This is a genomic window from Wolbachia endosymbiont (group B) of Scrobipalpa ocellatella, from assembly GCF_964188425.1.
Lineage (GTDB): Bacteria > Pseudomonadota > Alphaproteobacteria > Rickettsiales > Anaplasmataceae > Wolbachia.
Genome location: NZ_OZ077190.1, coordinates 692,055 through 807,397, shown reverse-complemented (window position 1 = coordinate 807,397; position 115,343 = coordinate 692,055). Strand labels below are relative to the sequence as shown.

Genomic DNA, 115,343 nt, shown 5'->3' with positions numbered 1-115,343 from the left:
TTTAAGCCGCACCTTTAAATTTTATTATGGAAATAAAAAAAAGTGCTACAACGAGCATTATTAGAAGAGAAAGTAAAAGATAGTTTTTATGTTCTTTCATGGTTAAAACAAATCAATAGAGCAGTAAATAACGCTGGCAAACAGAGAAAATAGATAAGAAATCGAATAAGAAAACATTTTTTTCTGCGAGCTATGACTCTTAAGCCTTATAACGGATGCAGCAAACCAAATAAAAACACACCCTTCAATAATTGCCATACTGAGGTAAAATAGAGCCTTTTTCAAAAATAGTGCTGGGAGTAAGCTAGTTAATACGAGTAACACGCTATAGATTAATATATATTTCCTCGTTTTTTCTGGACCATAAACGATATTGAACATTGGAATCGATGCTTTTGTATAATCTTCAGATCTATTTAAGGATAGAGCCCAAAAATGTGGTGGAGTCCACATAAAAATTATTAAAAATAGAATACAACTTTCCCAGCTTACAGAGTCAGTTACAACCGCCCAGCCAATCATTGGAGGAAAAGCACCTGCTGCACCACCAATAACAATATTCTGCGGAGTACGCCTTTTGAGCCAAATTGTATACACAAAAACATAAAATAATATGCTAATTGCAAGCAAAGCAGCAGAAACATAGTTCACTGCTATTGCCATGATAAATACTGACAATATTCCAAGAGTTATGCCAAATTCAAGCGCGCTTTCTGCAGAAACTCTACCTGAAGGTATAGGGCGGTTTTTTGTTCTCTCCATAAGCAAGTCTATATCTCTGTCATACCACATATTTATTGCACCTGCAGATCCTGAACCAAGAGCAATGCACATAAGAGATATTAGTGCAAGGAAAGGATGAATGCTACCTGGTGCAGCAACTATTCCAGCAATTGCAGTAAACACTACAAGGTACATTATCCTTGGCTTTAGCAAATGCCAAAAATCCAGTATTGTTGATTCAACATTTAGCAAAACACTTGTGTACATTCTATTTTATCACTGGTGGTTTTTCAAAAGTATGAAAAGGCGGTGGTGAAGATACCGTCCATTCTAAAGTGTCACCTTCCCAAGGATTATCTCCAGTTTTTTTGCCCCACTTAAAGAGATGTATAACTATAAATACAAAAAACATAACTGAAAGAAAGGACATATATGAGCCAATTGAGGATATATAATTCCAAGGGATAAACGCGTCGGGATAATCAGGTATACGCCTTGGCATGCCGGCTAATCCCAGGAAATGCTGAGGTAAGAAAGTGACATTGGTGCTAATAAAAGTGAGCCAAAAGTGTATCTTTCCTAAACACTCGTTATATTGCTTACCTGACATTTTGCCTATCCAATAATAAAAACCGGCGAAAGCTCCAAATAATGCAGCAAGCGACATGACATAGTGAAAGTGAGCAACGACATAATAGGTATCGTGCAAAAGCTTATCTATTCCACCGTGAGAAAGAATTATTCCGGTTATACCACCTCCAACAAACATGAAAATAAAACCTAATGCAAACAGCATTGGTGTCTTCAATTCAATCGCTCCACCCCACATAGTTGCAATCCAACTAAAGACTTTTACACCAGTTATAACACCAATGAAAATTGTGCTAGTGCTAAAAAATATAGCAGCATCCTCGCTAAGCCCAACAGTAAACATATGGTGAGCCCAAACCATGAAGCCAAACGTTGCTATTCCTATCATGGCATAAACCATTCCCATATAACCAAATACTGGCCTATGAGAAAAAGTTGACACAATCTGACTGATGATACCAAATGCAGGAAAAATAATTATGTAAACTTCTGGATGACCAAAAAACCAAAACAGATGTTGAAATAACACAGGATCACCACCACCAGCAGGATCAAAAAAGGAGGTACCTATATTACGATCAGTGAGCAGCATAGTTATAGCACCAGCAAGTACCGGTAAGGCAACAATTAACATAAATGACGTGAGTAAAATAGACCAAACAAATAGTGGTATCTTAGTTAGTGACATACCTTTTGCACGCATATTGAATATGGTAACTATAAAGTTGATCGCCCCAACAATTGATGACATACCAGCAACATGAAGTGCAAGTATAGCAAGATCAACTCCTGCACTTGGGTGAGACATGATTTGCGATAGAGGTGGGTATAAAGTCCATCCTGTTCCAGGACCTTCGCCAGCAAATACCGAGAGGATAAGCAAAATAAAAGATGAAACTAACAACCAAAAACTTAAATTATTCATACGAGGAAATGCCATATCTGGTGCACCAATCATGAGAGGTACGAACCAATTACCAAATCCTCCCATTAAGGCTGGCATTATCATAAAAAACACCATTATTACCGCATGCCCTGTAATCATTACGTTATATAGCTGGTAATTATTGTTAAGTATATTAATGTGCATTAGCTGAGTACGAATAATTACCGATAATAATCCACCAATAATTCCAGCTAATATGGAAAAAATAATGTATAGTGTCCCTATATCTTTGTGATTAGTAGAAAACAGCCAACGTCTTATACCTTTTGGTACATCACTCATATCTATACTCCAAACTTAACTTACTAATTTTTTATCTTCAATCCACTTATTAAAATCTTCTTTACTCACTGCTTCAACAACAATTGGCATAAATCCATGACCTTGACCACATAGTTCATAACATTGCCCATAATAAATACCGGGCTTTGTAACGTTAAACCATGCTTCATTCAGCCTACCTGGTATTGCATCAATTTTTATACCAAAAGCAGGTATTCCCCAGCTATGTATTACATCTCCTGCTGTCACTTGTAAACGAATATTAGTATTGATAGGTAAAATAACGTTATTATCAACAGAGAATAGTTTTAAATCTCTTTCGGTAAGGTCTTCTTTTCCTTTTATATAGCTGTCAAATGAAATACCTTGATATTCTGGGTACTTGTAACTCCAATACCATTGATGACCAATAACTTTTAGTGTTATGTCAGCTTTTGGCACTTTCTCCTGTAGTTTAATTAATTCAGCATTTTTAAAAGCCAATACCCCAACAATAATCGTTGGTATAACAAACCAGATAATTTCTACAAAGATATTATGAGTTATTTTACTGACATTTTTCACTTTGCCCTTACGAAAGCGAAATACTACATAAGCAAGCAGGGCCCATACAAAAAGCATAATTGCAATCATTACACTCATCACAAACGAATGTGACTTAACTACAACCTCCATTATCTCAGTTGCAGGCGCAGGAAATCCAAATTGCCAAGAAGTAGGAGCAGAAGCAATTGATATATTTGAGTAAAACATTATCAATAATGCAAGTAACTTCACCATATTTTTTGCTGTAAAACTAACTGTATAATAATATATATACAATTACTATGCAAACAGAGATTATAGAATTTACACAAGTGTTTTGCTAAATATTGAATCAAAAGTAAATGATGATTAATGTTTTTTTAGCATTTAATAAATATAATAATACGATACTAACTTGAGGAAAAAGCATTTACATGAATCTATTTTAAGTTAAAATATTATAATATTTTAAGTTAAGTATTTACTTTAAGGAAGTTCTATAATAAGTTTAATAGTGTCTGTTATTGCTAATAACCCTCTAGCCTCACACCTAAAAGCAGTAACAGACACTATTAAACTTTAAGTAAGTTTGCCTATTTATAATTCATTGAGGTAAAAATCTTACTAATTCCTTTAATTCTATTATACAGCTGAGTTTACTAATTAACCTTTAATGTTTACGTTAGCATTTGCATCTTAAATCAAAGATTTACATATTATAGAAAATAATTATAAAATAATACACTACTTGTGTGTAAATTTTTTTGCATATCAAACTCTGTAAACAAATTTTCTAGAAAAGCCAAATAAATTATCTCTCTATGAAAGATCTATCGAATGTTGCAATTATAGGTGTAAACAAGAACGATAAAAGAGTGCGAGATTGAGTAACTATATATACTTCTACTGGCATACCAGGATATAGGTATACGTTTTTAAATTGAGCAAGTTCTGATTTTGGTATCACCACTCGCACTGAATAATAACGCCCCATCCTTGGATCATCAAGAGCATCAGGGGAAATATGGTTTACTATACCGTTAATTAAACTTAAGCGACGTGCACTATAAGCGCTCAGCCTTACTTTAACTTTCAGCCCTTCTAGTCCGTCGATAGAGACTATATTGCTATCTTTCTTTTTTGCTGACAGTATCTCTTCTATGTTTCTGGTTAGAACTTTAGCATCTATTATTAGATCATCATCTGATGGTACTATACTCAGGATTGGGACTCCAGATTGTATAACACCACCTTCAGTGTGGTATCTTATATCTGTAACTATACCATCTTGAGGTGATTTAATTATTGTACGTGCTAACGAATCTTCAGCAACCATCAGCCTCTCTTTTAAGTCTGCAATAGATGTATTAACTTCCTTAAGCTCAGCATTTGCTCTTTCTTGAGCATCATTCTTCACATTTATAATCTCTAACTCATTTTCTCCAATCTTTTGCTGTACTTGAGATATTGCAGAACGGTAATGTCCAACTCTACCCTCAATTTCAGCAAACTGTTTTTCTAAAGCTAAAATGTGTGGTTTGCTTATATGGCCACTATCAAGTAATTGTCTTTTTGTTTCTAACTCCTCAGTTATCAAGTCATATTGCTTATGGGCTGCATTTAGTTGAAAATTTAGCCCTGCTAATTCATCATTTAACTGCTTTATACGTTGTTGCAGTATGTCAGTTTTTCCTAATATACTCTTTCTCTGAGAGTTGAACAACTTTACCTGATTCTTTATCGCTTTATTTACAAGTTCATCGTTAGATAATCTTTTAACCTCATCAGAAAATTCTAGCGTATCTAAGTCTCCCCTGATTGCAATAAGTCTTGCTTCAGTTGCCAAAAGTGATAAGAGTTTTTCTTTAATTATACTCAAATTTGCCTTTTCGTTAACATCACTTAATAAAACTAAAGGCTCATCTTTTTTAACTGCTTGACCTTCTTTTACTAAAATTTTGCTTATTATTCCCCCACCCAAGTGTTGCACTATTTTTCTATTTGAAGAGACAATAACTTCTCCACTTGCATGCACTGCTCCGTCAATTGGAGCTATAGCTGACCAAATACCACCTATTCCAAAAAAGATGAATATCACCACTAAACCAAAAAATAGTGGTCCCCATGTGACTTTTAGGACTTCATTTACGTTATTACTCTCACGTTTAAAAATAAAATTTATCATCGCATCAATCCATGCGAACGTCTTATCCAAAAATTGATATTTCTTCTTTCTATTTCCTGCCCTTTGCATATCTATATCATCACTACCAATTAGGCCTGTCAAAGAAAGTCCAGCACTAAGCTTTTTTAACTTACTCATTATAATACTACTGCGAATTCTTGTTAACCAGGATAACACACAAAAACAAAGAATCTATACCTTAAGTACTTTACTTAGACTACGGAACATCAGAATAAACTATTTAGTAACAATTCTTATACTCCATTCAATGGTTCATCATTAGGCTAGAAAATCAAAAAGGTTTTACAATAACCATAATAACTATAATTATTATTAACACTGTTACTGCTTCGTTTAAAACACGAAAATAAACGTGAGTTTTCTTATTCAAGCCCACTGCAAAATTTTTCCTATGCTTTGCAAGTAGGACATGAATAGCAAACATTAAGAATAATGCTAGCGCTTTTACATGAAACCACCCTTCGCGATATGCTTCCCTAATAATCATTAGCATAATTCCAAAACTAAGGGAGAAAAGCATTGCAGGGTTTATGATATATCTAAGGAGTCTCTTCTCCATTATTTGAAGTAAGCTGTCATTTTCTGACCCTGGTTTTACAGATGCATGGTAAACATAAAGCCTTGGCAAATAGAGCATACCTGCCACCCACATAATTACAGAGATAACGTGAAAAGCTTCAAGCCAGTGATAGTAGTCCATATAGATAGTATTATAAAATGTTAAAGATTTCTGGTATGATCTCAGTTTAATAAAAGAAAGTCAATATGAAAGCAGGAAATTTCACTAAAGAGCAAGTGATTGGGTTCTACAGAAAAATGCTTCTAATACGCAGATTTGAGGAAAAAGCAGGACAATTATACGGAATGGGATTAATAGGCGGATTCTGTCACTTATCAATAGGGCAAGAAGCAGTTGCAGTTGGGACTCAAGCTGCATCAAAACCTGGTGATGCTTTTATCACAAGCTATAGAGACCATGGCTTAATGCTTGCATGTAATTCTGATCCAAATGTTGTGATGGCAGAACTAAACGGCAAAGAAACAGGGTGTTCAAAAGGTAAAGGTGGCTCCATGCACATATTTGATGTTGAAAAAAATTTCTTTGGTGGACATGGAATAGTAGGTGCACAAGTCCCAATTGGTACAGGAATAGCATTTGCTAATAAATACAAGAAAAAAGATAACGTTGTATTCACATATTTTGGTGACGGTGCTGCAAATCAAGGACAAGTATATGAATCATTTAATATGGCATCTTTGTGGAAGTTACCTGTGGTTTATATCATAGAAAATAACGAATACGCAATGGGAACTTCTGTGCAAAGATCAACTTTAGTAACTGAACTATATAAAAGAGGAGAGAGTTTTGGTATTCCTGGAAAACAAGTTGATGGAATGGATTTTTTCTCTGTCTATGAGGTAACAAGTGAAATAGCTGAGCACGTACGTGGGGGAAAAGGACCTCTCTTGCTTGAAATGAAGACATATAGATATCGTGGCCATTCGATGTCAGATCCTGCTACTTATCGCTCAAAAGAAGAAGTTGAAGATATGAAGCAAAATCATGATCCTATAAGCACCCTAAAGCAGTATATAACAGACAATAAAATCGCTTCTGATGAAGAATGCAAAGCTATTGATAAGGAAATACGAGATTTAGTAAAAAAGTCAGAAGATTTTGCTAAAAATAGTAAAGAGCCAGGCATTGATGAACTATATACTGATGTTTATAAATTTGTTAGCTAATCAGTTGCCATCAAAATTATGTTTTGGCCTACTATAGATATTTTTTGGCAGCACTTAACTTTATTATATAACAGCCTAGTCAATAGAAACTGTAGTAACTCTTATATTATTGATATACACCGCTCTTGGATCATAGGTTAAATGAGTTTTATTTGACTTTTTGTGCTAGTTTGCAGAATATAAAGTTATTAATTGAATAAAATACATGACAAAAGAAAACTGGGAGACAGTAATTGGACTTGAGGTACACGCTCAGGTTTCTTCTAAGACAAAGCTATTTTCTAGTTCACTAACGGAATTTGGCACTGAGCACAATACTCAAGTTTCTCTAGTTGATGCAGCAATGCCAGGTACACTACCAGTATTAAATTATAGCTGCATAGAGCAAGCAATATGCACCGGACTTGCAATTTCTGCAGAAATTAATAAATGCTCTTACTTTGACCGGAAAAATTATTTTTATCCCGATTTACCACAAGGTTATCAAATAACCCAGTTCTTTGAGCCAATAGTTAAAAATGGCAAAGTTTTTATCAAAAATAATGAAAAAGAAATAAGAATCGCAAGAATTCACTTAGAGCAAGATGCAGGAAAGAGTATTCATGAAGAAAGCAAAACTTACATAGATTTAAATCGTGCAGGTGTTGCTTTAATGGAAATTGTTTCAGAGCCAGATCTTCGTTCATCTGCAGAAGCTGCAGAATTCATGAAAAAATTGAGGCAGATTTTGCGTTACATCGGTTCATGTGATGGTGATATGGAAAAGGGGTCACTTCGCTGTGATGCAAATGTTTCTGTTCGCCCAAAGGGCAGTAGCACATTTGGCACTCGTTGTGAAATAAAAAACTTAAATTCAATACGTTATATTGTACAAGCTATAGATTATGAAGCACAAAGGCAGATCAAAATTTTGGAAAGCGGAGGAGAAATAAGTCAAGATACCTTATTGTTTGATGTCACTTTAGGAAAAACAAAAGTGATGAGAAGCAAAGAAGATTCAAGTGACTATAGATATTTCCCTGAACCTGATTTGCTACCTGTTGAAATAAGCCAAGACAAAATTGATTCTATTAAATCATCTTTACCCGAGTTGCCAGATCAAAAAAAACTTCGATACATAGAGGAATTAGGTATCAATGAATATGATGCAGACGTTATCACTTCTGATAAAGAAATTGCCGATTATTTTGAAAAATTAGCAAAAAAGCATGATTCAAAGATTGCAGTTACCTGGTTAACCGTCGAGCTTTTCGGTCGTTTAAACAAAGCAAATATTGATATTGTTAGCTCCCCAATTAAAGCAAATGCTTTGTCAGAACTCTTAGATTTTATCGTCGATGGAACGATCTCTGCTAAACTTGGCAAACAAGTTTTTGATATTATGTTTGAAACTGGCAAACCTGCGTCTTTGATTATAGAAGAACAGGACCTCAAGCAAATAACCGATAGAGATCAAATATCGGAAATTATCGACACAATCGTCAATAACAACCAAGATAAAGTTCAAGAATATAAAAGCGGTAAAACAAGATTATACGGATTCTTTGTTGGCGAAGTTATGAAATCCACTAAGGGAAAAGCCAGCCCTGATGTGGTGAATTCAATTTTGAGTGAGAGATTAAGTAATTAGTCACATTTTTTTATTTACATAACAGCACATCTCGTAGATATTCCAAGGTCTTTGTTACGATATCTGTATATCATGACATATAACTTTTTTACCATTTGTTGGTACTGTTTTTAAAATTATGTGAGGTTGAGGATGCCTGAAACTTATCCTGCTTGGGGAAGAAAGCGGTCTCTTCATGGTGATATCTACCAACTAAAGTGGGTAATGCTGCTTCTCAAACGTGCAGTAGATGTTGGATATTCTTTCCGTTTAGCTACAGAAATGGAATCAGCTACGGGTTTTGATGATATTGTTTTTCAGGATAGGAAAAATGAAAAAATAGTACATAGGTTTATACAAAACAAACACAAGCAAAATGAATGCGAAAAAATCGGTGTAGGTAAATTGCTTTCAAAAAATAAAAGTGGTGAATTTAGCGTTCCAAAATATTTTGTTTCCTATCTAAAGATTAAAATTAATCCAGATTTTGCAGATGGTGACCTAAAGGACTTTACTATCTGTACTAATATCGGTTTCGATCTAGCTCAAAGTACAACACAAAATACAATAAAAAAGTTGAAAGCAAAAACTTCGGGACCAAACAAAGGAATAGAAATTGCAGTTGAAGTAATAAGCACTAGTGATATTTTTTTTAAATACGGCGGTACGAGATACAAGTTCTCTTGTACTCACGATAACATGATTTCAATAGTGCAACCGGCATTTAAGAGTGCTGTAAAAGAAGCAATAGAAGAATTGGAAAAGGAGATAAAAGAACTTCAAGGTAAATCAGATCAAAACTCAAAAAGAAAATTGGAAAGAAATCAGGTATGGCAACGTGAGTTTGAGCGAATGACAAATGAAGGCAAGTTAGAAGAGAATATAAGGGAATTTTTTGATAAATTAGTATTTGCAGTAAATCAACCTAACGAGATAAAACTAGCGGAAATCATTGAGAATGAGTTAGGCAAAGAATTTAATAATATCGATAAAAAGAACGTTTATGGTCGCTTTCTGGTAGAAGTTCTGGATTGGATGAAAGCAAGAGAGGGAAAGTTTCTATCACATGAAGAAATAAATGAGTTTTTTGAAAAAATAAGAGAGGAAATTTTAGGAGCGGTATGGTTTGATGTAAGAGGTCCAGTCAGACTATTTACAGGAAGAGATGAGGAATTGGGAATGCTACATGATTCGCTACAACGCAATCCCAAAGGTGCTGTAATTTCATACATAACGTCTATTAGTGGTCCTGGGGGGATGGGAAAAAGCCAGTTAGCTAGAAAATATGCTTGTAAATATAGAAGATATTATGACGACAATGTTATATGGATAGACGCTGAAAACTTTGAAGCTATGAAAGATTCTTTCTTAAGGTTAGCTAGAAATAGATTAGGTATTTCCCCTAAAGATAAGTATGGAAACGACAAAACGATAGAAACTATTGTTAGAGAAGTATATGCTTTCTTCGCAAGAAGGAGGAGCCTGTTCATTTTCGATAACGTTCAAGAGTACAAAAAGATAAGTAAATTTTTGCCATTTTCTTTATCTCCTGATCTTAACAAGCCTCATATTTTGATTACCTCGCATGATCAGGAACTGGAAAAGGGAATAGACGTTATAAAGCTAGGAGAATTGGAACAAAGAGACGCTATAGAGTTTGTTAAAAAAGGATTTAATATACTAAAAAAAGATAAATCGCAAGATCGGGAGATAGAAAATTTGGTAAGAAGGTTGCAATGCTTTCCTTTAGCTATACAACAAGCAATATCATATATCGAAGATCAGAGAATAATAGAGAAGTTTAAAATTAGTGATTACCTAAAAGAGTATGAAAAGAAAGCTAAGAAGTTGCTTAAGTCTAAAATATTTCAAGGAATTGATAATAACTATACTAAAACAACTTTTACAGCTTGGGAAGTTACGATGGATAAAGTAAGAAGTGATGAACAATATGGACCATTAGCTTCAGAGATTTTAGATGTTTTGGCTTATTTTGCACCTGATAAAATCGCTAGAGAAATATTCTTAAATTCGGTAAGTGATTATAAGAAAAAGCAGTTAAAGCTAGCCATCCGTTTACTTGTGAGATATTCCATGGTGGGCGGTGAACAAAACCAAAGTGTATTAAATATCCACAGTCTAGTACAAAAAGTAACAAGATTAAAATTACAAGAGAACCGACAAGAAGAGGAAGTTCTAAGGAAAGCTTTGGAATTGATAAACAGTGGTGGTTTAGCACAAGGTAGTATGAGCCATATTGCATTTGTATGGGGATACGCAAGTACATACGGTAAGTTGATTGATAACTTTTACTTTAACTCATTTTATGTATATGGAGGAACACTGTTTATAAGGAAAAGCACCCCTTTGCACTTGCTTGCTGAAAGTGGTGATTGTAAAGCAATTAGTGCAATAATAACACATATAGAAAAATATTACCCAGGTGAATTGGTAAAAATTGTTAATGTTAAGGACAATCACGGTCAAACTTTGTTGCATATTGCTGCTAAGAGTGGAAATTTGAATGTAATGAAATGTCTAGTCAATAAAGGTGCTAGCACTAATACTAAAGATAAATATGATAATACTCCATTGCATTCAGCTGCTTATTACGCTGGGGAATTGGATATAGTAAAATACCTGATTATTAAAAATAATAACATTAATGCTAAAGGCGAATATGGCAGGACTCCATTACACATTGCTGCTATAAATGGAGATCTAGATATGGTGGAATATCTAATCAAAAGGTATGCTAATATTGACGCTAAAGACAATTGTGGTATGACTCCATTACATTTAGCTGCTGACGTTGGGGAATTGGGTATAGTGGAACACCTAATTAATGAGGATGCTTATGTTGATGCTAGGGACGAACACTACAGAAGCCCATTATTTTTTGCTGCTGAGAATGGAAAATTAAATGTAGTGAAGTGCCTAATTGAAAAAGGTGCTAATGTTAATGCCAAGAATGAATATGGCGAAACAGCGTTACACCGCGTTGTCTATAAAGCCACTTTCAGTGGAGACTTAAGAATAGTGGAGTTTCTAATCAATAAAGGTGCTAATGTTAATGCTAGAGATAGAAATAGTAGAACTCTATTACACTACTCTGCTTTATCTGGAAGCTGCAATATTGCAGAATGCCTTATTCGAGAAGGTGCTAATATTAATGCTAAGGATAAAGATGGCAACACTGCACTACACTTGGCTGTTATTAGGCAAAAGGTTGATATAACGAGGACGCTACTAAAACACAATGCAAACGTTAACGCTAGAAATAATTTAGGGAATACAGTACTGGACTGTGCAGTTGATAACTGCCAAGAACTTGTGGAGTTGCTTTTAACCCATGATGAAAGTGTTGAAGTAGCTTAAGAGAAAATTATTTATCTGTTTATTTTAACGTCCCAAAAATGTTTAACAAAAGTGTGTCAAACTGAATTTTTAGTTTAACTCAATTTTCAATAGATTTCTTGCATAAACAGGTGTCATCCCAGCTGGAACCCAATATCTGGATTCCAGTGTCACGCGCTGGAATGACATCAACTTTTGAATTCGAGTTATGCAAGAAATCCAACATATTAGGAACGACAATATCAGGTTGAGATGTAGTTCATATGTAAAGGTAACCTCTACTTTTCCTCAGCTTTCTTTCTAGGCTCTGTAAACAAAATTTTAAAGAAGCCATATAGTGTAGCTAGAGACATTTTTAGTCAACTGAGTAATTTTGTTCCTCTAGCCTGAGGTCAAAATAAATTTGAATGGGTTTCCCAGTACGTCAACAAGTGCATGAACTTTAGTCGCAAATCCCCGTCCTCAATTAATTTGACCTGCTAACATTTTGTACACAGAGCCTAGCTCTTTTGCTATTTGCTTGACTTGTTTCTTTACATAGCTTCTAATTTAAATTCTGCTGTCTATTCTCTTTCATTCATAACCTTTTGCAAAACGTTTTTGCTTTCTTCTCTGCTGGTCACTATTGCTTATATAAAGCAAGTACAGTACTGAATGATGTTGCAAGCACTCAGTTCGGCAATATTATCGATTTAAGACGAAGTTAAGATTTCGATTTTTTATTCAAACTCTTCTGAAAGTTTTTATACATATTGAAGACATCTTGATAATTTAGGTGAGTGTAAACTTGAGTAGTTTCAAGGCTTGAGTGGCCAAGCAGCTGTTGTATTGATCTTATGTCAATATCTTCCTGAAGCAAATGAGTAGCAAAACTATGGCGAAATGCATGTGGAGATAAAATTTCTGGTAAGTTTAAAAATCTTCTTATTTTTTGCAAACGATTAGCAACATAAGTTCTTCCCAATTTTTTTCCTCTTACCCCGACAAAAAGATGTCCCGCTTCGTCAAAGTGGGGACAAGCTTTTATATATTTTTGTATACACTTTTTTACTACTGGAAGAATAAATACCTGCCTTTGTTTATCTCCCTTACCTGTTACTATTAAACTTTCATTGCTAATATCACTAACCTTAAGATTCAGTGCTTCAGTGATTCTTAAGCCCGTACCATATAGCAGAACGACAATTGCAATTTCTCTTTTTACCACCCAAGGCTCGCCTAGATCAGGCAATTTCATTTCTTTCAATAGAGTTTCTATGTTAGATATTGAAAGTGCTTTAGGTAGAGTTCTTCTCTGAATTGGCCTTGATAAAGAAAATACCGCTTCATTATTTATTTCATAATTGTTTTTTATATATTTGAAAAAATTTCTGATTACTGACAATGCGCGAGTGTTAGATCTCGCATTTACACCTCTTGCATAACGAGAGGTAAACCAACTTCTCAGTTCAGGTATGCTTAATTTTTCTAAAGAGCCAACATTTACTTCTTCACCAATGTGAGTATTTAGGAAACTTATAAGATCCTTGAGGTCCCTCATGTATGACTCCAAAGTGTTTGGTGAGTAAGACCTGTTGTACTTTAGCCAATCATACCATTTTTCAATGATTGAACCGAGGTCCACAGTTACTTTTTAAAGAAAGCATCGATGCACGCATCCCTAAAGGCTTCATTTATATCAGGATGAGAGTGACAAATTCTGTATATATCCTCTGCTGCTGCACCATATGCCATTGCAACCGCTGCTTCATTGATTAGCGTATCAGCGTATGCTCCTATGATATGTACACCGAGTATTGTATCTGCTTTGCTACAAGTCAGAACTTTCACGAATCCCTCAGCATCGTCAGTGACTTTTGCTCTACCGTTTGCAGCAAATTGACATTTACCAACTTTATACTTTCGACCAGCACTTTTTAGTTCTTCTTCAGTTTTACCGATTGAAGAAACTGCAGGGTGGGTGTAAATGACTGACGGTATGATTTCATAATCAACGTGAGGCAATTGCCTTGCTAGTATCTCTGCAACTGCCACCCCTTCTTCCTCAGCTTTGTGAGCAAGCATTGCTCCACCAATCACATCACCAATAGCAAATATTCCTTTTACGTTGGTTTCATAACTATTGTTGACTTTAATAAAGCCACGACTGTCTTTTTCTATTTTTTCAAGACCCTCAGAGCATGGTTTGCGCCCTGCTGCCACCAATACCTTATCCGCCTCTATAGTGTTTGTTTGATTATCTTTTACAGAGCAAACTTTCACACTCAAAGAGTTACTACTTTGTTTTATTCCCTCAACTTTAGTTCTAAGTAAAAATTTTATTCCTTGTTTTTGTAGACTAGAAAGTAGAGACTTACTTAATTCTCCATCCATTGCTGCAGCGATTCTGTCAAAAAATTCTACTACAGTGACTTCAGACCCTAGCCTCCTCCATACAGAAGACATTTCAAGCCCTATTGCCCCAGCTCCAATTACAACAAGTTTTTTTGGTACTTCAGTTAAAGACAATGCACCAGTTGATGAAATGATATTTTTCTCATCAATATCAATTCCTGGTAGAGAACTAACATCAGAACCAGTTGCAATTACTATATTTTTTGCCTTCAGTACCTTACCTTCAACTGAAACTTCAAGATTGCCTTGATCAAAAGAAGTAATTTTTCCAAGTCCATTGATCTTAGTAATTTTGTAAAGGTTAAACAGATATTCTATGCCTTTTCCAAGCTCCTGAACTCTAGCGTCTTTATAGCCTATCATTTCTCTCAAATCGAGACTTACATCCTTAACTTTTATGCCAAGTTTTGATAGATTATTTTTCGCGCTAGCATACTGATAAGAGGAATGGAGTAATGCTTTTGATGGTATACACCCAACTCGCAAACACGTGCCACCAAAAATGCTATTTTTGTCTATACAAGCAACTTTGAGTCCAAGTTTTGCAGCAGCAATAGCGCATTTGTAACCACCTGGACCACCACCTATAATAATCAAATCATAATCAGTCATAAAAAACAAACCTATTTTCTAAAGAATAAACACCATTTCCTTCAGTCGTTATATACATCTTACCATGGGTAAATACTGGAGCATGAAACACATTACCAGGTATTTTAATTACCCTTCCTGTACTTTCAGATCCAGGAAAAACAAATATTGAACCTTTATTACTTGTTACCCAAAGCGTATGGGCATACATAATTGGAACAAACAATTGCACATTCTCTATAAAATCAGATGTCCAAACTGTTTTTCCACTTTGTATGTCGATGCCAATTACCTTATTATCTTTAGTCACCATGAAAATTCTTCCGCCTTCTTTTTGTTTCTCTGCAGGAATAAGAGGGCTATAATATGACTCAATGTTTGATATACTTTTTACTTGTAGTGGCCTTGACCATAAAATATTTCCTGAGTTTACGTCAATGCTATAAATATAAGAGTTGCTCGTAGCTATTAAGATATTATCGTGTACTCTAGGTGTAGTAGTTACATCTGTAAGCTGTGTGTCTAAAAGATTTGTAGCTAATTTTTGGCTCCATAGTTTTTTACCTTCTTCATTAAAAGCTATTAACTCTCCATTTGAAAATGGTGCCATTATTTTATCATTAGAGACTGCTGGTGAGATGGAATACAAACCTCGAACCTCATTTATACCATTTTGATAATTCCAAATGGAACTGCCATCTTTTATACTAAATGCATGCAGATAGTTATCAATAGTCAACACTACCAACTTATTGTTTATTACTACTGTTTTCCCTCTTACCGGAGCTCTTAATTCTTTTTCCCATTGAATCTCTCCTGTTTTCGCATCTATTGTGTGTAGAATGTTATCCACTATGAAGAAAACGTTTTCTTTGTAGCTCGATAAACTCATATTACCAATTTTTTTCCTACTTGAGAGGTATAATTTCCAATTTATAACTCTTGGGTTATCGATATCAAAGGAATATAAGGTACCGTGCTTGTCTGGTAAAATAACGCTATTTTCTGTAAGTATTGGAGCTACATATCCTTGAGATAATTTTTTATCTACTAAACTTATTCGTTCGCTTGCCATTGTATAGTTACTATACAATAACATTATCATGACAATTATTATTTTCATTATTTAGTGAAAACAAGATTCATTAATATACATACTAGAAACGTAAATCACAACGAAAATGTTCTTAATTGTGGATCAAAAGCATTAACGTAATGTCATACCATTATGTAAAGATTCTCTTACTGTAATAACTTTTATCAAGTATGGACTAAAAGAAATATCTATAGCTCAAACTAATGCTGTCAGTAATACTACTCCAATATGAAACAGGCAGCATTTTCAGGATGAAAGATATTGTTGTGATGTCATTCATTTGAACTACTCATATCAATTTGAAAAATGTATACTATCTTATGCTATAGTACCTAAAAATAAATGCTCAACATACAAAATAACGCTTCACTTTGCAGGCAATGGATATTCTTGGCAGTACTTGCTCTTGCTTGTTCTGGACTGCTGTCAATAATTGTTATTTTTCTACGATTGCCTTTTATTTCTTCTCTCATTCCTTCTGCACAATATATCTTTGATAATGCACTGGTGATACACGTAAATTTGTCAATTTTGGTATGGATGTGCTCTATAATATCTCTGCTCTTCATCATAAACTTAAAAAACACCAATCATTGGTTTAACTTCTCATGGATTCTCTCAATCCTTTCCATGCTGCTAATGTTTATATCTGCATTTGTTCCAAATACTGAAGTTATCAAAAGTAACTATATACCTGTATTACAAAACAAATTATTTTTACTTGGACTCAGTCTTTTCATTACCAGCATATTGATAAATACAGCTCTAGCCTACATATCAAATAAACAAGACTCATATCTTTCAATCGGACAAATTGGCCTGGTCATTATACTTGTGTCATCATTTCTTTGTGTTGTTTTAGCACATAAAAATATGCCTCCAGGTCTATATCACTCAGACAAGAATTTATTTTATGAATATCTCTTTTGGGGAGGCGGACATTTACTGCAGTTTGCCTTTGCTCAAGCAATGTTTTTAGTTTATTTGATCATACTGAATGCTCGCTATATTAGTCTAAATAAAATTACCATTTTACCACTATTTATAAACACAGTTTTGACCGTAGGTGCGCCGTTTATATACTTTATTTATTCGGCGGATAGTGCTGAATTGATACAGTTTTTTACCTGGCATATGAGAATTGCTGGAGCAGTTCTGCCGTGCTTTTTAACAATATTAGTGTATTGCAACATAAAAACTCTGCTCAATGATAAGGGCAATTATCTTCTTCACTCGTTTGTATTGTTCATTTATGGAGGTGTGCTTGGAGTGCTAACTATTGAAGGAAATGTCACTATTCCTGCGCATTATCATGGTTCTGTAGTTGGTATTACTATAGCTTTTATGAATTTTGTCTACTGGCTGTTACCAAAATTGGGCTGTAAAGAAATAAAAAGCTCCATAGTAAGATTACAGATTTATGCATATAGCTTGGGACATTTTCTCCACATTACTGGACTTGTTTGGCTTGGTGGATATGGTGCCTTAAGAAAAGTTGCAGATCTGCCAAGTATTTCATCAATGTTGGCACGTGCTTGTTTTATTACGGGTGGAGCTATATCAGTTATTGGTGGAATGTTATTCGTAATAATTGTGATTTTACATCTTCTTAAAGGCAAGGCTCGTACCAACTAACCCACAGAAACAAAACTAAAAATTTTAGTGTAAAATTACTATATTTACTTTGTACTATGGCTCAAACAACCTGCTTCAAATTTGGAAAGGCAGTGAAATGAAAAAAACTATATCAAGCTACACTGAATTCTTATTTGCTACTCCTTGTGGTTCTTGTGTTCCATTTACTTGAGAGCTAGGTTTCATTATTAAATCACCAGCTAAGAATGCAGATACTGTTGCTATAACAACGATTAACCACATGTCCAATTTATTTGTATGTTCAAGTGTAATATACACTACTAACCCAACAGCAAGACCAGTACTAGCAGTAGCGATATATGTTGCTTTTTCTTTTAGTTGTTTATTTGCTTCATTTTTGGTTTCTAATATTTTCTTTTCTTGCTGTAACTGCTGGATTTGAGTATTTATTTTTTGTTTCAGTTCATTCGACATTTCACTTTTGAGTTCATTTCTTATTTTATCTTTCAATGTAGTTATTGCCTCTTCTGGGCTTTTTTTATCTTTTAATTCCAGCACGTCTTCAAGCAATTCTACTAAGTCTACTTTTGCTGGGTGAGGCACATAGTATGGATTACTTAGAATATCTATAAGCTCTTTTAAGTTATGAAAGTTAAGCATAATAAACCTCAATACTAAAAATTTATTATGTAATACATTAAAAATTATAAGATCAAGAAAAATTTGTATCATAACAAGGCTAAATTAAATGGCAGACATTAAAATTGCTGTATTTGCTCAATTGTGATAACTTAAAGCTTAAAACTGAGAAATATTTATGTTAGAAGAAAAGTATAGCTTTAGGGAAATTGAAGACAAATACAACATATTATGGGAAGGGAGTAAAGTTTATAAATGGAATGGTGAAAAGGATAATACTTTCACTATAGATACGCCTCCACCAACGATATCTGGAAAGTTGCATATTGGTCATATATTTAGCTATTGCCATACGGACTTTATTGCAAGGTTTCAACGTATGCTGGGGAAAGATGTATTTTATCCAATTGGGTTTGATGATAATGGGCTTCCCACTGAAAGGTTAGTTGAGCAGACCTATAAAACCCGTGCAAAAGAAGTTGGCAGAGAAGAATTTATAGAGATGTGCCATGAAGTTATTGAGAAGTCAAAGCAGGAATTCAAGGAATTGTTTAAATCAGTCGGTATTAGTTATGACTGGAATTTAGAGTATCACACAATTAGTAAAGAAGCTGTGGCACTTTCTCAAATGTCATTCATTGATCTATATAATAAAGAGTATGCATACAAAAAAATGCAACCTATTCTTTGGGACCCAGTCGATAAAACTGCAATTGCACAAGCAGAAATAGAGGATAAAGTCTTTGAGTCATTTTTGAACACGATAGTTTTTTCCACTGAAGAAAATGAGCAGATTAAGATTGCAACTACACGGCCTGAGTTGCTTCCAGCATGTGTTGCAGTTTTTTGCCATCCAGAAGATGCACGCTACACTCAGCTGATTGGAAAAATAGCCGTAGTGCCAATAACAGGAGCAAAAGTTCCAATAATAGCTGATGATAAAGTTAAAATAGATAAAGGTACTGGGCTTGTTATGTGCTGTACGTTTGGTGATGAGCTCGACATATATTGGCAGCAAAAGCATGGTCTGCCGATGAAAATTATTATCGATCAGGATGGTAGGATAAGTCTAGATTCAGTGTATGGTAATAATAGATCCCAGTGTCAAGGCACTGGGATGACAAAGGGGAGTGACATTCCAGTGCTTGACACTGGAATCCAGACATTAGAGGAGACACACGCTCCAGCGCGTGACGCTGGAATCTACGATGAAGTAAATGGCCTAAGAGTTAAAGAAGCAAGAAAGAGAATTATTGAAATCCTAACTGAAAAGGGCCTTTTAATAGAAAGCACTAGCATTTCTCATTCTGTTAAATGTGCTGAAAGATCTGGTGCGCCGCTTGAAATATTACCTACTTATCAATGGTTTGTCAAGACTTTAGAGCAAAAAACTCAAGTATTAGATAAAGTGAGTAAATGTAATTGGCATCCAGAATCTATGCGTAAACGTATAGAGGTGTGGATAGAAGGGCTAAGTTGGGATTGGTGCATCTCAAGACAGCGTTATTTTGGTGTACCATTTCCAGTTTGGTATTCAAAACGTAAGGGAGAAGAAGGCAAAATCATTCTAGCTGAAGTAAAGGATTTACCTGTAGATCCACTCAAAGATTTGCCGAAAGGGTATATTAAAGAAGAAGTTACTTCAGATCAAGATGTGATGGATACTTGGGCAACAAGTGCGATCACTCCTCAATTAAGTGCACTGGCAGTAAACAGTGAGCTCGGTTTACCAAGCCATCGGTATGATAAGATATTTCCTGCAGATCTGCGCAGCCAAAGCCATGAGATAATAAGAACTTGGGCTTTTTATACGATTTTGAAGGCACATTATCATGCAGATTCACTGCCGTGGAAAAATATCATGATTAGTGGTTGGTGTTTGGCTGATGATAAAAAAAAGATGAGTAAATCAAAAGGTAATATCATCACTCCTCATGTAATGCTTGAAACCTATGGAGCTGACGTAGTACGCTATTGGGCAGCAAACTCAAGACTTGGAGTTGACACAGTCTACTCTGAAAATATCTTCAAAATTGGCAAACGACTTGTTACGAAACTTTGGAATGCTAGCAAATTTGTTTCCATGTTTATGGAAAAACATCAAGCATTGAGCATAAATTCCATCAGTGAGACGATGGATAAGTGGATATTGTCCAAATTATATAAAGTGATAGAAAAAACGACGAACAACCTATTACAGTTTGAATACTGCGAAGCTTTGAGCGCAATAGAAGAATTTTTTTGGAAAGATTTTTGTGATAATTACTTAGAGTTAGTTAAAAAACGTGCATATGGAGATGCATTGGACAGCGAGGCAAACATGAGTGCGAAACAGAGTTTGGCATATGTACTCAATATTATTTTGCGGTTATTTGCACCATTTTTGCCATACATTACAGAGGAAATATATCATCAGTTGTATAGTTATAACTCCGTTCACAATAAAAGTAATTGGCCTAACAAGGAAGAACTTATCTATGATAAGTATTCTGAAGAAATGGGAGATAATTTCGTGCAGATATTAAACCTTGTGAGAAAAATAAAAGCAGATAATAACGTATCAGTTAAGCATCTTATACAAAAGTTGATGATAAAAGCGAGTGTAAAAGAGGATGAGTTAAATTATTCTGCTCAGCATGATTTGCAGTCAGTTTGCAATGCTGAAGTGATAGAATGGGTTGAGGGTACAGAAGCAGAGCTTATAACTGAGAATGGAAAATTTACTGTAAGTTTATTGATTGATGTAACTTAGCATTCGTATTACTATACTAATTATTTAGTTGTGAGGTAATAATGATTGGTAATTCATATAATAATAAAATTGAAGAGCAAAAAGATGATTATCATGACTTCATTCAAAGGTTTTTGTTTTTGCTCGGTAAGATAAAAGAAAAGAATAAATCAATTCACACTGCTGTAGCTAGTCTTCACATATTATCTTTTTTAATAAAATACAATGCCAATTTTAATGAAGATGAATTGTATAAAGCCGTTATCCAAGATTTCAATAATGTAAAGGAGGCGAGACTAGAGCTTCAAGATAAGGCTAAAAAAGTATTGAATGGGTATATTGAAAGTGGTGTTGAAACAGTGTCAATATATGGTAGTTGTGCAGAAGTTAAATTGGGAGCTAATAAAAACAAATTCAAAGTCAGTGAGTTTTTGAATAGTAATTTCTGTCAAGATAATGGAATTTCAGGGTTTTCAACTCTGCATAGCAATGGAAAAAATGGAATGCACGGTTTTGTTTCTGAAGAAGGAATAAGGCACTATGTTGTAACTGATAGTGCATACGAAATGACTCTGAATTGGTGTGATGAGGACGGAAAAAAGTGCACTATTATAATTAATATTGATGCTAATGGTATAGAACTTATCGAGCGTAATCGTGTTACTGATGATCAATTGAAAGCAAATAAAGATGTAAAAATAGGTAACTTATTCTTGTATCAAATAAAATTTAGAAATAAGGAGAAAGGCAATCATAAATCATCTGAGATTGTGATAGAAAATAGTAATAGAAATATTAACATTCAAACAACTCAAGAAATTGAGCGTGGCATCAAAAAAGCTCAAATAGGTAGTACTAAAATGCAAGACAAAATTGCACAAGTTGTAGATGAAAGCTTAAACGAAAGAATTAATAAATTGGAAAAAGAAAATACAAGATTAACTGGAAATAATCAAACTATATTAGAACAATTACAGCAAAAAATGAGAGAGGTAGAGGAATTAAATGGAAAGGTAAGGGAAAAAGATGAAGTTTTGGCTGAAGTAACACAAAAACTCAAGCAGCTAAGTGATTCGGTAGAGAGTGAATTTGAGGAGAAAAGAATAGAGAAGGAAAAGTTAAATAAGAAGTTAAGGGAAATGCAAGAAAAGATACAACAGTTAAGTAAAGAAAAGCAAAATTTGGAAGAATATGCTGAAGGTCGAGATGTCAGAGTAAAAAGACTAAAGGATCAAATAAGGAAATCAGAGTACGGACTGGCTGAATCAATGAATGAAAATAAAAGGTTAGAACAAGAACTGAATGATGCTCAAAAAAAGTTAAGTAATAAGGACAATGAAATCCAGAGATTAAAAAATCAATCACATGAATTAGAATCTAAAAAAGTAACAGAATTGATGACATGTTTAGAAAAGAAAGAGAAAAAAATAGCAGAGTTAGAAGCGCAGTTGCAAAAAGAAAGTTCTGAAACTTATGATTTAATACTTAAATCATCGGATTTAGAAGAAGAAAAAAGACGATTACAAGAAAAGTTAAATGAAAAAACTCAAGAAGTGATTAAACTAACTGTAGATTTAGAAGAACTAAGTAAGCAATCGGAAGAGAAAGAAACTAAATATTTCAGTAGGATTAAAGAGTTAGAAAAAATTCTTAATAAAGAAAGAAAAAACAGTGAAGAGTTGGAAAATTATAGCATCAATCTGGAGGAAGAAAGTCAAATTCAACATGAAAAGTACAAAGAGTTACTATTTGAGAAGCATTCTATAAAAGAAGAAATTTCAGATTTGAATGATCAATCTTCATTAGTTCATCAGAATCGTGTGAGCTTAGCACAAGATTTGGCAAAAAACATGATATATTTGTTCAAAGAGAATGTAAGAGAAGGAGATAAAGTGATTATATCGCAGGAAACTGTATTAGAGATTTTGAATAGATTGGAGGAATTAATCAAGAATGTTGGAGTCAGTGATCAAGAAATAAAAGGAGTAATTGAAGAAATATCTGTACAAACTAATGATAGCCTTCCTCCTTCAGATATAAGTAATGGAGATTTATCAGCACTACCAAATAAAGAGCTGGATGAAGCTTCATATTCAGAAGATTTTGGATATTCTAGTAGATGTTCTACTCCTAGATGTTCTACTCCTGTCTGATGCCACCTTGCATTTTGAGTTTAGTTAGAATATCAACTAAAGTTTATCACTGGTAAAATTGTGATAAGTGTTCTCCTCTACAGGTAAGACAATTTTAATCAATATATACAAGACTGCTGCAGTTTTGTGTATAGGTGATGAGCAATTTACTTAATAAATATAATACATTTTATTTTATAGCTAGTTCTCTGGCTACTCTCACGTTACTTACATCTTTAGCGCTTATTAATGTACCTAGTTCTTTAATTCTCGCTTTAGCTGTATTATCTGTTTTGGCTTTTATGATTTTGTATAAAATAATTATTGACACTAGTAAAGTGGAGAAGAAATTTGCTCACAAAGAGCGTGAGTTGACTCAAGAAAAGCACAATTTATACGAGGAAGAAAGAAAATTTGGTCAAAAAATAGAAACTGAGAGGAAATCTTTTCTTAAAGAAAAAAAATCTTTGGAGGAGAAATTAGAAGCAAAAATGATCCATATAATTGGAATAACAGACGAATTAGAAAAAGTAACGAAGGAGAAAGATGAGCTTGCTGCACAAGAAAAAGAACTACTCCATAAAATCTCATATTTGTGTAAACAGTTACAGGAAAAAGAAGCTAATCTAACTGAGAGGAAAAAACTTATAATCGAATTGAAAAGAAAAATAGACAATGATAAATATGAGGAATTATATAAGGAAGTAGAGAAATTATCTAAAGAAAAAGAGGAGTTATCTAAGGAAATAGACAAATTACGTAAAGAGAAACATATACTGTATATGAAAAAAGAAGAATTACATAAAAGAAAAGAAGAACTTTGTGTGAAATTAGATGAATTACAATGTAAATTTAAAGAAATTGATCAGAAAAATAAAAACTTATCTCAAGAGTTAAAAAGGAAATTTGAAGAGCTAGATAAAGCAGACGGTTTAATTAAAAATCAATCTTTTGAGTTAGACAGAATAAGACAAGATTGTAATAACGAAGTGAAAAATTTAAGAAATTCACTTTTAGAGCGAGACAGTCAAATAAAACAACTTCAATATGTGATAGATAAGATAGAAGAATCAATAAGAGAAAATGAAACAATTAAAGATTATAGCAAAAAAATAATATTAGGGGAGACTCAGAAAATAAAATTTATATTAGGGCAGCTTGTGCAATTCAAGCCAATGAAAGGTTCCAAAACATCGGAGGAAACGTCTGATTCTTTACAGGAAGATCTTGGATATGCCAGTCGTTCACCCACTCCGACCAGATTATCGTGTTCAGTGTCTGTACAAAGCATTGCAAGTGGACCAATCCCTGAATATGGATGGTAAAATGCAACAATTACTCTTATTATAAAAAAAATTATACAAGATAATGAACCCAATAATATGCGCACTGGATACACAAGATTTGAATGAAGCCATATCTTGGGCTAATGGTCTGCGTGATAAGGTTGGCATGGTAAAACTTGGGTTAGAATTTTTTGCTGCACATGGTCCTTCTGGAGTGAGAGAAGTTGCAAAATGCAATGTACCAATTTTTTTAGATCTAAAATTGTATGATATTCCAAACACTGTAGCTAGAACAGTTGAAGCAATAAAAGCTCTAGATGTTGAAATGCTAACATTGCATATCAGTGGTGGAACAAAAATGCTTAAAGAAGCACTAAGTATAGTGCAAGGAAAGAAAATAAAGCTAATTGGAGTAACAGTACTAACTAGTATGGGCAATGAAGATCTGAGTGAACTCGGAGTAGCAAGGGAGGCAAAATCACAGGTAATTTTGCTAGCAAAGCTTGCAAAAAAGATTGGACTACATGGAGTAGTTTGCTCTGCACTAGAAGCTCAAGAAGTGCGCCAAGAATGTGGTAAAGACTTTAAAATTATTACTCCAGGAATCCGTATGAATCGAGGTCATGATGATCAAAAAAGGACAGCAACACCAAAAGAAGCAATAAATTCAGGAGCTGATTATATCGTAATTGGCAGACCCATTACAGAGAGTAGCAATCCCGCAAGTAGTGCAGAGTTAATATTGAAATCCCTTACTGATTGAAGCAGGGCAGATAAGGTAGCATAGAGTAAAAGCAACAAACGGTATGTATCCGTTCAGCAGGGTGGCAAAACAAGGTAGACGAGAAAAGATAACTAAATGGGTCAGTGCTTGACCATTTTTCTTTTTTTTCTGGATTCCAGCGTCACGCACTGGAATGACAGGGCTGTGAGTGTCATCGAAGTAGCCGATACAGGCCTTTTTCTTCTGTCATCCCAGTGCCCTGAAACTGGGATCCAGTTAAATTTACAGGTATAAAAGTAATCAACGTTTCTGGTGATGATAGAAAAATGGATCCCAGCTTTATACGGCTACGTACTTTATTTGCACATTCTCCTACTCAGTGAAAAAAAGTGCTTGACACAAAAAAATGGATGCTGTATAGTACTGACAATTAAGTATAATACTTAGCGTGGTGTAATACTACACTGCTTTTTTTACTTCAACAAGTAATCATTATCATTTTTCTCCCGTTACCAAGCAGCTTACGTTCATTTGTATCTACCATGAAGCCAATGCTAGAATCCAGAAAAAAGACCGGTGAATGGCAGGTACGAGCATTATACGTCACAGTTGTATGAACGTTGTTTACCATGAGGGCGCCTCCCAGCACTGGTTGTAAACAAGCGTTTGAGTTATACTAAGCTGCCATTCACCGGTCTTTTTTCTGAATGCAGGTTGCATGACAACGCTGAGATTACTGATAAAGATTACCTTCAAATTACAATAACTATTCTAATTTTATTTTTAAAGGAGGCTATTATGTCACTTACTGATATCGCTCACCGTGTTAATGAACTTGCTTCATCATGGGAGCAATTTAAACTAATAAATGATCGTAAACTAAAAGAAATCGAAAGCAAAGGGCCTGAGCAGCTATGCAAGATAAATAGTAATATTGATAATTGCAAAGAGCGCTTAGATTTTATTGAAACCTCAGCTCAACGCCCAGAGATTAGCACAGATTTTAATACAGGTGATAAATATTTTTCTGATTATATTCGCAAAGGAATGGAAAACAGGTTATCACACAAAACCCTAAGTGGAGATGACAATGATATTGGAGGGTATTTAGTTACTCCTCATATTGTAAAACGCATAAACAAGCGTATAGCTGATTCATCTCCAATGCGGCAAATATGTTCTAGTCAAAGAATCTCTACTGAAACGCTGGATTATATTATAGAAGATTGTGACCGTGCTGGTGCAGGTTGGAGTGGTGAAACAGTAGAAGATGAAGATGGTGGCTATAAATCCAAATATGATTTTGCAAAAGACACAAGTACACCTAAAATTCAAAAGATTTCCATCACAACTTACGAGCTCTATGCTCAGCCGCAAATATCACAAAAATTGCTCGATGATGCATTTGTCAATGTTGAAAGTTGGCTTGTAGAAAAGGTTGCCGAAACTTTCAGTAAGAAAGAGAATGAAGCCTTCATTAAAGGTGATGGCACTTTTCAACCTAAAGGAATTTTAGCTTACGAAAATGGAAATGGTCATAATAAGATAGAGCAAATTAAAGCTGATAAGCTAGACAGCGATGCCATAATGATATTGTACTACTCTCTAAATGAACATTACTCTAAAAATGCATCATTTTTGATGAACAGAAGTACGTTAAAGGACGTGAGGCTACTAAAATCTGAAACAGGTCAGTATCTTTGGCAGCCGAGTTTATCGCTTGAAACTCCAGATACTTTGATGGGAATACCGGTATATCAATCTGCTGATATGCCACCTACAATGATTGCAGTAGCAGATTTCAAACAAGCTTATAAGATCGTGGATAACAGAGGAATGAGAATATTGAGAGACCCTTATACAAACAAACCTTATGTTAGATTTTTTGTTACTAAGCGTGTCGGTGGGGAGGTTGTCAACACCAGTGCTATTAAATTATTGAAAATTGCAAGCAAGTACTAAAATTTTTATGAAATAGTTGACATATTATACTTTTTATGTAATAATTAAATTATTGTTAATTTAAGGAGTAAAATATGTTAGAAAAAATAAAAGAGTTTTTTAAGTCGATTGCAAAAAAAATTGCATCAGGCTGGAAGTGGTTGTTTGGTGGTAAACCAAGTAATGCTAAACAAAATCTATCATCAGAGCAAGGAAAGTTTTCAAGCAAGACATTAACAAAAACTTTGGATAATACAGTTAATCATGAGAAGCCAGTAGCTGCAGATTATTCAATCCATAGTAATGGTGATGACAGTCGAGCTGAGATTACGCAATCTAAGGAACGTGATAAACTACCTATTATTGCCGGTATTTGTGAAAACACACCTGGAACGCTGGAACTATTTGTAAAGATAAAACATGCAAGTAAAGTTTTTTGTGGTGATATAGATCTTAGTGGTAATACTGATCTTAATTGGACTGATATTATTGATCGTTTAAAAGTATATACTCAACACGTCCAGTCCGAAAAAGGAGAAGTATTCCATATTACTTGTGATGAACCTAAAGGTGAGAAAAATGGTGTATTCTTGAATATAAAGTCAGTAGTATCTGGGGATAATAAAACTTCGTCTGACGAATTGGCCGCAATGAAGAAGATCTTAGGTCTGAATGAAAAGCAAGCAACCGTTGCCATAACTCAGATATCTAAAGATCCGATTATAGTTCCTAAATCAGAAATTTCTAGTTCTACAACAACACCAGCTGCTAGTAATGGTCTATGTGTTAGTGCATAATAATTGCTATAAACCCTTCAAAAGGAGCATCTTCTTTGGTGCTCTTTTTTTCTTTATACGTTCTCTATAGGAAAAGTTGACAGATTATGCTTTGTATATAATAATATAAATTATTAATTTAAGGAGTAAAATATGTTTAAAAAAATAAAAAACTTTTTTAAGTGGATTGCTGATCACATAGGAATTTCATGGATTGCAAGAAAAATTTCATCAGGCTGTAAGCGGCTGTTTGGTGGTAAAAAAAGTGAAACAAGTGTTGCGAAACAAAGCATATCACAGCAAGGACAATCTTCAGGTAAAACTACTATTGAAGAAAAAAACAAGAGTTAATAAATGCTTTTACTGCATCTCTTTCTAAGTTTAGAGAAGATTTATCTGATCTTACTCTGAGGAAATGACTACTGAATCAGAGGAGTTTTATGATGCAGAAGTTACATAACCAAGTTCAACAACTCGAGCACTAGCAACAGAAAGACATTGTGTCTCTAATCCGAGCAAAGTAGGAAGCGGTATTATTAATTAGTAAACAAATCCTTCACAAAAGAGCACCTCCTTTGGTGCTCTTTTTCTTTATAAGTTTTCTCCATAGGGAAAATTGACAAATTAAATTTTATATATAATAATTAAATTATTAATTTAAGGAGTGGACATGTTAAAAAAAATAAAAAACTTTTTTAAGTGGATTGCTGATCGTACAGGAATTTCATGGATTGCAAAAAAAGTTTTATCAGGTTGGAATTGGTTATTTAGCAGTAAAGCAAATGCTGCTCAAAAAAATATATCACCAAAGAGACCTTTAGATGAGAATGTAAATAAAAATAATACGTTGCCAAAAACTCTAGATGGTAATCAACTAATACTGCCAAAGCAGATAGATAGACCCAAAGTTTGTCTTGAAGTTATCGATGGTGAACTACTATTAACTATGATAAATAAAAATTATACAATCCTTGAAGAGAAACATAAGAATCCATGTCAATATAATGAATTTCATGCATTTGTAAGATGTGAAAGTGGAGATTTTCATATTACCGGCCCTTATCTCTCACAGAAAAGTATAGGTGGTGAGAGGAAGTCTGTGTCAATAACTTCAGTAAAGAAACAAATTGATGAAGGTTCTGTATTAAGTAATCCATTAGAAATGATACGTGTATTAGGCTTAGGTAAAAACAAAGAGTTCGTTAAAGTGGATAAGATAAATTACAAGCCATTAAAAACAAAAAAAACATCAGTAGTAGGTGGGCTTGAATTTGAAGGGAATAACTTTTGGTTAAATTTGGAAGAGTGTATAAACATTAAGGATTATAAAAGTAGTTTAACCAAGAACGCATATCATCCTAAGTTTCTTGTATATCTAAAGTGTAATAAAGGAGAATATTGCATTACTGGTAGGAGTGTTAATTCTCCTGAGTATGTTAAACATTTAATTGTAGAATCAATAATAAAGAAGAACAAAGATGGGAAGTATATCGATAGCGATAAAATATTAGTTCAAGACAGTATTGAGAATGTGAAAAAAATGTTAGGATTGGAGAATGATGTAACAGAGATTAAAGTGGGTAGTATATCTAATCAGCCATTTGAATCTATAACACCTACTATTACGGCACAACAAGCGGGTGACAATACAACTATTGATCCATTGGCAGTAACAAGAGAATCTTCTACTATCAACATTTTTAACGGAAACTTAGAACTACGTCTTGCAGATGATATTCAACAAAATCTAGAGGATTATAAGCATCCAAGAAACAAAGGTAAATATCGTATGAAAATACACTGCAATAAAAATGATTTTAATATTAATTTTAGTAAAAGAGATAACGATGATGGTTCCGTATCTCTAATTATTAATATACTACAAAAAGATAAACTCCAACTTTTTCATGTATGGCAAATGAAAAAGTCCTTAGGCTTCAAGAAAGGTTCAACATTTGTTGTAATAGATTCTATTGAAAGTTTTAAAGCGCCAACAAATAATGGCGTGCCAAGTTCAGAAACTACTAGTCTGGAAGCAAAGAACGCTAACTGTAATAAATCTCTATTAGTTAATGCACATAAAGAAAAAGATGAGCATAATACTGATGCTAGTCACAAGATAATACAACAAGAGGTTAATAATGAGGATAATGAACAAGAGAAGTTTTATGATGCAGAAGAGGAATTAGATGATGATTTTCATGATGCACGAGAGGAGGACCTTTGTAATGTGTTAAAGGCACAACCTCGCTCAATAACTGGAGAACCAGAAGCACAAATACATTATATCTCTAATCCGAGTATAGTAAGAAACGGTTATTATTAAAACAAACCCTTCAAAAGGAGCACCTCCTTTGGTGCTCTTTTTTTCTTTATAAGTTCTCTCCATAGGAGAAAATTGACTAATTACAATTTTTCGTATCAATTTTCAATAGATTCATCGATGTATAGCTATAGTTTTATCAGTGTAAGGCTAAATATGCTAAGCTTATAAAGATGACAAAGCTTCAAAAAAAGCCTAACATAGTGGAAAAAGCTTTATGAAAATCAAAGTTGGAGTAATAGGCTGCTTAGGCAGAATGGGTAAGAAAATACTCAATGAATTAATTACGAATACCAAAGTGGAAATAGCAGGTGCTGTTGCTCGCTTGGGCAGTGAGTATATAGGCTTAGATATTGGGCCTATTGTAGGCAATAATTGCAATTTAGGAATCAAAATTACAAGTTCTATTAGTGAGGTATTTGAATCGTCCGATGTTGTAATAGATTTTACAACTAAAGAATGTATGCTAGAATGCCTTAAGGCGGCCGTGAAATTTAAAAAACCGCTAGTTAGTGGCACAACTGGAATAGAAGGTCTAAATTTAAAAGAATATGCTGCTAAAGTTCCAATATTATGGTCAGCAAATATGAGTATAGGAGTTAATGTGTTGCTGAAATTGGTAAAAGAAGCTGCCAAGCTTTTAGGTAATGAGTATGACGTTGAAATTTGGGAAATGCATCACAATTTAAAAAAGGATTCACCATCTGGAACAGCTATAGAGTTTGGTAAAGCAGTTGCTAACGCTGCAAAAGTGGATTTTGAGCTCAATCAATATTCACATAATAATTCAAATATAAGAGGGAAAGGAGGAATAGGCTTTGCAGTATCTCGTGGAGGTGGAGTAATAGGAGATCACAGTGTCATGTTTGTCAATTCCGATGAACGAGTAGAATTAAATCACAAGGCAATTGATCGTACAACGTTTGCTAGAGGGGCGGTTCAAGCAGCAATATGGTTGTGCGAGAATAAAACTCCAGGACTTTATTCAATGCAGGATTTAGTATGAGCGATAAATACGCTTTCGTTAAAAATTTAAATCTTTGGTATGGCTCTAAACAAGTTTTATTCGATATAAATTTGAATATTTGCAAAAAGAAAGTCACAACTTTTATCGGACCTTCTGGGTGCGGTAAATCGACATTTTTGCGTTGTTTCAATCGTATGAATGATTACGTACCTGGATGTAGAGCGACTGGTGAACTGGTAATCGATGGGCTGGGTAATATATATTCACGTGATATGGATGTTGTATTGCTCAGAGCAAAAGTTGGTATGGTATTTCAAAAACCCAATCCTTTTCCAAAGTCAATATATGATAATGTTGCTTATGGGCCTAAATTGCATGGCATGGTGAAAAATAAGCAAAAATTAGATGAAATAGTAGAAAGTAGTTTAACTAAGGTTGGTTTATGGGAAGAGTTGAAAGATAGATTGCAAGATAGTGCACTAAATTTATCTGGTGGCCAGCAACAAAGATTATGCATTGCTCGTGCAATTGCAGTAAAGCCAACTATTTTATTAATGGATGAACCATGCTCTGCTCTTGATCCAATGGCAACCAATGCAATCGAAAATCTTATACAAGAATTGAAATTGAGGTTCACCATAATTATGGTAACTCATTCGATGAAGCAAGCTAAAAAATTATCTGACAGCATAGTTTTCTTTTGCAATGGCAAGATTGTTGAATTCGGAAGTACTCAAGAAATCTTTGAAAATGCTCAGTCTCCTTTAACGAAGGAGTATATTCTGGATCATTAGCTTAATAATTGATATTTTAATTTTTTCTATGTATAATTTTATCAAGTTTATTGTGATAGGGGGTTAAAATGTTTAGTACAAGTGAAGCAACAAAAAAGTTGTTTAAAGCTATTGAATTTCAAAATGCTAGTGGTGAAAGAATAACACCTGAGGAAGCTTGGAATCATTTTCAACAAGCATTGAAAGAAGGAGCGAATGTTAACGCTTTTGAGGATGGGATGACACCTTTGATGTGCATTATTTCAGCTTTTGTTACTAGTAATAACGAGGAACATCAATATTTAGAGCTTATGGCTAAGTTGCTTGTACAGCATAAAAAAATTGATGTAAATATTAAAAGCAAGCAAGCTGTTATGGAGAGAAGACCAAAGGAACATGATGGTTATCCAGTTTACGAATTTGAGGAGAGAGAAGTAGTAGATAGGAGTCCATATCTTCGCTGCATATACCTTGACAATTCACAACCTGTTAATGAAGGATTTATACCTCAAAATTATGCTCGTGTAGAGGAGGAAATTAAGACCGGCAAGAAGGAAAAAAATACAGCTCTACACATTGCTTGCAAGTTGGGAAATGTAAACATGATAGAAATATTACTTACACATCCAAATATCAAACCTAATATTAAAAACTATGAAAACAAAAGTCCAAGAAATTGTATTGCAGGACATGTCAAGAAAGCAATAGAACCAGAATTCCTAAAGATAGAAGCAGTCGCTCAAAAAAGGAAACAAACTAATTATGCTTGTGCTTTTTTGTTATCTGGAGTATTTGCTGTTGGTCTATGTTTCGTAGTTGACAACCCAGTTCCACTTGCTGCAACTTCGTTGCTTTTTTTTGCAATAGGATGTGGTTTTCTGTATAGAGCAAATACAGTTATTAATGATGTAAGCTTCTCTCAAGTTATTGTGAACGAACGTGCTAGTGATTTATCTGTTCAGGTAAGGTGTCATTCCAGCACTTGATGCTGGTTTTCATTTAATCTCATTGAATTTAGCATAAGCTCAGTTTACTTGTAAATTTTTCTGGATCCCAGTGTCAGCTACTAGGATGACAGGAGTATGAAATGGGTCTACTTGACCATTTAGTTGTCTTTTCTCGTCTACCTTATTTTATCACTCTGCTGAACGGATACCTTTATTTTCAATAATTTTGTTAGCAATAATACGGCTTTCAAAATCGATACTTGTTATGTCAGATAGTGATTTAATATCAGAGTACTTGTCAAAATTTTCTATTGTTGATTTTACTACCTCTAATATTTCTAAGAAACCGATTCGTGACTTCAAAAATTCGTTAACAGCTATCTCATTTGCAGCGTTCAAAACAATACTATTTGTATGTGGAGAAGAAGAATTTAACACTTCCATGCTTAGCTTTAGTGAAGAAAAACATTTGTGGTCTGGTTCTTGAAAGGTCAATTTTTTTTGTTTTGTTAAGTCTAACTTGTAGTTCAAAGTTGATCTTTCTGGCCAAGACAAAGCATATGCAATGGAAATTTCCATATCAGTTTCTGCAAGCACAGCAAAGCTAAACCCATCCTGGTAAACTACAACTCCATGTACTATCGATTCAGGATGCACTACTGCTTCAATTCTATTTGGGCTAATTTTAAACAAATGATGTGCTTCTATTATTTCTAGTGCTTTATTCATCATTGTTGCACTATCAACTGATATTTTCTTTCCCATTTTCCAAGTAGGGTGACTTAGTGCCTGATTTACTGTGATATTTCTTAATTGTTCAAGGCTATAATTTAAAAATGGTCCACCAGAGGCAGTGAGTATAATCTTTTCTACACATTTATCATCATTTTGCAAAACTTGAAAAATTGCGTTGTGTTCAGAGTCGATGGGAATTATTTGTACGCTCCTTTCTTTAGCTTTTTTAAGTAGTAACTTACCACCGCAAACAATACTCTCTTTGTTTGCTAGAGCAATAACTTTAGTACCGCTTTCTATAACCTTTATAACTGGCTCAAGGCCTGCGATGCCAACTATTGCAATAACTGAGAGATCAACGGGTAGAGAAGCAACATTTGCTAGACCTGGAGCACCAACTTCTACTTTGACGTTTGTACCAAGTAGATCTTCTTTTAAATCTTTGTAGAACCTTTCATCAGAAATGGCAGCATATTTTGCATTAAGTAGATTTGCCTGTTGTGCTAGCAGAGCAAAGTTAGAATTGGCACTTAGTGCTTCCACCTGATATTCTTCCTTTCTCTTTAAGAGCAAATCTACAGTCTTTTTTCCAATGCTTCCTGTTGATCCTAAAACTGAAACTTTTTTCACTAATTACAATAAAATCTTCTTAGTTATTTAGTAACCAAGCTCATGATCATCACCAACAGATGGTGAAGGACCAGGTGAAAAAGATTGGCCATGATGATCACCTGCATCATGCATATCATGCAAACCATCAGCACTATGAGCTATTTCATTGTTAGAGTGGGGATAATCATCCGGATGATGCCCCTCATCACCGTAGTCCATACCCATTCCTTCTGATGGCATATCTTCTCCACCTCCACCTGAAAAATATTCAGCAAGACTTTCAAGAAATTTTATGCCAAACATATTACCTGATTTCCCAAATAACGTTACTAGACTGCTACCACTTACCAAACCTTCAAACACATTATTATAAGCAGCAATTGCTCCTTCATGAAAGTTGAACATCCACTTCATTCCATCCACAATTGTTGCAACAGAGTCACTATGACCAAGACCGAAACCACTTTTCTCACTAGCGGCTTCCTGGTGTTGCTGCTGTGCCTGCCATTCTGCAATATTTGGACCTTGTGCTTCACTCATAAACTTTTATTCTAAGCCTTAAGCTATTATTTTACCAAAAACACTGTAAAATATCAATTGTTTAAGAGAGGTTATCATAAAAATAGCTAACACTAAGCTATTTTTATGATTCTGAATACCAAAACATCGATAATGTGCTGTAGTAACAAAGTGATGACTTGAGGTTTAAAACAGCTTCTATTTCTTCTTAGAAGACTGCTCCTCTCTCTTTTCTTTTTATTATATATTATCTTAGTATTAACTTACTCATAAATTATTGACAAGTACTAATAATTTAATTATTATTAATATAATATTAATAATAAGGAAGAAAAATGCTTACTAATGATTTATCTAATAGTAACACACCATCATCAGCTCCGCCACCGCCACCTCCTCCTTTACCATCCGGAGGTTTAAAGAATTGGAAACTTCCACAGGATAATAAAAAACCTTCTAATTTGGCTACATCAGGAATTAGCAGTCACACTGAACCAAAAAAAGGTCAATCTAAGAGTCCTGTTCAACAATCATCTCTTAATTTTGAAAACAATCCACTATTTAAGAAAAAACAAGAAGAACATAATGTAAATAGCGAAACTGCAGATGAAGGAAGCAAGAATAGTATTCATGTTAAGAATCCAGAAACCAAAAATAGCGCTCAGTCAAAAGAAGAAGATAATGCGAGTGACAAAACTAAAAATGATAGAAGCAATACTAAACAGGTTATGCCGAAAAAACCTATGACTGAACAACATAATGGTGTACACTCTGATAGTGAAAATCAAAAGTCATCTGTAGCAGAACAAAAAAAGGCAACTGGCTTAAAATATTCAATTGCTATTTTATTATTATGTACATCCAGTACTGTAGCTGGAGTATACACGTGTTTCATCATTTTAGAGGTATTAAGTAGTGCTGCAGTGCCAGTGTCTTCTGCAGTTATTGCTTTTGTTTCTGCATTGGTTATGTTGAGCTTAGCTGCATATCTTATCAATTCACACCTTTCTGCAATAAACAGCGAGAAAGGAGTTGATCCTGGTAGAAAACAATCACAAGATTTACAGAAAGCAAAAGGACTTGAACACAGCAATACTCCTACACCATCATTTCCAGTAATACCTGAAACACCCATTGTACCGCCACCTCCTCCTCCATCTTTAGGGAATAATTTCCCTTCTGGGCCTGCAATTGATGATTTGTTTGCAGAAATAAAACAAAGAAAAAACCTCATGAGCAAGGAAAAGCGTGACGAGATTGAGAAGAAGAGGTTAAAAGAACAGGAAGCAAAGAAGTCAAGCAATAAAGGAGGTGGGCAACAAGAAAAAAAAGAAGATCTTACGGCTGATTTTAATAAAGTACTTCTGAAACGAAGGGCAAACCTTCATGGAAAGCAAGGGAGCAACGTACAACAGCCAAGTAACCTGAACAGGGCATTCAATAAAATGTCAGCTATGATCCCACCACCACGGAGTCGTAGTAGTAGTGTATCGAGTAGCAGTAGTGAAGAGTATGAACAAGATTGGAGCGATAATGAAAGTACATATTCAACACCTCTAAACCCTCAACTAGACAATAAAAAAAGAAGGGATAGTTCTGACAGTGGTCATGAATCTGATGATAATGTAAAACCTAAATCCACAACTCCACCACGTTCTACACTAAAGGCAGAGAAGCCACCGATATCGCCTAAGCCTGTTAATTCAAAAACGAAATCTGAAGCTTCTTCTCCAACAAAAACAAATACTGTGGAGCTAGCAAGTAGTGAGATGCAAGAATCGTCTACTGTTTCTGTTCAGGAAATCCGAAAGAGATTTGAATAATAAGGAAATGTCAAGAAAAGCACCATACACTTTCCTTCCTTTTTAAAATAAGTTTACCTAAAGGCCTGATTGTACTAAGATTGCTTAGTACAATCAGATTTATCAAATGCGTTTATCTCAATATTACCTGCCAACTTTAAAAGAAACCCCGGCTGGTGCTGAAATTATTTCTCATCAATATTTGTTACGTGCGGGCTTAATCAAGCAGACAGCATCTGGAATTTATTCTTGGCTGCCGCTTGGTCTTTTGGTACTTAAAAATATTGAAAATATTATCAGAGATGAAATTGGTGCAATTGAAGTGTTGATGCCTTGTGTGCAGCCAGCAAGTCTTTGGCGAGAGTCAGGACGTTACGATGATTACGGCAAAGAAATGCTACGTATTAAAGATAGGCATGAAAGCGATATGCTTTTTGGTCCAACACATGAGGAGGTGGTAACTGATTTGATTAGAAATACGGTAAAAAGTTACAAAGATTTACCACTTTGTTTATATCAAATTCAGTGGAAGTTTCGTGACGAAGTAAGACCTCGTTATGGCGTTATGAGAGGCAGGGAATTTCTGATGAAGGATGCATACAGTTTTGATGTAGATTACGAAGGTGCACTGAATTCATATAATTTGATGTATAAAACTTACATAAAAATCTTCAAACGAATGGGGCTTACTCCAATTGGAGTGAGGGCAGATACAGGACCAATTGGAGGAAATTTAAGTCATGAATTTCATATATTGGCAAACACCGGTGAGAGCACTCTATATTATGACAATAAACTTTTTGAATTACTAGAAAGCGAAGATATTGAAAGCCTGAAGAGCATATATGCAGTTGCAGACGATATGCATGATCCTGAAAGTTGTCCTATAACGCAAGAACAGTTAAATGTTAGCAAGGGTATTGAAATAGGGCATATTTTTTATTTTGGTGATAAATATTCGAAACCTATGAAGGCAAGTGTTACTTCTCAAGATGGAAAAAATGTTAACATGCATATGGGTTCGTATGGTATTGGAGTTTCAAGGCTTGTTGGCGCAATAATAGAAGCTTTCCATGATGATAAAGGAATTATCTGGCCAGAGGCAGTAGCTCCTTTTAAAGTTGGTTTGATCAATTTACAAACAAAAGTAACGGAGGCTGCAGATAAAATATACAAAGCTTTGAAAAGCGATGAAGTGCTTTATGATGATACGGACGAAAGTGTAGGAGTGAAATTTGCCAGAATGGATCTGATAGGCTTGCCGTGGCAAATAATTATTGGAAAGAAAGCAGTAACTTCAAATATAGTTGAAGTAAAAAATAGGGCAACTGGAGAGGTACAGGAAATACAAGTTGAAGAAGCAATAAATCGTTTTAGCGCAAAATGATATACGGTATTGGCACTGACATAGTATATATACCCAGAATATTGAGAATATCACAAAAATACGGGGAAAAATTTCTCAATAAAGTCTATACTAAGAAGGAAATAGAGATAAGCAAAAAATATAATAGCCAAGAAGTAAGAGCAAAATATTTTGCTAAACGCTTTGCTGCAAAGGAAGCTTTTGTTAAAGCGCTAGGCACTGGATTCAGCCAAGGAATTATAATGAAAGATATAGAAATATACAGTACTATCAGGGGAAAACCACATCTTGCTATCACAAAGGATTTCATCTCGAAAGACTACAAGATACACCTTTCTCTAAGTGATGATCAAGATTATGCTACTGCGTTTGTTGTAATTTGCGTTGAGTAGATATTGTTTAGTACATATGATTTCAAAAATTTTTTTGAAATTATACTTTGACCTACACAGATCGACCTTTCTGTGAATCCTGGTTTCTGCTTTCTTCAACTTGTTTTGCAAAAGACGTCTCTTGTGTATTCATATGTTGAAGTGGTTTAGCAATTTCGCGCACAACAGCAGCAACTGCAGTTAAAAACGCCTTGAACAATCCACCTAAAACTCCACCAACTGCTTCTCTACCGTACATACGAGCTTGCTTTTCATTGTCATCAGCAGTTTCCCCTGCCCTCCTTCGTGGATCCATTCTATGAGCAATAACTGAAAACAACACCCCCCTAATTGAAGACTTCACTCGTGCTTTTGCCTTCTGAACATCCCCATCACTTGCTACTTCATGTTTTTCCCTACTATTCATTAGCTCCTTTTGTTGTTGAAAACTTAAGATCTCTTCCATCAGTTGTTTCTTTCTCTTTTCCAGAACTCTTTTCTTGGATTCTGATTTATCGCGAGTGTGCTTTGTGGTTTCAAGTTCTACATCAATATCCTCAGATGCTGCTTGGCTATATAAGGTTTCTATGAGCCTATCTATACTTCGCTTTACTTGCATAGTCCTTTCGTAACTATCTAAATTATCAACTCCTTCATCAATTTGACTTAAAATATCCTCGAAAGGTTTTAAATACTCTTTAAATTGCTCTTCGAGCTGATTTTCATTCTTCAAATTCCTTTCTCTTCTGTCATCGCTATTCTCTTCAACATTATCATCGCCTTCTTCGAAAAGATCCTCATCATTCATAATTTTTTTTAATTTATTCCCACTTATTATTATTGTATATGAAAAAATTAAATTAACACTAATGAAAAGTGTTCACAACTTCAGCACTGGCTAAAACTACAGTGAAGCTGTCAAAAGTGGCAGGATCATAATATCTCTCATACAATTCAACCGAACACCTGAGTTTTATCTTCTCCTTAGCATTAAAACTAATCTCATAATCATTATTAGAGTTTAACATTGCAGAATTACGCAATAATTCATCAGCCAATACTGAATTTAAAATGCCATTAATTTTTATTGTAATCTTTCTACTTCCAGCACAATCAAGCACTTTTCTCCAGCCAAAAGAGGAAATATCTTTCATCTCCTCTTTGTTATTACGCAAAGTAAACCTTAAGTTTCGTATATTATTCAGCACAACAAAATTATTGTCATGACCTTTAATTTTCAGCTGTAATTTGCTCATCGCTACCTCCTTGTATTAAAATATCAAAATTAATTGTTGAATGTAAAACTTCATCATGCTGATTTATAACACAATTACTTTCCAAAATGGTCTCACTACTAATGCTCTTTACCACCAAGCCAACATGCTTTATAGCAGCAAGCATGCTGCTTATATGATAAGTATATATGTCGCATGAAAATCTTACTTTTGTAGCAAAATTAGATAGCATATGCAGGTTAACATAATTTACTATGCGCAATCTCAGATAAGGAATAGTAACCTGCTTAGGCAGGTAATCATAGATGTTAGTAACATATTTCTTTAAATCAGAGTTTGCTTTTAATGCTGCATAAATACTATCATACAACTCATTTATAATTTGAATTTTTTCCATCTCACAGATACGTTTACGAAGATTGCAATTTGCAGGTACAACAGATGGTATCATCCTAGTGCTTACTGCACGAACATTATCTGTCAAGAAGATGTCATCCCATCCCCAGACACTGGTTCACTTTATAATGATGTCGTTCCAGTAGCTCTTTCTTGTAATCCCAGTACTGGGATCCAGGAATTTTATTAAGTTGGTAAGCATAAAAGTAGCCGTTTTATTTTAAAATACAACGTTTTGATGATCATGAAAAAACTGGATCCCAGTACTGGGATGACATCGAAGGGGCTACTCGGATGACACCATCTGTTGTATCTGCTATTGAATGACAAACAGGAACTACAAAACAACCTTTGGTTCGCGAAATGGAGAATACACCTTCTTTACCTCAGATAAATGGCTACTTACTTCTGATTCACGATTTTTATAGAGAGCAGAAACATGCTGTATAATACCTAGCTTTATTTGCTCAGGAACACTATCATAACCAGCTTCATATACAACATCAGCCCTTATTATGTTCAAATAATTGAAAAATTCAATATAGCTTCCTATATCACTAAAATAATAACTAAGTTTTCTATTCTTATCAGTAGCCAATATTATTTTATTCACAGGACCATAGCTTAAATATATTCTACGAGGTATATAACCTTCATATGAAACTTGCCACGTTTGCTTTACTAGAGACTTTTCCATATGCCACTGAGCATAATCAGTTGCCATAAAAATAAAACTTGAAATCAACTTATCATCTTGATCATTTTCAATTCGTAAAAAAGATTTAACCTCTCCTAAAGTTACTGGAAAAGATTTAGGCTTAGACTTACGTTGTATATTTATGATTGGATACTTTAGTCTTGTTGACATAACAACCCTCCTTTTCTATATATAGCTAAAATAAGTAAGACTTATCTATAAAAAATCTTACTTATTTTAGTTATCACTTAATATTAAATTGCAGCAGCAACTCTATCGTACAAGTATATTGAGAAGAGAACGTATTAACGCTGTTTCTCCTTTTTTTAGGCCGGATTTTAGTAGATTGACATTCTGAGAATGAATGTTATTGAAAGTGAAGTTTAGCTCTTTAGCAAGTAGACTGCGAAATTTCTGCACACTTTCATATGCGATGTTTTCAAGTTCATGCGCAAACTTATCTTGAGCCGCAGCTGCTATGTCTTCTATTTCTTCATTGAACTCTTCTAGCTTTCTTTCCTTACCTTTAAAATTTTTTGCAAAAGTTTTCATATTAATTGGCCTCAACTATTCTTATAATTATAATGACAATAAAAAGACTACCGAAGTAAAAAATTAGCACTACAATACTGCAAACAACAGCAGCACACCAAACCGGTTCACTTTATAGCGTAAATTCAAGTATGTCATTCAAGTAGCCCTTTTTTGTCATCCCAGTGCCCAGACACTGGGATCCATGTTGCTCACAAGCAAACTAGCATAGAAAGGTGGTACAACGTTTTCGATGAGATTGCAGAAAGGCTGAATTCCAGCATCAAGTGCTATCTCTATAGGACTCCTCACTAATCCAAAATATTAATAAATTTACTAATTATAAAAAAGGCAAAAGGATCCCCACTTAGTGAGTTTGACCCTATAATAATTTAAACTGGCGCTGTAATAATGTGCTAACGCTTAAAATAAGCGCGTTTTGGCTGAATGTAGAAAAAATAAAAAAGACATGCAGCCGCTATAATTTTATGTAATCCGCCAATAAGTACCTTAAGTTTTTTACTGAATTTTTGTTATTGAGCCTGCAGGTCAAAAACAAGTTTTGAGTCATAAATACCCTTAGTGTCATAATAAGGAAAGTTGGCAATATTTGTCAAGTAGTTTTCTTATCTTTTACAGGCATAATTTACATGCTACAATCAAATTTTCATAACTGGTGAATAAAAATGCAAAGAGACAAAATTAAAGTAGAAATAAAAAAGTTATCACATGGCGAAAGCCTGCCTCTTCCCTGTTATGCAACTATGCAGAGTGCTGGCATGGATCTTTATGCTGCATTGAATGACTCTGCTGTTTTAAATCCACTTGAGAGATTACTTGTTCCAACTGGAATTGTGATTGCAATACCAAACGGTTTTGAGGGGCAAATCCGCCCACGTTCTGGGCTTGCTGCAAAACATGGAATCACTGTCTTAAATTCTCCGGGCACTATAGACTCCGATTATCGAGGTGAAGTTAAAGTTTGCCTAATCAATCTAAGTAATCAGCCATATGAAATAAAAAGAGGAGATAGAATTGCACAAATTCTTATCACTCCTGTACCTGAGATAATTTGGAACAACATAGAAGAATTCTATGCAAAAGAAACTGCTCGCAATGAAGGAGGCTTCGGCTCAAGTGGTAGATAATTTATTGTTTATAAGTTGACAATAATAATTCTTTACATACAACTTTAATTAATTTAAATGAGGCAATTATGTTAATTTTTAAAAACCACCGTGGCCAGCTCCAAAAAACAAATACTGCACTTTTAGTACTTACTTCTCTGTATGTTATAGGCGCAGCAGTAGCACTTTCATCACCATATTTGATGTCTTCAACTTATATACTTGCTCCACTTGCAGCTTTTGCAGCTACACCACTTGGAATGAGTGTTTTAGCATTTGTTACTGTTGCACTGATTAGTTTAGCAATATATTCCTTCATGAAAAATAATGAAATATCTGAACTTAAAGCTCCGAGAATTGTTGCTGGTAGCTCTCAAAGATACCTGATGTTGCAGGTAACAAATAAAGATCTTGAATTTATTGAAAAGAACTATAAGAACGAAAATGGTGAATATACTATAGATTTTACTAACTCAAAAGGCGAAGTATTCAAAGCTGAGAGTTATGGTCAGATCAGATATATTGATAATCCTGATCCAATCTTGCTTGGCAACACTAAACTCCTTGATATACATCAGCTATACAAGAAGAAAGGGGATAGTACATTTGAACAGATAAATTGTGGACAGGAGTTAAAAACGTTAGGTTTAAACGTTGAAGAAAATAATGTTCAAGAACTAACCATCGAATTTGTGCCAAGCTCAATTGTTAAGTCACCAAAAGTTGAACACGAAAAGCCAGAAAGATTATTAATCAGCCAAGTATAAAAGGAATAAGTCTTCCCTTCATTTTTTAGTGTTAATGACTTAAACTTATTGTAGAAACTGTCTCAAAAAATAGATATTCACATACTTGTAAGAAATTTGCTAAGGATTTTTATTTAGTCTGACTGCATCCTTTACCTTATCTAACAACCCATTAATAAAGCCAATTTTGTTTGGAGCATCAAGTAAATCAGATGCAATGTTAGTATATTCATTAATAACAATTGGTGCTGGTGTATCAAAATCAATTAACTCACATACTGCAATACGCAAAATAGATAAGCTTATAAGATTTAATCGTGAAAGTGACCAGCTTGGGTGTAAATAAGACTCTATTATTTTATCATATTCTTCACTGCTTTTTATAACCTTACATAACAAGTTTTCTAAGAACTGATGTTCAAATTCTTCACATTCAAATATATCTTTCAACGTACTTATGTAGTCCTTAAGCTCACAATTTTCCAATTTAAAAGTGCTTTTGTTGTAACTTACAAAAATATTTGAATAAGCAATTTGTACAGCAAGAAATCTTGCCGTACTTCTTTTTATGCGCCACTTTTTATCTACTGGTTTTTCCTCCATTATTTTAATTTATTGTGTAGATCTATCATATGCAAAACAGTTGAGGCTGCATGGCCACCAACGTTCTTTTTATTTTTGTCAGCTCTAATTAGTGCTTTATCTTTGCTGTCAGCGGTAATTACGCCCATACCAAGGGGTATTGCATAATGCATAATAACTTCATTTAAGCCTTCGATTACTCCTTTACAAACGTATTTATAATGATCAGTTTCACCGCGAATCACGCACCCAAGAGCTAAATAACCGTCATAATTAGCATTCTTGCTTTTTACTGCAAAGAGAATTGTAGCTGGTATCTCAAATGCACCAGGAACTTCAATTATGTCATAGCTTGCATGACTTTCTTTTAATCTATCGACTGCACCTTCAAGCAAAAGGTTCGCTATTTCGGTATAATAAATTGAATTAACTATTAGTATTTTCGACATTTATCCCGACTTTTCTTGTTAAGAAGAACTTTATTAAGTATTGTTGAACCAGAGTTATAATATTACTAAATATCCAATATATTACCAGGCCGGCAGGAAAAGAAGAAAAAATAAAGACGGAAATGTAAGGTAAAAACTTCATAACATTTACTTGAATATCATCTTTACTGGTTTGATCTTTCTCACTTAGCTTCTGCTGAATTATCATGGTAGCGCCGAAAATTATAGGTAAAATGCCTATAGAAATAGGAAAGTTATAATTAAACAACCCAAATAATGTAAAAATGTTTGTTGGATCAGAAGCTGAAAGATCCTTAATCCATAAATAAAAAGGGGCGTGTCTCATCTCTATAGTAACAAATAATACTTTATACAGAGCAAAAAATACTGGTATTTGTATGAGCATAGGGAAAATGCTCGACATTGGATTTACATTGTTTCTCTTGAACAACGCAATTGTCTCTTTGTGCTGCTTTAAGCTGTCATTTTTGTACAACTCTTTTATACGAGTTAATTCAGGCTGCAGGCTTTTCACCTTGAACATCGAAATATATGATCTATTAGATAAGGGAAGCATCAAAAGTTTGATTACTAAAGTTAGCAATAATATTGCTAAGCCAAAATTTTTCAAAACAAAGTTAAAATATTCAAGCAGTAAAAACACCGGCTTGGTTATAAAATAAAGAACACCAAAATCTACAGCCTTATCAAACAAAGGTATATTGAGAGTGTCTTTATAAGAATCAAGTAAATTCAATTTCTTTGCCCCAGCAAAAAAGTAGTTCAGAGTAGAAACACTTGCACCAGGGAGTATGTGTTTGTAAGGTTTAACAAAATCTACTTGAAACTTATCAATGTTATTAACATTCGTATGCTTAATACTTACATTTATTTGATCAGATTTTTCAGGTATGATAGCTGTAAACCAATATTTATCAGCAAAACCAAACCAACTTTTTTCACTTGTGCTGGCCTTTATTAAACGTTTCTTGGAAATATCCTTATATGTCCACTCCTCTAGTTTATTGTTAAATGCACCTAGTACTCCTTCATGTGATATCCAATAGGATTCGTTAATATTATCACGTTTACGATTGATTTTACCATAGGGAACCAAAACTACATTATCTTTTGTATTGTTTTCAATAATTTGCTCAACTTTAAACATGTAGTTATCGTCAAGGCTAATTTTCATTCTAAATAAAATGCCATTTTCATTATCCCAAAATAAATTGACCTCTTTTTGATTGAGTTTATCTGCTTGCCATACTGTTTTAGAATCTGGAACTTTAATCTTTTCATTCGGATCGAGCCACCCAAATTCTGCGAAATATACATCTTTTGATTCTGCAGGTGACAGTAACACCACTTGTGGAGAAGAAGAACTCGGTTCTAAGTGGTAGTTAGTTAAGATTAAGTCATCAAACCTTGCACCTTTCAGAGAAATTGATCCTTCAAGCATGTTATTGGTTAAATTAACTCTCTGTTCTCTAGTAGAATTAATAATTTCAGAACGATTTTGGTATATCATAGGAGCAAGGTCGTTAGAAGATTCGATATGTTCAATATTTTCAATCGATGGTTGGCTTTGGCTCGTGTTAAGAAAATTATCATAAATAATATGCCATAATACTATAATCAATATAGAAAGAATTGTTGCTAAAATTAAATTTTTTGCTTCTGACATGAAATTAAATCGAACATACCTCCTTAAAGTATATATTAAATATTGTACTAAAACAATAAAATTTACTTATTTTTAATAATAGCTTTTAACGCTAATCTTAAAAATTTACTCTTATGGCTTCAAATTTTAATAATATGAATGCAGCAAAAAATCTAGTTATTTGGCTACTGATAATAGTCATTACTGCAATGTTTATTGATTCACAAGGGGATAAACTAAGCAATAGGTTTCTGAGCACTTTTCTACCGTACAAAGGAAGGGTTCAAAATGGCGGAAGTATTGAATTTACAAAGTCATACGATGGACACTTTTATATTCAAGCTCAAGTCAATGATCGTAATATAACGTTTTTGCTTGATACCGGAGCAACTGATATTGTTCTATCGCAAAAAGATGCGTTACATGCTGGTATTAACTTACAAAACATTCAAGACTTTAAAATATATGAAACTGCAAAAGGTCAAATAAAAGCTGGTGTTGTTCACATCCCTCAAGTTAAAATAGGAAATTTTTTAATTAATGATGTACACGCTAGTGTTAATACTCACTCTATGTCCCATTCATTACTTGGTATGAGCTTTTTGAGATATTTTCATTTCACTATTAGGGATAATAAGCTAATATTATATCGTAGTTAAACGTTCTATACTCTACTTATCAACGCTCTGCAGGTCAATATAGGAGCAGAGATAAATATTGCAGAACAGGTGCCGATTGCAATGCCAAAAGAAATGATTAAGCAGAAGTCTCTGACCACACCTGTACAAATCAGCACTAAAGGAAGAGCAGCAAGAAGAGTAGTACCTGAAGTTAACATAGTACGAAATAGTGTAGAATTAATGCTAGCATCAACTATTTCATCCATTTCTACATCTTTTCTATTTTTTTTATACTCTCGAATCCGATCGTATATAACCACTGAATTATTGATTGAATAGCCAATCACGGTAAGTAGAGCTGCAACTGATGAAATATTAAACTCAATACTCGTTAAGCTGATAAAGCCAAGAGTTAAAATCACATCATGGATCAGTGCCATTATTCCACCAAGTCCACACTGCCAGCTAAATCTAAGCCAAACATAAAAAAATATTCCAATAATTGCAATTAACATGGCTGATATCCCTTCAAATATCTGCGTTGAGCCTATTTGTGGACCAACATAATCTATTTTACGATAAGTTACTAAATTACCTAATTTGCTTTCTAATATACTTTTAACCTTTTTAATTTTATCTTCATCTCCCTCATCTTTAAACCGCACAACTAAGTTATCACCAGCTTTTGAACTCTGTATCGTAAATCCACTCTCTTTTAATATACCGAGAATAGCATCATCCTTGCTTGAAGATTTTATCTCTATCAAAATTCCACCTGTAAAGTCTATACCCAAATTCATTCCACGCAGCATAAAAGTAAGCATTGAAAAAATGATAAGAATAACGCTAACAAGTGCTGTCAAATTTCTATATTTACTAAATCTTATATCAAGATTATCTGGAATAAGTCTAATTGCCATATTTCCTACTTAAATTGTGATTTTATATACTTTTTAAGCAATCGACTAGCTATTTTCTCTTAGCTTATACTAATAATGATCTTTGATTTACTTAATCTACTTGAACAAGATATTTGATCAAAAAAATGAAAACAGCCTGGTTGTCATTAATAAAGTGCTACTTAAACATCTTTTTTAATCGATTGATTTCATCAGCAAATTTTGGGTCAGTTCTTATGAAATTTTCCACTTGTTTGACTGCGTGTATAACAGTAGCATGATCTCTACCACCAAAATTTCTTCCAATATCTGGTAAACTTTTTTGCGTAAACTTCTTTGCGAAATACATAGCTATTTGTCTCGGCCTCGCAAGACTGCGGAGCCTTCTATTAGATTGCATATCTGCAATCTTTATATTGAAAAATTCAGCTATTTTTTTCTGTATTTCTTCTATTGTGATTGACCTATGATTTGACCTAAGAAGATCAATTAGGGTCTCACTAGCTGATTCTACTGTCATGCTTCTTCCAATTAAAGAGGTATGAGCAACCTTATTTAATGCTCCTTCTAGTTCTCTTATATTGGATTTTATATTCCTTGCCAAAAATTCTAGGACATCCTTTGGAACATACATATTCATTCGTTCCACTTTCGCCTGCAATATACCAAGTCTTAATTCAAAAGTTGTTTCATTAATATCTGCAACTAATCCCCAACCAAGTCGTGATTTTATTCTTTCTTCTACTCCATCAAGATCACTAGGAGACCTATCAGCTGATATAACCAATTGTTTATTTTGGTCTATCAATGCATTGAAAGTGTGAAAAAATTCTTCTTGTGTACTATCTTTACCACTGATAAATTGCACATCATCTACCATCAATACATCTACTGATCTAAATTGCTCTTTAAATAACATAATATCTTTGCTCCGCAGCGCCGTAATATATTGATACATAAATTTCTCTGCTGATAAATATACCACTTTTCTTTTTGCTGACGGAGAATTAACTATGTCCCAAGCTATAGCATGCATTAAATGTGTTTTACCAAGTCCCACTCCACCATATAGAAATAAAGGGTTGCTTCCTGATATTGGATCTATAGATTCCGCTACACGCTTTGCCGCTGTAAATGCTAACTCATTTGACTTTCCTACCACAAAATTATCAAAAGTGAATCTGGTATCTAGTGGTGAACCAAGATTATGATTATTTTCCTCTCTATTTTTTAGTATCGTATTAGAATTTGAATTTCTTTCTTCAATTAATTGAATATCAATAGAACATACACTTTGATCTTCGCTTTGCCATAATGACAATATTTTTTCCATGTAGTGAACTGTAATCCACTCCTTTATAAATCTTGTTGGTACAGACAACAAAACTTCTCCATTTCTGTTGCTGATAAATCTTAGTGAACTCAGCCAGCTGTTATATGTTGCTTCTCCATAGAGATTATGGAGATAATTTTGGATTTTTTCCCAAGTAACATTGTGGTCCGTTACTGTAATAATCTGATCAAAAAACATAGTAGAAACCTTAGGGTTAGTTAAGTTCATATACCACACCAAGAAAGAATAATAATCAGAAAGATGCAAGATAATCAATAGCTTACTGTAAGATAAAAAGCTAACACTACTTAATACATATCTAAAATTATGAGGATTTTTTGACGAGTTGTAAAGAGTATAAAAGCACTAAAATTGATCATTTTTTTGAAATAAAAACAATCAATTTGTAAATGTCGCTTGTACCGAGGATTAGAAGTATGTTATTAAAAAATAGTAATATATTATGTATAAATAAGATATTCAATTTACTGATAAATAAGTAAAGTACTTGTATAAATATAGCTGATTTAGTATAAATTTATTGAAGTAAATTTGTGATTATATTAAGTAATTTGAGTCATAATACTGTATTCGGTATTGAACTGGAGTTTTACACTGAGGGAATAAAAAAAGAATATTTATTTCTGAATAGCATCAAAAATAAAATAGCTTCTCTTGGATTTTTTTGTGAGAAAGAGAGTTCTTTAAACCAATACGAGATAAAAAGTGATTGTTATACGAGTCCTGATAATTTAATTATGCATTTTGAGTTAGTAAAAAAATTACTGATTGGAACAGCACAAGAGTTCGATGGTAATGTTTCTTTTAAAGCAAAACCTTATTTGGATAGAGCAGGCAGCGCACTAAATGTACATGTTAGCCTCATGGATTCAAATAATAATAACTTATTTTATGGCAATAAGCAAAAATATAGTGACCACCTGATTCACAGCATAGGTGGATTATGTGCAATGATGAAAAAACATATGTTGTTTTTTGCTCCAAATGATGATTCATATTTAAGATTTCAGTACCCAGATATTCATACTCCAACTACGATTAGTTGGGGAGTGAATAACAGAACTGCTGCGATAAGAATTCCCTATTTTGGCAACGATTCCAAAAGATGCCGCCTAGAGCACCGTGTTCCTGGAGCAGATTGTAACCTTGAAAAAGTACTCACAGCAATAATTGAAGGTATAGTTTTTGGTATAGAGAACAAAATTGCTCCGCCAAATAGAGTGTATGGCATTGCATCTGATCCTCAATATAAGATGGAGAGTTTGATATAGCAACTACCTGTTAAACCCTAACCCATTAAACTCCTTTGAGGTAATTGGCCATTCTAGCACTTTCCTCACATCATTATTTACATTCCCATACTGTAATAGCAAGTCTGCAGCAGATAGTTTCTGCGTACTTTTAGATGATCCAAGCCCTATATTGGTAAGGTTGCTCGGTGGCTGCTCAGGAAGTGGATTACCAAGTGCATCCATGTGTTTAGGTAAAGGTTCCATAACAATATTTGTAGCACTAGAAACGAAATGACTATCTGTAGTATCAGCACTTTTAGAAAGTGAATTACCTTTGAAATCCATATGTTTAGGTAGTCCATTTTTCATTTCTTCTTCTGCTCTTTTATTTTTTAATTCTTCTTCTAGCTCAGTTTCAGTTCTTTTTGGTTCTTTTACGGTATCTTTTTCTTCACCTTCATCAACACTGCTATACCCTTCATCTTCTGACATATCATCAGTTTTAACAGACTTAGGTCTTGCTTTATTAAGCAATGAAAGTAATGCGTAAGTAACTGCAGCAGCAGTAACTATAATGGCTATCTTTGCAGCAATGTGAATCATTGTTAAAAATACTAAAGTTGATGAAACACCAACCAACCCAGATACGATCGCTTTATTCTTGCCTTCTATCACACTTAAAACTGCTACCACAATAATCCCTCAAGTACCATACTAAAGTCATATTATATAGAAATTTTCTTACGCTTGCAAAACTGTAAAAATTTTAATCATTTACATAAAGCTATATGAGGATTAATTAATATATAATTTATCTTAGCTATAATATGATATAAATACGTATAATGTTTGGCATGAAAAGCTTACTTGTAGAGAGGAATAGAACAGTAATATTATTGCTTATCGTGATTTTTACCTTCGGCTCATACACTTATATAAAGATGCCAAGAGAAAGCAATCCTGATATACAGATTCCTATAATTAGTGTATTTGTCGGGTTTCCTGGTATTTCTGTCGAGGATAGTGAAAAGCTATTAGTGCTTCCTATAGAAAATGAACTAAGATCCATCGAAGGTGTAAAAGAATTGAGAGCTTTTGCAACTAATGATGGTGCTCACATGATAATCGAATTTAGAACAGAGTATAATAATAAAGAAGTGCTCGATAATGTCCGTTCAAAGCTTTTAAACATAAAATCAAAATTACCTATTGAAGCAGAATCTCCGATAATCAATGAAATAGACTTGAGCTTATTTCCGATACTAAACGTTGGCTTGATTGGTAATTTGCCGGAAAGAACTTTAACTGAAATAGCACGCAAACTAAAGAAAGAAATAGAATCTCTGCCAAATGTTCTTAAAGTTGAAGTAGCAGGTATGCGTAAAGAAACAGTGGAAGTTATAATTGAGCCCACAGTTCTAACAAAATATAACATTCAATCAAATGAGATATTTCAAGCTATATCAAACAACAACAGATTGGTAGGAGCCGGATCACTAGAAAATGATACCGGTAAATATTCGATTAAAATATCAGGGTTATTAAAAGACATAGAAGATATTATGAATATTCCTATTAGATCTCAAAGTGATGCAGTTTTGAGAATCAAAGATATAGCAAAAGTATACCTTGGGTTTGAGGATCACCAAGGATTTGCTCGTATTAATGGACTACCTAGCATTGTACTAGAAATTTCAAAACGTAATGGAAAAAACATAATAGACACGGTAAATCAAGTAAAATACTTAATGGACAAAGCAAAAGATCAATTACCTGAAAATTTAAAAGTAGTTTATTTGAATGACCAGTCAAAAAATGTACGTGATGTGCTTGACGACTTGGAAAATGGTATAATATTTGCCGTATTACTAATATTAACCATAATAATGCTCTTTATGGGAACAAGGGCTGCTATTCTTGTTGCACTATCAATACCTGGCTCCTTTCTAATAGGAATAATGGCTCTTTACCTCATGGGTATTACTCTAAATATAGTTGTGCTCTTCAGTTTAATTATGGCAGTTGGCATGCTGGTTGATGATGCAATTGTAATCAGCGAATATGCTGATAGAAAGATGATTTGTGGCATGGATAAAGTAGAAGCCTTTTGCACCTCAGTTCATGATATGTTTTATCCAGTTTTATCATCAACATTGACTAAATTAGCAGTGTTTTTCCCTCTGTTACTCTGGCCCGATACAGTCGGTAAATTTATGCAGTACATACCAATTACAATAATTCTAACTTTAACTGGATCGCTAATTATGGCTTTGGTTTTTATACCAACGCTTGGTGCAATATTTGGTAAACCTTCAATAACTTCAAAAAAAGAAATAATAAGAATGAGTGCTATAGAAAGTGGTGAGGTAAAAAATACTGGGCTTATAATAAGAACTTATGTACGTATGTTAGAGAAAGTCTTAGATCACCCCAAAAAATTTGTATGTGTTGTTGTGTTTGTTTTATTTTTGTCTAGTATATTATATTTTACTTTTGGTCCTGGATTAAAGTTCTTTCCGAATGTAGATTCAGATAACATTTTAATCAGCGTTAAAGTAAAAGAAAGCTTATCAGCCAAAGAACGAGATTTGATACTTAAGAAAGTAGAAGAACGTATTTTGGGTGTTGAAAAGGAAATTTATGTTTTTTATGCTCGATCAGGAAAATTTTCAGACAACGTTATTGCCAAAATTCAATTGGAACTTGTAGATTGGCGCTGCAGGCGCAAAGCTACGCAAATACTAAATGATATAAGGAGTAGTGTACAAAACATAAAAGGAGTAATAATTGATGTACAGGAACAAAAGTCAGGACCATCAGCTGACAAGCCAATACAAATTAACTTAAGCGGAAGTGCATCCAACTTGAATTCAGTAGCAGAGAAAATCCTAAAAATTATGGACCAACCTTCATCTGGATTTATAAATATTCAAGATAGTAGATCAGCACCTGAAATAGAGTGGAATATGAGTATTGATAAGAGTAAGGCTACAAGCTCTGGAGTAAGTGTTGCAACCATCGGTGATTTTATAAAGATGGTTACAAATGGAGTATTAATTGGAAAATATAGACCAAATAACACAGATGAAGAAATTGATATTGTACTACGCTTTCCCAGAAAGAATCGCAACATGAAAACTATAGATAACCTTTTTATTAATACAGCAAATGGACCATATTCTATGAGTAGCATAGTGAAATACGTTCCCGAAAAAAAGGCAAATAAACTAAGTAGGATTGATGGATCACGCACAGTAACAATCTCTGCTGACGTTGATACTGGCTATCTTGTTGATGAAAGAGTTAAGTTCATTCAAAATTCGATTACTCAAGACTGTAGTAAAGGAGTAAAGATTGATTTCAAAGGTGATAAGGAAGATCAACAAAAATCAGGAGCATTTTTATTAAAGGCTTTTATATTAGCAATTACATTGATGATATTGGTGCTAGTGGCACAGTTTAACAACATATACTATACATTTATCGTAATGACAGCAGTGTTTTTATCAACAACATGTGTATTTTTCATTTTCTTTCTTATTCAGAAAGTTTTTGTAGTTGTCATGTGTGGAGTGGGGATAATTGCTTTAGCAGGAATTATAGTGAATAATAATATACTATTGCTTGATGCCTTTCATCAGCAAATTAAGGTGCGCAAAAATAACATTAAGCAATGTATAATAAACGCTTCAATTTCTCGCATCAGGCCAATACTACTTACCGTTGCAACTACAGTTCTTGGTTTAATACCGATGATTACTAGGTTAAATATCAGTTTTTTTACGCTACAAATCACATATGATGCTCCATCAAGCCAGTGGTGGGTTGATATTTCAGCAACCATAGCAAGTGGAATATTGGCTGCAACGGTCTTAACTTTATTCTTTACTCCGGCATTGCTTATCATACAAAGACATGAAAAAACTTGACTTAAATTAGCAATCATTTAACATTTAAGATAGCGTTCTTTACCTGTTGAAGCTATAATTATAACTAATTAAATTGGATTTATTTATATGATTGCTAATCGTAAAAGCAGTGTTAAGCAGAAAAGCAACAAGAATAACATAGTTGGAAGCCTTGATGTAATAAAAACAGCGGGAGAGCTCTCACTTCAAAAAGGTTTGGATTTTAATATTATAATAAATGCACTTAAAAGTGCTATCGAAGCAGTAGCTCAACAAAAGTATGGTAGCAAAAGTAAAATTGTAGTTAATATAGATAGAAACACAGGCAAAGTTACCTCATATAGACAACTAAAAGTCATTAATGATGAATCAAATGAAAATGAGTGTGACTTAATTAAGTTGACACAAGCTAAGTTAATAAAAGAAGATGCAAAAGTTGGAGATACTATTAGTGAGTTGATTTCTCTTAACACTGATCTTGTTTCAGCAAGAATTGCCCAGCAAAAGATTTCTGAAATAATCAAAAATGAAGAGTTAAAAAAGCAATATGAGGAATTTAAAGATAAGGTAGGAGAAATGAGGTATGGCATCGTTAAACAAGTAGAATATTCAGATCTTATTATAGACATAAACGGAATTGGAGCATACCTCCCTTTACGAAACTTAATTGGTGGTGAGTCATTTCGTGAAGGCGATAAGGTTAAAGCTTACATACAGGCTGTTAAGCGCTCTGACGATGGACGTCAAATCATTCTTTCTAGGACTCATGAAGGCTTTTTAGAGGCATTGTTGAATCAAGAAGTACCAGAAGTTGCTGACGGATTGATAACAATTAAAGGTATAGCTAGAGACGCTGGTTCAAGATCTAAAGTTGCTGTTTTTTCATCTGATAAGAATATCGATCCAGTAGGTGCTTGCGTTGGAGTTAAAGGAGATAGAATAAAAACTATTATACACGAATTAAACGGTGAAAAAATCGACGTCATACATTACTCATCAGATTTGGGTCAATTTGTTATTAAAGCCATTACTCCTGCAGAAGTATCAAAGGTCATTATTGACGAAAATGAAAATTGTATAGAGTTAATAGTTGCTGAAGATCAATTGAGTTTAGCTATAGGAAAAAAGGGTCAGAATGTAAGATTAGCTTCAGAGCTTGTTGGATGGAAAATTGAGATATTAAGCACTCAGCAAGAATCAGAAAGAAGAAACAAAGAATTTAGTCAATGTTCAGTTTTATTTGCTGAAGCTTTAAACTTAGAAGAGATTATGGGCCAATTATTGGTAACAGAAGGTTTTTCAAGTGTAGAAGATATATCTAACACTTCAATTAAGGAACTTGCTTCAATAGAGGGCTTCAATGAAGATATTGCAAATGAACTTCATAATAGAGCAAATAATTACCTGAAAGCAGAGAATGATAGAAAAATAGAAGAGCTAAAAAATTTAGGTATGGAAGACGATGTAATCAACTTAGCCTTATCAATAGATAATAAAATTGCTCTTAGTAAACATAATATTAAAACTTTAGAGGACATAGCAGATTTATCAAATTATGAGTTTTGTAGCATACTCTCTTCCTCAACTAATAATAAAGACAATCTAAAAGATACAGCAGATTTAATAATCATAGAAGCACGTAAAAAGCTTGGATTAATATAAAAACAATATGAATAATGAAGATATCAGTAATAAAAAATTAACCCTACAAGGCTTAAGCAAGCTTAAATTAGACATTAATTTAAACTCTTTAGATAGTCAAAGTACTGGTACTACAATAGTAAAAAAAAGAAGAAAAATTCATTCTGCAGAAGAATATAGTTTATTTGACGAGAGTAAATTAGGCTCTTTAACTGAAAAAGAACAAATTTCCCGCATTAATGCTGTACAGAATGCTACTTTGCTGAAAGAAAGGAATCAGAGAGAACAAGAAGAGAAAATAAAAAAAGAAGAAAGCAATCAAGAAGCTGAAGATAAAAATGAATCACACTCTGTACCTAAAGAAATAAATAAGGAAGTTTTAAGTAATACTAACTCAGTTGAACAAAAAGAAGATAGTATTGAATATGAGAACAATGATAAAAAGTCTTTTAAAGCTAGCAAAGATATATACTCTAAGCATTCTAAGCTAGTAATTACACAGGCAATAGATGAAAGAAATGAATACCTCCCTGTATTTAAGCAAAAATTTGGTATAAGAAGTAAACAATCAAAGTTTACTAAGGGTAAAAATATATCAAGAGAAGTTATTATACCAGACAAAATAACTATCAGGGAGTTATCTATTCGTATGGCAGAAGATAGCAAGAATGTGCTAAAAATGCTCAAAGAAGAAGTTGGGGAGAGCTATAGAGTAGATGATCTAGTAGATCCAGATATAGCATGCGAAATAGCAAAAAAATTTAATCATACGGCTAAACGAGTAAGTGATGCTGATAAAGAAAAGAATTTACTCTTCATAAGCAACAGAGAAAACTTACCTAAAAGACCAAAACCACCTATCGTTACTTTTATGGGACATGTGGATCATGGTAAAACATCATTGCTTGATGCATTTCGTGAATCCAATGTTGCAGAAAGAGAGTCAGGTGGCATCACTCAACATATAGGTGCTTATCAATTAACGACAAAAAATAAGCAAAAAATTACTTTCATTGATACACCAGGGCATGAGGCGTTTACTGCAATGCGTGCACGTGGTGCCAATATTACTAATATAGTTGTGATAGTAGTTGCAGCTGATGATGGAATCATGAAACAAACAGTTGAAGCAATAAACCATGCAAAAGCAGCAAATGTCTCTATTATAGTTGCCATTAATAAAATTGATAAATCACAACCTGGCGATGTAGAAAGAATAATTAATAGTTTGCCTCAGTATGACCTCATCCCCGAAGAACTTGGTGGTGATGTTATAATTGTGCCAGTATCAGCAAAAAAGAAAATCAACTTAGATAAACTAGAAGAGGCAATTTTATTAATTGCTGAATTAATGACGCTAGAAGGAATAGAGGATTGTCGAGCACTTGGATGGGTAATAGAGTCCAAAATAGATAAAGCTAAAGGAATATCAGCTACATTAATAGTTGAAGAAGGAACATTAAAGATTGGTGACATATTGATAGTTGGTACAACATACAGCAAAGTACGCAGTATGGTTAATCACCTTGGTCAAAGAGAAAAAGCGTCACTACCTTCTACTCCAGTTGAAGTTACTGGTTTAAATGGTGTACCAAATGCTGGAGATAAATTTGTTGTTGTAAACTCTGAAAGGCAGGCTCGTGAAATTGTTGAATACAGGTTAGAATTAATCAAGAAAAAGCAAGAAGATTTAGACGACAGTAATTTAGATATATTCAGTCGTAATGATAGTGAAACAGAAGAACTATCTGTAGTTTTAAAGTGCGATGTCACTGGTTCTATTGAAGCAATATCAAGCTCAATTGATAAGCTTGGTAAAGATCAAGTGAAATTAAATATTCTACACAAAGCAGTAGGAGGAGTAACAGATTCAGATGTGCTGCTTGCAGAAGCATCAAGCGCAGTAATTTTAGCTTTTAATGTAAAAGTGGATTCAAAAATCAGAGAATTAGCAAAACAAAAAGGTATAGAAATACATACTTACAATATAATATATGAGCTTATTGAAGACATGAGGATGTATCTAACTAAAATGTTAAAGCCTGTTACACGAGAGGTTCGTGTTGGTTCTGCATCTGTAAGGCAAATATTTAATTCATCCAAAGCCGGTAATATCATCGGATGTTATGTCACTGATGGAGTTATAAAAAAAGATTCTCTAATTAAGGTAGTACGTGGCAGCAAATTGGTGCATGAAGGAAAGTTAAAAGCACTACGTAGATTTAAAGATGACGTTAAAGAAGTGGGTGTAAATTTTGAATGCGGAATATCGCTAGAGGGTAATATCGATATTAAAGTTGGAGACATTTTGGAAGCTTATCAATTAGTGCAAGAAGAAAGGACGTTATAGTAGTTGAATATGAAAAAGGAAATTAGAAACCTAAAAGTAGCATCGGTATTACATAGGGCAATATCAAAAGTCTTAATGGAAGGTAATGTTCTTAATGAAAAAGTAGTAGTATCTGATGTAAAGCTAAGCAAAGATTTGAAGAAAGCAGATGTATATATTGTGTTATCTTCATTAAACATCCAAAATGATAATGATGATATCAGCACTGTTGTTAATGAAATGAACCAATCTGCATGGTCAATACGTAAATCTATATTGTGTTATGTTGATTTGCGATTTATACCTGAGTTAGTTTTTAAGCCTGATTTAGCATTCGATAATTTTGTCAATGTAAGCAAAATATTACATAATCACACTTAATTAATGTATTTCAACCATTATTTCTCATTAATGAGAATACACAGTTTAACAGGTTTGTGGCTTGTGCTATTTTCTAGCTTAAGCGGCATTCTTTTAGCCTCAACTTCTCTATCGTATCAGGCTCTTTTTCTCCTTGTTTTGTTTACTATAGGTGCATTTTTAATGAGACCCGCAGGGTGCATAATCAATGATATCTTCGATAGAGAAATAGATGCGCACGTTGAACGAACAAAATATAGGCCACTTGCAAGTGGTGCATTAAACATAAAGCAGGCTTTGGCTTTACTTTCACTGTTACTGTCTATTGCCCTGGTAATCTTATTATTAACCAATAAAACTACTCTTATACTTGGAATAATTTCAATGTGCATGATAGTTATCTACCCCTTGCTAAAGCGTTACGTTTGGTGGCCACAATTGTTTTTAGGGTTTACTTTCAACATGGGATCACTCATGGGTTCAGCAGCAATAACAAACCAGATTAGCATAGAATCCTTGCTATTTTATATAGGATGCGTCTTTTGGACGCTTAGTTATGATACTATATACGCTCATCAAGATAAAAAAGATGATGAGAAATTAGGAATGAAATCTACTGCATTATATTTTGGCAATACAACAAAATCTTGGTTGAAAAGATTTTATTTAATATCCTTAATGGCATGGTTGTACGCTGGTATACTATCATCATTAAATAACATCTTTTATATTGCTTTACTTGCCATAGGATTCATATTTCACCACCAACACAAAAATTTCAATCCAGACGATTCTAATCAATGCATGTCCATATTTAAAAATAATTCCCAGATAGGACTCCTGCTCTTTTTCGGTATCCTTTTAGATAGAATTCTAAATTCTACTTTTGTATCCGTTCAGATGCATGGCTAATGTGTAAATATCGAAGCAAAAATGGTGTCATTCCAGTGTCAAGTACTGGGATGACAGGGGATGACAGCATTTATTTCTATGGCTGTCTTTTCTATCTTATTTTGTCACCCTGCTGAACGGATTCTACTTTTTAGAACATATCTTGAAAGGAAATCAGGAAGATAATATGATAGGATCAGTAAAAAATATATACCAGGTGATGTAAGTGACAAAGAATGGAAATTTCTTGAGCCAAGAGTTGCACAAGGTGTGGCCAAGAAAGCACAAAATAAGAACAATTATTAATGTTATACAATACATAATGAAAGGTATTTGCCAGTAGAGCAAAAGATTTTCCTCTATGGAAGACAGTGTATGATTATTTTTTTAGGTGGCGTAATAGTCACACATTGGTTGAATGCATACAAAACAAAGGCTAGTGTGCCCATTGATGTTATAAGATCAAATTACCAACCTTTTACTAGATGAAATCAAAAAGCTAAGGAATTAAGCCTTACCTTGATTTATTAAACCTCTATCCTGAATTAAATGACCTTGAACAGAAGTATTACTTAAATAACTTTGAGGCTCTAAGTTTATTTGCTGTTCTTCAACTTCTAATGTACTATCTCTATTGTGTAATATCTGCTCTATTGATTGATTTACTATTAAATCTAGTTCCTTATTAAATACAACCATAAATTTGTTAAACTTCTTTGGACTTAACTTACCTGTTTCTCTATCGTGGCATGCTTGCTCTACATATGAGTTTAAAAATCCTGAAATCTCATTAAACTTACCACCCGTGATTTTTGCAGTAACCTCTTTCTGCATTTCTACACAATCAATATTTAACCGATGCATTGATACCCCACTTTTTAATGCAGCTTGTTCTACTACTTTCTCAAATTCCTCTATAATATTTAATGCATAGCCCTGTGCTTCTAATGGTGATATAGACTGAACTACTGTGGAAATATACTTCTGACCTGTGATTTTCCTTATAAATACATCTAATAAAAGAAGTACACCGTTGTTATCAATACCTTGAACTGTAATAGCTTTAGAAGGTTCCATACTTATAGCTGCCTTAAAAGGAGAAGAAATAAACTGAAAAACACCTTTAACAGTATCTACTGTAGTGTAAGCAAAAATATTGATCCATGAAGATGGCTTGCTTGCTCCGCTTGTAACTCCTATTTTATCATTTTGCAATGAATTTTCATCTTCTTTTACAATACTACGGCGATTATGGACACCTATTGATAGAGAACTGCCTTCCTCTTGTGAGTATCGATGACGCCTATGTCTTATAAAATGTTGTGTAGTTTCTTCATTTTTCCTTATTCTTTCCTCTAGAAGGTTTCGTATTTCTAAGCTGTTTTCTTCATTAAGCGTATTTGCCATGGCTAAAGCTCCTCTAGCATCAACATAATCACTTTTATCAAGAATGAGCTTAACTATATTTAAATTACCATAAGCAGCTGCAAAGTGCAAAGATGTCCAACTATCTTTATTTTTAGCGTTAACGTCAGCATGTTTACTTATAAGAAATTTAGCTACTTCTAAATGACTGCTTTTAACAGCCCAATGCAAAGGAGTATTGCCATTATTGTTCTTAGCATCAATATCAGCTCCTTTGTTTATAAGCTCTTTTACTACATCTAACCTACCATAACTTGCAGCCCAGTGTAAAGGGGTATTACCATATTTGTTTCTTTCATTAATATTAGCTCCTTTCTCTATGAGCTTTTCTAATACATCTAAGTGATCATTTTTAGTAGCCAAGTGCAAAGGAGTACTGCCATTATTGTTCTTAGCATTAACATCAGCCCCTTCCTCTATAAGCTTTTCTATTACACTTAAGCTACCATAACCTGCAGCATAGTGCAGAGGGGTATTATTGTATTTATTCTGCTCATTAACATTAGCCCCTTTCTCTATAAGCTTTTCTACTATACTGCAGCGCTGGTTAAGAGCAGCCCAGTGCAGAGGAGTAGCATCGTGATTGTTCTTAGCATTAACATCAGCCCCTCCCTCTATAAGCTTTTCTGCTACCTGTAATTCATCTGCAAGAGCAGCTAAGTGCAGAGGGGTATTGCCATTATTGCCCCTGGCATTAACATCAGCCCCTTTATTGATAAGATCCGCAACTTGATTGGCATCTCCACTACGTACAGTAGCAAATAATTCATTAATCATTTAACCCTCCATAAAAACAACTCAATTTCAAAGTAAGAAAAAAATCTTTTTCTGAATAAAACAGCTACCTCATAATATAAAGAAAAATATTTTCACTATCATATTTATTGTACATAAAAAATTAATAGCTCAATATACTTTTCATAAAATACTCCATCTCTAAAACTTGTCAATCCCTATTTAGAAGTTTTTTTGATAATCTTTAATGAAAGTTCTTAACGAATTAATACTGACTTAATAGTATATATTACTAAAAATTTAAATAAAACAACCATTCCCAACAACTAAAACCGGCTAGTGAGAGAAGAGTTCGTTTTGGGATGGATTGGTCTGTTGCTGGAACTCAAGAACTGCTGCAAAAGGAAAGCCCCAGTTTTCATAGTAATTATGATATTAAAAAATCACGTTTAAAAATACTTTATACAAGTGAGAAACACCTCTTTTTGTTTTTGCAGCAGGTTTCCATGTATCCCTCTTTAATTAAGAGACTGACTAGCTCCTTGAGTTTGTTCAGTGTTTGGGTGATGAAGATTGCTGTTTACACCCTCGTTTCCAATTGTCTCTACAAACGCCTGTAATTTTAGTTTAGGAGCGTACCTCTTTTCAACATTAAAGTCTACAAAGTAAAATAGTGTATTATTTCGGACTCCTACTCTTTCTTCTTTAAAGTCATTTTTGTGCACCTCAAAAAATCTCTCCATGCCAAAGAATTTCGCCTTTTGAAAATCATATCTATAATGTGTTGATAGAAAATCCACCAATGGTTTATTATTGTGCAGGAAAATTTCTTTTTTTACTTCATCAGCCTTATTAATTAAAATATGTGCATATTCTGGATATAGCTTTTTTAAATTCTCTTCATTATCAAATTCATTACGTACGTTTTCATTTTGCTCCCATATGCCAGCCATTTTATTAACGTCATTTTCCCTCAAAAAGTCATATAGTGACTTATTTCTTTCTTTAATCTTTTTAACTTCTTCTTCACAATTTTTAAGATGCTGTAAATAATTGTTATACCTCTCGGTTGAAGTGGTTATAAATTCATTTTTCTTTTGTAAATTTTCCTCACTTACATATAAGCCAGCAACTTCTAGTCTTGCTATGTGATTTAGTATAACCTCACAAATATCTGTAAAGCCTATTTCAGTAGCCCGATGCAAAGGAGTTTTTTTATTCTTATCTTTTGCATTAATATCTGCTCCTAAGTCTATTAGAACTTTTACTATCTCTGTATAACCCTTTACAGCAGCTATATGCAAAGGAGTTCGTTCATTCTTATCTTTTGCATTAATATCTGCTCCAGCTTCTATTAGAACTTTTACTGCCTTTGTAGAGGAATGTTCAGCAGCAGCATGCAAAGGAGTTCGTTCATTCTTATCTTTTGCATTAATATCTGCTCCAGCTTCTATCAATCTCACAATTTCCTTCATATTTAGTGTTCTAACAGCATCCAAAAGTTCTGTTGATTTCGTTTCTTCTAGTTGTGGCATAAATTATCTCTAAAAGTTTGCTTGACTTTTCTTTACTATTCCTAAATAAATTATTACTAATTTAGTATATCTTTTTGTTAAGAATTTAAACGATATATCTACTTTCAGCAGCCAAAATCAAGGGCTGTGAGAAGTGTTTTCTTTGGAATCGTATGGTCTACCACTTGTTCTACGCGAATTTATATCAATTTATTACTTTATTTCTCTGTTTTTTTGAAATTCCCCTCATAAAATTAAATAGCTTACTGTAAAATTATAGTCTTAAGTCCTTGTTTGCAGGTTGTACAGAGACGCTGTTAAATGAAGATATAGGTGACCTATGAGTTAAGTTAACTGTGCTTTTATCTTCAAATTGCAATGCTTCACTTATATTTTTTAATTTTCTTTTTTTAGGTAGTGTATGTTCATCAAATGTCTCTAGGTTTCTTTTATGTGATTGTGTTTTTAAGTCTGGAGCTGAGTACACAGTAGATTGAGGTTGATAGCAACAAATACTACTTGGGTAATAATTGTTAGTATAATGGTACAAATCATCGTTGAGTTCAAGTTTCACATTAGCTCCTTGTTCTAAAGAAAAAAGGGACCTAGCGCTGTCGTAGCAATGAAACTTAACATCGTAGTTCTGAGAAATATTATTACTAATATCCTCTAGATTCGTATTAACGTTATTCATTACAAGGTAGCGAACAGTGCTTGAGTGACCATATATATCAGCAAAGTGCAAAGGAGTCGTATGATCTTCATTCTGTAAATTTATATCAGCCCCATGCTCTACGAGGTAGCGAACAATTCCTAGGTAACCATACATAGCAGCAAAATGCAAAGGAGTCATACCATTCTTATCCTGTAAATTTATATCAGCCCCATGCTCTACGAGGTAGCGAACAATTCCTAGGTAACCATACATAGCAGCAAAATGCAAAGGAGTCATACCATCCTCATCCTGTAAATCTACTGTAGCCCCGTACGCTAGAAGGTACTCAAAAATCTCCAAGGAATTATGTTCAACAGCATAGTGCAAATAACCTTTACCTTCTCCATCTTGTAAATTTATACAAATCTCTTCTTCCTCTATAAAGTATCTAACGACCTCTAAGCAATTATTTTCAATAGCATAGTATAAAACAGTACTATCAAACTGAAAATGTTCGTTATCAATAAAATACCTAACTATTTCTAGTCGATTATGGAGAGCAGCACAGTCTAAAAGGGTAAGGCTCGGGTCATCACTTACCTTAAAATTAGCCCCTTTTCCTATAAAGTATTTAACTAACGCTAAATGACCATATATAACAGCATATTCTAAAGGAGTAGATCCATCTTTATCACCGATATTAACAATTTTACTTAATTTACTTAGATCTACATTCTCGAATATAAGCTTAATAACTTCTTCATTATCATCTATGGCCAGAAAATGTAAGATATTCATTCCATAATAATCAGATTCAATAAATTCATTAACTAACTTTTTATATTCACTTGCATAATTCCAAATGGATATGATATGGCTTACATTTTTACAGTTATTATTCATCAATGATGTCATTATTTTTCTTAAAAATTCTTCTTCTCTTTTTTCTTTTCTTTGCTCTAACCTTATAATTTTTTGTACTTCTTGATGAATTTTTGCTATCCCTTTCTCTAATCCAATCAATGAGAACTGATTAAGTAGATCAAGTGCATTCAAAACCCTTTGTTGATTTTCTTTTGATTCCCTCTTGAAAAAAATTTCTTTTGTATTAATTTGATTAGGGTCCAGGTAAGCCATGAATACTAAAATAACATATGCTTGCTGTCCAACATTTTTTTCTTCTTTTATTTTATCAATGTTAACCTTCAAAGCTTTAAAAGATTTTTTATTAACAACTTGTGTCTCCAAAAAATCAGTTTTTGATTGCTGAGCTACTCTATATTCCTCCAGATATTCTCTAATACTAAGACCTTTTTGTTTAATGCATGATGTTGCTGCTTTCAAATCTAATGGAAAACAATTAAACTCTTCTATTAACTCTGATATAGATTTACCTTGTGATTCATCTTCCCCTAAGGCTTTTCGAGTAAATTCCTCGGCTTCTTCTTTTTTTAAATTACCCAACTTTATTTCTTCTATATCTTCTATTTCTTCTTTCCAATTCTTGTTAGGAGAAGTAATTAAAACGTAAGGTTTTTCTCTATTAGAAAAAACAGGAAAGCTTGATGGCAAAAAATTTTCAATCTCCTTATAACTACTAGCATCATCGAAAACAAACAAACTTTTTGTGTCTTGAAGATACTCATATACATCCTCGACAATAGATTTAATGTTTCTCTCTCTCCTTTGCTCACTTTTTCTAGAAATCCCTAACCTTTCAGCCAACCCATGAAATGAATTTGAAAGCTTGTTATATGACGAGGCATCTATCCACATAATCCTTGCCCAAGTACCCTTACGCCTTTCACTAAACCCATAGCCTCTAGCAAGTTCGCTTTTCCCTATTCCAGACTTCCCACTAATTAAGACTACTCGTGACATTTTTACTTCTTGACTACTACTGTGTAACCTTAGGTTCAAATTTTTTACCACCTCTTTTCTTTCAATGAAATTTTCTGGTGTCTTGCCAAAACTATAGGAAAATTGACGCCTATCTTCATCTTGTTTTCTAAGATGTTCTTTTACATCTTCTATATCTTTCCTTTTCACAGGATCTTGTCCATTAATCTCCTTTAATATAAAACGAGCTAATTCTTCTTTTTTTTCATCATTTAAAATATACACATATCCTTCTATGGGTGCTTTAATGGATACATACTTTTGTTTTACCTCTTCCCACTTTCTTAACTCCCATTCAAAGGGAAGCCGATAGCCGTATTTTTCAGCACATCTATATTCCTCTAGATTATGTTCCTCAGAATTATATTGATAATAATTAACAGTTTCATCTTCTTCTTTTTTCTTTATTCCTACCCATTCATACAATTCTGAGGTTACTAAACTTTCACCACCTTGCTCATCTTTTATTTCATATCCAGGACGCGTAAAATATCCTTTCTTTTTTGACTTATCTAGAACAACACCTTGTGTTATAAGATCAACAGAAAAGTCTTGTTCCTCAGAAGTTAAAAGGTAATTCATTGTTCTATGTACAGCATCTATTGCTAACTTCTTAACTCTCCTATGATAAAAAGAGGGATTGATATCTACAACCTTTATGAATGGTTCCTCAAACCTGTGAAAAATTTCTAAGCCAGCTTTTACTAAAATCTCTCTCATTTCAGCTTTGTAGCAAGGTATAATTATTGTAAAAATATTTTTCGCTCTTTTCTTATGCTGTTTTCCTATAACACAATAATTGATACTCTCATTAACTTTAACACTAAATAATTTTAGTGGACTTGCTGGAATAGTATTATTCAAAATAGAATTAAAGCTGGCTGAAACTTTACTTATTTTTTGTATATTTGAATCTGGTTCTGCCTCCTCAAAATATTTAGATAATTTTTCCTCGAATTCTTTAACAAAAGTCTTAACAAAAAAAGTTGCTTTTTCCACTACTTCATTATCTGTAAGACTTATAACATTGGCTGTATCATTCGATGCGCTATACCATACACTACCGCTGCTTATAGATGAAGATCTTGTTACTCCAAGACTCTCTTGACTTGGTCCACACTGAAGTTCTCCACTAGATAATCTATCTTCATGATCAAGACCTCCTTTTGCTCCTATTGTTGACTCATCATCTACATAATCAATTCGATCATCTGCTACTCGTTCTCCTTTATTTCCTTTACCTAACATAAAACCCCCTATATTTTAATATTCATACTTGATTATTTTACCGTAAATCTCTTTTCTGAAGATTGGTTTTAATATCTAATTCATTTGATTCTTATACAGCTGTACTAAACTGCTCTACAAATTTACTGTAGAAACCTTACGGTAATCCTAGGTAACTTTAATTGCTGAGTAACAGTGTGCTTTTCTTTTGACTTCTGACTAAATTAGATATATTCTTAAAAAATCGAGAATTGCTTTCTGAGTGATATACATAATACAATGCATCTGACTCACACCTCATGTTTTCATTACGTTAGACTGCATTGTAGCTAAAAAGATCTAGCAAAGCAAGAATTTTTTTGCATACTTTAGCATCTTATTTTAGTTTTTATTTTAAAACTAAAGCAGCTCAGTTTCATGTACTTTTACTTCTTTATCGACTGTTATTTTTCTTCTTCAATGCACCTGTGAGTAATGATAACGTGGCAGTTAAAGCTTGTAAAGCAATTTTTATATAGCAAGATTCAGCTATTTAATAAAAAGATCGTGGCTAGACCAAAAAATATAAGAGCTGAGAGAATATCAGTTGTTGCTGATGTTAAGATTGAAGACGAAACAGCAGGATCGGATCTTAAACGATGAAGCATTATAGGAATAAAAGTGCCGATAAATGTTGCAATGATCGACATTGCAATCATGGAAACTACGAAAATGATCTCTACTTTTAAACTATGGAACCTTATTGCTAATACTACGAGCGAAATTGTAGATAAAATCACTCCATTTATAAGACCTATTAAAAATTCTTTCATCAGTATTCTTTTTGCATTTTGCTCAGTTAGATATTTTGTTGCGATTGCCCGGATAGTTAGTGTTACTGTTTGGGATCCTGCATTTCCGCTCATCGATGCAATGATTGGCATAATTATTGGCAGTACTATAAAACTTTGTATTACGTTATCGAAAAAGCCAACTACTATAGAACATATTGTTGCAGCTAAGAGGTTAAACAGTAACCAAGGTAGTCTTTTAATTATAGTTTTATGTATAGGGGCATTTATATCAGATTTAGAAGATACACCGCTTATTTTAAGCACATCCTCTTCTGCTTCTTGTTGAACAATTTTGATTACATCTTCAATAAGGATTACACCTATAATTTTACCATTCTTATTTACTACTGGAGCTGATAATAGAGAGTAATCTTTAAATATTCTTGCTACTTCTTCTTGGTCCATTCCAGTTTTAATTATTTTTATATCTTGACTCATTATCTCTTTTATTATTGTTTCTCCTGAGTGAGATATTACCTTATTTAAGTTGAAAATGCCTATGGGTTCTAATTTTGAGTTAATGATGAAAATTTGATAAAATGTTTCTGGTATTTTTTTATAGTTGCGCAAGAATTCCATTAGCTGATTTATCGTCCAATAATATGGAGCTATAACCATATTTTTATGTATCAACCTTCCTGCACTTTCTTCTGGGTATGATAACAATTCCTCTACTAATTTTTGAGTTGCATTGGGTAAGTAGTTAAGTATATTTTCTATAGACTTTCTATCTAAATCTTTCACTATAGCTACTATGTCTTCTATATCAAGAAGCATTAGTAACTTTGCTGTATTTTCTATTCCCAATATTTCTATGATCTCTACTTGTAAATCTGGTACTACATGTACTAAGGCATCACTTAACAAATGTTGATCGAGGATATTAACTAATTTCTCCCTGTGATCATTGATCGAAGTAGATAAAAAATAAGCTAACTGAACGCTATCTATCGTTTTTACAATATTACGAACATTCTCTAATTCTTGATTATCGAGAGACTCTATTAAATCATCAATAGCCTTTTTGTCTAAACCATAATGAGAACTTGTTTTAATATTCATTACTTTACCTTATTTTTTTAATAAATATACACACTTGATTTTATTGAACATTCAAGTATAATAAAATTATTTTGAATTAACTATTATATGGTTAAATTTCTATTTTGTTTGCTGTTATTGTTAGTGATAATAAATATATTAAAGTCTAAAGTATAATGAAAACCCATCCAGAAATCCTTGAATACTTTCAAGGCTTAAATAAAAGTATTTCTCTTATCAGGAGGTGTCTTTGACATAGAAAAATTGAAGTTGCGTCTTGAAGAGCTGGATTCTCAAGCGTCGAATGATAATCTGTGGCAAGATAATCAAAAAGCACAAGAGATTTTAAAAGAACGCTCTAAAATTAAGCATGAAATAGAATCGTTTTCAAAGCTAGAAAGCGATTACAACGATTCTATCAGCTTGATGAAATCTGCTATTGATGAGAATGATGAAGAATTTTTTTCTGAAGTTAAAGGTGAGTTAGTAAAGCTAGAGAAATTAATCAAACTTAAAGAGACAGAATCCTTATTTACTGGTGAAGCAGATAACAATAACTGCTTTTTAGAAATCCACTCAGGAGCCGGTGGAACAGAGAGCAATGATTGGACTGAGATGCTCATGCGCATGTATACAAGATGGGCAGAAATTTATCACAATTTTAAAGTTGAAGTTGTAGAAAAATTAGATGGTGATGCAGTTGGTATAAAATCTACAACAATAAAGATCATCGGAGAAAAAGCTTACGGGTGGGCAAAAAGCGAAAGTGGAGTTCATAGATTGGTTAGAATATCACCATTTGATGCAAATGGTAAACGTCATACCAGTTTTGCAAGTGTAGGAGTAACTCCAGTGATTGAAGATTCAATAGATATTGTTGTGGATGAAAAGGATTTAAAGATCGACACTTACCGTGCTTCTGGAGCAGGTGGTCAGCATGTCAATAAGACTGAAAGCGCGGTACGTATTACGCATATTCCAACAGGCGTTGTAGCTCAATGCCAAAATGGTCGTTCTCAACATAAAAATAAAGATGAAGCACTTAAACTACTTAAAGGACGTTTATATCAAATTGAATTGGAAAAAAAAGAACAGAAAATGGCCGAAGAATATGGCAAGAAATGCGATATAGGTTGGGGCAGTCAGATCAGATCGTATGTTATGCATCCATATCAAATGGTAAAGGATTTAAGGACTGGACATGAAGTTGGCAATATAAATTCCGTTTTTGATGGCAATATAGATTGTTTCATAGTTAGTGTATTGGAGTTAAAATGAGATTTATTAAAAAGCTAAGTTTTATGCTCTGCTAATAAGGGGAAAAGAAAACCAAAATCTATTGAGAAAAATGGAACAATTTTGTGAATATATCTATTATCCAAGTAGCTGATGAAAATGGCAACTCGTTTCTTATGGGCACAAAAATGTAATATGAAGAGAAATCTTCGTACATTAAGTTGTAGCCGCGCAACGTCTGCCATTGATGATTATTTCACCTACTGTAACTGCTGCTAAAATAAAGCAGTAATAAACTTGTGTTAACAAAGAAATAGGTGAGACAGAAGCAATGCTACCTGCTAGCAGCAGCTGGGAACCATAAGGCAAAATGCCTTTTGTAACGCAAGCAAAAATGTCTAACAAGTATGCACTACGGTATGACGGAATATTATGCTTTTGCGCGAGCCTTTTTGCAATATCGCCACTTAATAAAATAGCAATGGTATTATTAGCAACTAAAACAGTAAACATAGATGCTATGCCCGCTATTACAAATTCAGCTTTAGTTTTTGTGATATTGCTTTCATCGATAAGTTTGTGTAATGCCTTTTGACCCTGCTTGTACATTATATGACTCAATCCGCCAATAAATAGAGCAAATATCACTATCTCGTTTACTTTTTTGAAACCGTCATATATGTCATGAGAGAGTTGAATGATAGTATAGTCAAAAAAAGCCATCCCTAATACACTAGCAACAATTATATTTATAGTTATTGTTACTAAAGTAGTAACTTCAAATAACCCCATGATTATTAAAGAAATATAAGGAATAATCTTTATTACTGATAAATAATCTAAATTTGATGTAGGAATAATTTTTGTACTATCTGCCATAATTGCCAGATAGACAAGCGTTATAATGCTGGCAACAAATGCTACTTTAGAATTCACTTTAAGTTTATCCTTTATCGTGGCCCCCTGTGAAGAAACAGATGCAATAGTAGTGTCAGATATCATTGAAAGATTATCACCAAATACGGCACCTCCAACTACAGTTGCAGTTCCTATTTCAAGACCAAAAGCCCCATTTTTTGCTAAGTTAACAGCTATTGGTACCATTAATACAACAACTCCCATAGACGTACCAATTGCAGTTGATATAAAAGCGGAAGCCAAAAATACTCCAGGCAGTAGTAATCTTGCTGGAAGGAATTTGAGAATTAAATCAGCAACAGTATCTGCACTACCAATTGATTGAGTCACCACAGAAAATGCTCCAGAAAATAGAAAAGTTAAACACATAGTAAGGGTGTTTTTATCGCCCATACCCTCGATGACAGTATCGATGTGACGTTGAATTTTACCTGCACTGCATGCAACAGCAAAAAATAGCGCCGGTAGTAGGCAAATTACCGGTGAAACTTGGCGAAGCGGATTATCAATTCCAATAAAGAAAAAATAGACACCACTTCCAAGGTATAAGATTAAAAAAATAACCAAAGGAAAAAAAGCTGTCATTTTACTGCCTTAAAAGCTATGATTATAATCAATTAAGTGATTTCAGGCAAGCTTGGTTTTCTGTAAGTTAATAACAGTCCTTTTAGACTCTCAAGTTACGCTATGGAAAATGCGTTGACTATTCTACCATAATATATAGCATCAAAAAATACTCTATAGTATGAGGTAAAGCCATGGTAATGACATATGAACAGTGGAACATAATATTAGGTGTAATTGATCAAGAGGTAAATTTAAGTGAAGACAATGTAATTGAAAGAATAAAAGAGCTATTAAAGGAAGTAAAGATACTAGGGCAAGCAGAAATATTAAGAATGTTAGAAGAGATATCGCATGGATTAGAAGTACCAAGCAAGATTCCAAGAGTACAAGAGACACAAGAGCCATTAAAAAAGAGACTAAAGGTGGTAAATGTACCGCAGACAAAAGAAGAAGCAAAAAAGATACTAAAGGAGTCAAGGGTATCAAATGCTCAACAGATGGTAAAAAGAATGCTAAAAAGGTTAGGTGTACAAGAGACATCAGAAGAATCAAAAGCAGTGGCGCTAGAGGATGTGCTAAATGCACGAAAGATCTCAGAAAAGGTACCAGTGATGCTAGATGTAGGAAAGATATTAGAGACACTAAAGGCACTAAAGAGAGCAAGTAAAAATGTGTATAGAGAGTGGGAGAAAAATAAGTTTGATATAAATCATTGGTTTAAAGTAGATTGTTTGCATGAACGCTTTTCATACACGTTATTGTATTTAGCTATTGATTTTAAGCTGAACAATTTAATAAATGCTATGCTTAAAGTAAAAGGAATCGATATTAATGCACCAAGTCCGTTTTCCGAATGGACTGCTTTACATTGGGCTGTTGAAGATAGGAACACAGAAGTAGCACGCAAGCTAATAGAAAAAGGGGCAAATGTTAATCAGTTGGATTCATCTCAACGAACTACTTTATATCAGCCAGCTGTAAATGGCGATATAGAAATAACAAAAATCTTAGTAAAAAATAATGCAGATGTTAATGCAGAGGATCTAGCGAGATTGACTGCTTTATATAAGGCTGCCGATAATGGCCATGAAGAAGTAGCAAAGTACTTAATGGAGAATGGAGCAGATGTTAAGAAGAATGGAGCGCTTAAACTTACTCCTTTACATATTGCTGTTGCAAATGTTGATGAAGCAATGGTGAATTGTATAATAAAAAATGATAAGAATATTGTTGAAAATATTGAGATAGTAGATGTATTTGGATGGAGTCCTTTATATTGGGCTGCTGCAAAGAATAATACATTAATATTAGAGATCCTATTACAGGCCACATCACGATATAGAGCAAGTGTTGATATAGAGGATAAGTTAATTGGGCGATCTCCCTTACATATTGCTGCTACGAATGATAATGTGGAAGCAGTAGAGCTCTTAATAAACTATGAAGCAAATGTTAACCATAAGGATGCATGGGGATGGACTCCTTTTAATTGTGCTGCCGCAAAAGGCAATAGAAAAGTAATGAATTATCTAATAGCCCATGGAGCAAGTATTGAGACAAATGATCCACAGAAAATATTACTTTCTATTTGTCCATATAATTATCTAGAAGCAGTAACTACTATAACACAACTTGGAATATGGAAGGATGTGATGAAATTGATGGTAGCTGAGTTTTTACGTTGTGCTGCCGGACATGGTGATACACTAATGGTACATGCTCTATTAGAATCTGGAATAAATGCTAATGCACGTGACGATTTAGAATCAACTGCTTTACATAAAGCTGCCAAAGGTGGCCATGCGGAAGTAGTAAGGACCTTAATTTTATATGGAGCAAATGTTAATGCACAGGATAGCTCAGGGCAATCTCCTTTAGCTTATGCTTTCGAACATAGACACTGGATAGTAGTAATGACTTTACTATGTTATGGCGCAAGTACTTTATTGCCTGATCACTGTGGTGAAACTGTAAGAGATTTAGCTGAACATCAAGGCATAAGTAATCTTCTAGTGGAAGCAGAACAAAGAGCACTAGATATACTTACGCGGCTTAACTTAGAATCAAGTATACTCAGAAACAAAAAATTAATGACAGTGCAACACATAGAATCACATATGTTGAGAGAAATAGAATCACATAATCTATCTATCAGCTTTGAACGTATGATAAGAGATCAAGCTAATCAAATTGAACAATTACAGTATAACGCTAAACTTAATGAAAAAGGAGTAGCATTTATAACTGACCACATTAAATGTGTGCAGTTAGAGACTAACACTAAAGCGTGTTCAGCTGAAATGGATGGAGTAAAAGAACAAATATTACATAGTCCTTGCAGGTGGTCATATCGCACTAAAAATGTTAATGTCAGAAGAGTAACATCTTTAGCTAACGGCATTGAGTGTATGAAGTTAGGGCCTAACACTGAAGCGTGTCAAGGCCCTAGTACTAAAGAGCCTAATACTCACCTCTCTATGATCGAGAAACTATCATTGTTACCACTTTACTCAGCTGTAGGAAAATATGAAGCCGTTATAAATAGTTAAATAATCCTCTAAATTCCAGCACGTAGCACTCGATGCAAGTAGCTGAAACTGAGAAGTACATTAGGTATGTTAGATTTTAGTTTACACAATAAAATTTTTATAAGTAAGATGTCAGAAGGTATCAAAACCATATTAGTAGAAGACAATAATGTTAGGCTCGATAGGTACATTAGAAGAATTTTTCCCAATTTGAAACAATCTGCAATTGAGAAGTCTTTAAGGAAAGGATTAATCAAGGTTGATAATTGCACGGCAAAATCCAGCGATAGGGTAAGCTCTGGGCAAACTATAATGATAAGATACTTAGACTATATTGAGAACACTAATTCTGACTGCAAATATAATGAAAAGTTAGTGAATCTACTAAGAGAGAACATATTATATGAAGACGAATATATACTAGCTATAAACAAACCCGCAGGGGTCATTGTTCAAGGCGGCATAAAGGTAAAAATTAGCATTAGTGATTTACTTGACCAAATAAGAGAGAGAGAAATATTTAAAATTGTTCACAGGCTGGATAGGGATACAAGCGGAGTAATAATATTCGCACGCAATGCCAGCGTTGCCAAATACCTTATGGAAGAATTTAAAGGACGGAGGATAAAAAAAACTTACCTAGCATTAACTTTTGGTATACCGAGCAAAGATAATGGAACAATAGACTATCCGTTGGTGAAAAAATATATTTCAGGGCAAGAAAAAGTAGTCGTTGATGAAGATTCACCTCAAAATGCCACTACGCATTTTTTAATTATAGCAAGGTTAAAACATAATGTTGCTTATTTAAAATTACAACCAATTACTGGCAGAACTCATCAATTACGTGCACATTTAGCTCATATAAATTGTCCTATTCTTGGTGACGGTAAATATGGCGGTAAAAAAGCTTTTATTGATGGAGTAGCAAATCAGATTCACCTACATTCATATTCTTTGTCTTTAAAATTGCCAAATAATAAAGAAGTCACTATTACTGCTCCTGTCCCTAAACATATCGAAAAATCTATTGAAGCGCTATCTTTTGACTAAAGCGATTTCACCAATCAATTTTTTTGTCTTTGGCTTTAATTTGAAGTACAGATATTAGGCTAATCAATGCACAAACAGTAAGGTAAATCCCTGCGGCAAGTTTTGTTTCGGTTTTTTCTATAAGCCACATGCATATCGATGGAGAAAGGCCGCCAAAAATACCTGCAGATATGTTATGTGCGAGGCTAAAGCCGGTGCACCTAACTTTTGTTGGAAATAACTCGCAGGCAAGAGAATTATATATTCCAAAAGATGCACCTATCGGCACACTTATCAACAGAAAAGAGAGCGTGACAATATAGTGGTTATCATTTGATAATAGCGAAAGTACCGGCAAACCGGCGCAAGCTAGAGCTACTAATGTAGGAATCATTACATTTTTTCTTCCAACTTTATCAGACAGTATTGCAAATAGCACTGCGGACGTTCCAAATGTAATTTCAACTATAATCCTTACTACATTTTTAATATCAATACCTGACAGAGTAAGCGCTTTTACAGATATGTTATAAAACATTATTACCGAATAAACGATTGCATTTTGAGCGATACCAAGCCCAATTGCTAATATAAATGCTTTTTTGTAGGTTTTGATTAATTCTAAAAATGGAGAATCAGATAAGCTTCTATTTTGATCATGAATTTTATATGCTAAGCTCTCTTCCATTATATATCTTGTTAAAAAGCCTATTATGCCCATAATGAAGCAGAAATAGAAGGGCAACCTCCAGCCCCAAATTTCATAATTTTCACCTGTAAACTTTTTGCAAATAGCTATCATTACAAAGCATGTGATAGAACCGAGAGCACCACTAAACGCTTTCATGCTCCCTAAGAATCCTAGATTTTTTTTATCGCTTGAATGCTCTATTAAAAAAGCAGAGTTAACACTTGTTTCTCCACCTGCTGCCATTCCTTGTACTATCCTACAAAACAGAAGCAGTATAGGAGAAAATATTCCTATTTCTCTAAAGCTAGGTATAACCGCAATTGCAGTAGACGATATCGAAGCTAATATTACGGAAGTCAGTAAAATTTTCCTCCTGCCATACTTATCTCCAATGTAACCAAAAATAAACGCACCAAGTGGTCTAAATCCAAAGCCAATTGCAAAACTGCCAAGGAATTTGATTTTTTTTATGTAGTCGCTTTCTGATGAAAAAAAAACGTCACTTATTATATGCGTCAAAACTCCAAACAGAGTTATTTCATACCATATAATCATATTGCAGATTATACTTGATAGTATTGCTTTTTGAATATCGCTCATAATTTTTAACTCACTATAATTTAACTTACTAATAACAAGTATTTTTGTCTATAGATTGTAGTTTAGAACTTTGTAACTGTTTTAGTATAAAATTGTTTACAATATGCTCACAAGATATTCATTAAATTTTCACTATTATATTCTATATTCAACATTTATTGTAATTATGAGGTTAGTATGAGTGAAAAAGGTATAGACGTATCTCATTGGAATGGAGAGATTGATTGGTTGAAAGTTGCAAAGGATGAGGTAAGGTTTGCATTTGCCAAAGCAACTGAGGGAGAAACTTTTCAAGACACTAAATTTGGACAAAATTTTCAAAGTATGAAAGATAATAATGTGCAAGCTGGGGCATATCACGTATTTAGGATGACCTCAACACCTGAAGGTCAGTTGAATAACATAGTTAACGAACTTAAAAAAGCTAATTTTGAGCCAGGTACAAATAAGTTAGCTGTTAGTGCTACAACTGGTATTTGCGAAGGAAGAACAACAAAATGTGATGATCCTACAAAACACACTAACACACAGAGAGCCGAAAAACTTCATTCTTTATTGACTCAATTGAATGAAAAAGGATACAGTCCAATTGTATATGCTTCACCAAAAACGTGGAATGATTACTATACACAAGAAGAACATAATTTTTCTCACTACCCATTATGGGTTGCTGATTGGAGAGGAAGATCGGAGCCTGAATTACCTAAAGATTGGAAGGATGCGGGTAAAAACTATACTTATTGGAATTACACCTCTCAAGGAGAAGTAAACGGAATAGAGGGCCAAGTCCCGCTAGACCAAACTTTTTGATATCCTAAAACTATAAAGTAGTGCTAGGGCCTAGCACTACTTTAACAGAATTCAATATTCTTGTTTTTTCCCCACCTAAACTCAAGTTATATACAACTTTATTCAACAACCTTTAAAGACAACTCACGTAAATGCTTATCATCTACTTTAGAAGGAGCGCCCATTAGAACATCTTCTCCTTGCTGATTCATAGGAAAACAGATTACTTCACGAATATTCGGCTCATCTGCAAGTAGCATAACCATTCTATCAACCCCTGGCGCTATTCCACCATGAGGTGGCGCTCCAAACCTGAATGCACGCACAAGCGCGCCAAATTTTGTATCAACTTCCTCTTTACTGTAGCCTGCAATGGCAAAAGCTCTGTACATAATATTCAGTTTGTTATTACGAATTGCTCCACTTGACAGCTCTATTCCATTGCAAACAAGATCATATTGGTAAGCAAGGATATCCAGCGGATCTTTTTCTTCTAAATCTTTCAAGCCACCATGTGGCATAGAGAATGGGTTGTGAAAGAAATCTATTTTTTTGCTCTTATCGTCATATACAAAATATGGAAAATCAATAATCCAACAGAATTTGAAGATATCGTCATCTATTAATCCCAATTCTGAACCTAAAAGAGTGCGCACTTTCCCTGCAATTGTTGCTGCTTCATTTTCCTTATCAGAAGCAAAAAATACACTATCTCCGGGCTTTACATTCGTTATTTCTTTTATGGAATTTAGCCTATTGTCATCGAGGAATTTAGCAATTGGCCCTTTTGCGATGCCATCTTTATCAAACGTTATATATCCAAGACCTTTAGCACCGAATTCTTTTTGTGCATGTTCTATTTTTTTATCAAAAAAACTGCGTGGTTCCTCTGCTGTTTTAGGAGCAGGGATGGCTCTGACTACCATACCTCGCTCGATATTGCTTTTGAAAATATTGAACTCTGAATCACGGAAAATCTCTGTAACATCGCTGATTAATAATGGATTACGCAGATCTGGCTTATCAGATCCATATTTGAGCATTGCTTCTTTGTATGTAATACGTGGAAAATCTTTATCAACTGATTTGCGAGAAAATTTGGCAAACACTTTATATAAGGTAGATTCAATAACCTGAAATATATCTTCTTGAGTTACAAAAGACATTTCAAGATCTAGCTGATAAAACTCCCCAGGAGAACGGTCAGCCCTTGCGTCCTCATCACGAAAACAAGGTGCAATTTGAAAATATTTATCAAACCCTGAAACCATAAGCAACTGCTTAAAAATCTGTGGAGCTTGTGGTAATGCATAGAATTTACCAGGATTTAGTCTGCTTGGCACTAAATAATCACGTGCTCCTTCAGGAGAAGAGGCAGTAAGTATGGGAGTTTGAATATCTAAGAATCCTTGCTCTATCATGAGCCTCCTGAGCTCTGAAATGATCTGTGAACGTAGAATAATGTTATTACGAACCTTTTCACGTCTTAAATCAAGAAAACGATATTTAAATCTCATGTTTTCTGGGTATTCTTGCTCACCGGCGATACTTGCTAATATACTCCTTTCTTCTTTTGCTATTTCTTCATCACAGTGGAACTCAACTTCAGATTCAACTTGTAAATTACTAACTATAACTTCAATTTCTCCTGTGGAAATAGAGCTATTTACCGTATCTTCAGTTCTAGCTTTGACTATTCCTGTGACAGTAATCACACTTTCTGATTTTAAATTCGAAATTTCATCAAAAAAATCTTTATCGTTATTGAATACCAACTGAGTAATCCCATGAAAATCTCTTAAATCAACAAAGATTAGGTTACCATGGTCACGTTTACGGTACAGCCACCCAGAGAGAGTAACTTCCTTTTCTACATCATTCTTCCTTAATTCATTACACTCGTGAGTTTTATAACAGTTCATTTAATTGAAATTTCTAGAATACAAAAAGATTATAAAATAAATTAACCTTTGGGCAAGATAATATCTAAAGATCCTTTACAAGCAATTCTGATTTAGATATACTTTTTTATTATGTGTGTTGAGGTGTATTTATGAACCCTGAAGAATTAAAAGAAATTTTAGCTAAAAAAGAGAGGGTGAATGCTGTAATAAAAGATCTTGTTGATACTGTCACCAAAAATGATTTAGAAAAAGTAAAGTCAATTTTTGAGGAAAATAGTTCCATTATTCGAGATGTTGTCACTGAGGTTAATTCCCAAAGCGGTACAAATTTATTAAAGTGTTCTACTAATAACAAAATGGCCGAATATCTAATAGAAAAGGGTATAAGCTTTAGCGCTGCAGTCACAAAGGCAGTTAAAAGAAGAGATTTAGAGTCAGTAAAATCAATCTGTCAGATTAACAGCTTAATAGCTAAAGATGAGTTATCGCAAAATCCTGAGCCACTAGAATCTGCAACTTATGATCACAAATTTAATGATAAAATTGCAAGGTATTTGATTGAACAAGGTGCAAATCCTAATGCAACTGATCATCTTGGTCGTTACTTACTTCATCTGCAAACTGCACAAGGCAATTTCGAAGGAGCTAAGGCTTTAATAGAAAACGGTGCGGATGTTAACTTAATAAATCAAGAGGTAAAAAGCTATCAGAACTTAATTATTGGTGGTAGTGCGTTAAAGGGTCAAACTGCGTTGAATTTTGCAATTAGAATATATTACAGACATAAAGACATAGACGATCAAAAATCTGATAAAACCTTAAAATTTATAAGTTATTTAATAGAACACAAAGCAAACTTAAATATCAAAGATTGTAATGAGATGGTCCCTTTAGATATTGCTATATTTCATAATTCTCCAAAGATAGTAGAATTATTGATAAAAGCTGGTGCTGATCTTAATGTTGGAAGGAAAAAAGCAGAAGGTGTTTTAAAGTATGCAATTACTGAAGGGCATATAGATATAGGGAAAGCTACAATTCAATATATTTTGGAACATGACTCACACTGGTTAACAACTTCAAATAAACCAGATCTTCTCAATGACCAACAAGAGTTATCAAACTATTGGGATGAATATAAAGCTCAAGTTAAAGAGCTTCATGATATAGTGGAAGATAGAATTGACTTGACTGGTGACGGCTCTACCCGTCCTATAATGAGAACAGTGAGTGGCTTTTTAGATCATGAAAGTAGAAAAAATCTAGTAAAATCATCATTTATATCTAGTGCTGAGGCACCAGAAAATTTTTGTCCGAGAAAGCTGGCTGTTATAAGTGTAGCTGCAATAACTTGCGCTTTAGCATTATATTTTCTTGCTCCATTAATCATTGGGTCTTCTGCTGGAATTGGTACTCAACTAGCATTAGGAGCTGTAGGTGCAGTTGTAGGTGGTGGAATTGGAATCTTGACTAATGTGGCAATCGATCAATGCTACGTTAATTCAGTTACTCAGAAAGCTGACTAAAATTAAAGCGCCATAGATTGCTAAAATCCATAATTGTGGAGTAATATAATGTTACTTTCCTCAAGCCTTTAGCTCCTCAAATACTTCTCTTGCTCTGTTTAAAACAGAATCAGGAAAACCAGCAAGTTTTGCTACATGTATTCCATATGACTCATCTGCAATGCCTTCAATTACTTCATGTAAAAAGATGACTTCTCCTTTCCATTCTTTTATTTTCATACAAAAACATTTCACATTTTCTAAGTATTCACCTACTTTAGTCAATTCATGATAATGAGTTGCAAAAATGGCGCGGCACTTATTTACATTGTGAATATGTTCAATCACTGCCTGTGCAATAGATAATCCATCATACACCCCTGTGCCCCTACCAATTTCATCAAGTATCACCAAGGAACGGTCCGTTGCCTGATTTACTATCGTTGCTGTTTCGATCATCTCTACCATGAAGGTAGAATAACCAGCTGTTATATTATCCGTTGCGCCAACCCTGCTGAATATCTTGTCAATCACTCCTACATGCGCACTCTCTGCTGGCACAAATGACCCCATGTGAGCTAAAACTGCAATGAGAGCGTTTTGCCTCAAGAAAGTGCTTTTTCCAGCCATATTAGGACCAGTAATTAGATGTATACCAGCTAAATTGATGCTATTTGCAATGAATTTATCGTTAACTTCAACCACTGGGTGTCTTCCGCTACAGATATTGAACTCTTTGCTGTCATCAATAATGGGTTTTACGTAATTATTTTGCACTGCAAGCTCTGCAAATGCGGTTCTAATATCAAGTTTTGCCAAAGCATTTGCAGCAAGAGCAATTTTTTCAGATTCTTTAGCGACTTCACTACACAGTTCACTAAAAATTTTCATTTCTAAGCCGATTGCAGCATCACGTGCCGTAAGAATTTTATTTTCTAGTTCTTTCAATTCATTAGTAGTGTAGCGCATGCTATTTGCTAAGCTTTGTCTATGAATAAATATATCCGAAGTTATTTTGTGATTTGCCGACACTTCAACGTAATAACCAAGTATATTGTTGTGTAATATTTTGAGTGCAGCAATGCCAGTTAGGTCGCGATAAGATTCACGGAGCTTAGTTACCAACTTGTTACTGTTGTTCAATATATAAGATAACTCAGATAATTCTGAGTTGTATTTTGGATTGATAAATCCTCCTTCTTTTACGGAACTGAGGTTGTTATCAAGTATAGCGCTGTTTAGAAGCTCGAATAGATCTTTATGATTACCAAGACTTTTATGTATTGTGCTTAGTTCACTCTCGTCACTACTTATCACCTGAACTGGTTCCTTTTCTCTGGTCAAGCACTGGAATGACATCTGAGAGTTAATTTCTGATTTTTCACTTAAACAATAATTATGCAAGGTAGACAGAAACTCAGACAATTCTAAAGTCTTTCCTAGGCCTATTTTCAATAGGTTCATATCCTTTGGTGAACCACGCCCTAGTATTAAGCGCGATAAAGACCTTTCAATATCCGGAATGTTAGATAATATCTCTCGTATTTTTCTGCGTGAATCATGATTATTTACAAAAAATTGAGCGGTGCTGAGCCTCAAATTAATTGCCTTAGAGCAAGCAAGGGGTGAAGCGAGCATTTGTTTGAGCAGGCGTCCACCAGAAGCTGTAACTGTATGATCAATAACTGAAATTAGTGAACCTTTCTTTTCACCAAATTGAGTTGAAAACAACTCAAGATTTCTCCTTGCTGAAGCATCAATAAGCATGAAATTTTGTTGCTTATAGGTTTTTGGGAATTCAAGCCTTGGAATGGAGCCCCTTTGCGTTACTCTGACATATTCAAGCAGTGCACCACACGCCATGATTTCTACTTTGCTGAAATTTCCTATACTCCCAAGTTCCCTGATTTTATAAAACTCGCATAATGTTCTGTGAGATTTACTATACTCAAAAAAGCTCTGTGCGTGTTGCGTAATTGATATTTTATAATTTTTTAAAATCGATCTAATTTTTTCATCCTCAGTGAATTTTTCAGAAATTAATAATTCTCTTGGTGATATACGCAATAAATCACTATCTAGAGCTTTCAAACTCGTTAAAGTGTGAAAAAATTTTCCCGTCGATAATTCAAGCCAACTAATAGCATATTCGTCATTTTGTTCAACTATGGATGCGAGATAATTATTGCTTTTATCCTCCAGTAGTGAATCTTCTATAATTGTACCTGGAGTTACAACTCGCACTACATCACGCTTTACTATGGATTTATAGCCCCTCTTTTTTGCTTCATCAGCAGTTTCTAATTGGTCACAGATTGCTACTTTGAATCCTAAATCTATTAGCTTGTGTAGGTAAGATTCGCTACTGTGTGCTGGCACTCCACACATTGGTATTTCTTGCCCATTTGAATTGCCCCTCTTGGTTAGCACTATATTCAGCAATTTCGCAGCTTTAATAGCATCATCGAAAAACAATTCATAAAAATCGCCCAGTCTATAAAACAATAGATGATCCGTGTATTGAGCTTTCAAATTTAAATATTGCTCCATTACAGGGGTATTTTTTTCTCTTATTAAGTTCATAACATTTTTAAATATGTTAGCAGCAAACCACTTACTCTGGTGTTGGTTATTTTATTATGGATCAATAATTTTTTTTAGCTATAGTACAAAAACAAATAGTTTGAGGTAGAATTATGAAATATGAACGGTTGTTAAAAATATTAAGGACAATAAGTGACTTAAATGAGAACAATATAATCGAAAGGGTAAAAGAGGAATTGGAAAAAGAAGATCCAGACACGTATAAAAAGTGGCAAGATAATGGATTTAACATAAATTATACATTCGATGATCAAAGTACATTGTTACATATAGCTGCTAGAAATGATCTTGTAAAGATAGCAGAGCTTTTAATAAAAAAAGGGGGTAATGTTAATACAGCAGATCAAGATGGATGGAATACTTTACACTTTGCTGCTGCAAGTAGCAGTATAGGAGTGGTAGAGATTCTCATAGCAAACGGGGTTAATGTTAATGTAGCAGATCAAAATGGGTTTACTCCTTTGCATTGTGCTGCTCACAATGAAAATAAAGAGATAGTAGAACTCATATTAGACAAGGGGGCTAATGTTGATGCAGTAAATCAAAATGGGTGTACTCCTCTGCATTGTGCTACTATCAATGGACATGAAGAAATAGTAGAACTCCTATTAGAGAAAAGGGCTAATGTTGACGTAGCGGATGAATACGGGCGTACTCCGTTATGCTGGGCTATTAGAAATGGCTATTCAGAAATAGCAAGAATTCTACTTGAAAACAAAGCAGATCCTTTATTGGGACATAAAAGTTTTAACACATTAAAGCTTTTGATTGAATTAATAAAAAATGATTTTAAGCACTCTAAGAAAGCAGAAGAAACACAGCAACAAGAAGATGATGAATATGAATTGATTAAATACTCGTTGCTACTTCGCAATGACTGCTCCTTAACGGATGTTGTCGAAAGAAGTGCATTTGGCAAGCTGATATCTACGTGGCTTGTTGACATGTCCAACTTAACAGAGAGTCAGAAGGAATTGAATAAAAAATTCTTAAGTACTTTTAAAGACTTTCCACATGTTACTTATAAGGATTATAAGAACGATGTTGAAAAAATTAAAAAATTTTTACTAGATCATAAAAGTAATCAAGATCTAAAAACCATTCTCAACCTTAAAAGAGGAGAATCTAAACTGACAATACTGCATATTCTATCAAGTATGGAATGTAGCAATTCAGAAGAATGCATAGATTTACTGTTGAATTCAGGTGCTGATCCTAATGAAAAGGACGACACAGGAAGGACGCCTTTGCATTATGCTACTCGTTCTGGTCATTGTGATACAATTATCAAATTGCTTCTAAGGAAAGGAGCTAATCTTGATATAAAGGATAAAAAAGGTAAAACCCCAATAGAATTTGCAGTTAATAACCCCCACCTTAATATTAAAGAGTGCTTTTTAACTGATGATGTTATTTATGGAACTTTTCGTAAAAAAACACAAGCTGACTATAATGGAAAAAAGTATTTGCGCAAAAGTGTAAATCTATGGGGGAATGATTTTCTACTAGATGAGCAAGATCCAGATAAATATTTTTGTAAATTAGATGAAGTTCAAGACATAAATCAGCTAGAACAGGTTGTAAATGAAGCTATAAAATCTAGGGTAAGGTTCAATCTTACTTGTGAGGGAAATATATATGAAAATACTTATGAGAATAAGTATAATTTTACAGATTATGTAATAAGAAGAATTAGTGAATTAAAGATTTTTCAAGTTGAAAGGGACATAGAAGTTGCTAGTCGCATAGTATGTAATTTGGTAAAAAGAGGTGCAGTACTTGAAACTCTAAGTAGTATAATTGTAATTGATAAACTAGAGAAGTTTAAAGACCACAAAGCTAATCTGAAAGAAGCACGTAAAAGCTATATACATTATTCTCTAAGGTTTTTGGAAGCTGCAAAAAACGCAACTACTGGTAAGGTAAAAGAGGCAAAAATGGACAACTTCACTTTCTGCTTGAAATACTCAAAGAATAGTATAGTCGAGGTTGCAAAAATCATAAATGGAACAGATGAAAGCACAGAATTTCGAAGAGACGTGATAGCAATCGGTGAAAGCGAGATAGAAATTTTAACGGAAGGTGGGGTAAGAAATTATACTGACCTTATAGGTAATATAGTACTGACTTTTCATACTGATTTGGGAAAAGTAGATGCTAGATTGTATTCTGATGTGCAAGATGAAGGAAAAATTATAGTAGAAGTGAGTAACAAGGAGGAAATATTGGAAAAGTTTAAAAATTATAAAGAAGAGTTAGGTGAGAACTGCTTGCTTGGTGGTTCTTCTGTCTACGACGCTATTAAGCAGGGATATTTTAAAAGGCCTGAGGAAGTAGATTCCATATATCATGTAAGTTCTTCATTAGAAAATATATCTTTATTTCCTATTGTACAACAGAACACAGAGAAAATTCGCTAGCGAGGTTAGTGTTGCTTAGCTTAAGTTTAAATTGCCAAAAAATGCAAACTTTATGATACTGAAGGAACTACTTTTTTGGTAGAAGGCAAAGCAGCAAGGAGCGAGCCAAAAGCGATAAGAAAGGATCCTAGCCAGATTATAGACATTCCAGGTTTATAGTGCACTTTAGCTGCGATTTTGCTCTTACTCTTATCAATCTCTCCAATTACAACATAAATATCAGAAAATAAATTGTGGTAGATACTGCTTTCAACATTTTTCTGACCTTCCGCAAGGTAAAATCTATATTCAGGAGTTACTTCACCTAATATCTTATTATTCAGCAAATTCCTGATATCCATTGTACCCCTCACTGCATGGAAATTTTTTTCTTTTATTAGCTCAATATTTCGTAAAGTAACTTTAAATTTATTGACTGTTATGCTGTCTCCTATTCCCAAGTAGTTTTCTTTTTTCTCCTGCCAACCAACGGAATAAGATATACCAAGCACTAGAATTGCCACTCCAGCATGAGCAAGCATCATTCCATAGTAGGACTTAGAAACTCTTCTTGCTAATAAAATTGATTCACCAAATGCTACCTTAAATAAACAAATTCTTTTACTATATGCTTCTAAAACAAAGATTAATAATGCTATGGAGATGGTAATTGATAGCACAATCATTAGCTCCATGTGAAAGATAAACGGCAAAATAGCTGCAGCACTACAAAATGAAAATCTATATTCACGGAATATTGGCAATAGACTATTTCCCTGCCAACTGCAGTATTGCCCTATCATGGTGAGTACTAGAATAGCTAGTGCAATAGAGTTAAATAAAGAATTGTAATATGGTGCTCCAACTGAAATTAATTCACCGGTTAAATACTCAAGCACTGTAGGGTATAAAGTGCCAACGAACACGATGAAAAAGGCAGTGATGAATAATAAATTGTTCATCAGCATCATCGTAAGGCGTGAAAAGAATCTTCTACCTTCTGTCACTTGAGTAGCAGATTTCTTTTCAGATTCCAATATCGAATACTGGAAAGATGTGTGATTCTTTCTCGTAAACACTACAAATATTACTAAGCTACTGACTGTAATTACACCAAGTAGAGCTAATATATACAGTCCATATCTTGGGTCATCTGCAAACGTGTGCACTGAGGTAAGTATTCCTGAGCGGACTAGAAATGTTCCAGTCACACTCAATATAAAAGTTGTAAGCGTAAGTAAAATAGCGAAATTCCTTAAAGTATTGAAATTTCGTACAACGAGCAACAAATGTGTCAGCGCCACTGCAATTAGCCAAGGCATCAAAGAAACGTTTTCCACTGGATCCCAGAACCAAAATCCACCCCAACCGAGTTCACGATATGCCCACCAGCTACCCAAGCTGATGCCCAAAGTGAGCAGCGACCAAGAAATAAGTACCCAAGGCCTGACAATTTTAGCCCAAACATTTCCTTCAGTATTTAAAATTAATCCAGCTATAGAGAGCGAAAAAGGAATGCTAAATCCAAGGTACCCCAAATATAATACCGGTGGATGAATAGCAAGGCCTATATCCTGCAATATCGGATTAAAACCCAGTCCATCTGTTTCAATGCCTGGCATTTTAGTGAAGGGGCTGGATTCAAGTAAAGTGAACAGTAAAAAACAAAAGCAAATCAAGCCTTGGGTGATAAGAGATATTTTTTTTAATTTACTACCATTAGTTCGTTCTGGTGTCATGCAAGTAGCTGACACTGGAATCCAGTTTTTATTACACTGCCATTTGATGTACTCATTTGCAATTAAATTGTCTGGATCCAAGTAGTCAAGCACTGGGATGACAGAAGGTATATAAATATCCATTAGTAATAAATACATGACAAGCACTAAGGTCCAAAGCAACATAGACCCTTCTTTATTTCCCCAAACACCACAAATCTTATAGATTAAAGGTTTTGTTGTGTGTGAGTGGTAATATACGTTTTCAAGTGAGAAATCATTTTTAATGTGGCAGTAGATCAAAATAGCCATTGATGCTGACACACAAAAAAATATGGCAGAGGAGACGAATCGGTAAGAACTAAACGGTAGAAACAAATACGTTAAAGATAACAAACAGGCTACCAATAACAATATATTCCCAAATTCAGGCATAAGATTCATATAATGATATTACTAATAATAAATTGGGAGTTAAAGTTTTAATATAGGAACAAAGTTAATCTTCAATTATATTAATAGTAAGTAAAAATTAAGCATTAAGCTTTTATACTTTATATTATATAACATTAATATTGTGAGGTAATATTATGGGCACAACTAAGATTAGTGAATTTCTATTCAATATAAAAGGTAAAGTGGCAAAACAACATGCTGAACCAATAATTGAAAAAAATCTCTATACTATTTTAGGATTCAAAGATGTAGAAGATTTAGAACATAAGACAAGTAAGTCCGTTAACAAAAAAATTTGGCAGCTATTTATTGATTGCTTTACAAAGGAAATAGATTATGTAGCAACTAAGCAAGTTGTAAAAAACGTTGTTTGTAATATTGCCAAAAGTGCCCAAGGCAATGCTTTTACTGAAGCTGAAAGCTTAATCTTAAACGAAAAACAAGATAATAAAAAGAGAGAAAGAGCGATTAAAAAAGCTACTAGTATTTTAAAAAAAATCAATCCAGAAAAAGCCTTCAATGAACTTTCAGTAATAAAAAAACAAGCCGAAGATTTTTTACAAACCGATTTTTATAAGGCGCAGAGCAAACCACTGCCAGGATTTGCTACATCTGGTGCACAGCTTTTTGCGGAAACTTTGAAATATATAGAAACACTAGAAAAATTATCAGAAGTTAAAAAGGAAGATTTAACTAAGAGTTTCCTATTAAATTATATTAGTTCACTGAACAAAAAGTATCCTAAATCACAAGGTAAAAGGGAAGATGCTATACGAATACTATCAAGCGATGAGTTGAAGAATTTTTATAATAAAGGTGTAGAGGAAGGAATACTACAACCGCTGGTATCATATAAAGAATGCAGAAATCTGTATGATAAAATGAGCCAAACAAAGGATGAATGTATAATCAAAAAAGAAGAACATGAGAAAGCAAGTAAGTCAATAACCAGTATAATTAGTGACATAAAAAAATGTAGAGAAGCAGTCCTTAGTTGCAAAAATTTTCAGAGCTCCTACATAAAGGAAAAAGCAGAACACCCATTTAGAGGCACCTCATGTCAAAAAATGATTGATATATATCAAGAGAGAATTGCTGGATATCAGGAAAAAATTCGTCAAAACCTAAACCAAATAAGAGCAATATTAAAAGATACGCCGCAAGATGTGGAAAAATTTAAGGAAATAATCAATTGTGTGCATGAAGCAGAGCAGTATGATGAAATTTTTGATTCGGCTTTAATTTGTTTATCGAACATACAGAATAAGCTAGATATTCAACCAGAAAATCCCCTAACAGAACTCAGAGCTTCACAAATCAACGTTGAAATTGAGCTAACTAGGCTCTGTGAACAAAATATTAGAGTAAGCATGTGAGTGCTTCAACAAAATTCAAAAAACCAATAAAGACCTCATAAGTCTTATCAAAATAGGAGATTTCTAATAGTGGCAAATACCATGTATTTCTTTCAATTTGCCACTACCTAAATCACACATTGTCTTCCAGAAGGAAAATTTTTGTTCCACTGGCAACCACTTCATGTATAGCTTTACTTTCATAATAAGAAAAATGGCAAAAGCAATTTTAGATCTACTCTAATAAAAGCCTATTTTCCTTGAAACTAAAATAGCTACTAAATGTGATAATAATATGATCTATTAATTCTATTCCTATGCTTTTGCAAGCTTCTGCAAGCTGTCTAGTGAGAAACATATCGCTACTTGAAGGCTGTATATCTCCACTTGGGTGATTGTGGGATATTACAATCGATGTTGAGCCAATCAAAAGAGCGCGTCTTATGATCTCTCTAACGTAAATAGGAGTTTGATCTACTGTACCAAAGTTCTGCAGATCTTCCGCTATTAGACGATATCTTTTATTCATATAGATGACGCGAAAATTTTCTTTATTAAGGCTTCCTATACTTACTTTTAAATAATCAAGCAAATTTTCCCAGTTATTGATTATAGGTAGGTCCTTTATTTCTTCTCGTGCAGAACGAACAAAAGCCTGTTTCACACAAAAGATAGCAGATATGGCTGCATTATTAACTCCTTCAATATTTTGCAGTGCTTCTAAATCGGCATTAAAAACTTTATTTAAACTGCCCAAATTTTCTATCAAACTCTTTGCTACTGGCTTTACATCGATTCTACTATATGCTGAATATAAAATGTGTTCTAAAATCTCATAATCAAGCAATGATTGTCCGTTATCTAAAATAATTCTCTCTCTTAGGCGCTTTCTATGACCTTTTTTGTAATCTTTCATTATTCATGAATTGCTTATCTCTTATAATAAGAAATTGAATTTTTAAGTAAAATATTTAATAAAACACATGAAGCATAATTGTAAATTTTTGAAGACAGCAAATGAAAGTAGCCCCTCTCTTGTCATCCCCTGCTCCCTCCTTCTTGTCATTCAAGTAGCCTCATCCCAGTGTCCCTTCTATATATCATCCCAGTGCTCCTTCTATGTCATCCCAGTGCTTGACACTGGTTTCTTACCAACAAAAACCTAGCATAACTTTTGTGCTCAAAAAATTTCCAGTATCAAGTGCTGGCCTGAAGCTTTAGCTGTAAATGTTAAGAAATTTACCAAGCGAAAAAAAAGGCAAAAAAATCCCCGTGTAACGAGTTTTGACCCTATAATAATGTAAATTGGCGCTGTAATAATGTGCTAACGCTTAAAATAAGCGCGTTTTGGCTGAATGTAGAAAAAATAAAAAAGACATGCAGCCGCTATAATTTTTATGTAATTTGCCAATAAATATCTGAGTTTTTTACTGAATTTTTGTTGTTGAACCCGCGCGGATCGAAAACAAGGATAAATACTCTTATTGTCATAATAAGGGGGCTGGCGCAGTTTGTCAAGGAAGTTTTATGCGAGAGATCTATTGAAATGCTCGTGCAAAATCATACTATTAATTAGTACACTATAAATTTAAAATTATAAATATGTTAAGCAAATTAGTAACTTTGCTATTAATTTTTATATTTCCTTTTTACTCATACTCATATCAGTTTAGAACCAAAGCAAAGCAAGCAATTGTCTTAGATTTAGCTTCAGACTCGTTCATTTTTGAACACAATTCCAGGGAAAAAATGGCCCCATCTTCAATGAGTAAGTTAATGACTTTATATGTAGCTTTTGACTATCTAAAAGCTGGAATAATAAAAATGGAAGATAAATTTCGAGTAAGTAGAAAAGCATGGGAAAGGAAAGGCTCTTCTATGTTTTTGAAAGAAGGTCAATTTGTTACGGTAAAAGAACTACTTGAAGGAATTACAATTGCCTCAGGTAATGATGCATGCATAGCGCTAGCCGAGGGTATCGCAGGATCAGAAGAGAATTTTGTTGCTGAAATGAATGAAGTTGCACAAGATTTAAATCTTAATGATAGTCATTTTGTTAACTCAAGCGGGTGGCCAGATGAAAACCATTTTATGAGCGCAAAAGACTTGGTAACACTGGCAAAAAGGATTTTTACTGATTTTCCTGAATACTATGATCTATTCTCTGAACAATATTTGACATATAACGATATTGTACAAAAAAATAAAAATCTTTTACTTTTCCATGATATTGGAGTTGATGGTCTAAAGACAGGTCATACAAGTGCTGGTGGTTATGGAATTATAGTATCTGCAAAACGGAACGATAGGAGAATTTTTGCTGTTGTGAATGGTTTGGACACCGAGAAAGAGCGAATAGAGGAAGCAAAAAGACTAATACAATATTCCTTAAATCATTTTAATACCAAGAAAATATTTGCTAAGGATAGCGTAGTTGAAGAAATAAATATTGTTTATGGAAAAGATAAAAAGGTGCCCGTTACAGTTGCAAACGATGTTACCATAACTTATAACCGCAGATTACATGATAAAATTAAAGTGCGTATTGAGTATAAAGATATGGTACCCGCACCAATTAAAAAAGGTCAAGAAGTGGGCAAAATTTTTGTAGAAATACCTGGTACTGAGCAACAAACTATACCTGTTTATACAGCAAATGATGTGCAGAAATTGAGCTATATAAAAAAAATTTTTAGAAAGTTGTTTTAATCAGCAAATGTAAGTTAAGGAGACCTGAAATACTAATCTACTTTCAACCTCTCAGCATGTAAACTGCGTGGTAAAGATTCCAACTCTTTTGCAGCAGTGAGTTCTTTATTTTTTGCATGTATACCAAGCTTATTGAATTCTCGGGCAGCAGGAAACACTCTTGCCTCAAGCGAACCAGCAGTTTTATTGTAATGATCAACAGCACTTTTTAAGCTTCTGCGTAAATTATCAAAATTTTCGCCCATTGTGCAGATTCGCTCATATAAAATATGGCCTAGTTCACTTATTTTCTTTGCATTTTCAGCTATCATCTCTTGCTTCCATCCATAGGCTACTGCCCTAAGTAGCGCGATTAAAGTGATTGGTGTTGCAATAATTACTTTTTTTTCTATTCCAATTTCTATCAAAGCTGGTTCACATTCTAGTGCTGCACTGAAAACCCCTTCTCCTGTTAAAAAAAGTACCACAAGCTCTGGCGTATTTTCAAATTGGTTCCAATATTCCTTTCTGCCTAGATCATTTATATGTTTTTTTATTGCCAGAGAATGATTCTTCAATTTTTCCTTTTGTATCTGTAAATCATTTTGCGACATAGCATCCATGTAAGAATCAAGTGGTACTTTAGCATCTATTATTATTTGCTTTCCTGATGGCATTTTTATTATCAAATCAGGACGCAACAAATTGTCCTCATTTTTATCAATTACTGAAGCTTGAGTCAAAAAATCGCAATATTCAATCATTCCCGCCATTTCTACTACTCTTTTTAGCTGCATTTCACCCCATTTTCCCCTAATGTGAGGCTTCCTCAGGGCGTTAGCAAGGCTAGAAGTTTGACTCATTAATGCTCCAATTTGCTCCCTTAAACCTTCATAGGCCCCTACCCTCTCCTTCTCTAGGTCACGTATTTCACTATCGAATTTTTCTAACTTTTCTTTTATTGGAGTGACAACTTCGTTGATCGTTGCTTGCCTTTTTTTGAAATCACTTTCTGTTTCTTTTAGCTTACTATCGATTACTTCCTTCGCTAAATTCAGAAAATTATTGTTGTTTACCTGCAAAGCATCAAGAGAGAGAGCTTTAAAAGTGTTTGTAAGCCTCTCCTCTGCTTTTGTTAGTAATTCTATTTCCTTTTTCTTTTCCTCACGCTCTTTTTGTAGAATTACTTCAAGCTCTGCTTTTTTGACTTTCAACCCAACTATCTCTTCATCCTTATTCAGTAAAGTTCGCTTTGCCTCTTGAAGCTCACGCTCTAATTTAAGTTCAAGATTTGCTTTCTCCTCACTTAGCTTTCTATTCTTTTTTACGACGAAAAAGAGAAATAACAGTAAAAAAAGAAAATTTAACCCGAGAACTATAGAATTGAGAAGCATCAGAATACAGAAAAAACCGCACTCACAATACTATCTAATTTTTCTATATATAAAAAAGAAAAAAGAGAATCAAATGAGGTACTCTTTTGTGAAGGATTTGGTTTACTAATTAATAATCGCCTACACTTGGATTAGTGACATAATGTCTTTTTATTAAAAATCTTATATAATAGTTATTTTTATCATATCAAATAGCACATATATTAACAACTCGATTTTACTCTCATTGCTTACTATTTACCACATTACAACACTTACAAACCGGTTATTTCATTAAAAACTTAGCTTCAGCCCAGCCAAAAGCACATACCCGGAGTTATTACTTTCGATTTCAGGTTCTTTGGTACTAAATTTTACAATATCGAAGTAGTATGAAGTGCCAAGAGCTAATGGATATTCAAGACTGAAAGCCTGTGATGTTAATTCGTTTGTACCTTTGCCTACAATATCCCTGCTACTACTAAAATATGTTAAGCTCACTTTACGAGAATCAGAATGATAAGCAACACCTGCATTTATATAATTCATATTACTTGTTTCAGGACTACGTTTCTCACCAGATTTACCGCCATTACCGTACGAAAAAATGCAATCAAGTTCAAAAAGTTTTAGCTTCAAGCCAAAATTCCAGTGTAGCAATTGATTACGGCATTTATAATTTTCAGAAGTACCATCCGAGCAATCAGTTAAATTTTCTCTTGCAAACTCACCAGTAAAAGCAGTAGTAAAATTTATTTCATCTGATAAGCCATTTTTATAGGAAAGACCAGCGGCTATTAGATTGTTATATTGCAAATTATTTTTTCCTGGAACATAACTGAGTCCAAGTTGAAAGTTATAGATTTCAGGAGAAATATAGTTTATCGTTGGTTGTTTTAACTTCAGCTCTAGTCCATTATAGTCGCTGTAAATATTGGGTTTTACCCAAAATACCTCATCTTTATCATACCCAGGATCATTATCTTTTTTTTCATTACCGCGCAAATTTGAGTAATTTGTCCAATGACCATTTATTCCTCCGGCAGCTGTGTAAATTTTTGAAGTGTTAATTAACATACTCTGACTAACTAAACTTCCTTTACCATATTCAATTGATCCAAATTCCTGGTTCTTTATGATAAAATACCACTTCTCCATTTCTAACTTTTCTATGTCTAGTGCCTTTAAGTTTGCAATACCAGAAACTTCTACCTTAACATTAAACCCCAGTTGTGTATTTGGATAAACTTGCTGCAAATAAAGAAAGCGCAGGTCTGAATAGCTTGAGGTCTTGTCTTTTGTAGAGCTAAAAGAATCTTTATTGAAAGCGTAGCCAAATCTTAAATCTACTTTTCCATCTAGTTCTACATAAAACATCTCCTTATCCAGAATTACCCTAGCGTTAGCACTTCCTCCCACAAGTAATGATAAAAATAGTGTGATTAGTAACCTCATAGGTAAGCTTAAATTCTTAATATAAGCTTAACAGAAATAAAAAACAATCCTTATATTGTGTAGAACTTAGATACTACAAACCAATTAATGACAAAAGCGTTTAAGCATTCTTCACACTATGTTTTTGAATTATATTTCCATAAATAATTGATATGCTTGATAGTTTTCGCTTTAATAACTGCTTGTTAATGGAAGAATGTATACGATTAACTATTTTAGATGTGTTATTTGCATCACAGTTCATCAAAATAAAAAGTACCTTATTCTCATCAATACATCCTAAAAAATCATCACTACGGCAATTTTTATAAAAATGTTCTATGATAATTTTTAGTGTATCATTTTCCTTATTACAACTGCTGTTTAAACCTATTATTCCTATAACTGCATTAATTTGATATTCAAAGGCAAAATTCAATATGACATATAACTCCAAAATCGTTGAATCATTGTCTGGTATATCAAACAAGTTGTGTTTTCTATATTTCTTACCCATCAGATATTTATCCCTAAACATTGCTAGCTTATGAAACAGGCTAATGTCACGTATCAATAGCTCATAATTAATCTTGCTATTAGTAAATTGCGTTGTGCGAAAAACTTTTACCTTTGTTTTTATATCTTCTCCTTTAGCGTCGATTAAAGAAAAGCCTATCACTTTTGGCAATATATCGGGCAAATCGCGCCCATCTTCAGTATACTCCAAATAGCTTTTCATATCTTCAGCTGCTCTTGCACTTAAAATATTGATTAACGGCTTATTAAGTAAATTCCCTTCTTCACATTTTAATAAATTCCTTGCTGCTTGATTGAGTCCCAAGATTAACACGTTTTTTTTCTCATTATCCTGAGAAACAGATATCACAGCATCATCTTTCCTTCTTGCCGTTATAAAATCTTCCATGCTTTCATTCTATAAAATGTATTTACCAGTATAATAAAGTTGTATTAAGATTTATTTACCTATTGATATACTTAATCAAGTATAGGCAAGCATAACATAACCAGCTATTTCTAAGTGATGATAAAGGAAGCAAAATTACAAATGTAATTTTGCTTGTTTTCTTTAATACCTTCATCACAACAACTGATTTTGCTGTATTGGATTAGATGGTTGAATATAACCTAAACTACTGTGACACGATTCTTCGTATGACGGTGGTGATGAACACGATTCCTCGTATGAAGGTAGTAGTTCCTCAAGCGGTGCTGAAGGTTGTACTTTTTCATAATTGTCAGAAGGAAAATTGTCTGATTCTTTATTATTAGTTGCTTTATCCATACATTTTACTGGTTGCTCTATATAGTCTTGTATTTCTTTTGTAAAACTATGATTTAGATAACAACTTGTTAAGTAAGCTACACCTGCTACTGTGAGTGCTAATGATGCAAAAACTAAAGGTGAAGCTCCTATACACCTAAAAACCTTTACTTTATACATACTCATATGAGCAGGTGGGTCAATGGTTGTTGCTAAAAAAATAAAAAAACCAAGTGAAAAAAATATTAACAAGCAAATTCCACCCAATGAACAAGATCCTAACGCTACTTCTTTTAATGATTTTTCGTTTTTCTTTTTATTATTAAGGCTTCGATACATTTTATTAACGTTAGTATTGCTAATATAATCTTCTAGTTCTTTTAAAATTTGAGTCTTTAACTCTTCAATCTCATTATCTATTAACGAATAGTATTTTTTATACCGCTGCTTCAATTGAACGTCTAATACTGATTTACCACCATTGAGAAGATTTAAAATGTCTTTTTTGCATAACTCAATCTCCTGAGAAATTTTAGAATCGTTTTGTTCTTTTATATCTTGATCCATTTTAGCCTGTAGTTTTTGACCAAAATCTTTAAATACAGTTCTGCAAGAAAGGTATTTTAATATAATAGGTAAAGCCAGCTCATTTCCCTTACTAAGCAAAGATAAAAGATTCAAAGCGAAAGAATTAGGTACTGCTTCTCTTGGTAGAATTAAGTGAAATCTTGGAGAGTAGACCGGCGGAACTTCCCCAGTCAGTCTCTCGCAAAACTGTACGTAAATCTCTCGATTTATACAGCTTCCATTATTCAGCCTTTTGACCTAACCCTAATGTCCAGTGGTAGAAAGTCTTTGGATTCTCTTCTTTTATTGTCCCAAATTTGGGAGAAAAACCCTGGACTTGAAGTCCATCCTTTTAAGAATATAATTTTAAGGTGAAAAATCTGAAAGAATGTGGAATATTATAGAAAAAGCAGTCACTCTGTATATATATCACATAGTGTGGATAACAAAATATCGATATCCAGTACTAGTTGGAGATATTGGACAGAAAGCTAAAGAAGTTGTACAAGAAGTATGTGCAAATAATCAAGTAGAAATTATCAGAGGTAGAGTTGCGTCAAGTCATGTACACGTATACGTTTCTGTACCCCCATACTTAAGTATTAGTAAGTTAGTGCAGTTAATAAAAGGAAAAAGTTCCAGAAAAATCCAGCAAAACTTTCCAGAGCTAAAAAAGAGATACTGGGTTGTGGGCAGTAGGCTACTTTGTCAGGACTAGCGGAAATGTAACTGACGAAATGATAAAAAATTATATTGAAAATCACTCTAAAAAAGAAGATAAATTTGGTGACTTTCAAGTCGAAAGTTAGCATTCTATGCTCTCTCTTAATCTTTGGATTTTAATCCATAGTGGTTGAATTTCTGGTGCAGAATACTTTTGTTGATATATTCCAGGAAGTACTACTCCTAAAGATAATTCTCCCAGCGGGGAAAGTATAACTACTTGCTCATCAATATCTGGCGGAGACCAATCTCTATCTTTTCCTGCTTTACTTGTTATCCATGGCAGATAATCTGTTACAATATCTCCTATTTTCACTCTTACTTTTGCTTTTTCACAATCTACTTCTTTTACAACTCCTATACGAATGATATTAGCTACTTTTCTCTGTAACTCTGCAATGGCAAAATTATTTTCTAACATGCATTTCTCCCACTGCTATTTTATGTGGTTTGATTTTCCCCTCTTCCCATACTGATTTACCTAAATGAAGCTGATGACTCCAATCAACCATCCACACCAAATATGCATCTAATTCGGGTCTAAATCCATCAGGCTCTGCAGAAAGAAATTCAGCCGGAGATACATTCTTTTCCCAGGTATTCTTGTTCACTACTCTTGCAACCTCAGCAGCGAATGTTCTGACAATAATAGGGGCATTTTCTATTGTGCTATCAATCACTATTCGTGCTTCAAATCTTGCTTTCAGCGCTAATTCCTCTGTTCCAGGATCTTTTCCCGATTCTAAACTCACAAACTCTACAAATAACGCTGGCGCTAATAATTCTTTTCTTATCGATGGATAAATTTCACAAGTTTGAATTGCTGGTATTTCTCTCTTCAGCGTGGTACAAATTTTATCATGTAAATCTTTCAAATTCATCCTTTATAGCTCAATTCACGTTCAAAAAACTTTGTAAAGACTTTCTCAACCTCATAATTAACAAGGTCTTTTATTATTCTTGAGCCTTCTGGTTCCAGCGGTAGTTTTACTTCCTTTATTGGCAATGCTGCTCTTCCTTCACGTTTAAACATACCGCTATTTCCTTTTGGCATAACTGCTGCAAATCCTCCTATAAACTCATGCTTTCCTACTTTCGATCCTCTTCTTGTTTTTTGTATTTTACCAATTGTCCATGCTCTAATGTCATAGAGATTTGCTCTAATTAACACTTCTAATCTGCTAGTTTTCGCCTTAAAAATTCTTAATCTCTTTCTTATCAAACTTAATTTTATCTTCTTTTCCTCACTAATTTCTTTTGCTGTCTTCAATTTTAGCCATAGTGCTGTTCTGTTTAACGCTCTCACTATTGCTAATTCTATTTTTTTTCTTTTAGCATTTACACTTTCTATTACCTCAACTTCTATATGAACAGACATTTTACACCCCATACGCTTCGATTCGCCAGACCATTCCAGATTTATCTCTAAGTGGTGGTGTGTGTATTTTGTATTTGCAATCACCTATAACAAAAATATCTCCTACAATTGGCCTCAGTATATCAAAAATGCTTACCTCAAGAAAAAGCATCTCTCCCACAAATTGTCCTTCACCAATCTCGTATAATTTATCTGGCTGTTGCTTTAATACCTGTACCATATATGACTTATCCTTTGATTTATATAAAGCCACTTCTCCTAAATGGGCAAAACAATCTTTAAATAATCTCTTAATATTCTCTTGCACGTTTCTCCGCTATATACTAACATTTATATGCTAAGAAGAGGTAAAGCATTCTTCTGCCTCACACCGCTTTATATTTGCTCTACCTATGTTGCAACGATCTTGACTAGTATCGCTGGACGGTGGCACATTGGCAGAGGGTTTGACTGCGTATGCAAATCAGTCCCTCTATCAAATCTTCTTGGCTCTTGTTTTGCATAGAGTGGCTGTCCTAGTGTATTTACTGTTTCATTAAAATCTGCTGGTGCAAAATATGTTGTAAATGTGCTCGCTGTTCCTACTGGAAAACAGTGTCCTGTATCTCTTTCTATAAACCTTCTTACGGTTCCTTCAGGATCAGTTGCTTGCCCTCTATATTCCTCAAATGTGATTCCGCAGAATGTAAATCCTGACCTCATATCATTCCTTAGCGCTGCTCCTTCTTGCCATCTCTCGTATGCTTCTTTCACTTTACTATGCGAAGTTAGTGCATCAAAAAACTCAGGGCTTACCAAGGCATGAATTCCGGTCATATATTCGCCACTTAAGTTGTCTTCGATATGTCGCAATACCTCCAGACACTTACGCTTGACATCTGTTGTTGCTGTTCCAAGGGCAAAATTTACTACTTTTGGTGTGATTTCAAATTCGTTGTACAAATTTAATAATTCTGACCCGTCAGCATCAAGAATAATTCCCTTCAGCGCTCCCATTCGCAAATGCTCTAATGTTATTGCATGTTTGTTTCTCATTAGCTGCAAATGATCAGTTATTACATCTGCAAGCGCTTTCAGTTCACTCTCTGATCCAAATGCCCTTATTCCTTGTACTTCTTCTGGCAGCACTACATCATCATGCGGAATGTGCGGAATCGTAAATGTTCTTATCTTTCTTTTTCCTCTTTTTCCTACTGTTGCTGGTGCTCCGGGTACTTGCGTTGGTAGTAAACTTAACACTCCGTTGTGTTCTTCTATCGTAATATGTCTAAATCTTACTGACCTATTTGGAAATAAATTTAAATTTTCAACACGTCCATAATTTATCGGCAATATATTCATCGCATTTGTTAGTGCCGTCATGCTAAATGCTGTATTTGTAAATGGATTTTGCATTCTTTCTTTTCCCCCTTATATATATTTTAATAGTTTTTTAAACTCCCTTGCGGATAATGATCCCTTGTGCTTCAAGTTGCTTTATTGCTGCAGCTTTCTGCTCTTCAGTGATATTTGCTGGCCATACAACTGCATGATCTGCTAGCATTGCACCACGAGTAACAATTACTCCTTTACTATTTTCCTTTGCGTTTACATCGCTTGCTATCACTCCTATCGCCGTTTGTGTCCCATCTGTGGCAGTTGGATTGATTATCCTAATCATGTTGTCTTTATCACGACTAACAACTGTTCCTAGCTTCAGATTTTCCCCCTTGGCTACTGTTATCTGATCTCTTGAATATAGACTTGATGCCTCATACTTTAATAAGTCACCCAGATTATTTTGTTCGGTTATACATGTCATATTTTCTTTTCTCCTTTTTTCCCTTTAGTTTACCGCCATGTTTGTAGTTGTTGTACCCGACGGTTATAAAAAAACTTAAATACTTGATTGTGCTCTAGCTTTAGCTACTTGCATCATCAACTCCTCTCCTGAATTCTGTGGTATTGCACTCAGTATCTCTGTCTTCTTCGTTCTCTCTGCAAGTAATTCCATTAAAACTTCCCTAGCTTGCTCAACACTTACGCCTTGCTCAATAAATTCTTCTATCTTTTCTGGCACCTTCGATAAATTACATAAACGTATTAATTCACGAACTTCAGTACGATACTTGGTTAAATTATCAGTTTCTAGGTCGTTTGTAGTTTGTTCATTCATAGTAATACTCCTGTTTTTATTAATAGATGAAAGAATTGTCATTCCGTCTGCAAGGCCTATTTCTACTGCTTTCTCCCCAAAATATAGCCCTGCTTCTGTTGATCGAATCTTTTCAATTGAAAGACCTCTGTTTCTTGCTATTAGCTGCAAAAACATTTCATATAGTCTTCCTACTTCTTTTTGTAAGCTTTCTAAACTTTCAGACGTCATTGGCTCATGCGGATTTAAATCATTCTTCCGACTACCAGCAAATATTGTGGTATATTTTATTCCCTGTTTTTCGTCAAATCCACTTTGATCTATATGACTTGCTATTACTCCTATACTCCCAATTCCTGAAGTGCGGGTGAGAAAAATCTTTTCAGCGCTAGAGGCTATAGCGTACGCAGCAGAATATGCATCATCATTTGCTATTGCAATAATTCTCTTTTTTGCTCTTGATTCATAAATAAAATCAGCTAGGTCAAAGACACCGTTTACTTCCCCTCCTGGACTGTCTATGTCAAGTAGAATCGTCTCTATGCTTTTATCTTCTAAAGCACTCTCTATCTCTTCATGAATATTTTCATACGAAGTCATGTCTAAAATATGATCAAAAGCTTCTGTTTTTTTTGTCAAAACTCCATAAATACGTATTATTGCTATTCCTTTTGGATTTATATGAAAATGCTTTAAATTCTTAAAGATAGGTTGTTTGCTGTTATATAATGATAGTAGTTCAAAACTTCTTCTCTCTACCATTATTGGTTTATTTATCCACATCACCTTCCTCCCCTTATTGTATTTTATGGCACATTAACGTCACAATCGAAACAAAGTCCAAAAGAATTAGCTCGCTTTTGATCTTCTGCTATTTCTTGGTCAATTTCTTCTACATCATAACCCATTTCTGATACTACTTCCGATCGACTCTTAAATCCATTCCTTACTGCCATTTGCTGTGCTTGCTGGTCTTTCAGTGGATCCACCCAATCAAATCCCTGTGGTATCCATTTTACTTCTTCTTTCGCTGCTTTTACTACTTTTTCATCTATACTCAGTTCTCCACAAAGCACTGCTAACTCTAGCCATCTATTCCATACTGGTCTGCAAAACTGGAATACCATAATGTTGTGTTGCAGCATAGCGCATCGACGACGAAACCCTATTAATCCAGCTCTGATTGATGAATAATTAACACCTGTTAAATCTCCTGTTAGCTGCTCATATGTTATTCCTGTACCTATTGCTATTGCCCTCAGTTGCTGTCTTATAAACGCTTCATAACTTCCTCCAACATCAGATGGTTCCGAAAATTTGATGTCTTCTCCTGGGTCTAAAAGCTGCATTGTTCCAGGTTCTAGGCCAGATAGTGCTACTCCTTGCTCACTTGCTTCACCTTCTCCCATGATATTTGCTTCAGGATCGAGCCTTGTAATAAACCCTGCAAACATTGCTGCAGTTTTCTTTCTCACCAGCTCTGCATCATCATATTGATCAAGCTCATAAAGCTTTAGCAGTATACTCGAAAGCCAAGGCTCACCTCTGATTTGCCCAGGTCTTAGTGGTCTATAAATATGTAAAACATCATTTGCTGGTACTCTTACTGATTCTCCAAATGAGCCTTCGCCTGGATGTTCTCTAAATAAGTAATATGCTTCTCTTTGCCCAAGCTTGTTAAACTCAATCCCGTTTCTTATTACATTACCATTTGCTAAAGTTTGATTTGTTTTATTGTCTAAATGTTCAGACTCAAGTACTTGCAGTTGTAATGGCACAGAAAATCTATCTTCCAGCTTTCTCGTTCTTAAACGTACAAAACATTCTCCTCCCTCTATCATACTTCTACATACTAGAGCTTGTAATCCATAAAAATCACTTACTCCATTACTGTCTGCTTCATCTGTCCATTTTAGCCATAATTCTTGTACTTTTTTGCGAAATTCTCCATCTCTTGCTTTTGATTGTGGTTTTATTCCTGTTCCAATAGAGTTACTTACTATCGTATCAATTATATTTGCTGCATATGGATTTTTTCTCACCATATCACGTGATCTACTACGTAAAGTTTCAAGGTTTTGAGACAGCAAATTGTTTATACTTCCTAACTCTGGTTGAAAGTGAAAAAATCTTCTTCCTGACCCTGCTGCATCCCATGCTAAACTTTTTATCTTTGGTTTGCTAAATAATTGCTTGAACGATTTTAACAGCATTACTTTTCCTTATCTGAAACTTTGGATAACTCAGCCTCTAGCTCTTCTATTGTTGGCAAGGCTGTCTTTACATTCTCTGGTAGATTTTCAGTAATTTTATATTCTGCCAACCCTATCGGTTTATTTATGTCTTTCAGTGTATACTTAGCTAGCACGTTATCCTTTGACTTGCATAAAATTAATCCTATAGATGGTTGATCTGTCTCGTGCTTTAGTAAATCATCAACGGCTGAAAGATAAAAATTCATTTTACCTGCATATTCTGGCTTGAAATCTTTGTCTTTTAGCTCAATTACTACAAAGCAACGTAACTTTAAATGGTAAAACAATAAATCAATATAGAAGTCTTTATTTCCAACATCTAAGTGAAATTGCCTACCTACAAATGCAAATCCTTCCCCTAGCTCAAGCAAAAACTTCTCTACATGGCCTACAAGACCTTTTTCTACTTCTCTTTCATGAGCGTCATCTCCTATACTCAAAAAATCAAAAATATATGGATCTTTTAATGTATAATGTGCTAAATCTGACTGGGGAGAAGGTAACTTATCTTTGAAGTTAGTAACAGCTTTTCCTTGACGTTTGTGCAATTCACGTTCGATTTGCATCACCATTATACTACGTGACCAACCGTGCTCTATAGCTTTTTGAAAATAAAATAGTCTTTCTTTTGGATCTTTTACTTTATCTAAAATAACTACAATATGAAACCAAGGCAATTGTGCAGCAACCTGCTGCGTAAATTCAGTATCTTGATATTCTGCAGCAAATTGACGCATATAAGTAAGATTCCTAGCACTAAATCCCTTCATTTCTGGAAATGCGCTTCTCAAATCCTTACTTAGCTGATCTATGATTTTAGCACCCCAACCATGTTCTTTTTGGCGCCTTAAGATCTCTGTACCAATATAGTGATAAAGCACAATGAGTTTGCTATTTACTGCTAGTGCTGCTTTATAACGACTAGTAGCAATCTGTTCTTTCAGCTGCTCTAAAAATTCTGTATATTCTTTTGCTATAATTTTTGTCATACGGTTCCTTTTAACGATTTTTATCATTATATGATCCCTTTACTCGTTGAAAAAACAATCTTTCTCTTCGGTTTCATTCCAACAATCTTTAGCTCAGCTTTAATACGTTGTCTTAAGTTTAGTAAATCATTTATCTGAACTTCAGCATATCTCACTACATGGTCACCATATGCAATTGATACTACTCGCTCTCCGTTTTGCAGCTTCTTTATCGCTTCTTCGACTTGAACTAAATACTCTTCGTTATACATTTTCCAGCCACTTACTCTGTCTTACTTTCTTAGGTTTTTTACTTCCTATTTTTCCACTCAAACTATTCCATTTACTCTCTGGCCAACGATCAATTCCAAGCGCAATAGATGCTGCTCTCGCATAAATTCGGCAATCTAGTACTTCATTTCTTTCTCTTACTTTTTGCCACTCTTGTTTGGTGTATCCTTTTACTACCTTGCTGACTAATTGCTCTGCCGTTAGTTGCTTAAAATATTCAGGTGCATACTCAGGAAAATGACAATATCCTGCTGGCACTTTTTCTTTTTCCCCGTTTTTTAAAACATTAAGTAATTGAAAAAGCTCTGACTTTAATATCGATACTCCTACTGGCCAGAGCTTTATTCCTCTCTTTAGCTTTTGACCACCAACTGTTATATCAACTCTACTTGGGCTACTAAGCGGCACTAGTGCTTTATTTACACCTTTCACTGCCATACTTCTCACCCAGTTGTAAACTTCCTGCGTTGCATACCCTGCATCAACTGCCATCATGCTTATCATATATTCAAGATCATTTTCACCGATAAAATGATGATTGAGTAACTCTGAAAGCTTTCCCCATACTTCTCCTCCTCCTGTATCTCCTTCAAATACTCGGTAGTCTATTGACCAACTTTCGCGGCTTTTTCCCCATGCTACAACTTCTACTTCTAAACGATCTTTTTGGACATCAACACCTGCTGTGAGAACCACTTCACCTTTTGGTACTGTGCCTACGGGAAAAAATTCTCTTCTGTTGAATAATTGCTTCCAGTCTGGTACTTCTCCCTTATCTACCCAGGTTTCTCCAAGCGTTGTGTTGATCCAAACTTTCAGTAATTGTTCACTTTCCTTTGCATGCAGAAAATCCTCTACTGCTTGTTGCCAACTATACCACCCAACTGGACTATAAAGACTTGAAAGATGAAATCCTTTTTTCTCCCCTTCTTTTGCCTCTGTAGCTCTCCATTCTCCACGTTCTAGCATCTCTGTCTTTTGATGATTTTCTATTTTGCCGCTACATTCAGTGCAGACATAATGTGCTGTTCTTGAGTCGTTGTTTTCCCATTTTATTTGTGACCATTTTAGAACTTGATAGTAATTACAATACGGACAGGGAACAAAAAAATATCTCTTATCTGTTGCTTCAAATTCTTTCTCAATTCTGCTTATTCCATAAATCGTTGGCGTTGATACTAAAAAAATCTTTCGTCGTGCAAATGTATTAGTACGGGCTATGCTGAGTAAAACTGGATCTCCTTCACCTCCCGAATCTCCTGGATAGGCATCTATCTCATCAAGAAAGAGGTATTTTACTGGCATAGATCGGAGGCCTACACTGCTGTTTGCTCCAGTTATTACTACTATTCCACCTGGAAATTCCTTACTTTGTACAGTATTGCCTGAATCTCTTGATCTTGGGTCTTTTACTTTACTCTTTAAACATGGCGTACTCTCTATTAACGGCGCAAATCTTCCCTTTGACCAACGTTTTCCCATTTCAACTGTTGGCTGTACTACCAGCATTGGACCTGGTGTCTGATCTATGATATAGCCTATCCAATTGTTACCAGCTTCTGTTCCTCCAATCTGCGCTCCTTTCATGAATACTATTTTTTCAGTTGGTGAAGAAGGAGATAGTGAATCCATGATTTCTTTAAGGTATGGCGTTCTCTCTGTTCTCCATTTTCCTGGCTCTGATGCTGCAGTTGGTGCTAGAACTCGATACTCATTCGCCCACTCTGATACTTTAAGCTCTGGATCTGGTTTTAAACCTTCAGAAAATGATGTGGCGTATATCATATTGCTAGCTCTTCACCATCATTAGATGATACTTCAACATCACTTAAATTAGGACTACTTGTTTTCTCACTTTCGAGTTCAATAAACATTTTCTTTTCAAGCGCTTCTTCTATATACTTCTGAATTAAATTACTCATTACTATTGCAGCTATGAGTGCAACTATTCCCACCATTACTGCAGCTATAATGTTAGGGTAAATTCCCACTATCGCTATTGCACATACTGTTATAGAAAAACAGATGATATTGATATATTTCTTTATTTTTTTGTCTGCTATTTTCCTTTCTTCAAAATATTTATTGCTCAATAAATGAAACGTTGGAAAGTTGTCATTTTTTCCAATTCAACCACTATGGATTAAAATCCAAAGATTGAGAGAGAGCATAGAATGCTAACTTTCGACTTGAAAGTCACCAAATTTATCTTCTTTTTTAGAGTGATTTTCAATATAATTTTTTATCATTTCGTCAGTTACATTTCCGCTAGTCCTGACAAACTAGCCTACTGCCCACAACCCAGTATCTCTTTTTTAGCTCTGGAAAGTTTTGCTGGATTTTTCTGGAACTTTTTCCTTTTATTAACTGCACTAACTTACTAATACTTAAGTATGGGGGTACAGAAACGTATACGTGTACATGACTTGACGCAACTCTACCTCTGATAATTTCTACTTGATTATTTGCACATACTTCTTGTACAACTTCTTTAGCTTTCTTTCCAATATCTCCAACTAGTACTGGATATCGATATTTTGTTATCCACACTATGTGATATATATACAGAGTGACTGCTTTTTCTATAATATTCCACATTCTTTCAGATTTTTCACCTTAAAATTATATTCTTAAAAGGATGGACTTCAAGTCCAGGGTTTTTCTCCCAAATTTGGGACAATAAAACTATATTTTCTTTGCTTAATAACTTTATCAGTTTTACGTTATTTGTTGTTATTGCGTACTGAAAAACATCTGTAGCATCTGCTCTTTTCTTTAGCAGTAATTTTACTATATTAAAATGTCTATTTATTGCTGCAAGATATATCGCTGATTCTCCTTTATTGTTTAAAATATCTACTTCAACTCCCTCTTCTAAAATCTCTTCTAGGAACTCCTCATATCCTTTTTTTGCAGCTAAATGAAGTAAACTGTTTTTATCTTCTCCATATTTACTACTCATTAAAATTTCCACTATATCTTGTTTATTCCTTTCTCTTGCATAACAAAATGGTGTTTTGCCTTTATCATCTCTAATCAAAGGATCTATATCTTCTCGCGTTAGTAAAACCTCTATTGTTTTAAGTCTTTCAGCATAATGTAATGGTGTTTTATTTTCATAATCTTGTAAGTTATAGCACTTCTCATAATAGTCCAAAAAAGGTAAGATATGGATTTATAGTAGTGATGGTAAGCATGCCAGCAGCATATAGTTATGACTTAAGGAAAAAGGTAATGGAAGCATTGGATGAAGGAGAGAGTGGAGAAACTGTTGCCAAGAGATTTAAGATTGGAAAAACAACTTTATATGAGTGGAAGAAAAGACGTGAGAAAACGGGAGATTTTCAATCAAAAAAGCTTGGAAGCGTGGCATAAAATTACCGACTGGAATGCATTTGCCGAATTTGCAAATGAGCAAGGTGGCAAAACTCAGTCAGAGATGCTGGGGCAATATTAGTAGACAAACAATTCATCGAGCACTTAAAAATATAGGATTCACAAGAAAAAAAAGACCTACGGATATCAAGAAAGAAATGAAGAAAAGCGAGCTCAATTTTCAAAGGTTATAGCAACAAAAGAACCTAAAGAATTAGTGTATATAGATGAGTCTGGCATTGATAACACTGAACCTATGGGTATTGCCAGAAAGGACAGCGGTTTTATGCCCTAAAATCTGGAAAGAAAACTCAACGAATTAGCATGGTTGCAGCCTTAAGTGGAAGAAAAATAATTGCTCCGTTAACCTTTAAAGGCCACTGCAATATGGATATCTTTAATAAATGGTTTGAGCAGTTTCTGACACCGATTTTGGAACCTGGACAAACTGTTATCCTTGATAATGCTACTTTTCATAAGTCTAATAAGATTTGCTAAAGGAGTTGGTGCAGAAATTTTATATCTTCCTCCATATTCTCCAGATTTCAACAAAATTGAGCATTATTGGTTTGCTATAAAAAACAGAGCCAGGAAAAACATTCCTCTATTCGAATCCTTTCGTCGTGCTGTTGATTCTGCCTTCCTATGACCTGTTCGGACTATTATGAGAAATGCTATAGATTTGGAAAATTTACTATGAACCCAGATAGAGGCAATATAAGATTAAGACATAAAGAAGAGCTACCTGACCTACCGCTCTATGTAGTTCAAGTTATTGAGAAAAATCCTCCTCCTGAATCAACACCACTAGAGTGGATGCTTTTAACGAATCTTTCAGTTAATACTTTTGATGAAGCTATTGAAAAAGTTAATTGGTATTGTCTTAGGTGGAAAATAGAAGTCTTACATAAAATTTTAAAATCTGGCCTTAAAGTTGAAGAATGTAGACTGGTAACAGCAGAAAGATTAATGCGATATCTAACAGTCATGAGTATTATTGCTTGGAGAATTTTCTTTATTACAACAATTGCAAGAACTGATTCAACACTACCATGTACTACATTATTAGCTGAAGAAGAATGGAAAGTTTTATACGTCAAAATACATAAAGTAAAGTCATACCCAAATATAACCCCTACTATAAAAGAAGCTGTTTCATGGATCGCCCAACTTGGAGGTCATTTAGCCAGGAAAAATGATCCAGAACCAGGTCCCATTACTCTTTGGAAAGGGTGGAGACGTCTTTTTGATTTAGCAGAAGGATGGAGACTTGCTACTGAACTTTATATTTGTGGGTAATAGTAAGCCCTATACCCCATGCCACTAGCGTATGTGCTTAAAACCTTTGCTTCAAGTTCCGGATGTAAGCTTGTTTGCCTTTTTTTCACTATTTGTGGTTCAAAACTTCCTTCTCTGTCTTTTGGTGTCAATAGTTCAAATGAACCTGCGCTTGTCTTCAAAGTCTTGCCATTCCTCCCGTTTCTACGATTGTTTTCTTCACTTCCAGCAGATAAATGATGTTCTATTTCACCCTCTAGACTAGCTTCAAGCAGCCTTTTTATAAATGGCGTTAATGCTCCCTCCTTTCCTGTCAACGGTCTTCCTTCTCGTATAGACGACAGGATATTTGTTTCCAACTCTTTATAATCTACCAATCCGTTAGTTCTGTTTACTATTTTCTGACTCATTTTCAAACCTCCATTTTTTTATATCAATTTATTACTTTTTTTCGATTTGACACACTTTTTTGAACATTACCTTGAAAATATTGGGTGTAAAATTTTGTTCTTACCTCCATACTCGCCAGATTTAAATCCTCACTTTTACCCACAATTTTGAGAGGTCATGATGTGAAGCATAACTATGCTCTCCTTAAGATTTTCATAGCCCCGCCATAGAGTCATAGCCCCTGGTAAATTATCACTTTTTCTATTCATAAATCCACCTAATTTTCCTAACCAAATAATAGCTTGTTTTATGTTTGGAGGTTCTTCTGGCAATATAGCTACTTTATGCTCACGTATGAAAAGGGCCTTCCACTCTTCATTGCTTAAAATTTTAGTACAGGTTTCCATGGGATTTGATAAAGCGACTTTTGTTAAATATAAAATTTTAAATGCAATAATGCTCTTTATAGCAATTAATTTCTGTAGCCTTTCCTTTGTAGTTAAACGAGAGCTTTCTATTTTACATCCTGATTTTAAAACCGTGAAATACTCCTCAATTTTCCATCTTAGCTTATACCAATTTATCCTTTCTATAGCATCTAAAGTGCTATTAACTGGTACATTAGTCAGCAAAGTCCAATCAATAGCTTCCAATCCTTCAGGAGGATTTGTTTCTTTTGCACTTACCACATATACAGGTATTTTATCACTTATTTTATGCACTGTGTCTTTTTATCCATAAATTGAAGAAGATCTGATAGGTATATAGCCTTTCATATACTTAACTTCAATATTAGTTTTCCTTGATCTTTGGTTTCTACCTTTATTAACTTCTAGAGAAATTTTCTTCTTTACTGGCAGTTGAGTGATGCGTGTTTGCAAATCTGTTTTTCCAATTTCAGTACAGATAAATCTTCTATTAGTTCGATTACGGATTACATAAAAACTACCTAATGTCTCAGTGATCCATAAAAATTTGAAGATATCTGCCTCTCTATCACCAAGGGTAACAAGTTATACATTTGCAGGAAGGTTGTTTATGCTTTCTTTGAGAGCTGTTATCCACTTATAACTTTCTTTTTCTTCTATGGAGGTACGGTATTTCCTGTTTGCTTTTTCTTGTGCCGTTTCTTTTTCCCTAATAGAACGTGCCCAACATTGTTGAGAGATAGACCTAAAGGTAATCCGTCTTTGCTGACTATTAAGACACTGTGCAACAGTAAACCCATTTTATGCTTCGTATAAGCTTTAGAAATACTACCTAGCCTCTTGGTTTTTATATGAGAGTCAAAATCCAAATAACTTGTATCTTGAACTGACAAAACAAACTGATTTCCTTTCATTCTCTCCATAGTTTCTTTGTAATGGGAAGAATAAATTTCCTTATCCTTAAGCTTTTCATTGCTAAATAATCTGTATGCACCCTTAGCTTCTTTCCATCCACTACAGCTTTGATTAATTGATCCAGACACCTTACCCTCTATACAATAGCCTGTTTTAATAAGTCTCTTATGAAGTCTTGTATCTCCTAAATTAACGTGTTTTAACTCTCTTTCCAGCCATTTATCCCCTAAGCCATCAGTATATTGCACATTTGTACTTACTTCACTCATTTTAATCCCAAATTTATTTGGTATCCATTTTACTCACTTTTTTATTTGTGGGTAAAAGTGAGATTTGAATCCGATTGAGAAGTTCTGATCAAGCACGCCATAAGAAAGTCTCTACAAACCTTTTGGCCCAATATTAATTCGGCTATTGATTTTGTCTTTCAGAGTGCTCGAGCAGATCTGACTTCGGTTAGCTATAGCAGCTATAATGTGCTTGCAACAACTAATTCACTACGGCAACTGCACCGTGACAGTGTTTGTATTTTTTTCCAGAGTTACAAGGGCACTTGTCATTTCTTGAAACTTTTGGAAGTCTGCTATTTTTAGTAGAGCGTGACCTATTGCCTATTTCTTGATTGTCTAGCAACTTAAAGTGCGCTAGGCGGTGAATGGTAAGCTCCCTCCACTTTTCAAGCATCGACTCAAACATTAAGAAAGCTTCGCGTTTAAATTCATTCAGTGGGTCTTTTTGCCCCATGGCACGCAAATTTATGCTTTGTCTTAGGCTCTCTAAGACCGAAAGGTGCTCCCTCCATAAATGATCAAGTGTCATGATCATCACTTGTTTCACTATCGTATTCCACAAATCTGTAGTTTGTTGACTATTGAAATATTTTTCTTTCTCAGTAAAAAATTCTTGTATTTTGTCATTTATATAATCCAAGGCTTCTTGTTTATTCAAAAACTCTGCTAGATTAAGCGTTATCCCGTATCTTATGTGGAATTCTTTTGCAATATCTTCAACATAATCTTCGTAATAACCACTTTGTACTATACCTTCTATTATATCCTCATTTACTTCACTATATACTTCAACTAAATCATTGATTTCATTGTTTAAAATATGATTTCTCTGCTTAAAAATAACCTTACGTTGATTGTTAATTACATCATCAAACTTTAGCAAAGACTTCCGCACATCATAATTTCTAACTTCAACTTTCTTCTGTGCTTTCTCAAGTGCTTTATTAATCCATGGGTGATGAATAGCTTCATTGTTCTTTAGTCCCACTTTTTGTAAAAAATTCCTCATTCTATCAGAGCCAAATATTCTCATTAAATCATCTTCAAGTGATAGAAAGAACTTAGAAAGTCCAGGGTCACCCTGACGACCAGAACGGCCACGCAGTTGATCATCTATTCTCCTGCTTTCATGCCTTTCGGTTCCGATAACACATAAGCCACCAGCTTTTATAGCAATTTCCTTATCTTTTTTTACTCTTTCGACTATTTCTTGATATTTTTTTTCTCTTTCATCAGCATTTTTTATTTTCTCGAGCTCTATTTTTGCAATCATTTCAACATTTCCACCAAGCTGAATATCAGTTCCACGTCCTGCCATGTTTGTTGCTATAGTAATGCTGCCTGGTATTCCAGCTTGCGCTATTATGTACGCTTCTTGTTCATGATAACGAGCATTTAGTACTGAATGCTTAAGAGAATAGCTTTGCAAAAGCGCAGAAAGTTTTTCAGAGTTTTCAATACTTACCGTACCAACAAGGATTGGTTGTAGGCGTTTGTGGCATTCTTCTATGAACTTCAATACAGCACTAAATTTTTCTTTTTCTGTGCCATAAATTTCATCGTCAACATCTATTCTTTTAACAGACACATTAGTTGGAATTTTTACTACATTTAATCTATATATATCATGAAACTCCTCTGCCTCTGTTACTGCTGTTCCTGTCATACCAGAAAGTTTGTTGTACATACGAAAGTAGTTCTGAAATGTGACTGATGCTAAAGTTTGACTTTCATGCTGAATTTCAAGATTCTCCTTTGCCTCCAATGCCTGGTGAAGACCATCAGAATATCTCCTACCTTCCATCATGCGCCCAGTAAACTCATCAATAATTACCACCTTACCGTTTTTCACTATATAATCTTTATCAGCAGTAAACAGCTTATGTGCACGAAGTGCTTGATCTATATAATGAGTCAGTATAATATTGCTAGTATCATAGAGCGAGGAATTTTCAGGAATGATGTTATACGATTTTAGTAATTCCTCCACTCGTGAAATGCCATTTTCAGTGAGGAACACTGCTCTACTCTTTTCATCGACTTCATAGTCAGAATCAACTAATTTGATTACTATTTTATTGATATGCTTATATATCTGATTATTTTCCTCAAGTGGGCCAGAAATAATGAGCGGAGTACGCGCTTCATCAATCAGTATAGAGTCTACTTCGTCTACTATCGCGTAATTGAAGCCTCTCTGAACCATATCTTCTTGAGAAAATTTCATATTATCTCGTAGATAATCAAAGGCAAGTTCATTATTTGTTGAGTATACGATATCTGCGCTATAAGCCTTTTTTCTCTCGTCGTCTGTCAAATTATTTGTAATAAATGCAACAGAAACTCCAAGAGAATTATATAATTTACTCATCCACTCTGTATCTCGTTTTGCAAGATAGTCGTTAACAGTTACGATGTGCACACCTTTTCCTTCTAAAGAATTTAGATATGCAGCTAAAGTTGCGACGAGTGTCTTTCCTTCTCCTGTTTTCATTTCTGATATCATGCCATTATGGAGAACCATGCCACCAATTAGCTGAACGTCGAAATGCCTCATGTTAAGGAATCTTCGTGATGCTTCTCGTACAACCGCAAATGCAGGTACGAGAAGGTCATTTAGTGTTTTTCCATTTTTCAGTTCTTGTTTTAATTCCGCAGTTTTACTAGCAAGATCCTCATCAGATAAGCTCTGCATTTCTTGCTCTAGCGCATTAATCTGCTGAGCAATTTTTCTGAAGGATTTTATTATCTTCTTGTTCGTTGATCCAAATATCCTTTTTATAAAAAAAAGTGACAACGTAAAGATGAAGAATATAAGAATAGTTGTTAAAACTAACGTAGAGTCTGGCATAAACTTAGGTAAAGTTTTATTTAATATGAGATTATATTACTAAACGTAACCTGCGGCAATTAGATTCAGAAAATCTTTATTTACAAACTAAGGAAAAGATTCTTGCAGATGAAATGTAAAAGAGTCTATTTATTTTATTAAATATTATAATTAATAATTAAACTTTCTTGATAAATTATTAAAATAGTCTTAAGCTACATGTATAAAACGGTTAGTGGAGTTACAATGTTAAGCAATATTATAAAAGTAAAATTAGAGAAAAATAGTTGTCCTTTTGAAGAATTAGAAGAATTTTTTGCTTCATTAAAATTTGGTACAAAAGGGTTTAAAGATTCTTCATTCAACCACTATGGATTAAAATCCAAAGATTGAGAGAGAGCATAGAATGCTAACTTTCGACTTGAAAGTCACCAAATTTATCTTCTTTTTTAGAGTGATTTTCAATATAATTTTTTATCATTTCGTCAGTTACATTTCCGCTAGTCCTGACAAACTAGCCTACTGCCCACAACCCAGTATCTCTTTTTTAGCTCTGGAAAGTTTTGCTGGATTTTTCTGGAACTTTTTCCTTTTATTAACTGCACTAACTTACTAATACTTAAGTATGGGGGTACAGAAACGTATACGTGTACATGACTTGACGCAACTCTACCTCTGATAATTTCTACTTGATTATTTGCACATACTTCTTGTACAACTTCTTTAGCTTTCTTTCCAATATCTCCAACTAGTACTGGATATCGATATTTTGTTATCCACACTATGTGATATATATACAGAGTGACTGCTTTTTCTATAATATTCCACATTCTTTCAGATTTTTCACCTTAAAATTATATTCTTAAAAGGATGGACTTCAAGTCCAGGGTTTTTCTCCCAAATTTGGGACAATAAAATTAGTTTGCCAAGGATGGGGTGTGCCGTAGAGACACAAAGAAAGATCAGAAATGAGCAAACTAAGTGCTTAAGCTGCACAATAGATGAGGGAAAGGTCCCTCACAGTCGGCTTGCAAGAGCAGGCTTTAAACAACCATAAGCTGCTTTGATAAAGAGTCAAGGTAGTGAGAGTTATGGATAAAGGCACAAATACGTGTCATGTACGAAATAGAGAGGCGAATGAAAATGAACCACTGATGAAGTGTCGAAAGGGCTGAAACGACGTCAAAACCAGGAGCTCCCATCTCTCCTGGGATAGATCTACAAAGAACTTGCTTACTGGGTAGGTGGCGTGAAACTATGTAATAGTTTAGACTTAATCTGACAGGCATAAATTAACTGACAGAAGAATCGACGAAGTCAAAACCGATATCAGAATCTGTTTTAATGTTATCAATATTTTTTTGGTAAGCAATATGCATACTATCAAAAAAGGTCTGCATAGGAGTCTTACCATAGCAATATTTACCGGAATGAGGTCTAGCTCTATTGTAAGAATGCAACCAATGATCGATATCTAACTGGAGTTCTTCCAAAGTACTATAAATCTTTTTCCTAAAAATAATATTATAACATTCATCTTGCATAGTTCTATGAAGCCTTTCACATATACCATTAGTCTGTGGAGAGTAAGCTTTGGTTCTAGAATGATCAATATTTTCTACTCCCAAATATAACTGGTACGCATGATTTCCTGGCTTGCCACAATACTCTGTACCACGATCGGGAATGTTCAAAAAAGTGTGTCAAGCCGCATTTTTAGTTCAACTCAATTTTCAATCTGTTGGGAAAGAAGATGTCAAGTTGAGACATAGTTAAAGCCCAATTAGGGAGAGCCATAATCCACTTTTGCTCCACTTTTTTTATAGCACAATATACCAACTTATACAAGGCATTTGTACTGGTAAATGAGCCCTTGGTTTTAATGAATTTCCTGATTCATCTATGCAACCCCTCAATTGGATTGGTGGTATAAATTAGCCTTCTAACAGGGCCAGAATACTTAAAATAACCAGACAAATTTTCCCAATTGTTTTGCCACGATTTTATGACCAAAGGATATTTTTCACCCCATTTTTCTTCCAGCTCAAGCAAATAATTTTCAGCGATTTCTTTACTTGAAGCACGATATATTTTTTTCAAATCATTCATGAAAATTTTCACATCTTTGCTGGATACATATTTCA

General features: G+C 34.1%; 88 protein-coding genes and 10 pseudogenes (1 of these 98 only partly in view). 39 read left to right on the top strand and 59 right to left on the bottom strand.

Annotated elements, in window-relative coordinates:
* Positions 1 to 102: 102 nt before the first annotated feature.
* From AB3210_RS03685 to hemJ, 5 genes are all read right to left on the bottom strand, one after another.
* Positions 103 to 990, bottom strand: a complete 888-nt coding sequence (locus AB3210_RS03685; protein WP_052264838.1) for a heme o synthase — start codon at positions 988 to 990, stop codon at positions 103 to 105.
* Between the two features lies 1 nt (position 991).
* Positions 992 to 2,542, bottom strand: coding sequence for a cytochrome c oxidase subunit I (gene ctaD / locus AB3210_RS03680; protein ID WP_096097191.1), 1,551 nt, complete (start codon positions 2,540 to 2,542; stop codon positions 992 to 994).
* 15 nt (positions 2,543 to 2,557) lie between these two features.
* Positions 2,558 to 3,322 (bottom strand): cytochrome c oxidase subunit II, encoded by a 765-nt coding sequence (gene coxB / locus AB3210_RS03675; protein WP_007302761.1) that lies wholly within the window; start codon positions 3,320 to 3,322, stop codon positions 2,558 to 2,560.
* 556 nt (positions 3,323 to 3,878) lie between these two features.
* Positions 3,879 to 5,390, bottom strand: coding sequence for an HlyD family type I secretion periplasmic adaptor subunit (locus AB3210_RS03670; RefSeq protein ID WP_007302760.1), 1,512 nt, complete (start codon positions 5,388 to 5,390; stop codon positions 3,879 to 3,881).
* A gap of 154 nt (positions 5,391 to 5,544) precedes the next feature.
* Entirely contained in the window at positions 5,545 to 5,973 is a 429-nt protein-coding gene (hemJ, locus tag AB3210_RS03665) for a protoporphyrinogen oxidase HemJ (protein ID WP_012481732.1), read from the bottom strand.
* Positions 5,974 to 6,038: 65 nt separating this feature from the next.
* Between hemJ and pdhA the strand changes: the two genes are divergently transcribed.
* The 3 genes from pdhA to AB3210_RS03650 all read left to right on the top strand — a co-directional run bounded on the left by pdhA (position 6,039) and on the right by AB3210_RS03650 (position 12,006).
* On the top strand, positions 6,039 to 7,019 hold the full coding sequence (pdhA, locus tag AB3210_RS03660) for a pyruvate dehydrogenase (acetyl-transferring) E1 component subunit alpha (protein WP_052264837.1): 981 nt from the start codon (positions 6,039 to 6,041) through the stop codon (positions 7,017 to 7,019).
* Positions 7,020 to 7,224: 205 nt separating this feature from the next.
* Positions 7,225 to 8,649, top strand: a complete 1,425-nt coding sequence (gene gatB / locus AB3210_RS03655) for an Asp-tRNA(Asn)/Glu-tRNA(Gln) amidotransferase subunit GatB (RefSeq protein WP_052264836.1) — start codon at positions 7,225 to 7,227, stop codon at positions 8,647 to 8,649.
* 132 nt (positions 8,650 to 8,781) lie between these two features.
* Positions 8,782 to 12,006 (top strand): ankyrin repeat domain-containing protein, encoded by a 3,225-nt coding sequence (locus tag AB3210_RS03650; RefSeq protein ID WP_230609112.1) that lies wholly within the window; start codon positions 8,782 to 8,784, stop codon positions 12,004 to 12,006.
* A 682-nt stretch (positions 12,007 to 12,688) separates the two neighbouring features.
* Here the strand turns inward: AB3210_RS03650 and AB3210_RS03645 are convergent.
* The 4 genes from AB3210_RS03645 to AB3210_RS03630 form a co-directional block, all read right to left on the bottom strand.
* Entirely contained in the window at positions 12,689 to 13,609 is a 921-nt protein-coding gene (locus AB3210_RS03645) for a tyrosine-type recombinase/integrase (protein ID WP_010401376.1), read from the bottom strand.
* Between the two features lie 2 nt (positions 13,610 to 13,611).
* Entirely contained in the window at positions 13,612 to 14,991 is a 1,380-nt protein-coding gene (gene lpdA / locus AB3210_RS03640; RefSeq protein ID WP_052264753.1) for a dihydrolipoyl dehydrogenase, read from the bottom strand.
* Positions 14,984 to 16,093, bottom strand: a complete 1,110-nt coding sequence (locus AB3210_RS03635) for a PQQ-binding-like beta-propeller repeat protein (RefSeq protein WP_052264752.1) — start codon at positions 16,091 to 16,093, stop codon at positions 14,984 to 14,986. Before AB3210_RS03635 ends, lpdA begins: the two co-directional genes overlap by 8 nt.
* Before the next feature lie 305 nt (positions 16,094 to 16,398).
* Positions 16,399 to 16,578, bottom strand: coding sequence for a hypothetical protein (locus AB3210_RS03630; protein ID WP_230440362.1), 180 nt, complete (start codon positions 16,576 to 16,578; stop codon positions 16,399 to 16,401).
* On the opposite strand from AB3210_RS03630, the gene AB3210_RS03625 reads away from it, so the two are divergent.
* Positions 16,496 to 17,701, top strand: coding sequence for a cbb3-type cytochrome c oxidase subunit I (locus AB3210_RS03625; protein WP_230440361.1), 1,206 nt, complete (start codon positions 16,496 to 16,498; stop codon positions 17,699 to 17,701). The two genes, AB3210_RS03630 and AB3210_RS03625, sit on opposite strands and share 83 nt — an antisense overlap.
* A 117-nt stretch (positions 17,702 to 17,818) precedes the next feature.
* Here the strand turns inward: AB3210_RS03625 and AB3210_RS03620 are convergent, their stop codons facing one another.
* Positions 17,819 to 18,322 (bottom strand): hypothetical protein, encoded by a 504-nt coding sequence (locus AB3210_RS03620; RefSeq protein ID WP_007302751.1) that lies wholly within the window; start codon positions 18,320 to 18,322, stop codon positions 17,819 to 17,821.
* A gap of 157 nt (positions 18,323 to 18,479) precedes the next feature.
* Between AB3210_RS03620 and AB3210_RS03615 the strand changes: the two genes are divergently transcribed.
* The 4 genes from AB3210_RS03615 (at position 18,480) to pyrF (ending at position 25,213) form a co-directional block, all read left to right on the top strand.
* Entirely contained in the window at positions 18,480 to 21,053 is a 2,574-nt protein-coding gene (locus AB3210_RS03615) for a valine--tRNA ligase (protein ID WP_007302750.1), read from the top strand.
* 41 nt (positions 21,054 to 21,094) lie between these two features.
* Positions 21,095 to 23,185, top strand: coding sequence for a hypothetical protein (locus AB3210_RS03610; protein WP_262986591.1), 2,091 nt, complete (start codon positions 21,095 to 21,097; stop codon positions 23,183 to 23,185).
* 137 nt (positions 23,186 to 23,322) lie between these two features.
* Positions 23,323 to 24,489: a hypothetical protein gene (locus AB3210_RS03605; protein ID WP_052264866.1), complete on the top strand. Its 1,167-nt coding sequence runs from the start codon at positions 23,323 to 23,325 to the stop codon at positions 24,487 to 24,489.
* A gap of 43 nt (positions 24,490 to 24,532) precedes the next feature.
* Positions 24,533 to 25,213, top strand: a complete 681-nt coding sequence (pyrF, locus tag AB3210_RS03600; protein WP_012481735.1) for an orotidine-5'-phosphate decarboxylase — start codon at positions 24,533 to 24,535, stop codon at positions 25,211 to 25,213.
* A gap of 439 nt (positions 25,214 to 25,652) precedes the next feature.
* Here the strand turns inward: pyrF and AB3210_RS03595 are convergent, their stop codons facing one another.
* Entirely contained in the window at positions 25,653 to 25,805 is a 153-nt protein-coding gene (locus AB3210_RS03595; protein ID WP_156220886.1) for a hypothetical protein, read from the bottom strand.
* 167 nt (positions 25,806 to 25,972) lie between these two features.
* On the opposite strand from AB3210_RS03595, the gene AB3210_RS03590 reads away from it, so the two are divergent.
* The 7 genes from AB3210_RS03590 to AB3210_RS03560 all read left to right on the top strand — a co-directional run bounded on the left by AB3210_RS03590 (position 25,973) and on the right by AB3210_RS03560 (position 32,940).
* Positions 25,973 to 27,136 carry a phage major capsid protein gene (locus tag AB3210_RS03590; RefSeq protein WP_052264865.1) on the top strand — a complete coding sequence of 388 codons (1,164 nt, stop codon included), beginning with the start codon at positions 25,973 to 25,975 and terminating at the stop codon, positions 27,134 to 27,136.
* Positions 27,137 to 27,210: 74 nt separating this feature from the next.
* Positions 27,211 to 27,912 (top strand): hypothetical protein, encoded by a 702-nt coding sequence (locus AB3210_RS03585; RefSeq protein ID WP_052264864.1) that lies wholly within the window; start codon positions 27,211 to 27,213, stop codon positions 27,910 to 27,912.
* 132 nt (positions 27,913 to 28,044) lie between these two features.
* Positions 28,045 to 28,242 carry a hypothetical protein gene (locus AB3210_RS03580; protein ID WP_149168885.1) on the top strand — a complete coding sequence of 66 codons (198 nt, stop codon included), beginning with the start codon at positions 28,045 to 28,047 and terminating at the stop codon, positions 28,240 to 28,242.
* A 319-nt stretch (positions 28,243 to 28,561) separates the two neighbouring features.
* Positions 28,562 to 30,217, top strand: a complete 1,656-nt coding sequence (locus tag AB3210_RS03575) for a hypothetical protein (RefSeq protein ID WP_230609106.1) — start codon at positions 28,562 to 28,564, stop codon at positions 30,215 to 30,217.
* Positions 30,218 to 30,431: 214 nt separating this feature from the next.
* A complete protein-coding gene (gene dapB / locus AB3210_RS03570) occupies positions 30,432 to 31,220 on the top strand; it encodes a 4-hydroxy-tetrahydrodipicolinate reductase (RefSeq protein WP_052264993.1) in 789 nt (262 codons plus the stop codon).
* Positions 31,217 to 31,975, top strand: a complete 759-nt coding sequence (gene pstB / locus AB3210_RS03565) for a phosphate ABC transporter ATP-binding protein PstB (RefSeq protein ID WP_010401422.1) — start codon at positions 31,217 to 31,219, stop codon at positions 31,973 to 31,975. The genes dapB and pstB overlap by 4 nt, the downstream gene beginning before the upstream one ends.
* A gap of 68 nt (positions 31,976 to 32,043) precedes the next feature.
* A complete protein-coding gene (locus AB3210_RS03560) occupies positions 32,044 to 32,940 on the top strand; it encodes an ankyrin repeat domain-containing protein (RefSeq protein ID WP_052264992.1) in 897 nt (298 codons plus the stop codon).
* Positions 32,941 to 33,090: 150 nt separating this feature from the next.
* Here AB3210_RS03560 and dxr read toward each other — a convergent pair whose 3' ends face one another.
* Both dxr and AB3210_RS03550 read right to left on the bottom strand, forming a co-directional pair.
* Complete coding sequence (gene dxr / locus AB3210_RS03555; protein WP_052264991.1) at positions 33,091 to 34,266, bottom strand: 1-deoxy-D-xylulose-5-phosphate reductoisomerase; 1,176 nt, start codon at positions 34,264 to 34,266, stop codon at positions 33,091 to 33,093.
* 27 nt (positions 34,267 to 34,293) lie between these two features.
* Positions 34,294 to 34,788 carry a hypothetical protein gene (locus AB3210_RS03550; RefSeq protein WP_230609104.1) on the bottom strand — a complete coding sequence of 165 codons (495 nt, stop codon included), beginning with the start codon at positions 34,786 to 34,788 and terminating at the stop codon, positions 34,294 to 34,296.
* Between the two features lie 314 nt (positions 34,789 to 35,102).
* Between AB3210_RS03550 and AB3210_RS03545 the strand changes: the two genes are divergently transcribed.
* The 3 genes from AB3210_RS03545 (at position 35,103) to AB3210_RS03535 (ending at position 38,327) form a co-directional block, all read left to right on the top strand.
* Positions 35,103 to 36,590: a hypothetical protein gene (locus tag AB3210_RS03545; RefSeq protein WP_230609102.1), complete on the top strand. Its 1,488-nt coding sequence runs from the start codon at positions 35,103 to 35,105 to the stop codon at positions 36,588 to 36,590.
* Between the two features lie 106 nt (positions 36,591 to 36,696).
* Positions 36,697 to 37,956 (top strand): proline--tRNA ligase, encoded by a 1,260-nt coding sequence (gene proS, locus AB3210_RS03540; RefSeq protein ID WP_052264936.1) that lies wholly within the window; start codon positions 36,697 to 36,699, stop codon positions 37,954 to 37,956.
* Positions 37,953 to 38,327 (top strand): holo-[acyl-carrier-protein] synthase, encoded by a 375-nt coding sequence (locus AB3210_RS03535; protein WP_010401163.1) that lies wholly within the window; start codon positions 37,953 to 37,955, stop codon positions 38,325 to 38,327. Before proS ends, AB3210_RS03535 begins: the two co-directional genes overlap by 4 nt.
* A gap of 52 nt (positions 38,328 to 38,379) precedes the next feature.
* Here AB3210_RS03535 and AB3210_RS03530 read toward each other — a convergent pair whose 3' ends face one another.
* From AB3210_RS03530 to AB3210_RS03510, 5 genes are all read right to left on the bottom strand, one after another.
* Positions 38,380 to 39,114 (bottom strand): hypothetical protein, encoded by a 735-nt coding sequence (locus AB3210_RS03530; RefSeq protein ID WP_006013937.1) that lies wholly within the window; start codon positions 39,112 to 39,114, stop codon positions 38,380 to 38,382.
* A 58-nt stretch (positions 39,115 to 39,172) separates the two neighbouring features.
* Positions 39,173 to 39,562: a phage tail tube protein gene (locus tag AB3210_RS03525; RefSeq protein ID WP_007302803.1), complete on the bottom strand. Its 390-nt coding sequence runs from the start codon at positions 39,560 to 39,562 to the stop codon at positions 39,173 to 39,175.
* A complete protein-coding gene (locus AB3210_RS03520) occupies positions 39,537 to 39,992 on the bottom strand; it encodes a DUF3168 domain-containing protein (RefSeq protein WP_012481716.1) in 456 nt (151 codons plus the stop codon). Before AB3210_RS03520 ends, AB3210_RS03525 begins: the two co-directional genes overlap by 26 nt.
* Before the next feature lie 282 nt (positions 39,993 to 40,274).
* A complete protein-coding gene (locus AB3210_RS03515) occupies positions 40,275 to 40,805 on the bottom strand; it encodes a head-tail connector protein (RefSeq protein ID WP_007302801.1) in 531 nt (176 codons plus the stop codon).
* A 102-nt stretch (positions 40,806 to 40,907) separates the two neighbouring features.
* Positions 40,908 to 41,186, bottom strand: a complete 279-nt coding sequence (locus AB3210_RS03510) for a hypothetical protein (RefSeq protein WP_017532302.1) — start codon at positions 41,184 to 41,186, stop codon at positions 40,908 to 40,910.
* Positions 41,187 to 41,851: 665 nt separating this feature from the next.
* Here AB3210_RS03510 and dut point away from each other — a divergent pair.
* Both dut and AB3210_RS03500 read left to right on the top strand, forming a co-directional pair.
* Positions 41,852 to 42,313: a dUTP diphosphatase gene (gene dut, locus AB3210_RS03505; RefSeq protein ID WP_052264873.1), complete on the top strand. Its 462-nt coding sequence runs from the start codon at positions 41,852 to 41,854 to the stop codon at positions 42,311 to 42,313.
* A gap of 68 nt (positions 42,314 to 42,381) precedes the next feature.
* Positions 42,382 to 43,059, top strand: a complete 678-nt coding sequence (locus tag AB3210_RS03500) for a hypothetical protein (RefSeq protein WP_052264872.1) — start codon at positions 42,382 to 42,384, stop codon at positions 43,057 to 43,059.
* Positions 43,060 to 43,158: 99 nt separating this feature from the next.
* On the opposite strand, the gene nusB is transcribed toward AB3210_RS03500, so the two are convergent.
* From nusB to yidC, 3 genes are read right to left on the bottom strand one after another with little or no spacing between them, the layout of a single operon-like run.
* Positions 43,159 to 43,641 carry a transcription antitermination factor NusB gene (nusB, locus tag AB3210_RS03495; protein ID WP_006014794.1) on the bottom strand — a complete coding sequence of 161 codons (483 nt, stop codon included), beginning with the start codon at positions 43,639 to 43,641 and terminating at the stop codon, positions 43,159 to 43,161.
* On the bottom strand, positions 43,641 to 44,069 hold the full coding sequence (locus AB3210_RS03490) for a 6,7-dimethyl-8-ribityllumazine synthase (protein ID WP_052264871.1): 429 nt from the start codon (positions 44,067 to 44,069) through the stop codon (positions 43,641 to 43,643). Before AB3210_RS03490 ends, nusB begins: the two co-directional genes overlap by 1 nt.
* A complete protein-coding gene (yidC, locus tag AB3210_RS03485; RefSeq protein WP_019236304.1) occupies positions 44,047 to 45,756 on the bottom strand; it encodes a membrane protein insertase YidC in 1,710 nt (569 codons plus the stop codon). Before yidC ends, AB3210_RS03490 begins: the two co-directional genes overlap by 23 nt.
* A 113-nt stretch (positions 45,757 to 45,869) precedes the next feature.
* Here yidC and AB3210_RS03480 point away from each other — a divergent pair, with 113 nt between their 5' ends.
* A complete protein-coding gene (locus AB3210_RS03480) occupies positions 45,870 to 46,394 on the top strand; it encodes a TIGR02281 family clan AA aspartic protease (protein WP_007302795.1) in 525 nt (174 codons plus the stop codon).
* Positions 46,395 to 46,399: 5 nt separating this feature from the next.
* Here the strand turns inward: AB3210_RS03480 and secF are convergent, their stop codons facing one another.
* Together secF and dnaA are read right to left on the bottom strand one after the other, a co-directional pair.
* Complete coding sequence (secF, locus tag AB3210_RS03475; protein WP_007302794.1) at positions 46,400 to 47,275, bottom strand: protein translocase subunit SecF; 876 nt, start codon at positions 47,273 to 47,275, stop codon at positions 46,400 to 46,402.
* Positions 47,276 to 47,432: 157 nt separating this feature from the next.
* Positions 47,433 to 48,815, bottom strand: coding sequence for a chromosomal replication initiator protein DnaA (dnaA, locus tag AB3210_RS03470; protein ID WP_012481713.1), 1,383 nt, complete (start codon positions 48,813 to 48,815; stop codon positions 47,433 to 47,435).
* Between the two features lie 326 nt (positions 48,816 to 49,141).
* Between dnaA and AB3210_RS03465 the strand changes: the two genes are divergently transcribed.
* A complete protein-coding gene (locus AB3210_RS03465; protein ID WP_007302792.1) occupies positions 49,142 to 49,879 on the top strand; it encodes a glutamine synthetase in 738 nt (245 codons plus the stop codon).
* A gap of 3 nt (positions 49,880 to 49,882) precedes the next feature.
* On the opposite strand, the gene AB3210_RS03460 is transcribed toward AB3210_RS03465, so the two are convergent.
* Complete coding sequence (locus tag AB3210_RS03460; RefSeq protein WP_007302791.1) at positions 49,883 to 50,533, bottom strand: hypothetical protein; 651 nt, start codon at positions 50,531 to 50,533, stop codon at positions 49,883 to 49,885.
* 161 nt (positions 50,534 to 50,694) lie between these two features.
* On the opposite strand from AB3210_RS03460, the gene AB3210_RS03455 reads away from it, so the two are divergent.
* The 5 genes from AB3210_RS03455 to ubiA all read left to right on the top strand — a co-directional run bounded on the left by AB3210_RS03455 (position 50,695) and on the right by ubiA (position 58,990).
* Positions 50,695 to 53,769 carry an efflux RND transporter permease subunit gene (locus AB3210_RS03455; protein ID WP_179943645.1) on the top strand — a complete coding sequence of 1,025 codons (3,075 nt, stop codon included), beginning with the start codon at positions 50,695 to 50,697 and terminating at the stop codon, positions 53,767 to 53,769.
* 87 nt (positions 53,770 to 53,856) lie between these two features.
* On the top strand, positions 53,857 to 55,410 hold the full coding sequence (gene nusA / locus AB3210_RS03450) for a transcription termination factor NusA (RefSeq protein ID WP_010407241.1): 1,554 nt from the start codon (positions 53,857 to 53,859) through the stop codon (positions 55,408 to 55,410).
* Positions 55,411 to 55,417: 7 nt separating this feature from the next.
* On the top strand, positions 55,418 to 57,739 hold the full coding sequence (gene infB / locus AB3210_RS03445; RefSeq protein WP_052264741.1) for a translation initiation factor IF-2: 2,322 nt from the start codon (positions 55,418 to 55,420) through the stop codon (positions 57,737 to 57,739).
* Positions 57,740 to 57,748: 9 nt separating this feature from the next.
* Positions 57,749 to 58,099 (top strand): ribosome-binding factor A, encoded by a 351-nt coding sequence (locus AB3210_RS03440; protein WP_006015187.1) that lies wholly within the window; start codon positions 57,749 to 57,751, stop codon positions 58,097 to 58,099.
* A 3-nt stretch (positions 58,100 to 58,102) separates the two neighbouring features.
* A complete protein-coding gene (ubiA, locus tag AB3210_RS03435) occupies positions 58,103 to 58,990 on the top strand; it encodes a 4-hydroxybenzoate octaprenyltransferase (RefSeq protein WP_007302787.1) in 888 nt (295 codons plus the stop codon).
* Between the two features lie 486 nt (positions 58,991 to 59,476).
* Here the strand turns inward: ubiA and AB3210_RS03430 are convergent, their stop codons facing one another.
* The 4 genes from AB3210_RS03430 to mgtE all read right to left on the bottom strand — a co-directional run bounded on the left by AB3210_RS03430 (position 59,477) and on the right by mgtE (position 68,319).
* Positions 59,477 to 61,171: an ankyrin repeat domain-containing protein gene (locus AB3210_RS03430; protein WP_096097158.1), complete on the bottom strand. Its 1,695-nt coding sequence runs from the start codon at positions 61,169 to 61,171 to the stop codon at positions 59,477 to 59,479.
* 476 nt (positions 61,172 to 61,647) lie between these two features.
* Positions 61,648 to 62,664 (bottom strand): ankyrin repeat domain-containing protein, encoded by a 1,017-nt coding sequence (locus AB3210_RS03425; protein WP_230609100.1) that lies wholly within the window; start codon positions 62,662 to 62,664, stop codon positions 61,648 to 61,650.
* 253 nt (positions 62,665 to 62,917) lie between these two features.
* Positions 62,918 to 66,445: an ankyrin repeat domain-containing protein gene (locus tag AB3210_RS03420; protein WP_096097160.1), complete on the bottom strand. Its 3,528-nt coding sequence runs from the start codon at positions 66,443 to 66,445 to the stop codon at positions 62,918 to 62,920.
* Between the two features lie 503 nt (positions 66,446 to 66,948).
* The gene (gene mgtE, locus AB3210_RS03415; protein WP_007302783.1) at positions 66,949 to 68,319 is read right to left on the bottom strand and encodes a magnesium transporter; all 1,371 of its coding nucleotides are present in this window, start codon (positions 68,317 to 68,319) and stop codon (positions 66,949 to 66,951) included.
* Between the two features lie 155 nt (positions 68,320 to 68,474).
* On the opposite strand from mgtE, the gene prfB reads away from it, so the two are divergent.
* Positions 68,475 to 69,576, top strand: a protein-coding gene (gene prfB / locus AB3210_RS03410; protein WP_230440360.1) for a peptide chain release factor 2 whose coding sequence is annotated in 2 segments (ribosomal slippage) — positions 68,475 to 68,540 and positions 68,542 to 69,576 — 1,101 coding nt in all. Because the reading frame shifts where the segments join, the coding sequence is not laid out codon by codon here.
* A gap of 174 nt (positions 69,577 to 69,750) precedes the next feature.
* Here the strand turns inward: prfB and AB3210_RS03405 are convergent.
* Positions 69,751 to 71,037, bottom strand: a complete 1,287-nt coding sequence (locus AB3210_RS03405) for a Na+/H+ antiporter NhaC family protein (RefSeq protein WP_052264662.1) — start codon at positions 71,035 to 71,037, stop codon at positions 69,751 to 69,753.
* A gap of 173 nt (positions 71,038 to 71,210) precedes the next feature.
* On the opposite strand from AB3210_RS03405, the gene AB3210_RS03400 reads away from it, so the two are divergent.
* Together AB3210_RS03400 and AB3210_RS03395 are read left to right on the top strand one after the other, a co-directional pair.
* The gene (locus tag AB3210_RS03400) at positions 71,211 to 73,568 is read left to right on the top strand and encodes an ankyrin repeat domain-containing protein (RefSeq protein WP_052264661.1); all 2,358 of its coding nucleotides are present in this window, start codon (positions 71,211 to 71,213) and stop codon (positions 73,566 to 73,568) included.
* A 108-nt stretch (positions 73,569 to 73,676) separates the two neighbouring features.
* Positions 73,677 to 74,600, top strand: a complete 924-nt coding sequence (locus AB3210_RS03395; protein WP_007302901.1) for an RluA family pseudouridine synthase — start codon at positions 73,677 to 73,679, stop codon at positions 74,598 to 74,600.
* 7 nt (positions 74,601 to 74,607) lie between these two features.
* On the opposite strand, the gene AB3210_RS03390 is transcribed toward AB3210_RS03395, so the two are convergent.
* Entirely contained in the window at positions 74,608 to 75,870 is a 1,263-nt protein-coding gene (locus AB3210_RS03390; RefSeq protein WP_007302900.1) for an MFS transporter, read from the bottom strand.
* Between the two features lie 177 nt (positions 75,871 to 76,047).
* On the opposite strand from AB3210_RS03390, the gene AB3210_RS03385 reads away from it, so the two are divergent.
* Positions 76,048 to 76,680 (top strand): glycoside hydrolase family 25 protein, encoded by a 633-nt coding sequence (locus AB3210_RS03385; RefSeq protein ID WP_007302899.1) that lies wholly within the window; start codon positions 76,048 to 76,050, stop codon positions 76,678 to 76,680.
* A 98-nt stretch (positions 76,681 to 76,778) separates the two neighbouring features.
* On the opposite strand, the gene aspS is transcribed toward AB3210_RS03385, so the two are convergent.
* Entirely contained in the window at positions 76,779 to 78,581 is a 1,803-nt protein-coding gene (aspS, locus tag AB3210_RS03380) for an aspartate--tRNA ligase (protein ID WP_012481816.1), read from the bottom strand.
* Between the two features lie 131 nt (positions 78,582 to 78,712).
* On the opposite strand from aspS, the gene AB3210_RS03375 reads away from it, so the two are divergent.
* Positions 78,713 to 80,089 (top strand): ankyrin repeat domain-containing protein, encoded by a 1,377-nt coding sequence (locus AB3210_RS03375; RefSeq protein WP_019236533.1) that lies wholly within the window; start codon positions 78,713 to 78,715, stop codon positions 80,087 to 80,089.
* Between the two features lie 60 nt (positions 80,090 to 80,149).
* Here AB3210_RS03375 and mutS read toward each other — a convergent pair whose 3' ends face one another.
* Positions 80,150 to 82,651, bottom strand: coding sequence for a DNA mismatch repair protein MutS (gene mutS, locus AB3210_RS03370; protein WP_052264659.1), 2,502 nt, complete (start codon positions 82,649 to 82,651; stop codon positions 80,150 to 80,152).
* Positions 82,652 to 82,764: 113 nt separating this feature from the next.
* Between mutS and AB3210_RS03365 the strand changes: the two genes are divergently transcribed.
* On the top strand, positions 82,765 to 85,092 hold the full coding sequence (locus AB3210_RS03365) for an ankyrin repeat domain-containing protein (protein WP_052264658.1): 2,328 nt from the start codon (positions 82,765 to 82,767) through the stop codon (positions 85,090 to 85,092).
* A 50-nt stretch (positions 85,093 to 85,142) separates the two neighbouring features.
* On the opposite strand, the gene AB3210_RS03360 is transcribed toward AB3210_RS03365, so the two are convergent.
* Positions 85,143 to 87,233, bottom strand: coding sequence for a heme lyase CcmF/NrfE family subunit (locus AB3210_RS03360; RefSeq protein WP_007302894.1), 2,091 nt, complete (start codon positions 87,231 to 87,233; stop codon positions 85,143 to 85,145).
* Between the two features lie 146 nt (positions 87,234 to 87,379).
* Here AB3210_RS03360 and AB3210_RS03355 point away from each other — a divergent pair, with 146 nt between their 5' ends.
* The gene (locus tag AB3210_RS03355; RefSeq protein ID WP_007302893.1) at positions 87,380 to 88,621 is read left to right on the top strand and encodes a hypothetical protein; all 1,242 of its coding nucleotides are present in this window, start codon (positions 87,380 to 87,382) and stop codon (positions 88,619 to 88,621) included.
* A 214-nt stretch (positions 88,622 to 88,835) separates the two neighbouring features.
* Here the strand turns inward: AB3210_RS03355 and radC are convergent, their stop codons facing one another.
* Positions 88,836 to 89,516: a RadC family protein gene (radC, locus tag AB3210_RS03350; protein WP_019078756.1), complete on the bottom strand. Its 681-nt coding sequence runs from the start codon at positions 89,514 to 89,516 to the stop codon at positions 88,836 to 88,838.
* A gap of 686 nt (positions 89,517 to 90,202) precedes the next feature.
* On the opposite strand from radC, the gene AB3210_RS03345 reads away from it, so the two are divergent.
* Positions 90,203 to 91,309 carry a D-alanyl-D-alanine carboxypeptidase family protein gene (locus AB3210_RS03345; RefSeq protein WP_012482049.1) on the top strand — a complete coding sequence of 369 codons (1,107 nt, stop codon included), beginning with the start codon at positions 90,203 to 90,205 and terminating at the stop codon, positions 91,307 to 91,309.
* Positions 91,310 to 91,341: 32 nt separating this feature from the next.
* Here AB3210_RS03345 and AB3210_RS03340 read toward each other — a convergent pair whose 3' ends face one another.
* The 4 genes from AB3210_RS03340 to AB3210_RS03325 form a co-directional block, all read right to left on the bottom strand.
* Positions 91,342 to 92,682 carry a DNA recombination protein RmuC gene (locus tag AB3210_RS03340; protein WP_007302846.1) on the bottom strand — a complete coding sequence of 447 codons (1,341 nt, stop codon included), beginning with the start codon at positions 92,680 to 92,682 and terminating at the stop codon, positions 91,342 to 91,344.
* A gap of 273 nt (positions 92,683 to 92,955) precedes the next feature.
* Entirely contained in the window at positions 92,956 to 94,116 is a 1,161-nt protein-coding gene (locus AB3210_RS03335) for a porin (protein WP_052264657.1), read from the bottom strand.
* 100 nt (positions 94,117 to 94,216) lie between these two features.
* The gene (locus AB3210_RS03330) at positions 94,217 to 95,020 is read right to left on the bottom strand and encodes a hypothetical protein (protein WP_007302848.1); all 804 of its coding nucleotides are present in this window, start codon (positions 95,018 to 95,020) and stop codon (positions 94,217 to 94,219) included.
* 174 nt (positions 95,021 to 95,194) lie between these two features.
* On the bottom strand, positions 95,195 to 96,058 hold the full coding sequence (locus AB3210_RS03325) for a hypothetical protein (RefSeq protein WP_264377384.1): 864 nt from the start codon (positions 96,056 to 96,058) through the stop codon (positions 95,195 to 95,197).
* Positions 96,059 to 96,334: 276 nt separating this feature from the next.
* On the opposite strand from AB3210_RS03325, the pseudogene tnpA (AB3210_RS03320) reads away from it, so the two are divergent.
* Positions 96,335 to 96,753, top strand: a pseudogene (gene tnpA, locus AB3210_RS03320) (IS200/IS605 family transposase).
* 50 nt (positions 96,754 to 96,803) lie between these two features.
* Here tnpA (AB3210_RS03320) and AB3210_RS03315 read toward each other — a convergent pair.
* From AB3210_RS03315 to AB3210_RS03250, 14 genes and pseudogenes are all read right to left on the bottom strand, one after another.
* Positions 96,804 to 97,088, bottom strand: a pseudogene (locus AB3210_RS03315) (phage baseplate assembly protein V); the annotation flags it as partial.
* Complete coding sequence (locus AB3210_RS03310; protein WP_052265020.1) at positions 97,075 to 97,548, bottom strand: hypothetical protein; 474 nt, start codon at positions 97,546 to 97,548, stop codon at positions 97,075 to 97,077. The pseudogene AB3210_RS03315 and the gene AB3210_RS03310, both read right to left, overlap by 14 nt.
* Positions 97,545 to 98,045 (bottom strand): phage tail protein, encoded by a 501-nt coding sequence (locus AB3210_RS03305; protein ID WP_052265019.1) that lies wholly within the window; start codon positions 98,043 to 98,045, stop codon positions 97,545 to 97,547. The genes AB3210_RS03310 and AB3210_RS03305 overlap by 4 nt, the downstream gene beginning before the upstream one ends.
* Position 98,046: 1 nt before the next feature.
* Positions 98,047 to 98,352 carry a hypothetical protein gene (locus AB3210_RS03300; protein WP_052265018.1) on the bottom strand — a complete coding sequence of 102 codons (306 nt, stop codon included), beginning with the start codon at positions 98,350 to 98,352 and terminating at the stop codon, positions 98,047 to 98,049.
* Positions 98,353 to 98,435: 83 nt separating this feature from the next.
* Positions 98,436 to 99,440 carry a major capsid protein gene (locus AB3210_RS03295; protein ID WP_052265017.1) on the bottom strand — a complete coding sequence of 335 codons (1,005 nt, stop codon included), beginning with the start codon at positions 99,438 to 99,440 and terminating at the stop codon, positions 98,436 to 98,438.
* A 37-nt stretch (positions 99,441 to 99,477) separates the two neighbouring features.
* Positions 99,478 to 99,846 carry a head decoration protein gene (locus tag AB3210_RS03290; protein ID WP_096097249.1) on the bottom strand — a complete coding sequence of 123 codons (369 nt, stop codon included), beginning with the start codon at positions 99,844 to 99,846 and terminating at the stop codon, positions 99,478 to 99,480.
* A gap of 75 nt (positions 99,847 to 99,921) precedes the next feature.
* The gene (locus tag AB3210_RS03285) at positions 99,922 to 100,962 is read right to left on the bottom strand and encodes a S49 family peptidase (protein ID WP_052264934.1); all 1,041 of its coding nucleotides are present in this window, start codon (positions 100,960 to 100,962) and stop codon (positions 99,922 to 99,924) included.
* Positions 100,963 to 100,985: 23 nt separating this feature from the next.
* Positions 100,986 to 102,392 carry a phage portal protein gene (locus AB3210_RS03280; protein ID WP_052264935.1) on the bottom strand — a complete coding sequence of 469 codons (1,407 nt, stop codon included), beginning with the start codon at positions 102,390 to 102,392 and terminating at the stop codon, positions 100,986 to 100,988.
* A complete protein-coding gene (locus AB3210_RS03275; protein ID WP_096097252.1) occupies positions 102,392 to 103,423 on the bottom strand; it encodes a YhcG family protein in 1,032 nt (343 codons plus the stop codon). Before AB3210_RS03275 ends, AB3210_RS03280 begins: the two co-directional genes overlap by 1 nt.
* Positions 103,424 to 103,449: 26 nt before the next feature.
* A complete protein-coding gene (locus tag AB3210_RS03270) occupies positions 103,450 to 103,674 on the bottom strand; it encodes a gpW family head-tail joining protein (protein WP_007302777.1) in 225 nt (74 codons plus the stop codon).
* Positions 103,667 to 105,478 (bottom strand): phage terminase large subunit family protein, encoded by a 1,812-nt coding sequence (locus AB3210_RS03265; protein WP_230609096.1) that lies wholly within the window; start codon positions 105,476 to 105,478, stop codon positions 103,667 to 103,669. The genes AB3210_RS03270 and AB3210_RS03265 overlap by 8 nt, the downstream gene beginning before the upstream one ends.
* Positions 105,475 to 105,786, bottom strand: a complete 312-nt coding sequence (locus tag AB3210_RS03260) for a hypothetical protein (RefSeq protein WP_230609094.1) — start codon at positions 105,784 to 105,786, stop codon at positions 105,475 to 105,477. Before AB3210_RS03260 ends, AB3210_RS03265 begins: the two co-directional genes overlap by 4 nt.
* Positions 105,787 to 105,870: 84 nt before the next feature.
* Positions 105,871 to 106,289, bottom strand: a pseudogene (gene tnpA, locus AB3210_RS03255) (IS200/IS605 family transposase).
* An 81-nt stretch (positions 106,290 to 106,370) separates the two neighbouring features.
* A pseudogene (locus AB3210_RS03250) lies at positions 106,371 to 106,826 on the bottom strand (ankyrin repeat domain-containing protein); the annotation flags it as partial.
* A 62-nt stretch (positions 106,827 to 106,888) separates the two neighbouring features.
* Between AB3210_RS03250 and AB3210_RS03245 the strand changes: the two are divergent.
* Positions 106,889 to 107,717: pseudogene (locus tag AB3210_RS03245) on the top strand (IS630 family transposase).
* Positions 107,718 to 107,746: 29 nt separating this feature from the next.
* A pseudogene (locus tag AB3210_RS03240) lies at positions 107,747 to 108,367 on the top strand (IS4 family transposase); the annotation flags it as partial.
* Positions 108,368 to 108,375: 8 nt separating this feature from the next.
* On the opposite strand, the pseudogene AB3210_RS03235 reads toward AB3210_RS03240, so the two are convergent.
* From AB3210_RS03235 to secA, 4 genes and pseudogenes are all read right to left on the bottom strand, one after another.
* Positions 108,376 to 108,756: pseudogene (locus AB3210_RS03235) on the bottom strand (transposase); the annotation flags it as partial.
* 135 nt (positions 108,757 to 108,891) lie between these two features.
* Positions 108,892 to 109,458, bottom strand: a complete 567-nt coding sequence (locus AB3210_RS03230) for an IS4 family transposase (protein ID WP_230609092.1) — start codon at positions 109,456 to 109,458, stop codon at positions 108,892 to 108,894.
* Between the two features lie 362 nt (positions 109,459 to 109,820).
* Positions 109,821 to 110,348 carry a transposase DNA-binding-containing protein gene (locus tag AB3210_RS03225; protein ID WP_052264825.1) on the bottom strand — a complete coding sequence of 176 codons (528 nt, stop codon included), beginning with the start codon at positions 110,346 to 110,348 and terminating at the stop codon, positions 109,821 to 109,823.
* A gap of 220 nt (positions 110,349 to 110,568) precedes the next feature.
* Positions 110,569 to 113,220 carry a preprotein translocase subunit SecA gene (gene secA, locus AB3210_RS03220; protein ID WP_012481813.1) on the bottom strand — a complete coding sequence of 884 codons (2,652 nt, stop codon included), beginning with the start codon at positions 113,218 to 113,220 and terminating at the stop codon, positions 110,569 to 110,571.
* 225 nt (positions 113,221 to 113,445) lie between these two features.
* Between secA and AB3210_RS03215 the strand changes: the two genes are divergently transcribed.
* Entirely contained in the window at positions 113,446 to 113,592 is a 147-nt protein-coding gene (locus tag AB3210_RS03215; protein ID WP_007302910.1) for a hypothetical protein, read from the top strand.
* A 16-nt stretch (positions 113,593 to 113,608) separates the two neighbouring features.
* Here the strand turns inward: AB3210_RS03215 and tnpA (AB3210_RS03210) are convergent.
* The 3 pseudogenes from tnpA (AB3210_RS03210) to AB3210_RS03200 all read right to left on the bottom strand — a co-directional run.
* Positions 113,609 to 114,027, bottom strand: a pseudogene (gene tnpA / locus AB3210_RS03210) (IS200/IS605 family transposase).
* Between the two features lie 464 nt (positions 114,028 to 114,491).
* Positions 114,492 to 114,887 (bottom strand): annotated as a pseudogene (locus tag AB3210_RS03205) (integrase core domain-containing protein); the annotation flags it as partial.
* 28 nt (positions 114,888 to 114,915) lie between these two features.
* Positions 114,916 to 115,343, bottom strand: a pseudogene (locus tag AB3210_RS03200) (IS256 family transposase); it runs 803 nt beyond the window's last position.

Bases quoted from the DNA above. Each gene is read 5' to 3' on its own strand.
- AB3210_RS03685 (WP_052264838.1), bottom strand. From the start codon at position 990: ATGTACACAAGTGTTTTGCTAAATGTTGAATCAACAATACTGGATTTT.
- ctaD (WP_096097191.1), bottom strand. From the start codon at position 2,542: ATGAGTGATGTACCAAAAGGTATAAGACGTTGGCTGTTTTCTACTAAT.
- coxB (WP_007302761.1), bottom strand. From the start codon at position 3,322: ATGGTGAAGTTACTTGCATTATTGATAATGTTTTACTCAAATATATCA.
- AB3210_RS03670 (WP_007302760.1), bottom strand. From the start codon at position 5,390: ATGAGTAAGTTAAAAAAGCTTAGTGCTGGACTTTCTTTGACAGGCCTA.
- hemJ (WP_012481732.1), bottom strand. From the start codon at position 5,973: ATGGACTACTATCACTGGCTTGAAGCTTTTCACGTTATCTCTGTAATT.
- pdhA (WP_052264837.1), top strand. From the start codon at position 6,039: ATGAAAGCAGGAAATTTCACTAAAGAGCAAGTGATTGGGTTCTACAGA.
- gatB (WP_052264836.1), top strand. From the start codon at position 7,225: ATGACAAAAGAAAACTGGGAGACAGTAATTGGACTTGAGGTACACGCT.
- AB3210_RS03650 (WP_230609112.1), top strand. From the start codon at position 8,782: ATGCCTGAAACTTATCCTGCTTGGGGAAGAAAGCGGTCTCTTCATGGT.
- lpdA (WP_052264753.1), bottom strand. From the start codon at position 14,991: ATGACTGATTATGATTTGATTATTATAGGTGGTGGTCCAGGTGGTTAC.
- AB3210_RS03635 (WP_052264752.1), bottom strand. From the start codon at position 16,093: ATGAAAATAATAATTGTCATGATAATGTTATTGTATAGTAACTATACA.
- AB3210_RS03620 (WP_007302751.1), bottom strand. From the start codon at position 18,322: ATGCTTAACTTTCATAACTTAAAAGAGCTTATAGATATTCTAAGTAAT.
- AB3210_RS03615 (WP_007302750.1), top strand. From the start codon at position 18,480: ATGTTAGAAGAAAAGTATAGCTTTAGGGAAATTGAAGACAAATACAAC.
- AB3210_RS03610 (WP_262986591.1), top strand. From the start codon at position 21,095: ATGATTGGTAATTCATATAATAATAAAATTGAAGAGCAAAAAGATGAT.
- AB3210_RS03605 (WP_052264866.1), top strand. From the start codon at position 23,323: ATGAGCAATTTACTTAATAAATATAATACATTTTATTTTATAGCTAGT.
- pyrF (WP_012481735.1), top strand. From the start codon at position 24,533: ATGAACCCAATAATATGCGCACTGGATACACAAGATTTGAATGAAGCC.
- AB3210_RS03595 (WP_156220886.1), bottom strand. From the start codon at position 25,805: ATGGTAAACAACGTTCATACAACTGTGACGTATAATGCTCGTACCTGC.
- AB3210_RS03590 (WP_052264865.1), top strand. From the start codon at position 25,973: ATGTCACTTACTGATATCGCTCACCGTGTTAATGAACTTGCTTCATCA.
- AB3210_RS03585 (WP_052264864.1), top strand. From the start codon at position 27,211: ATGTTAGAAAAAATAAAAGAGTTTTTTAAGTCGATTGCAAAAAAAATT.
- AB3210_RS03580 (WP_149168885.1), top strand. From the start codon at position 28,045: ATGTTTAAAAAAATAAAAAACTTTTTTAAGTGGATTGCTGATCACATA.
- AB3210_RS03575 (WP_230609106.1), top strand. From the start codon at position 28,562: ATGTTAAAAAAAATAAAAAACTTTTTTAAGTGGATTGCTGATCGTACA.
- dapB (WP_052264993.1), top strand. From the start codon at position 30,432: ATGAAAATCAAAGTTGGAGTAATAGGCTGCTTAGGCAGAATGGGTAAG.
- pstB (WP_010401422.1), top strand. From the start codon at position 31,217: ATGAGCGATAAATACGCTTTCGTTAAAAATTTAAATCTTTGGTATGGC.
- AB3210_RS03560 (WP_052264992.1), top strand. From the start codon at position 32,044: ATGTTTAGTACAAGTGAAGCAACAAAAAAGTTGTTTAAAGCTATTGAA.
- AB3210_RS03550 (WP_230609104.1), bottom strand. From the start codon at position 34,788: ATGAGTGAAGCACAAGGTCCAAATATTGCAGAATGGCAGGCACAGCAG.
- AB3210_RS03545 (WP_230609102.1), top strand. From the start codon at position 35,103: ATGCTTACTAATGATTTATCTAATAGTAACACACCATCATCAGCTCCG.
- proS (WP_052264936.1), top strand. From the start codon at position 36,697: ATGCGTTTATCTCAATATTACCTGCCAACTTTAAAAGAAACCCCGGCT.
- AB3210_RS03535 (WP_010401163.1), top strand. From the start codon at position 37,953: ATGATATACGGTATTGGCACTGACATAGTATATATACCCAGAATATTG.
- AB3210_RS03530 (WP_006013937.1), bottom strand. From the start codon at position 39,114: ATGAATGATGAGGATCTTTTCGAAGAAGGCGATGATAATGTTGAAGAG.
- AB3210_RS03525 (WP_007302803.1), bottom strand. From the start codon at position 39,562: ATGAGCAAATTACAGCTGAAAATTAAAGGTCATGACAATAATTTTGTT.
- AB3210_RS03520 (WP_012481716.1), bottom strand. From the start codon at position 39,992: ATGATACCATCTGTTGTACCTGCAAATTGCAATCTTCGTAAACGTATC.
- AB3210_RS03515 (WP_007302801.1), bottom strand. From the start codon at position 40,805: ATGTCAACAAGACTAAAGTATCCAATCATAAATATACAACGTAAGTCT.
- AB3210_RS03510 (WP_017532302.1), bottom strand. From the start codon at position 41,186: ATGAAAACTTTTGCAAAAAATTTTAAAGGTAAGGAAAGAAAGCTAGAA.
- dut (WP_052264873.1), top strand. From the start codon at position 41,852: ATGCAAAGAGACAAAATTAAAGTAGAAATAAAAAAGTTATCACATGGC.
- AB3210_RS03500 (WP_052264872.1), top strand. From the start codon at position 42,382: ATGTTAATTTTTAAAAACCACCGTGGCCAGCTCCAAAAAACAAATACT.
- nusB (WP_006014794.1), bottom strand. From the start codon at position 43,641: ATGGAGGAAAAACCAGTAGATAAAAAGTGGCGCATAAAAAGAAGTACG.
- AB3210_RS03490 (WP_052264871.1), bottom strand. From the start codon at position 44,069: ATGTCGAAAATACTAATAGTTAATTCAATTTATTATACCGAAATAGCG.
- yidC (WP_019236304.1), bottom strand. From the start codon at position 45,756: ATGTCAGAAGCAAAAAATTTAATTTTAGCAACAATTCTTTCTATATTG.
- AB3210_RS03480 (WP_007302795.1), top strand. From the start codon at position 45,870: ATGGCTTCAAATTTTAATAATATGAATGCAGCAAAAAATCTAGTTATT.
- secF (WP_007302794.1), bottom strand. From the start codon at position 47,275: ATGGCAATTAGACTTATTCCAGATAATCTTGATATAAGATTTAGTAAA.
- dnaA (WP_012481713.1), bottom strand. From the start codon at position 48,815: ATGAACTTAACTAACCCTAAGGTTTCTACTATGTTTTTTGATCAGATT.
- AB3210_RS03455 (WP_179943645.1), top strand. From the start codon at position 50,695: ATGAAAAGCTTACTTGTAGAGAGGAATAGAACAGTAATATTATTGCTT.
- nusA (WP_010407241.1), top strand. From the start codon at position 53,857: ATGATTGCTAATCGTAAAAGCAGTGTTAAGCAGAAAAGCAACAAGAAT.
- infB (WP_052264741.1), top strand. From the start codon at position 55,418: ATGAATAATGAAGATATCAGTAATAAAAAATTAACCCTACAAGGCTTA.
- AB3210_RS03440 (WP_006015187.1), top strand. From the start codon at position 57,749: ATGAAAAAGGAAATTAGAAACCTAAAAGTAGCATCGGTATTACATAGG.
- ubiA (WP_007302787.1), top strand. From the start codon at position 58,103: ATGTATTTCAACCATTATTTCTCATTAATGAGAATACACAGTTTAACA.
- AB3210_RS03430 (WP_096097158.1), bottom strand. From the start codon at position 61,171: ATGATTAATGAATTATTTGCTACTGTACGTAGTGGAGATGCCAATCAA.
- AB3210_RS03425 (WP_230609100.1), bottom strand. From the start codon at position 62,664: ATGCCACAACTAGAAGAAACGAAATCAACAGAACTTTTGGATGCTGTT.
- AB3210_RS03420 (WP_096097160.1), bottom strand. From the start codon at position 66,445: ATGTTAGGTAAAGGAAATAAAGGAGAACGAGTAGCAGATGATCGAATT.
- mgtE (WP_007302783.1), bottom strand. From the start codon at position 68,319: ATGAATATTAAAACAAGTTCTCATTATGGTTTAGACAAAAAGGCTATT.
- AB3210_RS03405 (WP_052264662.1), bottom strand. From the start codon at position 71,037: ATGACAGCTTTTTTTCCTTTGGTTATTTTTTTAATCTTATACCTTGGA.
- AB3210_RS03400 (WP_052264661.1), top strand. From the start codon at position 71,211: ATGGTAATGACATATGAACAGTGGAACATAATATTAGGTGTAATTGAT.
- AB3210_RS03395 (WP_007302901.1), top strand. From the start codon at position 73,677: ATGTCAGAAGGTATCAAAACCATATTAGTAGAAGACAATAATGTTAGG.
- AB3210_RS03390 (WP_007302900.1), bottom strand. From the start codon at position 75,870: ATGAGCGATATTCAAAAAGCAATACTATCAAGTATAATCTGCAATATG.
- AB3210_RS03385 (WP_007302899.1), top strand. From the start codon at position 76,048: ATGAGTGAAAAAGGTATAGACGTATCTCATTGGAATGGAGAGATTGAT.
- aspS (WP_012481816.1), bottom strand. From the start codon at position 78,581: ATGAACTGTTATAAAACTCACGAGTGTAATGAATTAAGGAAGAATGAT.
- AB3210_RS03375 (WP_019236533.1), top strand. From the start codon at position 78,713: ATGAACCCTGAAGAATTAAAAGAAATTTTAGCTAAAAAAGAGAGGGTG.
- mutS (WP_052264659.1), bottom strand. From the start codon at position 82,651: ATGAACTTAATAAGAGAAAAAAATACCCCTGTAATGGAGCAATATTTA.
- AB3210_RS03365 (WP_052264658.1), top strand. From the start codon at position 82,765: ATGAAATATGAACGGTTGTTAAAAATATTAAGGACAATAAGTGACTTA.
- AB3210_RS03360 (WP_007302894.1), bottom strand. From the start codon at position 87,233: ATGAATCTTATGCCTGAATTTGGGAATATATTGTTATTGGTAGCCTGT.
- AB3210_RS03355 (WP_007302893.1), top strand. From the start codon at position 87,380: ATGGGCACAACTAAGATTAGTGAATTTCTATTCAATATAAAAGGTAAA.
- radC (WP_019078756.1), bottom strand. From the start codon at position 89,516: ATGAAAGATTACAAAAAAGGTCATAGAAAGCGCCTAAGAGAGAGAATT.
- AB3210_RS03345 (WP_012482049.1), top strand. From the start codon at position 90,203: ATGTTAAGCAAATTAGTAACTTTGCTATTAATTTTTATATTTCCTTTT.
- AB3210_RS03340 (WP_007302846.1), bottom strand. From the start codon at position 92,682: ATGCTTCTCAATTCTATAGTTCTCGGGTTAAATTTTCTTTTTTTACTG.
- AB3210_RS03335 (WP_052264657.1), bottom strand. From the start codon at position 94,116: ATGAGGTTACTAATCACACTATTTTTATCATTACTTGTGGGAGGAAGT.
- AB3210_RS03330 (WP_007302848.1), bottom strand. From the start codon at position 95,020: ATGGAAGATTTTATAACGGCAAGAAGGAAAGATGATGCTGTGATATCT.
- AB3210_RS03310 (WP_052265020.1), bottom strand. From the start codon at position 97,548: ATGAATTTGAAAGATTTACATGATAAAATTTGTACCACGCTGAAGAGA.
- AB3210_RS03305 (WP_052265019.1), bottom strand. From the start codon at position 98,045: ATGTCTGTTCATATAGAAGTTGAGGTAATAGAAAGTGTAAATGCTAAA.
- AB3210_RS03295 (WP_052265017.1), bottom strand. From the start codon at position 99,440: ATGCAAAATCCATTTACAAATACAGCATTTAGCATGACGGCACTAACA.
- AB3210_RS03290 (WP_096097249.1), bottom strand. From the start codon at position 99,846: ATGACATGTATAACCGAACAAAATAATCTGGGTGACTTATTAAAGTAT.
- AB3210_RS03285 (WP_052264934.1), bottom strand. From the start codon at position 100,962: ATGTGGATAAATAAACCAATAATGGTAGAGAGAAGAAGTTTTGAACTA.
- AB3210_RS03280 (WP_052264935.1), bottom strand. From the start codon at position 102,392: ATGCTGTTAAAATCGTTCAAGCAATTATTTAGCAAACCAAAGATAAAA.
- AB3210_RS03275 (WP_096097252.1), bottom strand. From the start codon at position 103,423: ATGACAAAAATTATAGCAAAAGAATATACAGAATTTTTAGAGCAGCTG.
- AB3210_RS03270 (WP_007302777.1), bottom strand. From the start codon at position 103,674: ATGTATAACGAAGAGTATTTAGTTCAAGTCGAAGAAGCGATAAAGAAG.
- AB3210_RS03265 (WP_230609096.1), bottom strand. From the start codon at position 105,478: ATGATATACGCCACATCATTTTCTGAAGGTTTAAAACCAGATCCAGAG.
- AB3210_RS03225 (WP_052264825.1), bottom strand. From the start codon at position 110,348: ATGAGTGAAGTAAGTACAAATGTGCAATATACTGATGGCTTAGGGGAT.
- secA (WP_012481813.1), bottom strand. From the start codon at position 113,220: ATGCCAGACTCTACGTTAGTTTTAACAACTATTCTTATATTCTTCATC.
- AB3210_RS03215 (WP_007302910.1), top strand. From the start codon at position 113,446: ATGTTAAGCAATATTATAAAAGTAAAATTAGAGAAAAATAGTTGTCCT.